This window comes from Pseudomonas sp. AL10 (assembly GCF_029960685.1).
GTDB lineage: Bacteria > Pseudomonadota > Gammaproteobacteria > Pseudomonadales > Pseudomonadaceae > Aquipseudomonas > Aquipseudomonas lactis.
The window spans coordinates 1-115,343 of the sequence record NZ_JASBQZ010000015.1 but is presented as its reverse complement, the minus strand read 5'-3'; the positions used below and the strand labels follow the sequence as shown (position 1 = coordinate 115,343).

The 115,343-nt window shown below is 60.1% G+C and carries 99 protein-coding genes and 3 pseudogenes (1 of these 102 running past the window's edge); 36 read left to right on the top strand and 66 right to left on the bottom strand.

Going from position 1 to position 115,343, the window contains the following annotated elements; translation table 11 throughout:
- A protein-coding gene (locus QK296_RS16245) for a hypothetical protein (RefSeq protein WP_282391100.1) crosses the window boundary here: on the bottom strand, positions 1–1,152 show its beginning. It extends 2,376 nt beyond the left edge of the window; the window shows 1,152 of its 3,528 coding nt (coding positions 1–1,152); its start codon is at positions 1,150–1,152; the stop codon falls past the left edge of the window.
- Positions 1,153–1,567: 415 nt separating this feature from the next.
- On the opposite strand from QK296_RS16245, the gene QK296_RS16240 reads away from it, so the two are divergent.
- The 5 genes from QK296_RS16240 to QK296_RS16220 all read left to right on the top strand — a co-directional run bounded on the left by QK296_RS16240 (position 1,568) and on the right by QK296_RS16220 (position 8,135).
- Positions 1,568–5,065, top strand: a complete 3,498-nt coding sequence (locus QK296_RS16240; RefSeq protein ID WP_003191257.1) for a response regulator — start codon at positions 1,568–1,570, stop codon at positions 5,063–5,065.
- Positions 5,066–5,896 (top strand): protein-glutamate O-methyltransferase CheR, encoded by an 831-nt coding sequence (locus QK296_RS16235; RefSeq protein ID WP_169856910.1) that lies wholly within the window; start codon positions 5,066–5,068, stop codon positions 5,894–5,896.
- Complete coding sequence (locus QK296_RS16230) at positions 5,893–6,492, top strand: chemotaxis protein CheB (RefSeq protein ID WP_282391099.1); 600 nt, start codon at positions 5,893–5,895, stop codon at positions 6,490–6,492. Before QK296_RS16235 ends, QK296_RS16230 begins: the two co-directional genes overlap by 4 nt.
- Positions 6,486–7,679 carry a hybrid sensor histidine kinase/response regulator gene (locus tag QK296_RS16225; RefSeq protein ID WP_034135015.1) on the top strand — a complete coding sequence of 398 codons (1,194 nt, stop codon included), beginning with the start codon at positions 6,486–6,488 and terminating at the stop codon, positions 7,677–7,679. Before QK296_RS16230 ends, QK296_RS16225 begins: the two co-directional genes overlap by 7 nt.
- Before the next feature lie 78 nt (positions 7,680–7,757).
- A complete protein-coding gene (locus QK296_RS16220) occupies positions 7,758–8,135 on the top strand; it encodes a response regulator (protein ID WP_034135014.1) in 378 nt (125 codons plus the stop codon).
- A gap of 73 nt (positions 8,136–8,208) precedes the next feature.
- Here the strand turns inward: QK296_RS16220 and QK296_RS16215 are convergent, their stop codons facing one another.
- The 5 genes from QK296_RS16215 to QK296_RS16195 all read right to left on the bottom strand — a co-directional run bounded on the left by QK296_RS16215 (position 8,209) and on the right by QK296_RS16195 (position 16,888).
- Positions 8,209–11,472: a hypothetical protein gene (locus QK296_RS16215; protein ID WP_282391098.1), complete on the bottom strand. Its 3,264-nt coding sequence runs from the start codon at positions 11,470–11,472 to the stop codon at positions 8,209–8,211.
- A gap of 121 nt (positions 11,473–11,593) precedes the next feature.
- Positions 11,594–13,264 carry an ATP-binding protein gene (locus QK296_RS16210; RefSeq protein WP_003191248.1) on the bottom strand — a complete coding sequence of 557 codons (1,671 nt, stop codon included), beginning with the start codon at positions 13,262–13,264 and terminating at the stop codon, positions 11,594–11,596.
- Positions 13,264–14,763, bottom strand: a complete 1,500-nt coding sequence (locus QK296_RS16205) for an ATPase domain-containing protein (RefSeq protein ID WP_282391097.1) — start codon at positions 14,761–14,763, stop codon at positions 13,264–13,266. Before QK296_RS16205 ends, QK296_RS16210 begins: the two co-directional genes overlap by 1 nt.
- A 102-nt stretch (positions 14,764–14,865) precedes the next feature.
- A complete protein-coding gene (locus QK296_RS16200; RefSeq protein WP_282391096.1) occupies positions 14,866–15,924 on the bottom strand; it encodes a tetratricopeptide repeat protein in 1,059 nt (352 codons plus the stop codon).
- 70 nt (positions 15,925–15,994) lie between these two features.
- Positions 15,995–16,888 (bottom strand): bestrophin family protein, encoded by an 894-nt coding sequence (locus QK296_RS16195; protein ID WP_282391095.1) that lies wholly within the window; start codon positions 16,886–16,888, stop codon positions 15,995–15,997.
- A 336-nt stretch (positions 16,889–17,224) separates the two neighbouring features.
- On the opposite strand from QK296_RS16195, the gene QK296_RS16190 reads away from it, so the two are divergent.
- Genes QK296_RS16190 through QK296_RS16170 form a run of 5 tightly spaced genes read left to right on the top strand, consistent with a single transcriptional unit; the run spans position 17,225 to position 22,782 of the window.
- Positions 17,225–18,874 (top strand): AMP-binding protein, encoded by a 1,650-nt coding sequence (locus QK296_RS16190; protein ID WP_137203719.1) that lies wholly within the window; start codon positions 17,225–17,227, stop codon positions 18,872–18,874.
- 21 nt (positions 18,875–18,895) lie between these two features.
- Positions 18,896–19,663 (top strand): SDR family NAD(P)-dependent oxidoreductase, encoded by a 768-nt coding sequence (locus QK296_RS16185; protein ID WP_034135010.1) that lies wholly within the window; start codon positions 18,896–18,898, stop codon positions 19,661–19,663.
- 12 nt (positions 19,664–19,675) lie between these two features.
- Positions 19,676–20,860 (top strand): acetyl-CoA C-acyltransferase, encoded by a 1,185-nt coding sequence (locus QK296_RS16180; RefSeq protein WP_047710882.1) that lies wholly within the window; start codon positions 19,676–19,678, stop codon positions 20,858–20,860.
- 9 nt (positions 20,861–20,869) lie between these two features.
- Positions 20,870–21,997: an acyl-CoA dehydrogenase gene (locus QK296_RS16175; protein ID WP_003191237.1), complete on the top strand. Its 1,128-nt coding sequence runs from the start codon at positions 20,870–20,872 to the stop codon at positions 21,995–21,997.
- An 11-nt stretch (positions 21,998–22,008) separates the two neighbouring features.
- Positions 22,009–22,782 (top strand): enoyl-CoA hydratase, encoded by a 774-nt coding sequence (locus QK296_RS16170; RefSeq protein ID WP_003191236.1) that lies wholly within the window; start codon positions 22,009–22,011, stop codon positions 22,780–22,782.
- A 590-nt stretch (positions 22,783–23,372) separates the two neighbouring features.
- On the opposite strand, the gene QK296_RS16165 is transcribed toward QK296_RS16170, so the two are convergent.
- From QK296_RS16165 to arnC, 12 genes are all read right to left on the bottom strand, one after another.
- Positions 23,373–24,524, bottom strand: coding sequence for an acyl-CoA dehydrogenase family protein (locus tag QK296_RS16165; protein WP_034135655.1), 1,152 nt, complete (start codon positions 24,522–24,524; stop codon positions 23,373–23,375).
- A gap of 3 nt (positions 24,525–24,527) precedes the next feature.
- The gene (locus QK296_RS16160) at positions 24,528–25,631 is read right to left on the bottom strand and encodes an enoyl-CoA hydratase/isomerase family protein (protein ID WP_282391094.1); all 1,104 of its coding nucleotides are present in this window, start codon (positions 25,629–25,631) and stop codon (positions 24,528–24,530) included.
- Positions 25,632–25,761: 130 nt separating this feature from the next.
- The gene (locus QK296_RS16155) at positions 25,762–26,472 is read right to left on the bottom strand and encodes an HPP family protein (protein WP_282391093.1); all 711 of its coding nucleotides are present in this window, start codon (positions 26,470–26,472) and stop codon (positions 25,762–25,764) included.
- A 165-nt stretch (positions 26,473–26,637) separates the two neighbouring features.
- Positions 26,638–26,826: a type VI secretion system contractile sheath small subunit gene (locus tag QK296_RS16150; protein ID WP_268939248.1), complete on the bottom strand. Its 189-nt coding sequence runs from the start codon at positions 26,824–26,826 to the stop codon at positions 26,638–26,640.
- Between the two features lie 320 nt (positions 26,827–27,146).
- Positions 27,147–28,769 (bottom strand): glycosyltransferase family 39 protein, encoded by a 1,623-nt coding sequence (locus QK296_RS16145; RefSeq protein ID WP_282391092.1) that lies wholly within the window; start codon positions 28,767–28,769, stop codon positions 27,147–27,149.
- Positions 28,770–30,152, bottom strand: a complete 1,383-nt coding sequence (locus tag QK296_RS16140; protein ID WP_003191229.1) for a UDP-glucose/GDP-mannose dehydrogenase family protein — start codon at positions 30,150–30,152, stop codon at positions 28,770–28,772.
- The gene (arnF, locus tag QK296_RS16135; RefSeq protein ID WP_282391091.1) at positions 30,149–30,562 is read right to left on the bottom strand and encodes a 4-amino-4-deoxy-L-arabinose-phosphoundecaprenol flippase subunit ArnF; all 414 of its coding nucleotides are present in this window, start codon (positions 30,560–30,562) and stop codon (positions 30,149–30,151) included. The genes QK296_RS16140 and arnF overlap by 4 nt, the downstream gene beginning before the upstream one ends.
- Entirely contained in the window at positions 30,559–30,906 is a 348-nt protein-coding gene (arnE, locus tag QK296_RS16130; RefSeq protein WP_032897302.1) for a 4-amino-4-deoxy-L-arabinose-phosphoundecaprenol flippase subunit ArnE, read from the bottom strand. Before arnE ends, arnF begins: the two co-directional genes overlap by 4 nt.
- Entirely contained in the window at positions 30,903–32,558 is a 1,656-nt protein-coding gene (gene arnT, locus QK296_RS16125; protein ID WP_282391090.1) for a lipid IV(A) 4-amino-4-deoxy-L-arabinosyltransferase, read from the bottom strand. The genes arnE and arnT overlap by 4 nt, the downstream gene beginning before the upstream one ends.
- Positions 32,555–33,439, bottom strand: a complete 885-nt coding sequence (gene arnD / locus QK296_RS16120; RefSeq protein ID WP_003191222.1) for a 4-deoxy-4-formamido-L-arabinose-phosphoundecaprenol deformylase — start codon at positions 33,437–33,439, stop codon at positions 32,555–32,557. The genes arnT and arnD overlap by 4 nt, the downstream gene beginning before the upstream one ends.
- Positions 33,439–35,430 carry a bifunctional UDP-4-amino-4-deoxy-L-arabinose formyltransferase/UDP-glucuronic acid oxidase ArnA gene (gene arnA / locus QK296_RS16115; RefSeq protein WP_282391089.1) on the bottom strand — a complete coding sequence of 664 codons (1,992 nt, stop codon included), beginning with the start codon at positions 35,428–35,430 and terminating at the stop codon, positions 33,439–33,441. Before arnA ends, arnD begins: the two co-directional genes overlap by 1 nt.
- Entirely contained in the window at positions 35,427–36,461 is a 1,035-nt protein-coding gene (gene arnC, locus QK296_RS16110; protein WP_003191219.1) for an undecaprenyl-phosphate 4-deoxy-4-formamido-L-arabinose transferase, read from the bottom strand. The genes arnA and arnC overlap by 4 nt, the downstream gene beginning before the upstream one ends.
- Before the next feature lie 411 nt (positions 36,462–36,872).
- On the opposite strand from arnC, the gene QK296_RS16105 reads away from it, so the two are divergent.
- Both QK296_RS16105 and QK296_RS16100 read left to right on the top strand, forming a co-directional pair.
- The gene (locus QK296_RS16105) at positions 36,873–37,688 is read left to right on the top strand and encodes a hypothetical protein (RefSeq protein ID WP_169856898.1); all 816 of its coding nucleotides are present in this window, start codon (positions 36,873–36,875) and stop codon (positions 37,686–37,688) included.
- Positions 37,689–37,796: 108 nt separating this feature from the next.
- Positions 37,797–38,711: a tyrosine-type recombinase/integrase gene (locus QK296_RS16100; RefSeq protein ID WP_282391088.1), complete on the top strand. Its 915-nt coding sequence runs from the start codon at positions 37,797–37,799 to the stop codon at positions 38,709–38,711.
- Positions 38,712–38,807: 96 nt separating this feature from the next.
- Here QK296_RS16100 and QK296_RS16095 read toward each other — a convergent pair whose 3' ends face one another.
- A complete protein-coding gene (locus QK296_RS16095) occupies positions 38,808–40,019 on the bottom strand; it encodes a multidrug effflux MFS transporter (protein ID WP_003191215.1) in 1,212 nt (403 codons plus the stop codon).
- Between the two features lie 158 nt (positions 40,020–40,177).
- Between QK296_RS16095 and QK296_RS16090 the strand changes: the two genes are divergently transcribed.
- Complete coding sequence (locus QK296_RS16090) at positions 40,178–41,791, top strand: methyl-accepting chemotaxis protein (protein ID WP_282391087.1); 1,614 nt, start codon at positions 40,178–40,180, stop codon at positions 41,789–41,791.
- Between the two features lie 249 nt (positions 41,792–42,040).
- Here the strand turns inward: QK296_RS16090 and QK296_RS16085 are convergent, their stop codons facing one another.
- Positions 42,041–42,232 (bottom strand): hypothetical protein, encoded by a 192-nt coding sequence (locus tag QK296_RS16085; RefSeq protein WP_094774862.1) that lies wholly within the window; start codon positions 42,230–42,232, stop codon positions 42,041–42,043.
- Positions 42,233–42,252: 20 nt separating this feature from the next.
- Between QK296_RS16085 and QK296_RS16080 the strand changes: the two genes are divergently transcribed.
- The gene (locus tag QK296_RS16080; protein WP_282391086.1) at positions 42,253–42,423 is read left to right on the top strand and encodes a hypothetical protein; all 171 of its coding nucleotides are present in this window, start codon (positions 42,253–42,255) and stop codon (positions 42,421–42,423) included.
- Positions 42,424–42,738: 315 nt separating this feature from the next.
- Positions 42,739–44,031, top strand: coding sequence for a DUF2254 domain-containing protein (locus tag QK296_RS16075; RefSeq protein ID WP_169856896.1), 1,293 nt, complete (start codon positions 42,739–42,741; stop codon positions 44,029–44,031).
- Positions 44,032–44,041: 10 nt separating this feature from the next.
- Here the strand turns inward: QK296_RS16075 and QK296_RS16070 are convergent, their stop codons facing one another.
- Together QK296_RS16070 and QK296_RS16065 are read right to left on the bottom strand one after the other, a co-directional pair.
- On the bottom strand, positions 44,042–45,349 hold the full coding sequence (locus QK296_RS16070; protein ID WP_282391085.1) for a HAMP domain-containing sensor histidine kinase: 1,308 nt from the start codon (positions 45,347–45,349) through the stop codon (positions 44,042–44,044).
- Entirely contained in the window at positions 45,346–46,086 is a 741-nt protein-coding gene (locus QK296_RS16065) for a response regulator (protein WP_014718447.1), read from the bottom strand. Before QK296_RS16065 ends, QK296_RS16070 begins: the two co-directional genes overlap by 4 nt.
- Positions 46,087–46,390: 304 nt before the next feature.
- On the opposite strand from QK296_RS16065, the gene QK296_RS16060 reads away from it, so the two are divergent.
- Together QK296_RS16060 and QK296_RS16055 are read left to right on the top strand one after the other, a co-directional pair.
- Complete coding sequence (locus QK296_RS16060) at positions 46,391–46,651, top strand: DUF2790 domain-containing protein (RefSeq protein WP_014718446.1); 261 nt, start codon at positions 46,391–46,393, stop codon at positions 46,649–46,651.
- Between the two features lie 30 nt (positions 46,652–46,681).
- Positions 46,682–47,893 (top strand): cytochrome c biogenesis protein DipZ, encoded by a 1,212-nt coding sequence (locus QK296_RS16055; RefSeq protein ID WP_282391084.1) that lies wholly within the window; start codon positions 46,682–46,684, stop codon positions 47,891–47,893.
- A 99-nt stretch (positions 47,894–47,992) separates the two neighbouring features.
- On the opposite strand, the gene QK296_RS16050 is transcribed toward QK296_RS16055, so the two are convergent.
- The 7 genes and pseudogenes from QK296_RS16050 to QK296_RS16020 all read right to left on the bottom strand — a co-directional run bounded on the left by QK296_RS16050 (position 47,993) and on the right by QK296_RS16020 (position 52,933).
- A complete protein-coding gene (locus tag QK296_RS16050) occupies positions 47,993–48,220 on the bottom strand; it encodes an aldehyde dehydrogenase family protein (protein ID WP_309298520.1) in 228 nt (75 codons plus the stop codon).
- Positions 48,221–48,243: 23 nt separating this feature from the next.
- Positions 48,244–48,321, bottom strand: a pseudogene (locus QK296_RS16045) (creatininase family protein); the annotation flags it as partial.
- A 12-nt stretch (positions 48,322–48,333) separates the two neighbouring features.
- Positions 48,334–49,110: an alpha/beta hydrolase gene (locus QK296_RS16040; RefSeq protein ID WP_169856891.1), complete on the bottom strand. Its 777-nt coding sequence runs from the start codon at positions 49,108–49,110 to the stop codon at positions 48,334–48,336.
- A gap of 25 nt (positions 49,111–49,135) precedes the next feature.
- Positions 49,136–49,646: pseudogene (locus QK296_RS16035) on the bottom strand (cytochrome P460 family protein).
- Positions 49,647–49,670: 24 nt separating this feature from the next.
- Entirely contained in the window at positions 49,671–50,744 is a 1,074-nt protein-coding gene (locus QK296_RS16030; RefSeq protein WP_282391083.1) for an alpha/beta hydrolase, read from the bottom strand.
- Between the two features lie 62 nt (positions 50,745–50,806).
- Positions 50,807–52,174, bottom strand: a complete 1,368-nt coding sequence (locus QK296_RS16025; protein WP_282391082.1) for an epoxide hydrolase family protein — start codon at positions 52,172–52,174, stop codon at positions 50,807–50,809.
- Positions 52,175–52,432: 258 nt separating this feature from the next.
- A complete protein-coding gene (locus QK296_RS16020; protein ID WP_034135636.1) occupies positions 52,433–52,933 on the bottom strand; it encodes an Lrp/AsnC family transcriptional regulator in 501 nt (166 codons plus the stop codon).
- Positions 52,934–53,052: 119 nt separating this feature from the next.
- On the opposite strand from QK296_RS16020, the gene QK296_RS16015 reads away from it, so the two are divergent.
- Positions 53,053–54,087, top strand: a complete 1,035-nt coding sequence (locus QK296_RS16015) for a histone deacetylase family protein (protein ID WP_069557530.1) — start codon at positions 53,053–53,055, stop codon at positions 54,085–54,087.
- Positions 54,088–54,192: 105 nt separating this feature from the next.
- Positions 54,193–55,623, top strand: a complete 1,431-nt coding sequence (locus QK296_RS16010; protein ID WP_137203733.1) for an amino acid permease — start codon at positions 54,193–54,195, stop codon at positions 55,621–55,623.
- A 72-nt stretch (positions 55,624–55,695) separates the two neighbouring features.
- On the opposite strand, the gene QK296_RS16005 is transcribed toward QK296_RS16010, so the two are convergent.
- From QK296_RS16005 to QK296_RS15985, 5 genes are all read right to left on the bottom strand, one after another.
- Complete coding sequence (locus tag QK296_RS16005) at positions 55,696–55,944, bottom strand: CsbD family protein (protein ID WP_014718439.1); 249 nt, start codon at positions 55,942–55,944, stop codon at positions 55,696–55,698.
- A gap of 112 nt (positions 55,945–56,056) precedes the next feature.
- A complete protein-coding gene (locus tag QK296_RS16000; protein WP_282391081.1) occupies positions 56,057–56,650 on the bottom strand; it encodes a hypothetical protein in 594 nt (197 codons plus the stop codon).
- A 6-nt stretch (positions 56,651–56,656) separates the two neighbouring features.
- Positions 56,657–57,436: a hypothetical protein gene (locus tag QK296_RS15995; protein WP_137203734.1), complete on the bottom strand. Its 780-nt coding sequence runs from the start codon at positions 57,434–57,436 to the stop codon at positions 56,657–56,659.
- A gap of 10 nt (positions 57,437–57,446) precedes the next feature.
- Entirely contained in the window at positions 57,447–58,073 is a 627-nt protein-coding gene (locus tag QK296_RS15990) for a dTMP kinase (protein WP_282391080.1), read from the bottom strand.
- Between the two features lie 143 nt (positions 58,074–58,216).
- Entirely contained in the window at positions 58,217–59,944 is a 1,728-nt protein-coding gene (locus QK296_RS15985) for a hydrogenase maturation protein (RefSeq protein ID WP_282391079.1), read from the bottom strand.
- A gap of 217 nt (positions 59,945–60,161) precedes the next feature.
- On the opposite strand from QK296_RS15985, the gene QK296_RS15980 reads away from it, so the two are divergent.
- Entirely contained in the window at positions 60,162–60,389 is a 228-nt protein-coding gene (locus tag QK296_RS15980; RefSeq protein ID WP_003191203.1) for a hypothetical protein, read from the top strand.
- Between the two features lie 105 nt (positions 60,390–60,494).
- Positions 60,495–61,400, top strand: coding sequence for a LysR family transcriptional regulator (locus QK296_RS15975; RefSeq protein ID WP_282391078.1), 906 nt, complete (start codon positions 60,495–60,497; stop codon positions 61,398–61,400).
- Between the two features lies 1 nt (position 61,401).
- Here QK296_RS15975 and QK296_RS15970 read toward each other — a convergent pair whose 3' ends face one another.
- The 9 genes from QK296_RS15970 to QK296_RS15930 all read right to left on the bottom strand — a co-directional run bounded on the left by QK296_RS15970 (position 61,402) and on the right by QK296_RS15930 (position 72,508).
- On the bottom strand, positions 61,402–62,334 hold the full coding sequence (locus QK296_RS15970; RefSeq protein WP_003191199.1) for a cupin: 933 nt from the start codon (positions 62,332–62,334) through the stop codon (positions 61,402–61,404).
- A gap of 131 nt (positions 62,335–62,465) precedes the next feature.
- Positions 62,466–63,956 (bottom strand): aldehyde dehydrogenase, encoded by a 1,491-nt coding sequence (locus QK296_RS15965; RefSeq protein ID WP_282391077.1) that lies wholly within the window; start codon positions 63,954–63,956, stop codon positions 62,466–62,468.
- Positions 63,957–64,109: 153 nt separating this feature from the next.
- Complete coding sequence (locus tag QK296_RS15960) at positions 64,110–65,489, bottom strand: APC family permease (protein ID WP_034135626.1); 1,380 nt, start codon at positions 65,487–65,489, stop codon at positions 64,110–64,112.
- Positions 65,490–65,635: 146 nt separating this feature from the next.
- Positions 65,636–67,018 carry an aspartate aminotransferase family protein gene (locus QK296_RS15955; RefSeq protein WP_282391076.1) on the bottom strand — a complete coding sequence of 461 codons (1,383 nt, stop codon included), beginning with the start codon at positions 67,016–67,018 and terminating at the stop codon, positions 65,636–65,638.
- Positions 67,019–67,054: 36 nt separating this feature from the next.
- Complete coding sequence (locus tag QK296_RS15950; RefSeq protein ID WP_169856881.1) at positions 67,055–67,894, bottom strand: helix-turn-helix transcriptional regulator; 840 nt, start codon at positions 67,892–67,894, stop codon at positions 67,055–67,057.
- Between the two features lie 101 nt (positions 67,895–67,995).
- Positions 67,996–69,327, bottom strand: coding sequence for an LLM class flavin-dependent oxidoreductase (locus QK296_RS15945; protein ID WP_282391075.1), 1,332 nt, complete (start codon positions 69,325–69,327; stop codon positions 67,996–67,998).
- Positions 69,328–69,350: 23 nt separating this feature from the next.
- Positions 69,351–70,307 (bottom strand): ABC transporter substrate-binding protein, encoded by a 957-nt coding sequence (locus tag QK296_RS15940; protein ID WP_003191188.1) that lies wholly within the window; start codon positions 70,305–70,307, stop codon positions 69,351–69,353.
- A 165-nt stretch (positions 70,308–70,472) separates the two neighbouring features.
- Positions 70,473–71,801: an ATP-binding protein gene (locus tag QK296_RS15935; RefSeq protein ID WP_057709983.1), complete on the bottom strand. Its 1,329-nt coding sequence runs from the start codon at positions 71,799–71,801 to the stop codon at positions 70,473–70,475.
- Positions 71,798–72,508, bottom strand: a complete 711-nt coding sequence (locus QK296_RS15930) for a response regulator (protein ID WP_032900604.1) — start codon at positions 72,506–72,508, stop codon at positions 71,798–71,800. The genes QK296_RS15935 and QK296_RS15930 overlap by 4 nt, the downstream gene beginning before the upstream one ends.
- A gap of 164 nt (positions 72,509–72,672) precedes the next feature.
- Between QK296_RS15930 and QK296_RS15925 the strand changes: the two genes are divergently transcribed.
- From QK296_RS15925 to QK296_RS15915, 3 genes are all read left to right on the top strand, one after another.
- A complete protein-coding gene (locus QK296_RS15925) occupies positions 72,673–72,984 on the top strand; it encodes a hypothetical protein (RefSeq protein ID WP_034135621.1) in 312 nt (103 codons plus the stop codon).
- Positions 72,984–73,652: a DUF3313 domain-containing protein gene (locus QK296_RS15920; RefSeq protein ID WP_282391074.1), complete on the top strand. Its 669-nt coding sequence runs from the start codon at positions 72,984–72,986 to the stop codon at positions 73,650–73,652. The genes QK296_RS15925 and QK296_RS15920 overlap by 1 nt, the downstream gene beginning before the upstream one ends.
- 110 nt (positions 73,653–73,762) lie before the next feature.
- The gene (locus QK296_RS15915; RefSeq protein ID WP_003191182.1) at positions 73,763–74,632 is read left to right on the top strand and encodes an oxaloacetate decarboxylase; all 870 of its coding nucleotides are present in this window, start codon (positions 73,763–73,765) and stop codon (positions 74,630–74,632) included.
- A gap of 4 nt (positions 74,633–74,636) precedes the next feature.
- On the opposite strand, the gene QK296_RS15910 is transcribed toward QK296_RS15915, so the two are convergent.
- A complete protein-coding gene (locus QK296_RS15910) occupies positions 74,637–75,113 on the bottom strand; it encodes a helix-turn-helix domain-containing protein (protein WP_057709980.1) in 477 nt (158 codons plus the stop codon).
- A gap of 107 nt (positions 75,114–75,220) precedes the next feature.
- Here QK296_RS15910 and fabF point away from each other — a divergent pair, with 107 nt between their 5' ends.
- From fabF to QK296_RS15895, 3 genes are all read left to right on the top strand, one after another.
- Positions 75,221–76,489: a beta-ketoacyl-ACP synthase II gene (gene fabF / locus QK296_RS15905; protein WP_057709979.1), complete on the top strand. Its 1,269-nt coding sequence runs from the start codon at positions 75,221–75,223 to the stop codon at positions 76,487–76,489.
- A gap of 71 nt (positions 76,490–76,560) precedes the next feature.
- A complete protein-coding gene (locus tag QK296_RS15900) occupies positions 76,561–76,941 on the top strand; it encodes a RidA family protein (RefSeq protein ID WP_003191178.1) in 381 nt (126 codons plus the stop codon).
- 262 nt (positions 76,942–77,203) lie between these two features.
- Positions 77,204–79,183: a U32 family peptidase gene (locus QK296_RS15895; protein WP_003191177.1), complete on the top strand. Its 1,980-nt coding sequence runs from the start codon at positions 77,204–77,206 to the stop codon at positions 79,181–79,183.
- A gap of 76 nt (positions 79,184–79,259) precedes the next feature.
- Here the strand turns inward: QK296_RS15895 and QK296_RS15890 are convergent, their stop codons facing one another.
- Positions 79,260–80,168, bottom strand: a complete 909-nt coding sequence (locus QK296_RS15890) for a DMT family transporter (protein ID WP_057709978.1) — start codon at positions 80,166–80,168, stop codon at positions 79,260–79,262.
- 108 nt (positions 80,169–80,276) lie between these two features.
- Here QK296_RS15890 and QK296_RS15885 point away from each other — a divergent pair, with 108 nt between their 5' ends.
- The 3 genes from QK296_RS15885 to QK296_RS15875 all read left to right on the top strand — a co-directional run bounded on the left by QK296_RS15885 (position 80,277) and on the right by QK296_RS15875 (position 82,821).
- The gene (locus QK296_RS15885) at positions 80,277–80,720 is read left to right on the top strand and encodes an Lrp/AsnC family transcriptional regulator (RefSeq protein WP_032897385.1); all 444 of its coding nucleotides are present in this window, start codon (positions 80,277–80,279) and stop codon (positions 80,718–80,720) included.
- 351 nt (positions 80,721–81,071) lie between these two features.
- Positions 81,072–82,418 carry a cation:proton antiporter gene (locus tag QK296_RS15880; protein WP_057709977.1) on the top strand — a complete coding sequence of 449 codons (1,347 nt, stop codon included), beginning with the start codon at positions 81,072–81,074 and terminating at the stop codon, positions 82,416–82,418.
- 55 nt (positions 82,419–82,473) lie between these two features.
- Positions 82,474–82,821 carry a helix-turn-helix transcriptional regulator gene (locus QK296_RS15875; RefSeq protein ID WP_003191172.1) on the top strand — a complete coding sequence of 116 codons (348 nt, stop codon included), beginning with the start codon at positions 82,474–82,476 and terminating at the stop codon, positions 82,819–82,821.
- Here the strand turns inward: QK296_RS15875 and QK296_RS15870 are convergent.
- From QK296_RS15870 to QK296_RS15860, 3 genes are all read right to left on the bottom strand, one after another.
- Positions 82,812–82,946, bottom strand: coding sequence for a hypothetical protein (locus tag QK296_RS15870; protein ID WP_275941192.1), 135 nt, complete (start codon positions 82,944–82,946; stop codon positions 82,812–82,814). The two genes, QK296_RS15875 and QK296_RS15870, sit on opposite strands and share 10 nt — an antisense overlap.
- An 11-nt stretch (positions 82,947–82,957) precedes the next feature.
- Complete coding sequence (locus tag QK296_RS15865; protein WP_003191170.1) at positions 82,958–83,170, bottom strand: hypothetical protein; 213 nt, start codon at positions 83,168–83,170, stop codon at positions 82,958–82,960.
- A gap of 85 nt (positions 83,171–83,255) precedes the next feature.
- Positions 83,256–83,801: a hypothetical protein gene (locus QK296_RS15860; RefSeq protein ID WP_014718415.1), complete on the bottom strand. Its 546-nt coding sequence runs from the start codon at positions 83,799–83,801 to the stop codon at positions 83,256–83,258.
- A gap of 428 nt (positions 83,802–84,229) precedes the next feature.
- On the opposite strand from QK296_RS15860, the gene QK296_RS15855 reads away from it, so the two are divergent.
- Positions 84,230–85,639 (top strand): circularly permuted type 2 ATP-grasp protein, encoded by a 1,410-nt coding sequence (locus tag QK296_RS15855; protein ID WP_034135613.1) that lies wholly within the window; start codon positions 84,230–84,232, stop codon positions 85,637–85,639.
- Between the two features lie 2 nt (positions 85,640–85,641).
- Entirely contained in the window at positions 85,642–86,592 is a 951-nt protein-coding gene (locus QK296_RS15850; protein ID WP_003191166.1) for an alpha-E domain-containing protein, read from the top strand.
- 103 nt (positions 86,593–86,695) lie between these two features.
- Here the strand turns inward: QK296_RS15850 and QK296_RS15845 are convergent, their stop codons facing one another.
- Both QK296_RS15845 and QK296_RS15840 read right to left on the bottom strand, forming a co-directional pair.
- The gene (locus QK296_RS15845; protein WP_282391073.1) at positions 86,696–88,957 is read right to left on the bottom strand and encodes an ATP-dependent DNA helicase; all 2,262 of its coding nucleotides are present in this window, start codon (positions 88,955–88,957) and stop codon (positions 86,696–86,698) included.
- The gene (locus QK296_RS15840) at positions 88,954–90,600 is read right to left on the bottom strand and encodes a VRR-NUC domain-containing protein (protein WP_281915114.1); all 1,647 of its coding nucleotides are present in this window, start codon (positions 90,598–90,600) and stop codon (positions 88,954–88,956) included. Before QK296_RS15840 ends, QK296_RS15845 begins: the two co-directional genes overlap by 4 nt.
- Before the next feature lie 189 nt (positions 90,601–90,789).
- Here QK296_RS15840 and QK296_RS15835 point away from each other — a divergent pair, with 189 nt between their 5' ends.
- Entirely contained in the window at positions 90,790–91,014 is a 225-nt protein-coding gene (locus QK296_RS15835; RefSeq protein WP_003191162.1) for a YgdI/YgdR family lipoprotein, read from the top strand.
- 121 nt (positions 91,015–91,135) lie between these two features.
- Here QK296_RS15835 and QK296_RS15830 read toward each other — a convergent pair whose 3' ends face one another.
- Complete coding sequence (locus QK296_RS15830) at positions 91,136–92,560, bottom strand: lipase (RefSeq protein WP_094774836.1); 1,425 nt, start codon at positions 92,558–92,560, stop codon at positions 91,136–91,138.
- A 53-nt stretch (positions 92,561–92,613) separates the two neighbouring features.
- Here QK296_RS15830 and QK296_RS15825 point away from each other — a divergent pair.
- Positions 92,614–92,727 (top strand): annotated as a pseudogene (locus QK296_RS15825) (outer membrane lipoprotein carrier protein LolA); the annotation flags it as partial.
- A gap of 13 nt (positions 92,728–92,740) precedes the next feature.
- Here QK296_RS15825 and QK296_RS15820 read toward each other — a convergent pair.
- The 9 genes from QK296_RS15820 to QK296_RS15780 all read right to left on the bottom strand — a co-directional run bounded on the left by QK296_RS15820 (position 92,741) and on the right by QK296_RS15780 (position 108,338).
- Positions 92,741–95,848, bottom strand: a complete 3,108-nt coding sequence (locus QK296_RS15820) for an autotransporter serine protease (protein WP_282391072.1) — start codon at positions 95,846–95,848, stop codon at positions 92,741–92,743.
- A gap of 205 nt (positions 95,849–96,053) precedes the next feature.
- Positions 96,054–99,011 carry an autotransporter serine protease gene (locus QK296_RS15815; RefSeq protein ID WP_169856859.1) on the bottom strand — a complete coding sequence of 986 codons (2,958 nt, stop codon included), beginning with the start codon at positions 99,009–99,011 and terminating at the stop codon, positions 96,054–96,056.
- A 125-nt stretch (positions 99,012–99,136) separates the two neighbouring features.
- A complete protein-coding gene (locus tag QK296_RS15810) occupies positions 99,137–100,477 on the bottom strand; it encodes a TolC family outer membrane protein (RefSeq protein ID WP_003191155.1) in 1,341 nt (446 codons plus the stop codon).
- Positions 100,478–100,479: 2 nt separating this feature from the next.
- Positions 100,480–101,793, bottom strand: coding sequence for an HlyD family type I secretion periplasmic adaptor subunit (locus tag QK296_RS15805; protein WP_169856857.1), 1,314 nt, complete (start codon positions 101,791–101,793; stop codon positions 100,480–100,482).
- Complete coding sequence (locus tag QK296_RS15800; protein WP_034135606.1) at positions 101,790–103,541, bottom strand: type I secretion system permease/ATPase; 1,752 nt, start codon at positions 103,539–103,541, stop codon at positions 101,790–101,792. Before QK296_RS15800 ends, QK296_RS15805 begins: the two co-directional genes overlap by 4 nt.
- Before the next feature lie 96 nt (positions 103,542–103,637).
- Positions 103,638–104,009 (bottom strand): protease inhibitor Inh/omp19 family protein, encoded by a 372-nt coding sequence (locus tag QK296_RS15795; RefSeq protein ID WP_169856856.1) that lies wholly within the window; start codon positions 104,007–104,009, stop codon positions 103,638–103,640.
- 48 nt (positions 104,010–104,057) lie between these two features.
- Positions 104,058–105,491, bottom strand: coding sequence for a serralysin family metalloprotease (locus QK296_RS15790; RefSeq protein WP_003191149.1), 1,434 nt, complete (start codon positions 105,489–105,491; stop codon positions 104,058–104,060).
- 369 nt (positions 105,492–105,860) lie between these two features.
- A complete protein-coding gene (locus tag QK296_RS15785; RefSeq protein ID WP_003191148.1) occupies positions 105,861–106,964 on the bottom strand; it encodes a P1 family peptidase in 1,104 nt (367 codons plus the stop codon).
- Positions 106,965–106,973: 9 nt separating this feature from the next.
- Positions 106,974–108,338 carry an APC family permease gene (locus tag QK296_RS15780; protein WP_003191147.1) on the bottom strand — a complete coding sequence of 455 codons (1,365 nt, stop codon included), beginning with the start codon at positions 108,336–108,338 and terminating at the stop codon, positions 106,974–106,976.
- 199 nt (positions 108,339–108,537) lie between these two features.
- Here QK296_RS15780 and QK296_RS15775 point away from each other — a divergent pair, with 199 nt between their 5' ends.
- Positions 108,538–109,323 carry a helix-turn-helix transcriptional regulator gene (locus QK296_RS15775; RefSeq protein ID WP_056785531.1) on the top strand — a complete coding sequence of 262 codons (786 nt, stop codon included), beginning with the start codon at positions 108,538–108,540 and terminating at the stop codon, positions 109,321–109,323.
- An 8-nt stretch (positions 109,324–109,331) separates the two neighbouring features.
- Here QK296_RS15775 and QK296_RS15770 read toward each other — a convergent pair whose 3' ends face one another.
- From QK296_RS15770 to QK296_RS15745, 6 genes are all read right to left on the bottom strand, one after another.
- A complete protein-coding gene (locus tag QK296_RS15770; protein ID WP_169856855.1) occupies positions 109,332–109,793 on the bottom strand; it encodes a M10 family metallopeptidase C-terminal domain-containing protein in 462 nt (153 codons plus the stop codon).
- Positions 109,794–110,131: 338 nt separating this feature from the next.
- Positions 110,132–110,602 (bottom strand): M10 family metallopeptidase C-terminal domain-containing protein, encoded by a 471-nt coding sequence (locus tag QK296_RS15765; RefSeq protein WP_169856853.1) that lies wholly within the window; start codon positions 110,600–110,602, stop codon positions 110,132–110,134.
- 306 nt (positions 110,603–110,908) lie between these two features.
- Positions 110,909–111,988, bottom strand: coding sequence for a polyamine ABC transporter substrate-binding protein (locus QK296_RS15760; protein WP_169856851.1), 1,080 nt, complete (start codon positions 111,986–111,988; stop codon positions 110,909–110,911).
- Between the two features lie 58 nt (positions 111,989–112,046).
- A complete protein-coding gene (locus QK296_RS15755; RefSeq protein WP_282391071.1) occupies positions 112,047–112,388 on the bottom strand; it encodes a cupin domain-containing protein in 342 nt (113 codons plus the stop codon).
- 26 nt (positions 112,389–112,414) lie between these two features.
- Positions 112,415–113,821, bottom strand: a complete 1,407-nt coding sequence (locus tag QK296_RS15750; RefSeq protein WP_169856849.1) for an FAD-binding oxidoreductase — start codon at positions 113,819–113,821, stop codon at positions 112,415–112,417.
- Between the two features lie 49 nt (positions 113,822–113,870).
- Positions 113,871–114,680, bottom strand: coding sequence for a helix-turn-helix domain-containing protein (locus QK296_RS15745; RefSeq protein ID WP_034135600.1), 810 nt, complete (start codon positions 114,678–114,680; stop codon positions 113,871–113,873).
- A gap of 257 nt (positions 114,681–114,937) precedes the next feature.
- Here QK296_RS15745 and QK296_RS15740 point away from each other — a divergent pair, with 257 nt between their 5' ends.
- On the top strand, positions 114,938–115,210 hold the full coding sequence (locus tag QK296_RS15740) for a DUF1652 domain-containing protein (RefSeq protein WP_034135599.1): 273 nt from the start codon (positions 114,938–114,940) through the stop codon (positions 115,208–115,210).
- The last annotated feature ends 133 nt before the right edge of the window (positions 115,211–115,343 follow it).

The window sequence follows — 115,343 nt, the reverse complement described above, 5'->3', positions numbered from 1 at the left end:
GCCCCAGTCGATCAGGGCTTCACGTTGCGCATCGTGAGTGACTGAGCGGTCGGCCAGGCCGGCGCTCTCGGCCTCGAGCATGACTTCTGCGAAGGTCATGCTCGCGACCCGGCCGGGAGTCTGGGCTTCAATTGTCGTTGCGGCAACGGCCAGGTTGACCCACGCCGGGCTTCCATAGGTCACGGTTGAGGGGATGTCCTTGATCAGGAATACCGGTGCGCGGGATGCCAGCAATAAATAAGCGGCGACGCCGGCCAGATCGGGGCTGGTCTTGCCGTTGGCTACCAAATGTTTGCCCAACGCTTGCACCACCTTGTCAGCGGTTTGGTTCCAGTGATCTTCGTGGGCCAGATCGAAGCCGGCTGTCAGGTTGCGATTGGCCTCAGTGATGGACTCGGGGTCCAGTTGCAGGGTCATGGCAGCCAGGAGGTGGTCCATGGCGCTGCTATCCGTGGCGACGTGTTGCATACCTTCCTGCAGGCTCTTGCCCAGTTGCTGCGCCGCGGGGGAACTCACCAGTGCGTTCAGGGTTTTGACCGGATCGCCCAAGACGTCGGGCGCCAGGGTGGTTTGCTCGCGTAAATACGCCAGCAACGAACCAGGGGTTTGCTTGACGGTTGGCTGATCCGGCGCGGTGGCGTAATTGAGAGCCAGGTTGTGCAAGCGCTGCTGGTCATCGGCACTCATCGGCACGGGCCAGCCCAATGCGCCCTCCAGGTTGCCCAGCGGATGGATTTGCGCACGGTCGAGCACCGCCACCGAGAGGCCAGATATGCCGAAGTGACTGTTGGGTAGCGGCAGCCCCAGGCTTTTTATAAAAGATTCAAGCGTGGTGCGAGCCCCCATCACGGCGCGAGCCGCTGAGTCCGGATGAACCTCCATCGAGGTGGCTTTGAGCGCTGCCAATACGTCATGGGCGGGCGCGTCCTTGCCCAAGCGCTCGGCGATCCCGACCAAGGCATCGCCGAGCGTGTTCAAATTCTGACGGTTGCCCAGTTGCTCGTTGAGATCAAGGTTGCTGACGTCGGGAGTGCCCGGGACTTCGGGAGATTGCGGGGGCGTGAGCGGCGTGTGTGGGAGTTTGATGATGGGGGGGGGCTTGGGTAAATGTGCAAGGATATCAGGCTGGAAACTGTGCAATATCTTCGTCATACAAAGTACCTGGTTCGCAAAGAGAATTTATGTGTGCCTGCGACCGCTCCGTGGTCCAAACACGTATCGATGTGTGGGAAGAGGTTCTGGCGAGGTTCCGAACCCAACTCGTAACACTGTATGAGACTCACCTTCGACGCCCGGGCCCGACAGGCAGGCGAACCGACCCAGGGCCGCCTGGACGCGCGTGTTTAGAAGGGGGAGCGTCTGACTACGCACAACGCGACGACGCCCCCGATTTGCGATGGTGAGATCTGTTTCAAGATAGTGAGGGGCTGCCAAACTCCGTCCAGAGTCAGCGCGACAGGCCCAAGCGGTCGGAAGGTTTTGCTTGCCAATCAACGCACAAACATAGCTTTTAGCCCGGTTATTCGGGCAAACTTGCGGTTTTTCCGCATTTGGCCAAGGCATGCCCATGACACCCGCGTCGTCCGTCGATGAAAAAAGCTTCCGTACTCTGCTGAGCCGAAACGTGGCCTTGCCCTTGGGCGTGGGCGTGCTCAGCGCGGTGTTTTTCGTCTGCCTGATTACCTATTTGCTTTCGGTTATCCAGTGGGTGGAGCACACCGACCGCGTCATTAACAACCTCAATGAGACGTCCAAACTGACGGTTGACCTGGAAACAGGTATGCGCGGCTTCCTGATCACCGGTGACGAGCATTTCCTTGACCCGTACGAAGTGGCCAAGCCGCGGATCATTGCAGACCTGCGCAATCTGCAAGACCTGGTAGCCGACAACCCGCAGCAGGTCGACCGACTCAAGCGCTTGGAAACCTTGCAAACCGAATGGAACAACTACGCGCAGTCGATGATTGAGCTGCAGCGCAACAGCGGCGATTACCGAGGCGCTGTCAAGGCGGGCCGGGGCAAGCGGCTCACTGACGAGATCCGCAAGGAATACGAAGACGCGGTGGCGATGGAACAACAGTTCCGTATCACCCGTAACGCAGAAGTCACCCGTACGACGGTGATCAGTGTCACGCTGTACTTGGTGTTTGTACTGGGGTTGAGTGGTTTTCTTGCCTACATCGGCAGAAAGAATTTAATTTCACTTTCAAAGAGTTACAGTGCAAACCTCGCGTCACAGCAGAAGATTGCACGGCGCCTTGAGCAAACCGCTTGGCTGCGCAATGGCCAGACCGAACTGGCCGAGCAAGTGCTGGGCCAACTGACCCTGAACATGCTGGGGCGTAATATCCTGCAGTTCTTTGCCCAGTACATGGGCTCGGCCGTCGCGGCGCTGTACGTGCGCGAAGAACACGGCGGCCTCAAGCGCGTGGCCACCTATGGCTTCTCCCGCGAGCAGGAACAACAGGAACAGTCGATCTACAGCGACGAAGGCATTGTCGGGCAGGCCGCCCAGCGCGATCGCCTGATTCGCCTGGACGATGTGCCGGTGGATTACTTCAAGGTCAGCTCGGGACTGGGCGAGGGCGCCACCCGCAGCGTATTGGTGGTACCCACCAGCGATGACGACCGCGTCAACGGCGTGGTCGAGCTGGGTTTCCTGCGCCCGCTGGATGAGCGTGATGTTGAACTGCTGGAACTGATCGCCGGCAATATCGGCACCTCCATCGAAGCCGCGCGCTATCGCCAGCGCTTGCAGGAAGTGCTGGCCGAGACCCAGCAGCTCAACGAAGAACTGCAAGTGCAGCAGGAAGAACTCAAGACCGCCAACGAAGAGTTGGAAGAGCAGTCGCGCATCCTCAAGGAATCCCAGGCCCACCTGGAAACCCAGCAGGCTGAGCTGGAGCAGACCAACGAGCAACTGGCCGAACAGACCCAGACCCTGGCCGAACAGCGCGACGCCATGGACCGCAAGAACATCGAGCTGAACCAGGCCCAACTGGAGTTGGAAGACCGCGCCGATGAGCTGCAGCGTTCCAGCAAGTACAAGTCCGAATTCCTCGCCAACATGTCCCACGAGCTGCGCACACCGCTGAACAGCTCGCTGATCCTGGCCAAACTGCTGGCGGATAACCCCCAGGAAAACCTCAGCGCCGAGCAAGTCAAGTTTGCCGAGTCGATCTATTCAGCCGGCAATGACTTGCTCAACCTGATCAACGACATCCTGGATATTTCCAAGGTCGAAGCCGGCAAGTTGGAAGTGCGCCCGGAAAATGCCAGTGTCGAGCGCCTGGTGGATGGCCTGCGCGGCATGTTCGAGCCGCTGGCAATGGACCGCAAACTGGGCTTCCAGGTGGACGTGCAGCAAGGCTCGCCAACCCTGCTGTTTACCGATCGCCAGCGTCTGGAGCAGATTCTCAAGAACCTGTTGTCCAACGCCATCAAGTTCACTGAACAGGGCGAGGTCAGCCTGTCGGTGTCGCGCGCGCCGGGGGAGGGCATTGCCTTTACGGTGCGCGATTCCGGCATTGGTATCGCCCCGGATCAACAAGAAAGCATCTTCGAAGCCTTCCGCCAGGCCGATGGCACCACCAATCGCCGTTACGGCGGTACGGGCCTGGGCTTGTCGATCTCCCGTGACCTGGCCACCTTGCTGGGCGGCTATATCAGCGTGACCAGCGAGCCGGGCAAAGGCAGTATTTTCACGCTGGTGTTGCCGGAACAATATGTTGAACGCGACGAGGACGCGGCGCCCATCGAGGCCCCGCGCCAAGTGGTGGTCGCGCCAGCGCCCGCGCCCGTCAAGGTGTCGCCGCTGCCGGTGGCCGACGCCAAGCTGATCCCACGCTTTGCCGACGACCGCGAAAAGGCGCCGTTCAGCACCCGTTGCATCCTGGTGGTGGAAGACGAGCCGAATTTTGCGCGCATTCTGTTCGACCTCGCCCACGAGCTGGGTTACCACTGCCTGGTCGCCCACGGTGCCGACGAGGGCTACAGCCTTGCCGAGCAGTACATCCCCGACGCCATCCTGCTGGACATGCGCTTGCCCGACCATTCAGGGCTGACCGTGCTGCAGCGCCTCAAGGAACACGCCAACACGCGCCACATCCCGGTGCACGTGATTTCCGTGGAAGACCGCGTCGAAGCCGCCATGCACATGGGCGCCATCGGTTATGCAGTCAAGCCCACCACCCGCGAAGAGCTCAAGGACGTGTTCGCTCGCCTGGAAGCCAAGTTGACCCAGAAGGTCAAGCGCATCCTGCTGGTGGAAGACGATGACCTGCAGCGCGACAGTATTGCCCGCCTGATCGGCGACGATGACATCGAGATCACCGCCGTAGGCTTTGCCCAGGAGGCCCTCGACCTGCTGCGCACCACTATCTACGACTGCATGATCATCGACCTCAAGCTGCCGGACATGCTCGGCAACGAGCTGCTCAAGCGCATGGCCACCGAGGATATCTGCTCGTTCCCGCCGGTGATCGTCTATACCGGGCGCAACCTGACCCGGGACGAAGAGGCCGAACTGCGCAAGTATTCACGCTCGATCATCATCAAGGGCGCGCGCTCGCCCGAGCGCCTGCTGGATGAAGTCACGCTATTTTTGCACAAAGTCGAATCGCAGTTGTCCCATGACCGTCAGAAGATGCTCAAGACCGCCCGCAGCCGCGACAAGGTCTTTGAAGGGCGCAAAATCCTATTGGTGGACGACGATGTACGCAATATCTTCGCCCTGACCAGCGCCCTGGAGCACAAAGGCGCCGTGGTGGTGATCGGGCGTAACGGCCAGGAAGCCATCGACAGACTCAATGAAGTGGACGATATCGACCTGGTGCTGATGGACGTAATGATGCCGGAGATGGACGGTTACGAAGCCACCGCTTTGATCCGCCAGGACCCACGCTGGAAAAAACTGCCAATCATTGCCGTGACGGCCAAGGCCATGAAGGACGATCAGGAACGTTGCCTGGCAGCAGGCTCAAACGATTACCTGGCCAAGCCGATTGACCTGGACCGCCTGTTCTCACTGATTCGCGTATGGCTACCGAAGATGGAACGCATTTAAGTGGAGCAGTGTTTCTTGGATACCAGCAGCGATATTGAGCTGCGCCTGTTGATCGAGGCGATTTACCTCAAGTACAGCTATGACTTTCGTGATTACTCGGGCGCGTCGGTCAAACGCCGTGTGGCCCATGCCTTGCGTCAGTTCGACTGCGCGACCATCTCCGCACTGCAAGAGCGCGTGTTGCACGACCCGGCCGCGTTCATGCAGTTGCTGCAGTTCTTGACCATCCCGGTGAGCGAAATGTTTCGCGACCCGTCGCACTTCCTGGCGATTCGCCAGGAAGTGGTGCCGTTGCTCAAGACCTACCCGTCGATCAAGATCTGGATCGCTGGCTGCAGCACGGGTGAGGAGGTGTATTCCATGGCCATCTTGCTGCGTGAAGAGGGCCTGCTGGAACGCACCATCATCTACGCCACCGACATCAACCCGGCGTCGCTGGAAAAAGCCAAGCAGGGCATCTTTTCCCTGGAGAACGTGCGCGCTTATACCGCCAATTATCAACAGGCCGGCGGGCAACGTTCATTTGCCGACTACTACACAGCGGCTTACGATTACGCGATCTTCGACAAGACACTGCGCGAGAACGTGACCTTTGCCGACCACAGCTTGGCGACCGACAGCGTGTTCTCAGAAACTCAATTAATTTCGTGTCGTAACGTATTGATTTATTTCAATAAAAAATTGCAAGATCGAGCGTTTGGTTTGTTTCATGAGTCGCTGTGTCATCGCGGCTTTTTGGTCCTGGGCAGCAAGGAAACCCTGGATTTTTCTGCCTACAGCAAGCAATTCGAGCCCTTGGTCAAACAAGAACGGATCTACCGAAAATCATGAGTGACGCGCAGGACACCCCGATTTCGGGGATCGAAGCCATCGTCGTCGGCGCTTCCGCCGGCGGCGTTGAGGCGTTGCTGAGTATTTTTGGCCAATTGCCGAGCACCTTCGGCCTGCCGATCATTGCCGTGCTGCACCTGCCGGATGAGCGCCGCAGCCAACTGGCGGAAGTCTTTGCGCGGCGCCTGAACATCCCGGTCAAGGAGGCCCGGGACAAAGAAGCCGTAGAGGCGGGCACGTTGTACTTTGCCGGGCCTGGTTATCACCTTTCGGTCGAGCAGGACCGCAGCCTGTCACTGAGCCAGGAAGACCGGGTGCACCATACCCGGCCCGCCATCGACTACCTGTTCTCCTCGGCGGCCGATGTGTATGGGCGCCGCCTGCTCGCCATTTTATTGACCGGTGCCAACCAGGACGGCGCAAGCGGCCTGGCCCACGTCAAGCAATCGGGTGGCACTACCATCGTGCAGGACCCACAAGAGGCACGTATTGCCGTCATGCCCCTGGCGGCCCTGGCCTTGCACACACCTGACCATATTCTTTCCTTGAGCCGAATCGGCTCATTGCTGGCTTCCCTGGAACCCTTCCCATGTTAAGTACTGTCCAGGCCAAACTGCTGATCGTCGACGATCTGCCAGAGAACCTGCTGGCCCTCGAGGCGCTGATCAAGCGTGAGGATCGCCAGGTCTTCAAGGCATTGAGTGCCGACGAGGCGTTGTCCCTGTTGCTGGAACATGAATTCGCCATGGCGATCCTTGACGTGCAGATGCCCGGCATGAACGGTTTCGAGCTGGCCGAACTGATGCGCGGCACCGAAAAGACCAAGAACATCCCTATCGTGTTCGTCAGCGCCGCTGGCCGCGAACTCAACTACGCCTTCAAGGGCTATGAAAGCGGTGCGGTGGACTTCCTGCACAAGCCCCTGGATATCCACGCGGTCAAGAGCAAGGTCAATGTGTTCGTTGACCTGTACCGCCAAAGCAAGGCGATGAAACTGCAAGTCGAGGAACTAGAGCGCAGCCGCCGCGAGCAGGAGCTGTTGCTTACGCGCCTGCAAGCCACCCAGGCTGAGCTGGAGCAGGCGGTGCGCATGCGTGACGACTTCATGTCGATCGTCGCCCACGAAGTGCGCACGCCCCTCAATGGCCTGATCCTGGAAACCCAGTTGCGCAAGATGCACCTGGCCCGGGACAACGCGGCCGCGTTTACCCTGGACAAGATGCACGCCATGGTTGACCGCGATGAGCGCCAGATCCAGAGCCTGATCCGCCTGATCGAGGACATGCTCGATGTGTCGCGCATTCGTACCGGCAAGCTGTCGATTCGTCCGGCACCCGTTGACTTGGCGCAACTGGTACGCAACCTGGTGGATAACTTCGCGCCGCAAGTGGCAGCCGCCGAATCCTCCATGCAATTGCAGGCCGAAAGCCCGGTGGAGGGTAATTGGGACGAGTTTCGCATCGAGCAGGTGATCACCAACCTGCTGACCAACGCACTGCGTTATGGCGCCAAGAGCCCGGTGCAGGTGCGGGTGTATACCGAACATGGCGAAGCGCGAGTAGAGGTGCGCGACCATGGCATTGGTATCAGCGAGGAGAACCAGAAGCGTATTTTCCAGCAGTTCGAGCGGGTATCTGCCAACCATTCCGCAGCCGGCCTGGGCCTGGGCTTGTTTATTTCCGAGCAGATCGTGGCAGCCCATGGCGGCACCATTGAGGTCGAGAGCCAAATAGGCGAGGGCGCCCTGTTTCGCGTGTGCCTGCCTCTAGAGGCGGCCGAGTGAAATCAATCGTCACTTCAACGCAACCTCTGCGTGACCCCATGGTCGTAACTGCAGCAATTGACCGGACAAAGGCTTCCCATGAGTGAAGATGCACAAGATGTCGTACTGATCGTCGAGGATGACGAATCCATTATGTTTGTGCTGGGTGAGTACCTGGCGGGCTTGGGTTACCGGGTTTTGAAGGCGGTCGACGGGGAGCAGGCCTTCGAGATCCTTGCGACCAAACCGCACCTGGACCTGATGGTGACCGATTACCGCCTGCCGGGTGGGATCTCCGGCGTACAGATTGCCGAGCCTGCAATCAAATTGCGCCCGGAACTGAAAGTGATCTTTATCAGCGGCTACCCGCAGGAGATTCTTGACTGCCACAGCCCGATCACGCGCAATGCACCGATTCTGGCCAAGCCGTTTGATCTGGATACGTTGCAGGAGCATATCCAGAGGTTATTGGCGTAATAACCAAGGTTCTTCTCGCACGCCGAGAAGAACCTTTTAATGCAGGGCGTTTCTTTTCAGCTTGTCGCCGCCTTTATGCCGAAGGCACGAAATCCTTTAAAGGCAGGCCATAGGGCTGTTTGCTGACAGGATCAAGTGCATACCATTTGCCATTTTTCTGGGTGGCCGCAATTTTAGTCATGCTGCCCTGCATCGTGGCGCTGCCCACGGTGGCGTTCTCAACGTTCCTGAATATCTTTACGGGGTCATAGTTGATTTTTATCCGGGGTTGGTTATTTCCCTCGGGGCCGCGGCTGGCCAAGTAGCTGATACCTTCCTGCACTCCGGCCAGTAGCAGGCCCTGGGCATCTATGGGGTTGAGCGCGCCTATTGCGCCACGCAACAGCTTTTTCGCGGTGCTCCCCAGCGTAGATGTGGCCGTCCTGACGCCAGCGCCCGCGGCCCGTGCGGCCCCACCGGCGCCGGCCAGGATAAAACCGAACGCGTCGAACGCCAAATCGATGAGGCCTTCTCGCCAGTTGCCCTTGATAAAGTTAGTGATGGCGTTGTAACCGGGAATCAGACCCAACACGAAATCTTCTAATTTTTGATAAAAAGGTAATTCACCATCGAACGTGGTAGTACCCCGCAACTCGTCTGCGTAACCGCGGATGTTAATTTTTTTCACCATGGCATCAGCAATGTACTGTGTCTTTTCGCTGGAGAAACTGTTGGGCGCGTCGTGGGGGCTGTTATCAGGCCAGGGCGAGAGGACATTTTCTTTGTAGTCGCCATCAGGGACGAGGGGGACGAGATGCTTTGCATTCCTTTTATCGTCGGGAATGGGGCCTGGGCGTGTGTCATCCAGATCGGGGCGTTTTCGAATAGTGTTCTTGGCGCTGTCTATCTCATACGTGTGGGTGCGTTTATTGCCGCGTGCATCCACAACTTCGCTTTGCACAAATACACTGGTGGTGGAAGAGTCTTTTTGTTCTTGGATTTGAGAGTAAGGAGTGTACGTTACATCAACTTCCTTAGAAACCGAGATTTTCCCATGTTCAATGATTTTCCGATCTTCAAGTGGCAGCTTTGAAATCAAATGCTTGACTTGCGATTGCGTGCCTTGTTCAAAGCTATCGAGATATACTCTCAGCCCGCCTTCAAAATGAGAGTTCACAAAATTTTTTTCGAATTTCGGAGCGGTAATGGTGCTGAGGTCAATATTTTTATCGCTGGAAGTATAGGTATGCAAATCCACTTCCTTGTGGAGTTGCGCGGTGTGGATGAATACATCCAGCAGTGAGTAGGGGCCTGGAAATGAGAAAAAAGTGGATTCCTTTGGCGTCAGCACTTTTTGTTTGATTTGCTCCTCCGACAAATGCGGGTTCAGCTCTTTTATGTAGGCCATGGTCATGTCATGAAGATTAGGGGGCATCTTCGCAAACGCATTGGAAGCCTCATTCAAGCGATCCACCTGGTCTTTGAATGCAGCACGCACCTTCGCCATATCTTCTTCTGAGTAGCTATCTGTGCTGTTCCAATCCAGCACGCCGTTCTGAACACCCCAGTCTTTCAATGCGTCGCTTTGAGCCTGCTGCTCAACCAGTTTGTCTGCCAGCGTTATCGGCGCCAGCTCATTTCGCATCATGACCTGCGCATACGTCATTTTGTTGGTCGAGCCAGGGGCCTCGGCTTCGAGACGGGCGACGGCGGTCGTAAAACTGACCCAGGAGTGGGTGCCCTTTACCAATGTGTCAGGTATCTCCTTGACTAGAAGCTCCGGTGCCTTGCGCGATAACAGGATTTCCATGGCAAGCTCCAGGTTTTCCACTGAAGCGATTTTGTTGACGAGTAAGTGATGAGCCAGCTCTTTGTGTATTTCGGCGATGTTCTTGCCTGAGAGGTTAACGTGGGCCAGGTCGAACCCTGCAACTTTGGTCCGGCTCGAGTCTGGCGCAGTCGTGTTGACGCCAAGGGCATCCATCGACGTGTAGAGGGCTGTCAACACCCATTCGGCGATGACGTCGGGCGATGCAATTTCGCCAAATTCGCGTTCGGCCGCCCGGGCGAAGATTTCAGCATTGGGTGACTTGAGGATGCGGTCGATGGCACTGCTACGATCGTTCGAGACGTCATCTCCCAGATCAAGACCGCGTGTCAGATAGTCGAGCAAGTTGCGTTCTGGTTGGCCTTCCAAAAACTTATTCGTCATGGAGATGAGTGCGCGCTGATCAGCATTACTCATTGGCGTTGGCCATGAAAGCGCACCCCCTAGATTGCCATGCATCGGTGTTTCAATTGGTGGACTTGCCAACGACTGCGCAATGCTCTTTAACTCAGTCTCATTAGCTGGAAGTGAAATGCCGCTTCCTACGAGGTAGTCGCGCAGCGTCACGGCCACGCCCGGTTTCAGATTGCGGTTCTTGAAGTAGGATGACGCGGGATCTATCTGGATGGGCGTATCCAGAATAGCGTTAATCCTTTGCTTAATAATTAGATTGTATTCTGCGTGGTCTTTTTCATTGGCGAGCGAACTTTTGGAGTCGTGGTCTTCCAGCCCCTCAACGACACTGTCTGCAACCTTTGTTATTGCCGCAATCACAGAACTCCGGTTATTCAGATCGCCCAGTTGCGAGGCTTGACTCTCCAGATGTTTCTGGGAGGGCGTTTCGACATTTTCAGGGAACAGGTCATCTTTATGCTCCCATTTGTTGATGTACTGCGTGATGGCTGCCTGTTGCTCTGCAGGCGAAAGAGTGCTGTCAAAAGGCAGGGTATGACCATGAAACTGGGCGATCTCGGCGACCTTCGCACTGGTTGCGGTGGTCGCGGGGTCAAACTTTATGACGTTGCCGGAGCCTGCCAACGTGTTGGCAGCGCTCTTGAGCAGCGGCCAACCCATAAAGCTGTGAATATCGGCGGATCCGGCGGAGGGCTTGGGCGGCGAAAAGTCGAAGGGATTTCGGGGCTTGGTACCCATAGTGGTGAAGCCGATGGTACCGCTGGCGAGATTAATAGTGATCTCTTTTGAGAGATCGACGTCATTCTCTTTGGCCCAGTTTTGGAACGCCGGGCTTTTAAGGATGCTATCCAACAGCGCACGCGACTGCCCGAAGGATGAATGGGGCGGGATACGTTCAACAGTGGCCTGTCGATAGTCTTGATTGCCGGCCGACAATTCCTTCAAGTCCTGGGTGTAGAACTCAAGTAACTTTCGATCCCCCCTTTGCTGGAGGCTTCCTCCCCGTCCCGCAAGCTCTGTGGCGATCTCGAGGTGGGCAGGTGACGGTGTTGGATCGGCTTTTGCCAGTTGAGGGCTATGCAAATCCGACACGCGTGAGTTGGAAATAGCAGTCATCAGAAATATTCCTAATCGATGTGGGCAACATGTTGTTCGCCCACATATGTGGAAAAACAACCACAACGATTCCATCTATTTCCTGCTCAACCGTAACGCCGAATTACGTAGCGCGGCCGCCCTATGCCTTGATCATCTCCCGGACCGTGGCGGTCAATAAATCGAAAGTAAACGGCTTAGTGATCAGTTGCATGCCAGGGTCGAGAAAACCACCGCGCACCGCTGCGTGCTCGGCATAGCCTGTAATGAACAACACCTTGAGTTCAGGACGAATCTGCCTGCCTATTTCTGCCAGCTGCCGACCATTCATACCCGGTAAGCCCACATCGCTGATCATCAAGTCAATACGCTGTTCGGACTCAATGATTGGCACCGCCGTGTTCGCATCCCCAGCCTCGATAAACCCATACCCCAGCTCTTTGAGCACGGCGCTGACCAGCACCCTTACCGCAGGGTCATCCTCGACGATCAACACCGTTTCTCCTGCATTGGCAAACGGCAGCAATGTGGGGTTGAGCGGCGCCTGGGTTTGGGGCTCGCCGATAAAACGTGGCAGGAACAGGCTGACCGTGGTGCCTTTGTTGACTTCACTGTGAATCGTCACATGCCCACGAGACTGGCGAGCGAAGCCGTAGATCATTGACAGCCCCAGCCCTGTGCCCTGCCCGATGGGTTTGGTGGTGAAAAACGGATCGAATACGCGGCCCATCAGGTGTTGGGGAATGCCGCAACCGTTGTCACTGACACTCAGCTCTACGTAATCGCCCGGTATCAGGGTGCCGTAGGCGGCGGTGAAGACGCTGTCGAGGTGGCGGTTGGTGGTTTCCACTCTGAGCGTGCCACCGGTGGGCATGGCATCGCGCGCGTTGATCACCAAGTTGAGCAGGGCGCTTTCGAGCTGGTTGGGGTCGGCTTCGGCCGTCCATAAAGCGTCGCTCAAGCGCATGTCCAAGCTGATGCTTTCGTTGATGCTGCGTTGCAACAATTCGCCCATGGCCGTGACCAACTGGTTGATCTGCACGGGTTTGGAGTCCAGCGATTGTCGACGGGAGAACGCCAACAGTCGGTGGGTGAGGCTGGCCGCGCGGTTGGCGGAGGTCACGCCCAGGTCGATCAGGCCGTCCAGGTCATCCAGTTTGCCTCGCGCCACACGTCGGCGCAGCAGTTCCAGGCTGCCGATAATGCCGGTAAGCATATTGTTGAAGTCATGGGCGATACCGCCGGTCAACTGGCCGACGGCTTCCATTTTTTGCGACTGGCGCAGGGCTTCTTCGTTGTGACGCAATTGGGCGGTGCGTTCTTCCACTTGCTGCTCGAGGGTTTCCAGGGTGCGCTGCAGCCGCAGCTCACTCTCGCTCAAGTCAATCAACCGGTCCCGCGCCTCGTATTGGCGCCGCCGACCGCGCAGGGCGGCGCTGACCAAGCTGATCAGGGTGATGGGATGGAATGGCCGCTCCAGAAACGTGACGTTACCCAGCAAGCCGCTCAGGCGGGTCGAGCCGTTCTGCTCTTTGCCGCCATGCTGGGTCATCAGCACGATCGGCAGGTCGGACCAGGCCGGCTGCTGATGCAACAGCTCAAGTAACGGCTCAAGGTCGACGCCACGCAGGGCCTCAGCCGCAATGATGAGCAGGCCGGCGCCTTGCGTCAGCTCTTCGCACAGCGCGGTCAGGCTATTGGCGACGATCCCGCTATAGCCGGCTTCATTAAGCATCATCAACGCCAATGAGCCATCGCGGCCCATGGGCGCCAGCACGATGGCGCGCTCGGAGACGGGAGAAAGGGCCGGCACTAGCCCTCATCCTTGAGCAGGGGGGAACCGGCGCCCATATAGGTCGGAATGCCGCGCAGCACACCCTGGAAGTTATCCAGAGGCACACCCACCGTCATGCCGCGGCTGCCGATGCGGTATTCGCGAATGGTGGACTCATGGGAGCCGGTTCTTTTCTTGATGATCGAAATGGCCCGGCGAACTTTGCCCAGAGCCTCGAAATAACGCAGCAGGATCACGGTGTCAGCCAGGTAGGTGATGTCGACTGGCGTCTGCATATCGCCCACCAGGCCGTGCTGGGCCACCGTCATAAAGGTCGCGGCACCACGGCGGTTAAGGTATAGCAGCAGTTCATGCATATGCAGGATCAGCGCGTTTTCTTCGGGCATGGCCGCCTGGTAGCCGTTGATACTGTCGATGACCACGGTCTTGATACCGCGCTCATCCACGCAGCGGCGAACCCGGTGGGAAAATTCGCCGGGGGAGAGTTCGGCCGCGTCGACCTGTTCGATCAGCAGGTTTCCGGTGTCCCGTAAGGCGGCGAGGTCGATGCCCATGTTCTTCATGCGCTCGAACAGCAGGCCCAGCTCTTCATCGAAGATGAACAGCGCAGCCTTTTCGCCACGGGCCACGGCGGCGGCGGCGAAGATCATCGAGATCAAAGACTTGCCGGTACCGGCCGGGCCGAGAATCAGGCTGCTGGAGCCGGTCTCGATCCCCCCGCCGAGCAGAGAATCCAACTCCTCGATACCGCTGCTCAAGGTTTGACGGTTGTAACCGCCGCGATGTTCGGCCGCCACCAGGCGCGGGAATACGTGAATGCCGTCGCCCATGATGGTGAAGTCGTGGAAGCCGCCACGGTATTTCTGGCCCCGGTACTTGACCACACGGATACGCCGACGCTCGGCGCCATAGTTGGGCGTCAGCTCCTCCAGGCGAATCACCCCGTGCGCAACGCTGTGCACGGTCTTATCCAGGGATTCGGTGGTCAAGTCATCCAGCAGTAACACGGTGGCGTCATAACGCACGAAGTAGTGCTTGATCGCCAGGATCTGCCGGCGATAGCGCAACGAGCTTTGCGCCAGAAGGCGGATCTCAGACAGGCTGTCGACCACCACGCGGGTCGGCTTGACCCGCTCTACCACTTCAAAGATCTGGCGGGTGGCTTCACCCAGCTCCAGGTCGGAGGAGTACAGCAGGCTTTGCTGGTGATCGGCGTTGAGCAGGCTTTCCGGTGGGGTCAGCTCGAAGATATGAATATGCTCATCCAAGTCCCAGCCGTGGGATTTGGCACCCTGGCGCAGTTCGTGCTCGGTTTCGGACAGGGTGATATATAAGCAACGTTCGCCGTTCTGCGCACCGGCCCGCAGAAAATGCAGGGCCACGGTGGTTTTACCGGTGCCGGGTTCGCCCTCAAGCAAAAACACGTGGCTGCGCGATAGCCCGCCGGCAAGAATGTCATCAAGACCTTCGATGCCGGTGGCCGCCTTTTCACTCAACAGCTGATTGGATGTACTCAAGAAGTGCCCTCAGGTCACGTACAAGTAGAGGGGCGCGCCGACTCGGACGCGCCATATTCACTTGACCGTAGTGGCACGTAGCGGTTCAACGTTTTGTAAGAATTACAGGCCCTGCTGTAACGCCGGATCATCCGGGTTCTGTTGCTCCAGTTGGGCGAGCAGCACCTGAACGTTCTGCAACTGCCCGGTCTCTTTCCAGTAATTGACCAGCAACACGCGGGCTTTGCGATTGGCGGGATGCCGCTGGACGATTTCTTCCAGCTGGCGCTGGGCCGCCTCTACTTCGTCCTGGGCGTGCAGGGTGGTGGCCAGGTCATAGCGATAATCCGGGTTGTCTGGCGCAAGCTCCACCGCCTTGGACAGGCCGAGCAGGGCGTAGGGGCGCTCGCCATGGTGCAACAGCCACATGCCCAAGGCGTGTTGCAGGTAGGCCGACTCCGGATGCGACGCCAGTTGCCGGGCCAGCAGTTGGCGCGACTCGTCGGTCTTGCCTTGCTTGTCCAGCAGTTCGATTTGCGATACCACCGCTTGCAGGTTGTCCGGCTGCAAGCGCATTGCCTGCTCCAGGGCGTTTTGCGCCTCCGGCAGCAGGGCGCTGTGGATGTACAGGCGCGCCAATTGAATCCAGCCTTCAGCGGTTTCGGGCTGGGCCTTGAGCGTTGTCACGAATTCATCGAGCACCTGCTGCAGTGGGCCAAAGTACAAACCCAGTGTATCGGGCGACAGGCCCAGCAAGGCGTTGGCGGCGGCAAAGCGCACCGATTGTTCCGGATCGTCCAGCACCGGGCCGAGCAGTAAGGTGCGCTGGCCAGTGGGCACTAGGCCGACGATGCTGTGAATAGCGGCTTCGCGCACCAGCGCCGACTCATTGGCGAGGTCTTTATCGGCCAGCTTCAGCGCCTGGGGGCTGGGGTAATTGGGCAGCTCAGCATGCAAGGCGGCGCGGCGCTCCGGCGACAGGTCCGGCCGGCCCAGCTGTTGGTACAACACACGTGCGGCGCCGGGCTCGCCGTTATGCGCCTGCTTCAAAGCCTTGGAATAGCCATGGGCGATGGCTGGGGGTACGGCCACTGCAGGGGTGCGGGAGAAAAACCAGGTGATCAGTACGATCAACAACAGGGCGCACAGGCCGATGATGGAGTAACGGCGTGACTTTGACATGCAGGCGTCCGAAAGCTTGGGCAGCAAAGTTCCAAGCTTCGGTCAGTGCGAGGCGAGTGTCAAACCCGCGTCAGGTCAGCACGTAGTCCGCAGGCTCCAACGCAGGCGGCAGGTTGACTTCGCCAAGGGCGGCGAGGATCTCGCGCTCCAATGTCCGCAGGATAGCGTCACACGGCAAGTCGTTTTCGTCGAAGCCGAAAGGGTCCTCCAATTCGTCGCCAATCGCATCCAGGCCAAAGAAGGTGTAGCTGACAATCGCGGTGAACACTGGCGTCAACCAGCCAAGTGGCTCGGCCATGGCGAATGGCAGCAAGATGCAGAACAGGTAAATGGTGCGGTGCAACAGCAGGGTGTAGGGAAAGGGCAGTGGCGTGGTCTTGATGCGCTCGCATGCCGCTTGCACCTGGCTCAGGCTGACCAGCCGGGCTTCCAGTTGGGTGTAGCGCCATTCGCTGATCACGCCCTGTTGTGCCAAGACCGAAAAGCGCGCACCGACCGTTTGCAGCACGCTGTCCGGCAGGTTGGGGTGGCCCGCTGGCACGCTGATCCAGGGGTGTATCGCCCGGGCTTGATCTTCATGGCGCAAATGCGCGACCAAGCCATGGGCAAAACCGCACAGGCCACGCAACAGGCTGGCACGCTCGGCGCTGTCGCCCAGCATCTGGGTCTCGCGAATCAGCGAGCGCACGTCAATGACCATTTGCCCCAGTTGCTTACGCCCCTCCCACCAACGGTCGTAGCAGGCGTTGTTGCGAAAACTCATGAAGATCGACAGTGACAGGCCCAACAAGGTGAAGGGCGTAGCGTTGACCTTGGAAAAATAGGCGGGGTGCAGGGTTTCCACCAGCACGATGACCGAGGCCAGCAGCGTGACCAGCAGGCTGCGCCAGGCAATGCGCTTGGCAATGGAGCCCTTGAGGGAGAACAGGATACCCAGGACGTTGGGTTTGGGGCGAACGATCATGGCGGGCTTCTGTGGCGGTGCAGATCATCAGGGTAGAAGCTGGCACCCGGAGCGTCCAATCACTTGGATCGACCGCCTGATCAGTCGACTCAATGACTCTTTGTAGGAGCGAGCTTGCTCGCGAAAAACGTCAACAATAACGCGCGCATCCTGATTAAACGCGGCGCCTGTGAGTTTTTCGCGAGCAAGCTCGCTCCTACAGATAGCCATGGCCAAACCAGTCAGCCAAGTTGAAGGCTTTGACCATTGCTGCTACGCCGCTCTGGAGCGACTATTTCAGCGCTTTTTTCGAGTTGTAAACGTCCTGAAAATAAAAACACAGAAGGATAGGAAGCGATGCGTGAGTATTTGGCTGCCACCACCGAGTTTGATTACCAGCACACCGTCGACGCCGCACTGGCCGGCAATCTGCAAGCGCTCAATGCCTGTGTGGAGTGTTGTGACCGTCACGCGCTGCCGGGGCGAATCGCGTTGTTCTGGGAAGGCAAGGACGGGCGTAGCGCCACCTCGACCTTTACCGAATTGCAGGAGCAGGCCGCACGTTTCGCCAACTTCCTGCTGGCCCAGGGCGTCAAGCGCGGTGACAAGGTGGCGGGCCTGCTGCCGCGTACCGCCGAATTGCTGGTGGTGGTGTTAGCAACCTGGCGCATCGGCGCGGTCTATCAGCCACTGTTTACCGCGTTCGGTCCCAAGGCGATTGAACACCGCTTGAACAGCTCCGGCGCAGCGCTGGTGGTCACCGATGCGGTGAACCGCCCCAAGCTGGCGGAAGTCGCCGACTGCCCGACCATCGTCACGGTCGCCGGGGCCAAGGGTGAAGGCATCGTGCGTGGCGATTACAGCTTCTGGGCCGAACTGCCCAATTACGCTTCTCACTGCGAGCCGGTGCTGCTGGGCGCAGAGGAGCCGTTTCTGCTGATGTTCACCTCGGGCACCACCGGCCCGTCCAAGGCGCTATCGGTGCCGCTCAAGGCCATCGTCGCGTTCCAGGGCTACATGCGCGACGCCGTGGACTTGCGCCCCGAGGACGCGTTCTGGAACGTTGCCGACCCGGGCTGGGCCTATGGCATCTATTTCGGCGTGACCGGGCCGTTGTCCATGGGGCACCCGATCACCTTCTACGATGGCCCGTTCACCCTGGAAAGCACCTGCCGGGTGATCAATAAATACTCAATCACCAACCTGACCGGTTCGCCCACGGCGTATCGCCTGCTGATTGCCGGTGGCGAACAGTTCGCGCGTTCGATCAAGGGCAAGCTGCGCATCGTCAGCAGCGCCGGCGAGCCGTTGAACCCGGAGGTGATCCGCTGGTTCGCAGACAACCTGGGCGTGACCATCCACGACCATTACGGCCAGACCGAGCTGGGCATGGTGCTGTGCAACCACCACGGCCTGGTGCATCCGGTGCATGTCGGCTCGGCGGGTTTTGCCTCGCCGGGGCATCGCATCGTGGTGCTGGATGACAACCATCAGGAGCTGCCGGCCGGCCAGCCCGGCATCCTGGCCATCGACCGCGAGCAATCGCCTATGTGCTGGTTTGCCGGGTACGACGGCGTGAAAACCAAGGCCTTTGTCGGCAAGTACTACCTCAGCGGCGACACCGTGGAGCTGAACCCGGACGGCAGCATCAGCTTTGTCGGGCGCAGCGACGACGTGATCACTACATCCGGCTATCGGGTGGGCCCTTTTGATGTGGAAAGCGCGCTGGTCGAACACCCGGCGGTGGTCGAGGCTGCCGTGGTCGGCAAGCCTTGCCCGGAGCGCACCGAATTGGTCAAAGCCTTTGTGGTGATCAGCGAGCAATACCGTGCCACCCCGGAGCTGGCTGAAGAACTGCGCCTGCACGTGCGCCAGCGCCTGGCCGCCCATGCATACCCACGGGAAATCGAATTTGTCAGCGACTTGCCCAAGACCCCGAGCGGCAAGCTGCAACGCTTTATTTTGCGCAATCAGGAAATAGCCAAGGCCCAGGCGGCCGTGGCTTGACCCTTTTAAAAGGAAACAACGATGCAGATTGAAAACAAGGTATTCCTGGTCAGCGGCGGCGCGTCGGGCCTCGGCGCGGCCACCGCTGAAATGCTGGTCGCCGCAGGTGCCAAGGTGATGCTGGTGGACTTGAACGCCGACGCCGTGGCCGCCAAGGCCGAGCAACTGGGCGACAACGCCCGCAGTGCCGTAGCAGACATCAGCCAGGAAGCTGCTGCAGAAGCGGCGGTGAAGGCAGCGGTCGAGGCCTTTGGGGGCTTGCATGGCCTGGTCAACTGTGCGGGTGTGGTGCGCGGCGAGAAGATCCTCGGCAAGAATGGCCCGCATGGCCTGGCAAACTTCGCGCAGGTGATCAATGTCAACCTGATCGGCAGCTTCAACCTGCTGCGCCTGGCCGCAGCGGCTATCGCGGAAACCGAGGCGAATGCCGATGGCGAGCGCGGCGTGATCATCAATACCGCCTCAGTGGCGGCGTTCGATGGGCAGATCGGTCAGGCTGCGTATGCCGCCTCCAAGGGCGCGATCGCCAGCCTCACCTTGCCTGCCGCACGGGAACTGGCGCGCTTTGGTATCCGCGTGATGACCATCGCACCGGGCATTTTCGAAACCCCAATGATGGCCGGCATGACCCCAGAGGTGCGTGAGTCCCTGGCTGCCGGCGTGCCGTTCCCGCCACGCCTGGGCAAACCCGCCGAATATGCCGCGCTGGTACGCCACATCATTGAAAACAGCATGCTCAATGGCGAAGTGATCCGTCTCGACGGTGCCTTGCGCATGGCTGCCAAATAAGGAGCAATGGCTATGAACGACCCTATTGTGATTGTCAGCGCCGTGCGCACGCCCATGGGCGGGTTTCAGGGCGACCTCAAAAGCCTGACCGCGCCGCAACTTGGCGCTGCCGCCATTCGTGCGGCGGTCGAGCGTGCCGGTATCGCCACCGATGCCGTCGACGAAGTGCTGTTTGGCTGCGTGCTGCCCGCCGGGCTTGGACAAGCGCCTGCTCGCCAAGCTGCCTTGGGTGCCGGGTTGGACAAGGGCACGCGCTGCACCACCCTCAACAAGATGTGCGGCTCCGGCATGGAAGCGACGATCCTGGCCCACGACTCGCTGCGCGCTGGCAGCGTCGATGTGGTGATCGCCGGCGGCATGGAAAGCATGTCCAACGCCCCGTACCTGCTGGACCGGGCGCGCAGCGGCTACCGCATGGGCCACGGCAAGGTGCTGGACCATATGTTCCTCGACGGCCTCGAAGATGCCTACGACAAGGGGCGCCTGATGGGCACCTTTGCCGAGGACTGCGCCGAGCACAATGGTTTTACCCGTGAGGCCCAGGACGCGTTTGCCATCGCTTCCCTGACCCGCGCACAAGAGGCCATCACCCACGGCAGCTTTGCCAGTGAAATCGTCCCGGTGCAGGTCACCGTGGGCAAGGAACAAAAAACCATCCTCCATGATGAGCAACCGCCAAAAGCCAAGCTGGACAAGATTGCCAGCCTGAAACCGGCGTTCCGTGACGGCGGTACGGTGACAGCGGCCAACTCCAGCTCCATCTCCGATGGCGCCGCGGCGTTGTTGCTGATGCGTGAGTCCGAGGCGCTCAAGCGCGGCCTCAAGCCCTTGGCAGTCATTCACGGGCACGCCGCGTTTGCCGATGAGCCGGGGCTGTTTCCGGTGGCGCCGGTAGGAGCGATCCGCAAGCTGATGAGCAAGACCGGCTGGAGCCTGGACGAGGTGGACCTGTTCGAAATCAACGAGGCCTTCGCCGTGGTCAGCCTGGTGACGATGAGCAAGCTGGAGATTCCCCACGACAAGGTCAACGTGCACGGCGGCGCCTGTGCATTGGGCCACCCCATTGGTGCCTCTGGCGCACGTATCCTGGTGACGTTGCTCGCGGCCCTGCGCCAGAAGGGGCTCAAGCGTGGCGTCGCAGCCATTTGCATTGGCGGCGGTGAAGCCACGGCCATGGCCGTTGAATGCCTGTATTGAGGATGACCTATGTTGCCCAATGACGAACAACTGCAGATCAGCGACGCCGCCCGGCAATTTGCCCAGGAACGTTTGAAACCCTTCGCCGCCGAGTGGGACCGCGAGCATCGCTTTCCCAAGGAAGCCATCGCGGAAATGGCCGAACTGGGCTTTTTCGGCATGCTGGTGCCAGAACAGTGGGGCGGTTGCGACACCGGCTACCTGGCCTACGCCATGGCCCTGGAAGAGATCGCCGCGGGCGACGGTGCCTGCTCCACGATCATGAGCGTGCACAACTCGGTGGGTTGCGTGCCGATCCTCAAGTTTGGCAATGATCAGCACAAAGAGCAGTTCCTCACGCCCCTGGCCAGCGGCGCCATGCTGGGTGCTTTTGCGCTGACCGAACCCCAGGCCGGCTCCGATGCCAGCAGCCTGAAAACCCGTGCGCGCCTTGAAGGCGACCACTATGTGCTCAATGGCTGTAAACAGTTCATCACCTCCGGGCAAAACGCCGGGATTGTGATTGTGTTTGCGGTCACCGACCCCGCTGCGGGTAAACGTGGGATCAGCGCGTTTATCGTGCCCACCGATTCGCCGGGTTATACCGTGGCGCGGGTGGAAGACAAGCTGGGGCAGCATGCCTCGGACACCTGCCAGATTCTGTTTGAAGACGTGAAAGTGCCGGTGGCCAACCGCCTGGGCGAGGAGGGCGAAGGCTACAAAATCGCCCTGGCCAACCTGGAAGGCGGCCGCGTGGGCATTGCCTCCCAGTCGGTGGGCATGGCCCGCGCCGCCTTCGAAGCGGCCCGCGACTATGCCCGTGAGCGTGAAAGCTTTGGCAAGCCGTTGATCGAACACCAGGCCGTCGCCTTTCGCCTGGCCGACATGGCCACCCAGATCGCCGTCGCCCGGCAGATGGTGCATTACGCCGCCGCCCTGCGTGACAGCGGCAAGCCAGCGCTGGTGGAAGCGTCCATGGCCAAGCTGTTTGCCTCGGAAATGGCCGAGAAAGTCTGCTCAGCCGCCTTGCAAACCCTGGGCGGTTACGGTTACCTGAACGACTTCCCCCTGGAGCGGATCTACCGCGATGTGCGGGTCTGCCAGATTTACGAAGGCACCAGCGATATTCAACGCATGGTCATCTCACGCAATCTTTAAGGAGCCGATACATGAGTTACGAAACCATCCTGCTTGACGTCCAGGGCCGTGTCGGGCTGATCACGCTTAACCGCCCCAACGCGCTGAACGCCCTGAATGCACAACTGGTCAGCGAGCTGAACCAGGCGCTGGACAGCCTGGAAGCCAATCCTGAAATTGGCTGCATCGTGCTGACCGGCTCGAAAAAGGCCTTCGCGGCCGGTGCCGATATCAAGGAAATGGCCGAGCTGACCTACCCGCAGATCTATATGGACGATCTGTTCAGCGACAGCGACCGCGTGGCCAACCGTCGCAAGCCGATCATTGCCGCCGTGAATGGTTTCGCCCTGGGCGGCGGCTGTGAACTGGCCTTGATGTGTGACTTTATCCTTGCCGGCGACACCGCCAAGTTTGGCCAGCCGGAAATCAACTTGGGCGTGCTGCCGGGCATGGGCGGCACCCAGCGCCTGACCCGTGCGGTGGGCAAAGCCAAGGCCATGGAGATGTGCCTGACCGGGCGTTTTATCGACGCGGTGGAGGCCGAGCGCTGCGGGGTTGTGGCGCGCATCGTGCCCGCCGATGAACTGCTGGAGGAAGCGCTGAAGGTGGCTACCCTGATCGCCGGTAAATCTGTGCCGATCAGCATGATGGTCAAGGAAAGTGTGAACCGTGCGTTTGAAGTCAGCCTGTCCGAAGGCGTACGTTTTGAGCGTCGGGTGTTTCATGCGGCGTTTGCGACCCAGGACCAGAAGGAAGGCATGGCCGCGTTTGTGGCCAAGCGGGCGCCGGAATTCAAGGATAAGTAAGCCTGATGGGTGTGTGGCCTGCCAGCCGACACCTACCTGACACCCCAACGATCCAACTGTGGGAGCTGGCTTGCCTGCGATGGCGGCCTCCCAGCCGGCGCCTATCTACCTGATCCCCTGCGGTCAAACTTGTGGGAGCGGGCTTGCTCGCGAAGGCGGCCTAGCAGTCAACGCAGTTGGATTGTGTACATATCCATTGCTGCGGTAACGGCCGCTTAGGGTTCCGCCCTGACGGCGGCTCACTTTGCAAAAGCGGCAAAGTAAGCAAAACGCTCTTGCCCCACCACTCGGCACCTCGCTTAGGCTCGGTGTGCCCGTAATTCGTCAGTGATTTGGGGGGCCGCCGCCACGCGCCATCCATGGCGCGGGGCGGCTAAACCGGCATCCCTGCCGGTTTACCCCCCAAATCCCTGTCGAATTCCGGCCAGCGTGGTTTAACGGGGCGCCTAAGATCAAGATCAAAAGCAGATCAAGAGCAAGATCAAGAGCGGCTCGCTTCGCATCGTGGTTACCGTTGATCGGTAGTCTGATGTACTGAGGTGTCTGCATCGCAGGCAAGCCAGCTCCCACAGGGTTTTGTGTGGTGTCCGTTAGAGCTGGTAGTTTTTCAACTCCCTGGCAATCACCATCCGCTGAATCTCGCTGGTGCCTTCGTAAATCTGCGTGATCCGTGCATCCCGGTAGTAGCGCTCCACCGGGTAATCCTCCAGGTACCCATAGCCACCATGGATCTGCATTGCCTTGGAGCAGACCCGTTCGGCCATTTCCGAGGCGAACAGCTTGGCCTGGGAGGCTTCGGACAGGCACGGTTTGCCGGCAGTGCGCAGGCGCGCAGCATGGAGGATCAGCAGGCGCGCAGCGTTGAGCTGGGTTTGCATGTCGGCCAGCAGGTTGGCCACGCTCTGGTGTTCGATGATCGCCTTGTCGAACTGCACCCGATCACGGGCGTAGGCCAGCGCGGCTTCAAACGCGGCGCGGGCAATGCCCAGGGCCTGGGCGGCGATGCCGATGCGTCCGCCTTCGAGGTTGGAGAGGGCGATGGCCAGGCCCTTGCCGCGCTCACCCAGCAGGTTGGCTTCGGGAACCTTGCATTGGTTGAGCGTGACGGCGCAGGTGTCTGACGCACGAATACCCATCTTGTGCTCGGTGCGGTCGACCACGAAACCTGGGGTATCGGTGGGCACCAGGAACGCCGAAATGCCTTTCTTGCCCAGTTCCGGGTCGGTCACGGCGAACACGATGGCCAGCTTGGCGCGCTTGCCGTTGCTAACGAACTGCTTGGCGCCATTGATGACCCATTGCCCGTCACGCAACTCGGCACGGGTGCGCAGGTTATGGGCTTCGGAACCGGCCTGGGGTTCTGTCAGGCAGAAGCAACCGATGGCCTGGCCACTGGCGAGTTCGGCCAGCCAGGTGTTTTTCTGTTCGGTTGTGCCGTAGTTGAGGATCGGCCCGCAACCCACTGAATTATGGATACTCATCAGCGCGCCCGTAGCAGCGTCACCGGCGGAGATTTCCTCCACGGCCAGGGCATAGGCGACGTAATCGACATAGGTGCCGCCCCATTCTTCCGGTACCACCATCCCCAGCAGGCCCAGCTCGCCCATCTTCGCCACCAGGGCGTCGTCGATCCAGCCGGCTTTCTCCCAGGCTTGGGCATGGGGGGCGATTTCGCCACGGGCAAAATCCCGCGCCATGTCTCGGATCATCACTTGTTCTTCAGTGTATTCAAGATCTTGCATGGCTTATTTTCCAATCTGCACGAAGTCGCGGAAGAAGCTCTCGACATGGCTGGCATTCAGCGCATGGAGGGTGGGTGGGTTCCACTTCGCAGACTTATCCTTGTCGATGATCAGGGCGCGAACCCCTTCGATCAGGTCGCCGCGTTCAAACCACTGGCGGTCCAGGTGCAGTTCGAGGGCAAAGCACTGTTCCAGTGGCAAGTGGCGACCACGGCGCAGCATCTCCAGCGTCACGGCCATGGCCAGGGGCGAGCGGGTGTGCATGAGGTTGGCGGTGGTCAGCGCCCAGTCGTGGCTATCGGCCACGGTGACTTGTTGCAGTTGCTCGACGATGCTGGGCACGTCCGGCAACCCGAAGAAATGGTCAATGGCCGGGCGCAATGCCGCCAACGGGGCGTCGGGCAATTGCTGCACGGCGAGCTTGGCGAGTGCGCCTTGCAAGTCCTTGAGCGGCGAGTCGTGCCATTGCAGGCCGTCGAGTTTCTGGTCCAGCTCAACCAGCTTGGCGCTGTCGATGTACCAGTCTGCCAGCCCGCAATACAAGGCATCCGCCGCGCGAATCTGCACCCCGGTCACCCCAAGGTAGGTGCCCAGCTCGCCAGCAATACGCGAGAGAAAATAGCTGCCACCTACATCCGGGAAGTACCCGATGGCCACTTCCGGCATCGCCAGGCGGCTGCGTTCGGTGACCACCCGCAGGTCCGCGCCTTGCACCAGGCCCATGCCACCGCCGAGGACGAAGCCGTCCATCAACGCCAGTACGGGTTTACGGTAGTGGTGGATGGCCAGGTCGAGGGCATATTCCTCGACGAAGAAATCCTGGTGGAGGGTGTCGCCTTGCTTGAAGCTGTCGTACAACGAACGGATGTCGCCGCCGGCGCAAAAGGCTTTTTCACCGGCGCCGCGCAGTACCACGGCGTAGATCTCGGGGTCATCGGCCCAGGCCTGCAAGTGCGCGGCCAACTGGCGGACCATGTCCAGGGTGATGGCATTCAGGCCGGCGGGACGATTGAGGGTGAGGTGGCCGATATGGTTGCGCACGTTTGCCAGGACAGCGTCCTGCTGGACCTCGGCGTGGCTTGCTTGGGATGAAACCTGAGCAGTCATCTCTAACTCCCTGCTTTTATTGTCTTTATCAAGATGTTCGCGGGTGAACTCTCACGTGATCGTACCAGTGCAAATTTGCCCCGTACAACCCGGAATCGTGCAGGTCGTTGTTGCATTTATGCAGTGTCGGTCAAACCACCCGGCTGGCCAGAACCTCGCCGATACTGCGACGCCGGGCATGGCCCTCGGCGGCGTGGATCAGTTGCTCCAGCTCTGTCGGTTCGACGTCGTAGAACTGTTCCATCTCGGCCAGCGCCAGCTTGAGGTCGGCTGCCGTGATGCTCGGCTCGCTGACGGCGGTGGCAGTGCCCAGGATAACCGGTGCAGGCTCGGCAAGCCCCTTGGGGTAACGCGTGCGCGTGGCATTGTTATAGGCCAGCGCACAGGCGAGCAGGGCGCCAGCGCCGAGCATCACCGGCGCCAGTTCGTACCAGCCAAGGGCGACGGATGCCGGGTCGGCCAGCACCAGGGTCATGGCCAAGCCGCCGGCCGGCGGGTGCAGGCAGCGTAGCCAGCAGATGAGGACCACTGTCATGCCCGCCGCCAGGCACGCGCTGCCCAAGGTGCGCCCCAGGACGCGGGCGACCAGCAGCGCCAAGACGCCTGCACACAGGTAACTGCCGATGATCGACCAGGGTTGGGCCAGCGCGCCCGATGACACGGCAAACAACAGCACCGCCGAGGCGCCAAGAGGGCCGAGCAGGTGCAGGGCCACCTCCATGCCGAATACTTGGGCACACGCCCAGACACTCAATAGCGTGCCCAGGGCCATGCCGATGGCTGCACGGCTCCATTCGGCGGGACGGGTGTTGATTGCAGCGGGTAACCAGCGAGCGAGCATTGAAAGACGGTCCATAAACGGCGGGCGAAAAAAAAGGCCTGCCTGGTTTCCCGGAACAGCCCTTTGAAGGTTCCAACATTGGGGGAAGGAACCTGTGCAGTGTGCCGCGCTTGATTCAGTGGCGCTACTGCATATTAATGAATGTTAAATGCAAAACAAATGCAGTTAAACGGCGTCGCCGTAGGTGATCGGCCCGGTGGCTGTGGCCGTTGTTGGGTTGATCTTGCCCAGCACGCGACTGTGGGTTTCTTCATTGAACAGGCGCTCTTGCAGGTCTTCGCGCAGCCTGGGATCGTCGGCCAGCGGCCCCTTCAACGCCACCAGTGCGTCACGCAACGCCATCAAACGATCCAGCCTGGGTAAAGGTACGGTTAACAGGTCATCTCGCACGGCATTGTCCTCTCAATGAAGTAAGCCATCGCGCGCGGGCAGCCTACAACGTCCTTGTTGTTGTGAAGTGCCCTGACCCAAGCGTTACAGGTTGGTCCTGACGGTCGGGTGGTAGATAGTGAGTGCACGTGGCAGCGAGTCTACAGTTGGGCTCCGAGCACCGGAAGGGAAAGTGCACCAGCCATTACGCAAACAAATGTAGGCACTTTCTTGGTACCTATGATGAAAGCCGCCCACTCGTGGAAGAGTGGGCGCTCTTTCTTACAATGCAGCCGGAAAAGCACTCAGGGCGTCGAGGTTTTTGCCAAATGCAGCAACACATAGGGGTTTTTGTCGAACGCTGCCGTGAGCGTCGGCGTGATTGAGCGCAGGCGCGGATCGTCCAGCGCCTGGAAGTCGGTCTGGCTCATCACTATCCATGCCGGCGCCTGGACCGGTTTCAATTCGGCGGGCAATTGAGTAAACAACGGCACCTTGTCGCAATCGAAGTTGACCATGAACTTGATGGCTTTCGCGTCTTTGCCCAGTGCATGCAATACCAGCGGCGCCGGTTGCAGCTGAACTTGCGCCTTGACGGCGAGGCTGAAGGTGCGAGTGTCGTACACCTGACGTTCCAGGGGTTCGACCACCATGATGTAGGTGCTCCACAGGGCGAGCACGGCGGCCAGGGCGGGGCCGTAGGTGCGCATCCGCGAGCGGACCAATACCAGCAGGGCCAGCACCTGCAGCACGCCAAGCACGACGAAGATGAGCGCAAGGTCGGCCAGCGGCTCCGGGTAGTGCCGTCGCGCCACCACCAGGCCAATGACCAGCAACGCTGGCAACAGCGTCCAGATGCCCAGCATCAAGGCGCGCAGCCAGGCAAACAGTCGCCCTTGCGTGACCTGGAAGGGGTACGCGGCAATGATCGCGGCCATCGGCAACATCGGCAGGATATAACGCGCTTTCTTGGCTTGGGGTACCGACAGGCCCAACATCACCAGCACACCCGCTGCCGCGCAATAGAGCACCAGCTTCAACGCTGGGTCCGGCGCACGTCGACCGCCCACCAGCACCGCCAGCAGCACTAACAATGCCAGTGGATAGGCCAGGGCGTAATTGCCCAAAGAGCTGGTGAAGTAATACAGCACGCCGCCGGAGCCTTCGCTGCCATCCATGCGCCCAAGGAACTGCATGCGAATCACGTCATGCATGAAGTCTTCACCACCGCTGAGCTTGGCCAGCAGCAGCAACAGGCCGACGCACGCCGCCAGCAGCGCCAGTGCCAGCAGGCCGAAGCTGAACAGCTGGCGCCACTGGCGGTTGATCAGGTAGTAGCTGCACAACACGCCCGTGGGGATCACCAGGCCAATCGGGCCACGAATGGCAAACCCCAGCAGCAACAGCAAAAATACCCAATGCAGGCGTTTGGCGGCGGCGAAATGGTCATAGGCATAGCCCAGGTAGAACACCGCCAACGCCACGGCGGCGAGCATCTGATCCAGGGAGACTGCGCGGGTTTCGCTGACAAACGTACTGCTGAGCAGCAGCATCGCAATGCTCAGCAGGCCCCAACGTGGCGAGTAGGGCGCGGTGAGGCGATAGACCAGCACCACGATCAGCGCCGACGCCACCGCCGTGGGCAGCCACGCCGTCAGGCTGGTGACCTGGCCCAAGGGCAACGACAGCAGCCACGTCAGCAGGGTCGACGTCGCCAGGTAATCGGCATACGGCTGGCCATAGGTGGTGGGGAAGAAGCTGGGCCCATGGCGCAACATTTCCTGGGCAAACACCACGAAGCGCGAATCAAAACCGATGATCGCCTGGTGCCAGTTGCCGGCGATAAACAGCACCAGCGCCAAGAGTCCAAGCCCCAGCGACTGGTGACGGATCGTTGCACGCTGCGCGGACGGTAAGGCGATGTTCACCTAGCAAGCGTCCTTGACCTGTTCCACCCAGTTTTGCTGGGGGATCGGTAACTCGCAGGAGTCGCCGCGGCCGATGGGGAAGTACTTGAAGCCTTTGCGCGCCAGGCGCTCGCCGTCGTACAGGTTACGGCCGTCGAAGATCACCGGGTTTTTCAGGCGCTGGTGAATCAGGTCAAAGTCCGGTGCCTTGAATTGCTGCCACTCGGTGCACACGATCAACGCATCGGCGCCGCCCAAGGTGGACTCCGGGGTGCCCATCAGCATCAGGCGCGGGTCGTCCCCGTAGATGCGTTGGGTTTCCTGCATGGCTTCCGGGTCGAACGCACGCACATTGGCGCCAGCGGCCCACAGCGCTTCCATCAGCACACGGCTGGGGGCGTCACGCATGTCATCGGTGTTGGGCTTGAAGGCCAGGCCCCACAGAGCGAACGTCTTGCCCTTGAGGTTGCCCTGGAAGAACGCGTTGATGCGCTCGAACAGCTTGCTCTTCTGGCGCTGGTTGATGGCTTCCACGGCTTCGAGCAGGTCGCTGGAGCAGTTGGCCTGCTTGGCACTGTGGATCAGGGCGCGCATGTCTTTGGGGAAGCACGAGCCGCCATAACCGCAGCCGGGGTAGATAAAGTGGTAGCCGATGCGCGAGTCGGCACCGATGCCCAGGCGCACCGACTCAATGTCGGCGCCCAGGTGTTCGGCCAGCTCGGCGATCTGGTTGATGAAGCTGATCTTGGTGGCCAGCATGCAGTTGGCGGCGTATTTGGTCAGTTCGGCGCTGCGCAGGTCCATGAAGATGATGCGGTCGTGGTTGCGGTTGAACGGCGCGTACAGGTCGCGCATCACGTCACGTACTTCTTCACGTTCACAGCCGATGATGATCCGGTCCGGGCGGCGGCAGTCGGCAACGGCGGAGCCTTCCTTGAGGAACTCCGGGTTGGAGACGATATCGAACTGCAGCTCACGGCCGGCGGCGCGCAGGTTATTGAGGATGTGGTCGCGCAATGTGTCGCCGGTGCCGACCGGTACCGTGGATTTCTCCACCAGGATCACCGGTGCCACGCGGTGGCGGGCAACCGCATCACCCACCGACAGTACGTATTTCAGGTCGGCCGAACCGTCTTCATCCGACGGCGTGCCCACAGCGATAAACAGCACTTCGCCGTGTTCGACGGCGAGTTTTTCGTCGTGGGTAAAGCGCAGGCGCCCGCTTTCCAGGTTGTCCTTGACCATGGCTGCCAGGCCCGGCTCGAAGATGGTCACATGACCTTTCTGCAGCGATTCGACCTTGTGCTTGTCAACGTCCATGCAAATGACATCGTGACCGACTTCGGCTAATACAGTGGCCTGGACCAGACCAACGTAACCACTACCAAATACACTGATTTTCATGGGGTATTCCTGGGACTTGAGGTGCTAGCACGACGAGAGTTGATAACCAGTACACCGAGGATGACCAAGGCCACCCCCAGGGTTTTTGAAAGCGAAAAATTTTCGTTGAACACTGGCAGGCTGGCGGCCAGCAAATACACCAGCGCGTAACTGATGCTGAGCAGCGAATAGGCGCGGCCCAGGGGTAAGTGCTTCAGTGCGCCGAGCCAGCACAGCATCGACAGCGCATAGGCGACGATCGCCAGGATCACCACGCCCAGGGCGCCCAGGTCGATGCTGTTATCCGTGAAGGCGGCCAGCCATTCAGAGGGGAGCGGCAGGCGCGTCATACTCCAGCGCATGCCCAGTTGGGCACCACTCACCAGGGCGACACTGCCCAGGGCCAGGGCGAAACCCCGCACGCGACTCATACCTGACGCCCCAGCAAGACCACGCCGGCAATCACCAGCCCCACACCCAGCCAGTGACGGCCATCAATGGGCTCGTGGAACACAAAGCGCGCCATCAGCGTGACCAGCACAAAATTCAGGCTGAGCATGGGGTAGGCAATGCCCACTTCCAGGCGCTGCAACACCAGCAGCCACACCAGCAAGCCCAGGCCCAGGCACACCAGCGCCGACCACAACCACGGCGAGCGCAGTTTCAATGCCCAGCCATCCGGCACGCCGCGCCAGCTTTCCACAGCAAACTTTTGCGAGACCTGGCCCATGCAAGTGAGCAGGCAGGCCGTAAGCAGTAGCAGCAGGGTGATCATGGCGCGACCTGCGGGAAAATCAGGATCACGATCTTGCCTTGCGCATACCGTTTGCCGTCGGTGGGCAGCAGTGCGAGTTCTTCCTTTTCACCGGTGCTATTGACGCGCATCACCACGCCCACCGCGCCGGTACGACGGGTTTCGGCCATCCATGACTGGATGCGGTTACGGTCGACCAGACGCGGCGCCGTGTCCTCGTAAGCCAGGCCGTACTTGACCTCTCCCGAGGTGTTGTACAGCGTGATATCGGGGCGTTTGAGGCGCCAGGACAACGCCGAGGCGGCGCCCAGGTCGTTGCTCAGCAGGGCAACGCTGGGCTGCAACTCGTCGATGTGATCGATGATGAATTGGTCCGGGGTCTTGTTGTAAACCACCGAGTGGGGCAATGCGGCAGGCACCAGCAGCACCAGTAAGCCACTGCCGATCAGCGGCGCGGCCCACAATTTCAGCGGGCGTGCCGCTTGCAGCAGATTGACCACGATCCAACCGAACAAGAAGATGAACACCAGCACCAGGCTGAGGGTTTCCTCACCCGGTTCGTATACCGGCTTCTTCAACTGGAACCAGCTGAGGGCCAGCAATACCAGCACACCGATCGCCAGGTTCAACCAACCATTGATGCGCAGCACGCGGCCGCGGCCTAGAGCCAGTTTGTCGCTCAGGGCCGAGCCCATCAGCAAGGCCAGGGGCAACATGCACGGCATGATGTAGGAGGGCAGCTTGCCTTTGGCCAGGCTGAAAAAGGCCAGGGGCATCAACAACCACAGCAGCAGGAACGCGGTTTTCGGTACTCGCCGTTGCAGCCAGGCCTGCTTGAGCGTGGACGGCAGCAGTGCGACCCACGGCAGTGCGAACCCTACCAACAACGGCAGGTAATACCAGAACGGTTCGGCGTGCTGGGCGTCTTCACCGGCAAAGCGTTGGATGTGCTCGTGCCAGAAGAAGAAATGCCAGTAGTCCGGCTCTTGCAGATGCACAGCTAACGCCCACGGCAGGCTGACGGCAATCGCTACCACCACGGCAACAGGGCCAAACTTGCACAACTCGCCAAAACGTTTTTGCCAGATGGCGTAGGGCAGGGCGACCAGCACCGGCAGCAACCAGGCCAGGAAGCCCTTGGTCATGAAGCCCATGCCGCATGCAAGGCCCAGCAAGGCCCAGGACCACAAGCGCGCACGCCGCGTGGTGCTGTCGAAACAGAACCACAAGGCCACGCCCGTCAGATTGATCCAGAAGGTGAACTGCGGGTCCAGGTTGGCATAGCCGCCCAGCGCGGCCACGCTGACGAAGCTCATGTAGAGCAGCGTGCTGACCAAACTCTTTTGCGGGTCGTTCCACAACCGGCGAGAGACCAGATACACCAGCAGAATGCTCAAACCGGTGCTCAATGCCGAGGCAAACCGCACGCCGAACAGGTTCTGCCCGAAGATCGCCTGGCCCAGCGCGATCATCCAATAGCCTGCGGCTGGCTTCTCGAAGTAGCGAATGCCCATGAAGTGCGGCGCGGCCCACTTGCCGGTCAGCAGCATTTCCTGGCTGATTTGCGCATAGCGGGTTTCATCGGGAATCCACAGGCCATGGGTGGCCAACGGCAGCAGGTAGAACACGGCGAACGCCAGCAGGAGCAGGGGCAAAGCCCAGCGGCGGATCATGCCTGCTGCACTCCCAGCCAACCCTCGCGGCCGCTCAAGGCGCCGCGCACCAGCTGTTGCTGGGGCAGGGTGGTCACATCCGTGGGCAACAGCTCGCCCAAGGTTTTGAACTCGATGCCGCGCTGCCCGGCCTGGGCGAGCAACTGGCGAAAATCATTGGCCATCAGAATCCCTTCTACTTCCGCGTGGATCGTGTAGACGTTCAGCTTTGACGCGTTGAACCGATCAAGAATGAAGCGGTTGAAATCGTTGGCAGCTACCACCGGCCCGACGACTTCGTCGAAGGTCGGCAGGTCTACCGGAATTTGTGGGGTGCCCGCGCTGCCATCGGCCAAGGTTGGTCGAAACAGGCTGGTGCCCCGGCAATCGCTGTTGTAGCGAAAGTTGAAGCCTTGCTTGGCTTGCACCACGCGCTCATCGGCGCGCCAACCGGCGGCCGCTGAACAGTCGATGCGCTCGCCGAGGATGTCGCTCAAGGTGTCTACGCCGCGTCGAATCTGCTCGACCAGCTGTGCCTCGCTCCAACGCCCGGTGTTGGCCTGCCAGCCGTGGTGGTCCCAGGCGTGCAGGCCGACTTCATGCCCGGCGGCCTTGGCCTGGCGCATCAAATGCCCCAGGTCGCGGCCAATCGGCTTGCCTGGCCAGGCGGTGCCGGCCAGCAAGATGTCCCAGCCATACAGGCCGGCAGCGTTGGAGCGCAGCATCTTCCACAGGAACTGCGGGCGGATCAGGCGCCACAAGTGGCGCCCCATGTTGTCCGGCCCGACACTGAAGAAGAACGTCGCCTTGACCCCGGCTTCGGCCAGGGAGTCGAGCAACCGTGGCACACCTTCACGGGTGCCACGGTAGGTGTCGACGTCGATGCGAAGACCTGCCTGCATTACTTTTTATCCGCAATTTCAAGCATGGCTTCACGCAGGAAGAAATCGAGCGTGTTGCCGATGGTTTCGCTCATCTCTACGCTCGGCTCCCAGTTCAGCAGGCGCTTGGCGTTATCGATGCTCGGCTTGCGGTGCGCCACGTCCTGGTAGCCCGTGCCGTAGAACGCCTTGCTCTCGACGTCGCGGAAACCGGCGAACGGCGGGAAGTTGTGGCGCAGTGGGTGAGCCTCGAACTGACGCAGCAGTTCTTCGCCCAACTGGCGAATGCTGGCTTCGTTTTCGGGGTTGCCGATGTTGATGATCTGCCCGTCGCAGACGCCATTGTCGTTATCAATGATGCGCGCCAGGGCTTCGATGCCGTCGGCAATGTCGGTGAAGCAACGCTTCTGCTCACCGCCGTCGAACAGACGGATCGGCGTGCCTTCCACCAGGTTCAGGATCAGCTGGGTAATGGCGCGGGAGCTGCCGATACGCGCCGAGTCCAGGCGGTCCAGGCGCGGGCCCATCCAGTTGAATGGCCGGAACAGGGTGAACTTCAGGCCCTTGTCGCCGTAGGCCCAGATCACGCGGTCCAGCAGTTGCTTGGAGACGGAGTAGATCCAGCGTTGCTTGTTGACCGGGCCCACCACCAGGTTGGAGGTGTCTTCGTCGAAATACTGGTCTTGGCACATGCCATAGACTTCGGAGGTCGACGGGAAAATCACGCGCTTGTTGTACTTGACGCAGTAGCGCACCAGCTTGAGGTTTTCTTCGAAGTCCAGTTCGAACACACGCAGCGGGTTACGGGTGTATTCGATCGGCGTGGCGATGGCCACCAGCGGCAGCACCACGTCGCATTTCTTGATGTGGTATTCGATCCACTCGGTGTGGATGCTGATGTCGCCTTCCACATAATGGAAATTGGGGTGGCTGCGCAGGCGCTCGATGGCGTCGGAGCCGATGTCCAGGCCATAGACTTCGTAGCGGTCGTCACGCAACAGGCGCTCGGACAGGTGGTTACCGATAAAGCCGTTGACGCCCAGGATCAGCACACGGGTACGGCGCGGCTTGCGACCCGACTCGGCGCCGCGCAGTACAGAGCCATCCACCAGGCCTAGTTCATCGGCCAGGGACGGGCCTGCCAGGTACAGGCCGTTTTCGTTGCGCTGGCCGAACTTGACCACCAGGGAATCTTCACCGCAGGCAATGCGCAGCGGGTTGACGCTGATCACACGGCCAGGCGCCAGACCTTCGTTGCCCTTGACCACGTCGGCTTGCCATACGATCAGCTTGTGCTCGCCCACGGCGCAGAAGGCGCCCGGGTACGGCTGGGTCACCGCACGCACCAGGTTGAACAGTTGCTCGGCGGGCTGTTTCCAGTCCAGCTTGCCATCGGCGGCGGTGCGACGACCGAAATAGGTGGCTTTGCTTTCGTCCTGAGCGGTTTCGCTCAGCTTGCCCTGGGCCAGCTGTGGCAGGGCATCACGCAGCAGAGCCGTGGCCGCATCACGCAGCTTGGCGTGCAGGCTCAGGCCGGTATCGCTGCGTTCGATGGCGACAGTCTGCTGGGCCAGGATGGCGCCGGCATCGGCACGCTTGACCATACGATGCAGGGTCACGCCGGTTTCGGTTTCGCCGTTGACCAGCACCCAGTTGGCCGGGGCGCGGCCACGGTACTTAGGCAGCAACGAGCCGTGCAGGTTGAACGCGCCTTTGCGGGCGGTGGCCAACAGCGGTTCGCTCAGCAGGTTGCGGTAGTAGAACGAGAAGATGTACTCCGGGTTCAGCTTGGCAATACGTTCGATCCACAGCGGGTGGTTGGCGTCTTCCGGAGCATGTACCGGGATGCCATTGCGGGCGCAGAGTTGGGCGACGGAACCGTAGAAGTTGTTTTCCTTGGGGTCATCGGCATGGGTGAACACGGCGGCAATGTCGTAACCGGCGCTGAGCAGCGCTTCAATGCCTGCGCAGCCAATATCGTGGTAGGCGAATACAACAGCTTTTGAACTCATGACTGGACCTGATCCGAAGAAGAAGTAGACGTATGGGAAGACACCAGGCCGTCGACCACGACGACTGGAGCCGGTGCTGCCGGTTGGTTGCGCAGCACTTTTTCAATAAAGAAGCGTGGGCGGGCACGTACATCGCTGTACATGCGGCCCAGGTATTCGCCCAGCAGGCCCATGCCGATGAACTGGCCACCGGTGAACACAAACAACACCGCAAACAGCACGAACAGGCCATCACCGGCCCAGTCGGCGCCGAAGGCCAGGCGCATGACGATCAGGGCAAAGGCAAACAGCACGCCCAGTGCCGCCAGGCTGAAACCGACGATGGACAGCAGGCGCAAGGGCGTGGTGGTCATGCAGGTCAGCAGGTCGAACATCAGGCTGATCAGGCGCATGGCGCTGTATTTGGATTCGCCGTGCTCACGTTCGGCGTGGTGCACCAGGATTTCCGTGGTGTGGCGGGCGAAGCCGTTGGCCAGGATCGGGATGAACGTGCTGCGCTCACGGCAGGCGAGCATGGCATCGACGATGGTGCGGCGGTAGGCGCGCAACATGCAGCCGTAGTCGGTCATGGCCACGCCGGTAGAGCGCTGCACGGCAAGGTTGATCAAGCGCGACGGCCAGCGGCGGAAGGCCGAGTCCTGGCGGTTATTACGCACGGTGGCGACCACGTCGTAGCCCAGGGCAGCTTGCTCGACCAGGCGCGGGATCTCTTCCGGCGGGTTCTGCAGGTCGGCGTCGAGGGTGATCACCACTTCGCCACGGCACTGTTCAAAGCCGGCCATGATCGCCGCGTGCTGGCCGTAGTTGCGGTTAAGGATCACCGCTACCACATTGCTGCCGTCTTCTGCGGCGGCGTCTTCGAGCAATTGGGCCGAATTGTCGCGGCTACCGTCATCCACCAGGATGATTTCGTATTCGTAAGCCAGTTGCTTGCAGGCGGCCGTGGTGCGACGCAGCAACTCAGGCAGGCTTTCTTGTTCGTTGTAGACCGGGATAACGATCGACACGCAATGAATAGGGTAGGGTTTCAAAGATTCATGACCTCGGGCTGGAGCAACGTAGAGCGCGAAAACGGCAGTGATTATTGGGCAAAACTACAGCCCGCAGACTACAACACGGAGCTAAAGATGATGCGTTTTCAATAGGTTAGTCGATAATCCACGGATTGCACTTAAGTGTTGCCTACAAGGTTAAGCGCAAAAATGTGCAACGAATATGAAAGGCGGATGAAAAACTCGTTTATTTGACAGGCAGACAGCTAGGGTTCAGCTAAGTAATCAAGGCGTTACATGTAGGCCTCACAGGGCGATATCGGAGCTTCGTGCAAGACGCTTGGTTCAATCTGAGCGAGGCGATTAGCCCAATGTTTGCCCTTCAACAATCTTCTCTGCATTGGCGCTCAAGTGCCGGTAAAGTAAGCCCTCTCTTGCCAGGGTACTCGGATGAATAGCGTGCAGCTTTTTTTACGCGGCCAGTTGCGGCCAGCGCTGATGGGATTGTTGATGACGGTGGCCTGTGTCACCAGCGTGCGGGCTGATCAGGGCGTCGCGCTGACCCCACTGGACCAGGTGCCGGACGGGGTGGAAGTGCGCGGCAAGCAGGTCGCCGCTTATACCTGGGATGACCGCCAGGGCAAAAACCTGTTGGTACTCGCCGAGCAAGTGGGTGAGCGCGATGACGATGGTACCCAGTCGGCCTTTGTCTACGCGGCGCAATACGTGCTGGGAGGCGAGCGCCCCAAGCGCGTGTGGATGCTGTACGACGATGTGCAGCACTGCGAATTCGACGCCGGGCTGCGCTTTGACCGGGCTGCCACCAAGGTCACCGACCTGCTGGGCGACGGCAACACCCAGGCCACGGTCGGTTATTCGCGGGCCTGCACCAGTGACGTCAGCCCCAACGAATTCAAGCTGATCATGCATGTTGGCAAGTCCGAGAAGTATCGTCTGCGCGGCCTCGACCGCGTGGGCGCCAGTTGGTGGGATGAGGACGCCGGCGCCTTGCGCGGTATGCCACTGCCGACTGACTGCAGTGTCGCGGCGCAGCAAGCCTTGGTCAGCCAATACAAGGAGCAGGGCACCGAACTGCCACTGCCGGGCTGCTATGGCGACGAGAAGGACTTTGCCAAGGCGCCGGACAGTTACCTCGCCTTTATGCGCCAGCAGTGGTTCGCGCTGATGCAACAACAGGACGCCGACTGGAGCCAGTCCCAGGCCCAACCCCAGGCCGCCAGCGAGGAGGACGACACCGCCCCGTGATTTTGTGCCAGGGCCGGTCCTGGGTTAGACTCGGCCTTCGCCAATCCACTAAATACATCGACTAATCAAATAGTTGCTCGGTGTATTTAATCCAAAGGCTGATCTACCTTGACCGAGTCCATTTGCAACCCACTGACCCTTTACCTCACCCGCCTGGCGCCTTCCAGCCAACTGACCATGCGCTACGTGCTACAGGATGCCGCCGACCGCCTGGGTTTCGAAGAACACAACCTCGAAGAGATTGACTGGCACCTGCTGCAGCCCGAACACGTTATTGCGCTGGTCGCTGCCTTGCGTGAGGACGGCTTTGCGCCGAACACCTCGTCGCTGTATGTGAATGCGGTGCGCGGGGTGATGAACGAGGCGTGGCGCATGAGCTTGATCAGCCAGGACCACCTGTTGAAGATGCGCTCGGTCAAGGCCACACCCGGCACGCGCCTGGGCCAGGGCCGCAACCTGCGCCGCACCTTGATCCGCGAGATGCTCGACGTCTGCGCCGCCGACCCTCGGCCCCAGGGCCTGCGGGATGCCGCAGTGATCGGCCTGTTATATGGCTCGGGCATGCGCAAGTCGGAGTCGGTCAACCTGGACCTGGCGCAGATCAACTTTGACGAGCGCAGCTTGCGCGTGATCGGCAAGGGCAACAAAGAGTTGGTCAAGTACGCGCCGGACTGGGCGTTTGCCAAACTTCAGGCCTGGCTGGCGTTTCGTCGCGAGCAGCTCAAGGAAGGTGAGCAGGACGACAGCTTCCTGTTCAACCGTATCCGGCGAGGCAGCCATATCACCCGGGAACGCATCACCAAGCATGCGATTTACTACATCGCGCGCCAGCGTGGTGATCAGGTGGGGGTCAAGATCATGCCCCATGATTTCCGTCGTTCGTTTATCACGCGGGTGATCGAGGAGCATGATTTGTCGATTGCGCAGAAGCTGGCGCATCACACCAACATCCAGACCACTGCCAGCTATGACGTGCGCGACGACAATGAGCGGCGGCGGGCGGTGGATCGATTTGATTTGTAGGCTTGTGGATACACCACGATTCAAATGTGGGAGCTGGCTTGCCTGCGAAGAGGGCCTCACAGGCAACCAGAATGTTGAATCTGCCTGCTCCTCTGCTCAGGAGGAAGGCGGGACGCTTGAAACCAGGTGCGCCGGCAAGCGCCGCAACGTCCACAAGGTGGTCAGCATCGCGGCAAGCGCACACAGCGCAATGCCGATCAACATCGGCGCCGGTGTATGGTCGGCAAAGATCCCCACCAAGGTCATCGCCACAGCCGCCGTGACCATCTGGATCGCACCCAGCAGTGCAGACGCAGAACCCGCCACCGCACCATGATCCTCCAGCGACAGTACCCCGGCTGCCGGCAATAGCAGGCCAAGAAAGCCAAAACCGATAAACAACAGCCCCATCATCAAGCCCAGGCTGTCACCCCACAGCGTAGTAGCCGCCAGCAAGCTCATGACCGCCGCCACGCCCACCACCGACCAGCGAATCAGCGGCGCCAGGCCAAAGCGGGCGCTGAGGCGGGCGGTCAATTGGCTCATGGCAAAAAACGAAGCCGCGTTGAGCGCAAAGCACAGGCTGAACTGGGTCGGTGTCAGGCCAAAAAATTCGATGTACACGAAGGGCGCGCTGCCGATGAACACGAAGAAAGTGGCCAGGCCAAACCCGCACACCACCGACAAACCCGTAAAGACCGGGTCGCGGAGGAGGGCGCCATAACTGCCGAACGCCTGGCCCAATGTCTTGCCCAGGCGGCGCTCGGCCGGGTGGGTTTCTGGCAGTTGTACGGCGGTCATCAGCAGACACAGCACGGCCACCACCGCCAACACGGCAAACACTTCGCGCCAGCTCCAGATCGAAATCACCAGGCTACCGGCCAAAGGCGCGAGGATCGGTGAAACACTCATCACCAGCATCAACAACGCCATCAGGCGCGCCGCTTCATGGCCGGTGTACAGGTCGCGGACAATCGCCCGTGGAATCACCATCCCCGCACAGGCACCGAACGCCTGCACCGCACGAAAGCCGATCAACACTTCGATGGTCGGTGCCAGCGCGCAGCCAACACTGCCAATGGCAAAAATCACCAAACCCGCATAAATCGGTGGTTTACGCCCGAACACATCGCTGAGGGGGCCGTAGAACAACTGGCACACACCGATAATCATAAAGAATACCGTCAAACTCATCTGCACCGCCGCCGGCGTGGCCTGGAGGCTGGCGCCCAGGGTGGGCAACGCTGGCAGATAGATGTCGATGGCAAACGGGCCGACAGCGGTGATCAAGCCCAGCAACAGGGCGAGACGGGCGATACGTTGAGGCATTTGGCAGGTCCAGGTAGAGCAACGGACGGTCAGCTTAAGGGAACCGCGCAGATCCGCAAACTTAGGCTTCACTAACAAGCACCAGCTGCCGATACAGCTAGCAGCGACACTGAAACGGTTGGGCTCCCAACCGGCGGTCCTGGCACAGGGATATCACTATGACGATCAAATTACGCTTGGTGCTGTTGATTGCGACCGGGTTGCTCACCGCCTTGATCATGAGCCTGGCCGGCTACCTGGGTAATACGCGGATGGCCGATGCGGTACAGGACAACGACGTCAGCATGACGGTACTGCGCAACCACATGGAAGCCGACATGATGCACGACGCCCTGCGTGCCGATGTGCTGTCGGCCATGTTGGTCGGGCTGGGCAAAAGCACCAGTACGCCGGCCGAGGTCAACAGCTCGATCAAGGAGCATGCCGAGCACTTTCGCGAGGTGCTGGCGGACAATCTCAAGCTGCCGCTGGACGCCTCGATCAAGGCCAGCCTGGAAAAAATCAAACCCAGCCTGGACACTTACATCAGTGCCGGCGAGCGCATCGTCGCTCTTGCCCTGGACAACCCCGAGGCCGCACGAGGGGAACTGCAGACCTTCAATGCCGCGTTCAGCCAGTTGGAAGAACAAATGGCGGGGTTGAGCGAACTGATCGAAAACAATACCCAACTCACCAGCACCGGTACCCGGCAAACCATCAGTAACGCCAACTGGACCTTGATTATCGTATTGGGCGCGAGCCTGCTGTTGCTGCTGGCACAAGGACGTTGGGTGACCCTGAGCATCATGGGGCCTTTGCGCACCGCCAGCCATATTGCCCAGAGCATTGCCCATGGCAACCTGAGCGAGCCGATTGCCGAACCCAAGAACCAGGACGAAGCCAGTGCACTGATTCGCAGCCTGGCGACGATGCAGCGGGATTTGCGCGGCATGATCGAAGTGGTTCGCAGCAACGCCCATGGCGTCAATGGCATGAGCGAGCGCCTCAGCCAGGGTTGCCATGAAGTGGCAGGCAGCAGCCAGCAACAAAGCGTCGCCGCCAGCACCATGGCCGCCGCCGCGAGCGAAATGACCGCCAGCATCGAAGAAATCACCCGTCACGCCCAACGTGCCCTGGACATGGCCAGCCAGGCTGAAACCCTGGCCAAGGACGGTGGCCGGGTCATCCACCAAGTGGTCAGCGACATGGACGGCATCGCCCGTTCTGCCCAACAGTCAGCCCAAGTGATCCGCACACTGGACAAGGAGTCCGAAGCGATCTACAGCATTATCCAGGTGATCAAGGGGATTGCCGACCAGACCAACCTGCTGGCCCTGAACGCCGCCATCGAAGCCGCCCGCGCCGGTGAACAAGGGCGCGGCTTTGCAGTCGTGGCCGACGAAGTGCGCAGCCTGGCCGGACGCACCAGCGCCTCCACCCAGGAAATCGCCAGCATGGTTGGGAGCATCCAGCAGAACACCCGAGCAGCGGTGATCAGCATGGAGGAGGGCGTTGCTCAAGTGGACAAGGGCATGGCAGTGACTGCCGAAGTGGAACGCGCCATTCGCGAGATTCTCCAGGCTACGCTGAGTACCACTGAGTTGGTCAACGATATTTCCCGCACTATTAGTGAACAGAGCCTGGCCAGTAATGAGATTGCTCATCAGGTGGAGAGGATTGCGGGGATGTCGGAAAGTAACAGTCGGGTGATTGGCGAGACGGCGTCGACGACGGATGAATTGTCGAGTTTGGCGGGGAAGCTTTCGCAGTCGGTGGATCGGTTTAGGCTTTGATGGATGACACTCAGATATAACTATACTAAATAGTCATTTAGTATAGTTATGCTTAAAGGCTATTAAAAAAAGAGGAGGGTAGCTCAACAGATGAACTAGGGGTAGCTCATCCTTGCTCGTTATCTTCCAAATTTGAACGCTATCTCTCAACGATTAGAAATTAGCACCCCGTGAAATCACGTGTAATCGGTAACAAGTCACGTCGTTTATGGGCTGCAACCATCAAGCCGGTGGATGGCTCAATTGATCCTACGCACGAACTGGAGTCAGCATTATCGTGCCGTTAGGTTTTACTTCCATGTCGAGTGTGTCGCCGCTGGCCAACTTGATGGCCGACAGGAGATCGTCAGTCAGCGGTATGGTCAAATCGCCAGTGCTATCAGCTGCATCCTGGCATTTGACTTTCCAGCTCGTATTTTTAGCCTTGGGCTTCGGGTTCATTATTTTCTCCAGGTGATCAGATGACAGAGCCACTTTATGATTATGACCCAGCAGACGCGCTGGTTGATTCAGAGGCCATAGCTGTATTTTTGGCTGATGCACACGACACCGGTGACGCGGCTTTCATTGCCGAAGCGATGGCCGTTGTTGCACGCGCCAAGATTCGTATCGAGACAGATGGCCAAGCCTAGGAGTCATCGTCCTGAACATGTGTTGCTAGTAGCAACACCTTAACGCTGATCACCTGGTGAAAAGCAGCCTCCAGAACCCCTCAGCTCCGTATTGGACGATACGCATAATGTATATTATGTTAAATCATATGTTGTGTCAGAAAGGCATGTCGATCAGTAAATGGGTCAAGCGAGTCATTCCGTGTGCGGCAACCAAAGACGCTGGATGAACCCTTGGCCAGACCAAAGACTCCATAAGGATAATCAACTTACCGCCTTCGTTTCCCTGAATCCTTGCGGTGCGTTCCGTCGTGTTATTTGCAGAAGGTATAAAAAATGCTCGCACGCTGGCGCTGGGTGCTACACCAATTGACCAAACGGCTATGGTTCAGGGCGAGTCTGTTTTCCTTGCTGGGTATTGCGACCGCGTTACTCGCCGTTGTCTTCAAGGACTACATTCCCGAGTCGTTGCCCGCCCGCATCGGTGCCGACGCCGTCGATAAGATATTGGGCATCATTGCCTCAAGCATGCTCGCGGTCACGACCTTTTCGTTAAGCACCATGGTCAGCGCCTACGGTGCGGCGAGCAGCGGCGTGACGCCCCGTGCCACGACCCTGGTGATGGAAGACACCACGACACAAAATGCCCTGGCCACCTTTATCGGCTCATTTCTGTTCAGCCTGGTTGGGATCATTGCTTTGAGTACCGGCGCCTACGGTACACAAGGGAGGGTTTTGCTATTTGCGGTAACCATCGCCGTGGTCATTCTGATTGTCTACACGCTGCTGCGCTGGATCGATCATTTGTCCAAGCTTGGGCGGGTGGGAGAAACCATTGACCGTGTCGAGCAGGCAGCCATTGATGCCATTAACCATCGAGTCCAATGGCCGCATTTGGGAGCATCCCCCTACCCTTGCGAGTCAGTGATTCCCAGTTCGGCGCTGATCATCACAAGCCAGCACACGGGGTACGTCCAGCACATAGATGTTCAGGCGTTAGGCGCGATCGCCAAAGCAGATGAGATACAGATATTTATGGATGTACTGCCGGGAAGCTTCGTGCATGTAGGCATGCCGCTCGCAAGAACCGTCAGCTTGAGCAACGCACGCGGTGAGGAACTGGCGTCGAGCAACGAAAAAATCACCGCGACCCTGGCTATGGGAGCGCGTCGAACGTTCGAACACGACCCCCGGTTCGGCTTGTCAGTGTTGTCAGAGATCGCCTCCCGTGCCTTGTCGCCGGCCGTCAATGACCCCGGCACCGCCATTGACGTGATTGGGCGCGGCGTCAGAAGCTTGACATGCTGGGGTACACCCAAAGAACCCACCGCGAAAACCGACGCTGATTGCCAGCACGTTTACCTGCGCGGCTTAACAGTAGATGACCTGTTCGATGACTTCTTCGCACCGATTGCCAGAGATGGCGCGGGTCTAGTGGAAGTCGACCTGCGCATGATGAAGGCCCTTGTAAGCCTGGCACAGATAAACCCGGCGATGTTCAGGGGAGCCTGTACCCGGCACGCAGAACGGCTGCTCAAGCACGTAAACACTGCGCTTGTACTCGAAGAGGACCGGCAAAAGCTCAGCGTAGCGGCGCGACCGCTGCTGCACTGGCCCACTCCTGCATGATTCGCGCCTCCTACGATAAGCGCGTCGGTAATCTCAGTTCAGCGCACAGTCCGCCGCCTTCGCGATTTCTCAAGGTCAGGGTGCCGCCGAGGGCTTGTGCCAGTTGCTGGGCGATAGCCAGGCCCAGGCCCGTGCCGCCGGTGCTGCGGTTGCGCGAATTTTCCACGCGGTAAAATGGCTCAATCACACGGGCCAGCTCCTCTTCGGCAATGCCGGGACCACGATCCATCACGGTCACCGAGAGGCTGTCGCCCTCCTTCGGCTCCACCCGCAGCTGCGCTGCACCGGCGAATTTGATCGCGTTATCCGTGAGGTTTACTAGCACTCGGCGCAGCGCGTGGGGCCGCGTGTGAATCACTGCGTTGCTTTTGCCGCTGAGCTGCACGTCCTTGCCCATGTCCTGATAGTCGAACACGAGGCTGTCGAGGAATGAATCAAGATCGGTACGGCGGCTTTCCTCGGTGGCGCCATGCACACTGCGGGCATAGGCAACGCCTTCACGCACCAGGTGTTCCATCTCGCCGAGGTCATTCCACAATTTGTCTTTGTCACCGCAGTCGTCCATCAATTCGGCACGCAGCTTCATGCGCGTGATCGGGGTTTGCAGGTCGTGGGAAATCGCCGCCAGCAGTTGCATGCGTTCTTTCAGATAGGTCGCAATGCGCGCCTGCATGGCATTGAAGGCGATGGCAGCGTGTGCGACTTCGGTCGGGCCTTGTTCATCCAGATGCACCGGGTGAGTGTTGGGATCAAGGTTTTCCACGGCCTGGGCCAGGCGGGTCAGCGGGCGTATGGCAATACGCACAGCCAGCCACGCGCATAGAATCATCAAGGCCAACTGGCCCAGCAAAACCACCGGCAGCCACGGCGACAACGGCACCATCGAGGGGCGCACGTCGATGGTCACGGGGCTGCCGTCGGCCAGTTTCAGATGGACCTGGAAATGTTTGATAGGCCCGGGAATGTCTGTCACGGTCATCGGGTAATCCTTGCCGATGGCCTCCTTGATCGAGGTCACTGCAATCGGCGTGTCACGCAGAGCGACGCCTGGCGAGCCTTCGTCGAGCAAATAGCGGTAATTGCGTCGATCCAGTTGTTTCAACCAACTCATGCGTTCCTCGGCGGGCAAGCGGTCAAGGATGGCAATGGACGTCGACACATCGGTTTCCAGGTTACCTAGCATGGTGTTTTTTGCGGTTTCGTAACGCTCGTAATACTGCACGCCGAAGGACAAGGCCTGCGCCAGGGTCAGCCCTACCAGAAAGATCAGCGACAGCCGCGAGATGAGGGTACGAGGCCAATGCAGCGAAGGCTTCATGCCGGTGCTCCAAGCACTTGCACCGGCAGCGAGAAGACATACCCCTCGCTGCGTACGGTTTTGATGTAAGCCGGCTCGCGGGCATCGTCAAGCAGGCGTTGGCGCAGGCGGCTGACCAGCAGATCAATGGAACGGTCGAACAGGTCGGCGTCACGGCCCTGGGTCAGGTTGAGCAACTGGTCGCGATTGAGTACCCGCTGCGGATGGTCGAGGAACACCCGCAGCAGGCGATATTCAGCGCCGCTGAGGGCGACCATGGTGCCGTCTTCATCAAGCAGGTGGCGGGCGGAGGTGTCCAGGCGCCAGCGCCCGAACCCCAGCCACCTTCCGGTTTCGGTAACGACCAGGTTGGGCGGCAGCATGCGCGTACGGCGCAGCACAGCGTTGATGCGCGCCAGCAATTCACGGGCGGCGAACGGCTTGACCAGGTAATCGTCAGCGCCCATTTCCAAACCGATGATGCGGTCGGTTTCGTCGTTGCGGGCGGTCAGCATCAGCACCGGCGTGGCCTTGTGTTTGCCGGCGCGAATGTCGCGGCAGAGCACCAGGCCATCGTCGCCGGGCATCATGATGTCAAGCACGATCAGGTCTACCGGCGTGGCCTCGAGAAACGAGCGCATCTGGCGGCCATCGGCAACCACGGTCGTGCGCAGGCCGTTCTTCTTCAGGTAGTTGCCTACCATCTCTCGAATCTCACGGTCATCGTCCACGATGAGGATGTGATCAACGTGTTCCATGGGCCAAGCCTCTGTCAATGAGAATTGCGGCTCAGTCTATAGAGGCTGAGCCCGTTCGCCCGCGGCGGTTTGTATTGCAGTGTATCTGCTCTGGCAAAGGATACATGCAGAGGCAAAAACAACAATTTCCTAGGTTTTGTATGGCTGTGTATCGGGACGGGGTCCTGATACGAACCGATTTATCTGCGCCTGTTTTTGACACAGGCGAGATACCTCGCGGGCTTCTAATGAGCCACATCGAGGCCAACCCAAGCGCCTCGGCTCAACTGAACGACCCAACCCTTGAAGCCTTGAGGAAACGACCATGAACACCAATACCCTCTATGCCACTTGCCTGTTTGCCGCCCTGAATATCTGCACCTTCTCGGCCCGCGCCGAAGCCGACGTCACGCCGCAAACCTACACCTACGGCACGCATCTGGACATCCAGAAAGTCGTGGCATTGACACAGGATGCCGGGGCTGCCTGCGGCATTGTCGATGCCCAACTGACCTACCTGAATTCGCAGGGCAAGACCGAGATCCTGAACTACCGCAAATTTGCCGAGTGCCACAGCGATAACTGAGCCCGGCCCACATTTCATCAGGAGACCCTTATGTTCCTCATCGCATTCCTGGGCGGCTTATTGACCGTCCTCAGCCCTTGTATCCTGCCGGTCGTGCCATTTCTGTTCGCGGGTATCGACCGCACACGCTCATCGATCCTGCTTACCCTTGGTGGCATGGTCCTGACCTTCGCGCTGATTTCCAGCCTGGCCGTGGTCAGCAGTGAATGGGTGATTCAGGCCAACAACACCGGGCGTCATGTGGCACTGGTGGTGATGGCGCTGTTTGCCTTGTCGCTGATCTCGGCGCGAATCAGTGGCTGGCTGGCCAAGCCGTTCGTGTTACTGGGCAATCGCCTCGACCCCCAGACGCGCAAAATGTCCGGGCCGCTGGGTTCGCTGATGATCGGCGTCGCCACCGGCCTGCTCTGGGCGCCGTGCGCCGGGCCTATCCTCGGGGTGATCCTTACCGGCGCCATGCTGCAAGGCGCCAATGCGCAAACCAGCCTGCTGCTGGTGGCCTACGGCCTGGGCAGTGCACTGTCGTTGGGTACGCTGATTTTCGCCGGACGTGGTTTAGTCAATCGCCTGAAGGCCTCGATTCCGGTTACTGGTTGGCTGCGGCGCGCCACCGGTTTTGCGGTCCTGGCCGCAGCGCTGACGATTTCTACCGGTGCCGACAAGACGCTGTTGGCCGGGGCGTCGTCCGAAGGCGTCAGCGTGCTGGAAAAAGGCGTGCTGCAAAGCGTCCCCAAAGTCGTCGAGTACCTGGTAAGCAAGGCCAAGGCTGAACCCACCCTCGACAACGCCCAAGGCCCGATGCCGTCGCTGTCCGGCGCGGTGGAATGGCTCAATTCGCCCGCGCTGACCAGTGAATCGCTCAGAGGCAAAGTGGTGCTCGTCGATTTCTGGACTTACGACTGCATCAATTGCCAGCACACCCTGCCGTACGTGAAGGACTGGGCGCAGAGGTACGAGAAGGATGGCTTGGTGGTAATCGGCGTCCACACCCCGGAATACGGTTTTGAACGCATCATCAGCAATGTCAGGGATCAGGTGAAAAAGCTCGGCATCACTTACCCGGTAGCCATCGATAACAACTACGCGATCTGGCGCAACTTCGATAACCAGTACTGGCCCGCGCACTACCTGATCGACGCCAAAGGGCAAGTGCGTTTCACCCACTTCGGAGAGGGACGCTACGAGACGCAGGAAAAGATGATTCAGCAACTGCTGCAGGAGGCGAAAGCTCCAGCCGCGTAACCCTTGAAAATCCATGGCCCACAGGCAACGCGCTGTGGGCCATTAGCTTTTTCTGCTGCGGCCTGGGTTGCGCGACCACACTCTCCCGCCCACCCCAGGCTAATCTGACACGATGCTTTTGGCCTCAAGAAATGCTTGCAGCCCAAAGACTCCAAACTCCCGGCCGACACCGGACTGCTTTACCCCGCCGAACGGCGCCAGCAACTCTGGCGAAATTCTGTTGATCAACACCGAGCCGGCCTGCAGCTGGGTCGCCAGGTTGGGCACGGTCCGGTTGCCCGCGATAAGCACAACGCCCGGTATGCCCAGGCGTTGGCCGCGTCGAATACCCCCCTCTCCCGCGTTTCAGCGTTGCACAACTTCAAAACGAAACCCGCCGTGCGACGTGCAAAACTCGCCTCGGCGTAGAGTGCTGGAAACGCCGCTTCGCCTTTGGCGTGTCATTTCGCCGTAGCGGCTTTTTCGATGAGGCGGGCAACCGGTTCCGGGTTCGAAACCATCACCACATGGGAAGCGCCCTTGACCACTTCCACGGCTTTGGCAGCGGCGCGCTTGGCCATGAATGCCATGGCTTGCGGGGGAATGTTCTTGTCCTTGTCGCCGTAGATGTACCAGGACGGAATATGCTTCCAGGCAGGGCTGCCGGACGCTTCGTTGAGCGCCGCTTCCGTTACCGGGCGTTGGGTGGCGGCCATCAATGCCGCCTCTTTCGCGGGGACGTCAGCGGCGAACTGGTTGTGAAACTTGTCCTGCTGGATGTACAAGTCCTTGCCCCCATCGGCCAGCGGTACAGGCGCAGCCAGCGTTGGGCCCAGCGTGCTGCCCGGGAATTTGCCGGCCAGCCCGGCGACGGTTTCCCCGGCCTCAGGTGCAAACGCACTGACGTAAACCAGGGCTTTGACGTTTGCATGATCGTTGGCCGCATCACTGATAACGTTGCCGCCATAGGAATGGCCGACCAACACCACCGGCGAATGAATGCTCGTCAGCAATGCCGAGATTGCCGAACCATCGCTCTTTACACCGCGCAATGGGTTGGCAGCGGCAACCACCGGGTAACCGTCCTTCTCGAGAATCGTCACCACGCCATTCCAGCTCGACGCATCGGCAAAGGCGCCATGTACGAGCACAATCGTGGGTTTTTCAGTTTGCGACCAGGCGTGTGTCGCCATGCTCAGGCTGACGGCGACGGCCAGTGCGGTTACTACTTTTTTCATTGTTGACTCCAGGTTTGACGGGAAATCAGGGAGCGAAGCGCGTGAAGACAAAGTCGTGATTGCGCACTCGCGCCTGGTGACAGGCGAAGCAGGTTGCGTGTTGGGCTTCATCGGCCGGTTTACCGTTGATAAACCGCCCGAATCCCCAGCCACCGGTTGCTGCATATCTTTGCGAGTCCTTGACCATTACCTGCACGGTCGTGGCCGGCCCTGGGATGGACGCCGGCTCGAATTCCGGAGACTGCACATGTTTCCAGGCCAGCTTTACCAGCACCGTGCCGTCGGGGAATGGCAGCGTTGAATCCTGATAAGCCTTGATGGCCAAGTCATTGCCCAGCACGGCTCGCAGTTCGTTCAGGGGGGGGCGCTTCCTGCGCAGGCGCAATCAGCGGCCATAGGCGGTAGTTTTCCGGCAATTTCACGCCATAGATCGGTGAGGCGTCGCCATTACTGGCGTCGCCCGAGGCGACACCGGTAGCGGTCAACGCTGCGATTGCAATGGCAGCCGACATCGCGGCCAGAAATTTCAGCTTCATCATCGCCCTCCTCTCAGCCGGTTTTCAAAGATGATCGGCGTCGATCACCGCCTGGGCGAAGGCTTTCGGCGCTTCCTGCGGCAAGTTGTGGCCTACACCACCGGTGATCAATCGGTACTCATACTTGCCAGTGAAGCGCTTGGCGTACGCTTCGGCAGGTGGATGCGGTGCGCCGTTCGCATCACCTTCCAGGGTGATGGTGGGCACGCTGATGGATGGAAATGCCGCGAGTTTCTTCTCCAGCGCATCGTATCTGGCCTCGCCCTTGACCAACCCCAGGCGCCAGCGATAGTTGAAAATCGACACGGCCACGTGATCAGGGTTTTGCAAGGACGCCGCGCTGCGCTCATAAGTGGCGGCGTCGAAATTCCACTGTGGCGACGCCAGCTTCCAGATGAGCTTGGCGAAGTCATGGGTGTTTTTCTCGTAGCCCAGGCGACCACGCTCGGTCGCGAAGTAGAACTGGTACCACCACTGCAGTTCGGCGGCTGGCGGCAATGGCACCTTGCCCGCCTCTTGGCTGCCTATCAGGTAACCGCTCACAGCGACCAGGGCTTTCACTCTTTCCGGCCACAGTGCGGCAACGATATCTGCAGTACGGGCGCCCCAGTCAAACCCACCCAGCACCGCCGTCTTGATCTTCAGCGCGTCCATGAAGTCGATCAGGTCGGTCGCCAGCGCAGCAGGCTGACCATTGCGAACTGTCTTGGCCGAGAGAAAATGCGTATCGCCATAACCACGCGCAGAAGGGATCAACACTCGATATCCCTTGTCCGCCAAAGCAGGAGCGACATCAGCGTATGCGTTGATATCGTAGGGCCAGCCGTGCAACAAAATGACCACAGGGCCATCGGCTGGGCCGAGTTCCGCGTAAGAAACGTCCAGCAGCCCCGCTTTCACATGCTTAAGAGCACCGAGAGAGGTGTGAGCTCCCGGGGTGATAGCCCCAATGGTGGACGCGGGCACATCAGCCGCGCTGGCTTGGGAAAAACCGACAGCCACCGCCGCGAATTGCAGTACCGCTGCTGCCAACAGCGATGGGGCAAGATGCCGCAGGCGGCTGGATTTATTTTGATTGTTCAGCAAGGTCATCTCCATGGTATTTCTCCGTAGCGAGCCGCCGAATAGCGGCCCGGTGTGTTGGCTGGATTGGGTGTGAGCTACTGGGCTGTCTTCGTTGCGCTCAGCTTGGCGCGCAGCGGCCGGAAGGCCTCCCGCAACTCTTCGCTGAACAATTGAGGTTGCTCCCAGGAAGCGAAGTGGCCACCCTTGTTAACCTGGTTGTAGTAGGAAAGTGATGGGTAAGCGCGTTGCGCCCAGCTTTTTGGCGCCTGATAGATCTCGTGCGGGAAGACCGTGATCGCCACCGGCACCTTGATGCTTGCGGTGTTCTGCGCGGCAGCGCTGAAATTGTTGTTGTTGTTTTCCCAGTAGAAACGCGATGACGATGCGCCTGCGTTCGTCAGCCAGTACAGGCTGATATCGTCCAGCATCTCGTCACGGGTCAATACCCGTTCAGGCTGACCATCACTGTCCGTCCACGCGGCGATTTTTTCGTACATCCACGCCGCAGTTCCGGTAGGCGAATCGGCCAGCAGGTAACCGATAGTCTGCGGGCGCGTCACCATCATCGCGCCGTATGCTGCATTGCGGCCGAAGAAGGTGCTCAAGGAATCAAACGCCTTGCGTTCAGGCTCAGTGAGCCCGTCAGGGGCCGGGTCACCACTATTGATCGGCTTGACCAATTCGGGCGGGATGGTGGCCGGCATGTTCAAGTGAATGCCCAACAGCCCCGGCGGATTCAGGCGGCCCAATGCATCCGATATGACCGAACCGTGATCTCCGCCCTGGGAAACATAGTGGGTATAACCCAGACGCTTGATGAGCACATCCCAAGCCTTCGCGACTCGATCCGGCCCCCAGCCCAATTCAGTTGGCTTACCGGAAAAACCGTGGCCCGGAATCGATGGAATGATCACGTCGAACGAATCTTCAACCCTACCGCCGTAAGCAACGGGATCCGTCAGCGGGCCGATCGTCTTCAGGAACTCAAACTGTGAGCCAGGCCATCCGTGTGTCAGAAGCAGCGGCATCGCGTTGGGGTTTGGCGAGCGAACATGGATGAATTGAATATCGACGCCGTCGATAGACGTGATGAATTCAGGCAGCGCATTGAGCTTCGCTTCAGCCTTGCGCCAGTCATAGCCGCTGCCCCAATACTTCACCAGCGCCTGGACCTGGGCCAACTGCACGCCTTGGGACACGTCATGGACGGTTTCTTTGTCCGGCCAGCGGGTCGCCGCAATGCGCTTTTTCAGATCGGTCAACTGCGCTTCATCGACGTGAATTCGATAAGGTCTAATCGATTCGGGACTGGTCGAGGCCGAGCTGGCAACTGACGCATCGGCGGCCGGGCCAGCAGCCCAGGCACCACCGCTGCCGGCTATCAGGGCCAACCCCAAAACACCCATTCTCACGGAAGAAGCCAGACAATGGCGCCAGGTGAAACCGAACGTAGCTACAGGCATTTTGAATTTCCTATAAGTCATTGGTCGACAACGTCGCGAAACGCGCAGAGGTAGCCGCGAGTTAAATGAGTCATCCATTGGAGAAGGTTTGCGCCTTCTCGATGGGTTCATTTAAAGCCCCGCTGGTATCCCGTATGTGTCATCAACCGACTTAAAGGAATCGCTGTGTATCTATCCAAAGCGCAGATACAAAACGATACAAATGCGCCAATCGCTGCTAAAGACAGGGTTCCACGTCGTGATCTAACCCCTGCCCATTCACGCCTTGATCGATTTGGGTATCGCGATACGGCTACTGGTCTTAATTTCGCGTAAAGCCAGACTGGACTGGATGGACGCAATACCCACCTGGCGCCTGAGCACCTGCTCGATAAAGTCACTGTAGCTATCAAGATCCTCTGCCAACACTTGCAGCACGTAATCGGCATCCCCGGTGATCTTGTGACAGGCCAACACTTCAGGCAGTTGAGCAATCACTGCCTCAAAAGCATCGGGAGCGTGGTCGGCGTGGGTGGAAAAACGGATGTGCACGAACGCCATGATATCCAGCCCCAGCATTCGTCGATCAAGGTTCGCCTGGTAGCCTTTAATCACGCCCGCCTCCTCCATTCTCTTACGCCGCCTCCAACAAGGTGTCAGGCTTAATGACAAGCGCTCACTGAGCTCAGAGTTGGAAATACCCGCATCCTCCTGCAGCAACGCGAGAATCGCCAGGTCGGTGTCGTCGAGACTGATGCGTTTGGATGTTTTTTTCTGCATTACGTCATTCCTGAGTAAAAATGCCCGAATAATCCAGTAAACCACGAAAACAAAGCAAAGAAAGCGCATCAGAGCCGGAACAGAATATTTGCACTGGCCCATATCAGCGGATGCGCACAATGTTTACAGTTTTCAGTGATTCCCACCGTTTGCACCACGGCACCGAATTGAAAGACGGCGTGCTCAAGCCGTCCTTCGAACAGCCCAGTCGGGCCGATACCGTCCACCATCGGGTCAAACAGGTAGGTCTTGGCCAGATCATCGAACCGCGAGCATTTGATCGGTCGTGCTATGTCAACGCGCACAGCGAGCGCTACGTAACATTTCTGGAATCTGCCTGGTCTGAATGGTGTGCAACCGGGCGCACCCACGATGCCTTGCCGCTGGTATGGCCAGTGCGTGATCTGGCCAACGAGCAAGTCCCGACGTTCATCGACGGCAAGCTGGGTTTTTACGCCATGGATGCCGGCTCACCCATTACCGCCACCACCTGGCAAGCGGTAAAAACCAGTGCCGATATCGCGCTGACCGGACTGGCGCTGATCGATGAAGGTCACGACAGTGCCTTTGCCCTATGCCGCCCACCCGGCCATCACGCAGCACGTGAATACATGGGCGGCTATTGCTATCTGAACAACGCAGCCATTGCCGCACAGCAGGCTATTACCCGAGGCGCCAAGCGTGTCGCGGTATTGGATGTCGACTTTCATCATGGCAACGGTACCCAGAATATTTTCTACGGGCGCAGTGACGTCATGTTTGTCTCGCTGCACGGCGAACCGACGGTGTCCTATCCGTACTACTCAGGCTACAGCCACGAAGTCGGCGCTGGTCACGGCGAAGGTTACAACCTGAACTATCCGCTGCCCAAGAACACCTCTTGGGAAAGCTACCGCAACGCCTTGCTCCACGCCTGCAAGAAACTCCAGCAATTTGCCCCTGACGTGCTGGTTATTTCACTGGGCGTCGACACCTTCAAGGACGACCCCATCAGCCACTTTTTGCTTGAAAGCGAAGACTTTATCGGCATCGGCGAGCTGATAGCCGGCGTGGGCTGCCCTGCCCTGTTTGTGATGGAGGGTGGCTACATGGTCGATGAAATCGGGATCAATGCAGTCAATGTGCTGCATGGTTACGAGAGCAAGCGGGCCTGAAACTCCGCAAACCACTACCGTCAGTAGCCATTACCTCTCTATCAAGGTCATGTGATTCCCACTTTTCTGCCAAAACTCAAAAACATAAAATCAAGAGGTTTTGTAATGAAATCGACTCCGTCCGAGCGGGTTGAACAGCCCGCGCTGCAGCGCACACTCAGCAATCGTCACATTCAGTTAATGGCCATGGGCGGTGCTATCGGGACAGGTCTGTTCATGGGTTCCGGGAAGATCATCGCCCTCTCCGGCACGTCGATCATCCTCATCTATATGATCATCGGTCTGTTCGTCTACTTCGTCATGCGTGCCATGGGCGAAATGTTACTTTCCAACTTGAGCTTCAAAACCTTCGCTGATTTTGCCGGTGCCTATCTTGGCCCACGCGCAGCATTCTTTCTCGGCTGGTCATATTGGCTAAGCTGGAGCGTTGCAGTGATAGGTGATGCAGTCGTGGTGGGTGGATTTTTTCAGTATTGGTTCCCTGATGTACCCGCCTGGATACCAGCCATCGGCATGCTGATAACACTGTTCGCCTTGAACGTGCTGACTGTCAGGCTCTTCGGTGAAGTGGAGTTCTGGTTCGCGATCATCAAAATCATTGCCGTCGTTGCCCTGATTGGGGTGAGCATGGTGCTGATTGCCAGCTCCTTTGTCTCACCCAGTGGCGTCACCGCGTCCCTGAACCACTTGCTGGATAAACAGGGCGCATTCCCCAACGGCTTGTTCGGTTTCTTTGCCGGGTTTCAGATGGCGATTTTCTCATTTGCGGGCACCGAGCTGATCGGCACCGCAGCCGCCGAAACGCGCTCTCCCGAAAAGACTTTGCCTAAAGCCATCAACTCGATTCCGCTCAGAATCATCTTGTTTTATGTGCTGGCACTGGCCTGCATTATTGCAGTGACTTCCTGGCAACAGGTTTCGCCCAACAAGAGCCCCTTCGTCGAGCTGTTTCTGGTTGCGGGGTTCCCCGCAGCGGCCGGTATTGTCAACTTTGTGGTGCTGACATCCGCCGCCTCATCGGCCAACAGTGGCGTATTTTCATCCAGCCGGATGCTGTTCGGACTGGCTAATCAGGACAACGCTCCGGGGATTTTCCGGCGTCTGTCGAGCAACAGCGTGCCTCTGCTGAGTTTGGCGTTCACCACCTTGTTGATGCTGCTGGGCGTGTTGTTGCTGTTCATCGTTCCAGAAGTCATGACCGCCTTCACCATCGTCTCTACCGTGTCAGCAATTCTGGTGATTTTCACTTGGTCGACGATCCTCGCGTCGTACATTGCCTATTGCAACAGGCGTCCTGACCTGCATGCAAAATCGACCTACAAGATGCCTGGCGGCGCACCGATGGCCTGGTTCTCTTTGGCGTTTCTGGGCTTTGTTCTTTGTCTGCTGGCGTTGAGACCCGACACCCGAATTGCCTTGATGGTCATGCCGGGGTGGTTCATATGGTTGGCAATTGCTTACCAGTTGACCTGTTCCAGAAAACCCAAGCCTGCTGACAGTTCGGCAAATCAATACAAACGCGAAGGCTTGGTTTAAGGGCTATGGCTTACCGCCCTCGTACCTCCTGGCGCGGAACTCCAAGGAGTACGAGGGAAATCTTGCTGAGGTTCAGCGACCAAGCAATCTTTTCAGCACCAGTAGAGCAACAGCCCCGATTGCCAGTGCAGCAACCGGCTTCTCTTTGACGAATGTAGAAACGCTGTCCAGTGCGTCGCCATAGGTTTGCGTCAGTTGACCCGCAGCTTGGCGTCCAGCGCCTTCGGCTTCCAACTTCGAATCGCCAAAAAGCTTCCCGACTGCGCTCTGCGCTTTGCCAGCAACCTTTTCTACAACGCCTTCTACCTGTTCGCTCTTCATGATTAACCAAACCTTCGTGTGTGATTGGGTAACCCAGGAAAACCCCGGGCTTGAGGCAACGTGCAAAGCGTTAGGTGGACAGGCTTAGTGATTAGTTCAAAGTTGATGAAGCTCACTTGGTCCAGATCAACCGATAAGTCTTCTTGCCTATAGCGGCATCGTGATAGGGATCTTCGCCCGGGACCTCTCGCGTGCGCACGCACGGGCGTCCCTCGCAGTCAATAATGGCAGCGTCACCACCCTGGCGTTTCAACGCTTCTATGTTTTGCTCAAGCACCGCTAACTCTCGTTGCCTTTGCGCAATCTCATCGGTGCTGGGGACCGCAAAGAAAAACAGCAACGCCAGAGGCAATACCACACCTAGATGAATGGCGAAGATGCTGAGCCAGAATCGACGCTTAAGGCTGTCACTGGCGGCCTGGTACTTTTGCGCCGCATCAAGCGCCGCGGCATCGGCCTGTTTGAACTTGCCAATCAAGTGCTCGGCCGCCTTTGAAGCCACTGAATCTGCGATCTGCGCCGCTGAAGCGCCCAGTATCGTCGGAATCTGTTGCAGGCTCTGCTCAACACGTTTTTCCAGATAGCCAAGACGCGCAATCGCCTGCTCAGCGGCTTTTCTGTCATTTTCCGCTGCGCTCATGATGCCCTTGGCAGCGACGGCCATGGCCCGCAGGCTCCGGTCATTCTCGTTCACGTGTTCGTCCATGGGTCATTACCTTCCATATTCGGGGCCGTCGCGGTGTTTGGGACGCTTCATGCTTCGCTCCAATGCAGGCACAGATCGCTCCAGCTGCGGACCGCTCATTTCCAGCTCCAGCCATTGCCTGTGCGGCATACTCAAATCACAGACGTCTCGCAGCTGAACAAAATGCATTGCTCCACCTGCGCCCATGACCAGAAGCACACCACCTGCGCCCACCGGGTCGTCAGCTTGAATATTGCGTAAAAATCGCAGGTATATCTGTGAACGCTCGCGCATCATCGGGTCGAGGCCGCGAACAGCTTCGCGCGCGGTTTGCTCCACGAGTCGTTCAAGGCTTCCCGCGGACAACGCCAAGTGTTCGTCGTCGAAGGCGTCCAGATAAGGCACGGCTCGCGAAACCAGAGGCGTGTCGGTGTCATTGGCGCCCACCTCCACATACCAGTGCAGGCTTCTGGACGTTTCGACCAATACCTGATTTTCACCTGCCAGGGCGGCCAGTAGTAAACGATGTCGTAGTCGTTCTTTTTTTAGGCTGGCGCCCTTCATCTTGAATTCGATCAAGCGCACGACACCTGGAAAACTCAGCAGTACGTCAGCCAGCTCTTTGTCTGCAGGCGTCTGCTGTAGCAGGTTGACCACGCTTGGGATCGAGGTGTTTGCGTCTAGACATGACCGCACGGCGAATCCGAGACCGTACAGGAAGTTTCCTATCACGACGTTTTCATAGAGTTTCTTCGTTCGGTGACGTTTGTTCTGATGACCAACATCATCCTGATCTTGCTGGTTCAACGGCACTCCGTTACTCCTGATGCTTGGGATGAAGGACCTTATATATCTGCAAAACCACCCGCCTCACTGCCTGTTCAATCGTACCTTCATTGCGACACATGACCCACCCCTGCTCCACAGCCGCTCGCTCAAACGCCTCGGTACACGCAACTTGCTCCTCCAGCTTAGACATCACCGTACTGCTCAACCCCCGCCGTCGTGCTGCCGCCCGCGCCCAGGATATTTGCGCCGCGGTGACAACCCCCACGTGCAGGTCCGGCACTTGCACCTGTCGATTAATGTTCAGCTCAAGAATGTCTGCAAAGGGTATCAACCGACGAAACCCAGCATCAGACGGGTACCAGCGATCCATCAGGATGATGCTGTCAGGTGGCTGCGCGGCCAGTACGTTTTGAGTAATCCAGCTGCGGCTGTCGGCAAAGCGCTCACACACCTCAAGTTCCAGATCCCGGCTGGGATCTCGGGCGAACGTGTTAACCAGAGCCATCGTTTGCGCTCGACAGGGATCGCTCTTGCGCTCGCACAGTCGCACGACCTTTATGTTGTCGGCCCTCAACGCTGTCGTAACGGCCTCCAACAGCGTGGTTTTACCGGTGCCTTTGGGGCCATCCATCGAAATAAGCAGCGCACGAGTCATACGGGCGCTGCATCATCGTTCAGGTTGTGCAGTTCCATGGAGCCTCGGGGTCTGTGCGGTTGGGCGAGTTGGCCTCCATTATGGGCAACCCTATTGCCCAATGCGAGGCTGGACTGGCCGACGTGCCCTCCCCGCGTCGACGGTCAGTCGTTCAGCATCCGGCTTTCCTGCACACCAGCCTCATACCTCAACGCCCATGGCGCAATCAACCGCTGCGGGGTCTGGCAGGCTTTGCGTTTAAACACGAAGTTGCGGCATTTCTCGGCAAACTGCTGGCGGTTTTCCACCATGTCGAGTCGCATCTGTGCCAGCTCCTGCTCGCGACAGCGTTCAACTTGCCGAGTATCCAGCGTGGCTTTACGTGTGCGTGCATGAAGGTACTTATCATCGGCCAACGCACTGTCGGCCTGTTGCAAAAGCCACAAGCCAAATGCTTGTGGGCAACGTGGTCCGATGGCCTGAACCATGCCGTACTGCTGGGCCTGAATGGCACTGATGGGCAGGCATTCTTCAGTGAGTTTGTGCGCGATTTCACTGCCCACGGCTCGTGGCAGGCTGTAGGTCCAGTATTCGGAGCCGTAGAGCCCCATGGTCTTGTAATGCGGGTTGAGCACTACGCCTTCGCGGGCCAGTACAATGTCGGCCGCCAGCGCCAGCATCACGCCGCCCGCGCCTGCGCTGCCGGTCAGGCCGCTGATCACCAGTTGCTTGGCGGTGAGCAGCTCCAGGCACACATCGTCGATGGCTTGAATGTTGGCCCAGGCTTCCAGCCCCGGCACCTCGGCGGCCTGGATGACGTTGAGGTGAACGCCATTGGAAAAGCTGCCGCGCCCGCCCTTGATCAGCAACACGTGGGTATCTCGCGCCTTGGCCCAGCGCAATGCAGCCACCAGGCGCTGGCATTGTTCGGTGCTCATGGCGCCGTTGTAGAACTCGAACGTCAGTTCGCCGATGTGGCCGAACTCTTGGTAGCGAATCGGTTGATAGACCCGCTCGTTGAGCGCCTGACAGGCGATTGAACTGTCCAGCACCGGCACGCCGGCCAACTGCTCAGCCAGAACATGCCGTGCTGGCCGCTTGAAGGTCTCTGGGCCTTTGGGCTTGAGCGAGCCGATCCACAGGCTGTGATCTCCAGCCGCTACCAACACAGCGTCGTCCTGTACCGCAAGGATTTCTCCTGGGGTGCCCTGCCGGGCGTCCAAGTGCGCGTCATAGACGTAATACTGACCGCCCAACAGGCTCGCCAACACGCCGGGCTGGCCATCGGCGGCGTCGATGCTGCGCTTGATAAAGCCTGCGCAATCGAACCAACTGAAGGTGCGGTCAGCCTGGCTCATGTTCGGCTGCAAGCGTCCGATGACGCTGGGTTGGGTGTAATCGAGCGGTGTCGGGACAAAGCCTTTGGCGAATTTCGCCACGACGTCACGGATGCAAACCATCGCGGCGTCGCTCACCAGGCCGTTGTACAGCTCGGATTTGCGCACCTGGTCGGGCATGTCGAACTCACAGGTGGACCAGATCGGCCCGGCGTCCATTTCCTCCACCGCTTGCAAGGCGGTGACGCCCCAACGGCGGGCCTGCCGGGTGATGGCCCAGTCCAGCGCACTGGCACCACGGTCACCAACGATGCCCGGATGGATGATCACCACCGGGCGCTGGGGATGGCTCCACAGTTGGTGCGGCACACGGTCCTTCAAAAAGGGGCAGATCACCAGGTCGGCGCCGGACGCCTCGACTTGCTGGCACACCGTGGCTTGATCGGTGAATACCACAACACTGGGGTCGTGACCCGCCTGGCGCAAATCCAGCCAGGCCCGTTGGGTTAAACCGTTGAATGCCGAGGATAACAACAGGATCTTCAGTGATCGCATGGCTGACTCTTCCTTGAGAATGTGTGACCAGAGCTGCTCGTTGAGCCGTCCCTGGCCATCGATAAGCGCCCAAGGTTATAGAGCGAGCCAGCCTCACCACCTGATCGAGATCAATAGATGAAAGCGGCTTATTTTTTCTGAATCACCGCGCAACCCACTCATCAAATGAACATGCCCTGCTCGGGTACGCCTTGTTAACCGTAACGGAGCCACGTTCATGTTCGAGAAACCGCATTACCTCATCAGTTTCATCCTCGATAACCAGCCACAAAGCCGCACGCTTGAGCACGATGCCGACACGCTGGATCCTCAATGGGCCGAGTCCCTGCTCAGGCAGCGCTTTGCAGAGCTCAAGGACGCGAAATTGAGCGACGTCCAGGTGCAAAAGCGCAACAAGCCCGCCGACGAAGGCCATGACATTCCGGGGCATTACCAGCAGCCCTGATTTATGAAAACGGGGGCTGCATCGTGGTTCTACGGTCGTGCAGTTGACAGCCCCCGGCAAAACTCAACAACCTGCACGTCTCACCGCCCTGCCCTGAGGCTGCCCTTGGACTATTTCACCGCGCTCACCGCCTTCATCGAAGCCGCCGAAGGCAACAATTTCTCGCGTGCCGCCGAGCGCTTGGGGATCAAGGCCTCAACGGTTTCACGCTATGTGAAGGACCTTGAGCAAGACCTGGGCATCGCGCTGTTCAACCGCTCCACACGCACGCTGCATCTGACCGAAGGCGGCCAGACCTTCCTGATACACGCACGCAGGGTGCTGGACGAACTGGAACACGCCAAGGCCGCCACGTCAGCGCTGAACCAGCATCCCCGGGGCGTGTTGAAACTCAACCTGCCACCGGCGTTTGCTCGCCATCACATCCTGCCGGCGTTGAATGACTTTCTGGTGCGCTACCCGCAAATCAGCGTGGAACTGGTGCTGGATAACACCCAGGTCAATTTGATTCATGCCGGCGTCGACTTAGCCATACGCATTGGCGAGCTGGCCGATTCGACGCTCAAGGCACGCAAGCTCAGCGACGGCCACTACCGCTTGGTGGTCAGCCCGGCGTTTGGCATACAGCACCCTCCTCCTTGCACGCCCACCGACCTGGCCGGTTTGCCTGCGGTGCTGGGCACGGCTACCACCGGCGATATCAGTTTTGTCTCTGCCGGCCGCGCGCTCCCGCTGCTGCATGACGGCGTTATTCGAATCAATGACCTGGATGCGCAACTGATCGCCGTGCGCCAAGGCTTGGGCTTTGCGCTGTTGCCCGACTGGCTGGTGGCGCGAAGTATCGAGGCCGGCGACTTGGTAGTGTGGCTACCGGAATGGCAGATCCAGGGCGTGGAGCGGGCGTTTGCGGTGTGGTTTGTCTACCCGCCCAAGCGCATTGTGTCGTCCAAGGTCCGGTGTTTTATCGACTTTATCGTTGAACGACTGGGCGAAACACCGGACTGGAAGTGACTCAACTGAAGCGGATATCCAGCGCACGCAAGTAGGTTTGCAGCCCCGCATCCTGAATCGGGATCAGGAACGCCTCGCTATCCGATTCATTAAAATGCGCATGCCAGTAACCCGGTGGCGTGACAAACGCCAGGCCGGGAGACCAGTCGACCCGCTGCGGGTTACGAATTTGCCCATCCGCGCCCAGCTCGGTGCCCACCAATGAATAACAGCCCGTGGGGCAATCAATAATGAAGTCCAGTGCAATCGACTGATGCCGATGGGGTTTCTGCACCGATCCCGCCGGCAGAATCCCGTACATGGCCCACAGCACGTGGGTCACCGTGCGCGTCTGCGGGAAATGACGGTTGCCCAGCAGGATGCTGATGCGGCTGCGGTCCTGTGCCCTGGGATCATCGGCCGCTTCACGCAACTTCGCGTTGGCCAGTGCTGCTGGGTACAGGGTTGGCGCAAAGCGATCGGCGCGGGGTGTCACCCCCAGGTAACGCAGCAACGGCTCATCGTGAACATAGTAAAGACGTGCATCCTCGCGGGCACTGAAGTGCGCTTGCTGTAATCCCGGCAGGGCGATAAAGCAGCCCTTGGACCATTGAATCTCATACTCCCCCTGAACCACGCTGCCCTCCCCGGCAATCACGTAGAACACCTGGGAAGTGGCGTTGGGTTGCAGGGTCAGCGTGTCGCCACGGTTAAGGCGCATGAAGTTCGCGCATAGCCCGGGGCCTGTCGCAGGGCCTTCGCAGCCCAAGGCGTCGCTGAGGTCCAGCGGTACCACGCGGGAGGGGCCACTGTCATACAGCGAGGCCGGAAAGCTGTGGTAGGGAATACGGGAAATCAGGTTGGCACTGATGGGATTTGCCGCCTTGCTGTACTCGAAGTACTCGGCGTCCACTTGGTTGATATCAGTCAGTGCGGGGTCGAATTCACGGTTCATCAGGCTCACCTCAGTCTTGGGCTGGATCGCGCAGCACGGTTGAAGCGCTGCACGGGCTAAGTGGACTATAGGCATTGCCCACTGGCGGATGAATGCCTGTAACGGCACAGCAGTTATGCGAAACGGGGCAGTTAACGCAATTGGAACCAGGTGGTTTTCAACTGCGTGTACTTATCAAACGAATGCAGCGACAAATCGCGCCCGAACCCCGACTGTTTGCCGCCGCCAAACGGCACGGTCACATCCAGGGCGTCAATGGTGTTGACCGACACGGTACCGGCATTCAGGGCACGCGCCACGCGATGCGCACGGTTCAGGTCATCACTCCACACCGATGCCGCCAGGCCGTAGAGGCTGTCGTTGGCTTGCTGTATGGCCTGTTCTTCGGTATCGAAGGCGCTCACCGCCAGCACGGGGCCAAACACCTCCTCACGGGAAAGGCGCATGTCAGCGGTGACGTTGGCGAATATCGTCGGCTGGATGAAGTTTGAACAACCCTCAATGTTCAACTGTTGGCCACCGGTCAACAGCATGGCACCGTCTGCGTGCGCCTGGCCGATGGCTTGCATGATGCGTGCGGTTTGCCCGCTGTCGACAATTGCACCGGCGGCGCTGGCGGGGTTGAGTGGGTTGCCGGGCATCCAGGCACGGGATTTGTCGATCAAACGCTCGATGAATTCGTCGTGGATGCAGCGTTGCACATAGAGGCGCGAATTGGCCGAACACACCTCGCCCTGGTTGAAGAAAATCCCAAAGGCCGCCTTCTGCGCCGCCAGGTCCAGGTCCTGACAGTCTGCAAACACCAGATTCGGGCTCTTGCCGCCACACTCCAGCCACACCTGCTTGAGGTTGGACTGCGCGGAGTACTGCATGAAGTACTTGCCCACTTGGGTCGAGCCGGTAAACACCAGGCAATCGACGTCCGGGTGCAACCCCAGGGCCTTGCCGGCGCCCTCGCCCAAGCCTGGCACCACGTTCAGCACGCCCTCGGGCATACCCGCCTCCAACGCCAGTTGGGCCAGGCGCAGGGCGGAAAATGGCGATTGTTCGGCGGGCTTGAGCACCACGCTGTTGCCTGCCGCCAAAGCAGGGGCCAGTTTCCAGGCGGCCATGTCCAGCGGGAAATTCCACGGCACCACCGCTGCAATCACGCCCAATGCTTCGCGGGTGATGGTCGCCAACGCGTTGTGGGCAGTCGGCGCGACCTGATCGTAAATTTTGTCCAGGGCTTCACCGTACCAGGCAAAAACATGGGCCGCGCCGGGCACGTCGACGTTATAGGCGTCCATTACCGGCTTGCCCATGTTCAGGGAGTCCAGCAGTGCGAGTTCTTCGCGGTGGGTCATCAACAGGTCGGCGAGTTTGATCAGGACTTTTTTGCGTTCGCCTGGAGGTATGCGTCGCCAGGGGCCGTTGTCAAAGGCGCGGCGTGCGGAGCGTACTGCCAAGTCCACTTCAACCTCACCGCAGGCGGCGACACGTGCAAGGAGCTGGTTGGTCGCCGGGTTGATGGCGTCAAAGGTCGCCCCGGACAGTGCATCTACGGGCCGGCCGTCGATCAGGGCGGTGCTGATGAAGGTTTGGCGGGCAGCGCGTTGCTGCCAGTAGTCGAGGTTGAACATGCTGTACTCCTGAATTGGGCTGTAAGGCTTTTGTAGGAGCGAGCTTGCTCGCGAAAAACTCACAGGCGCCGCGTTCATCCAGGAAGCAAGCGTTATCGTTGACGTTTTTCGCGAGCAAGCTCGCTCCTACAGATGAACCGAGTTGGGGCCTGTTTATTCGGCCATTTGCAGGTCCGGCATGCGTACCCGGAACCCTCGGGTGAGGCACAGCAAACACAGCAGCCCCAGGGCCATCCAGCACAGGCCGATGGTGAACGACAGGCCGGACAGGCTCGTCCACAACCATAGCGTGCTGAGAAACCCCAGGCCCGGCAGCGCGGCGTACAGCAGATAGTTGCGTGTACCGCGCAGCTTCTGGTCGCCCAGGTAATGTTTGATCACGGCCAGGTTCACCGCCGAAAACGCGAACAGCGCGCCAAAGCTGATCATGTTGGCCACGGTGTCCAGGCTGATAAACAGCGCAATCAGCGAAAACAGGCTGACCAGCATGATCGCGTTGGCCGGTACGCGCTTTTTCGTCACCAGCTTTCCGAATACTCTGGGCAATGCGCCGTCGCGGCCCATGGCGAATAGCACGCGGGACACGCTGGCCTGGGAGACCATCGCGGAGGCGAAACAGCCCGCCACATAGGTGGCGGTAAACGCACTCACCAGCAGCTCGCCGCCGACCCGGCGCATCACATCGACCGAAGCCGAGTCGGGATCGGCAAAACTATTCCATTCCGGGAAGACCATCTGGGCGCAATACGACACCACCAGAAACAGCAACCCACCGATCAGCGACACCGCCATGATCGCCTGCGGAATGGTACGGCGCGGGTCAGGTGTCTCCTCAGCCATGGTCGACACGGCATCGAAGCCCAGGAACGACAAGCACAGCACCGCCGCGCCGGTCATGATCAGCGGCACACTGAAGCCTTCATGGTGAAACGGCTTGAGCAGCGACACCGGCTCGGCTTGCCCGCTGAGGTTGTGGATCGACAACGCCACGAACACCACGATGAACACCAGTTGGGCCACGATCAGCACCCAATTGACCCGGGTAATCGACTCGATACCCACCAGATTCAGCGCCGTCACCAGGGCAATGGAGCCCAATACCCATACGGCGGTGGGCACGGTAGGAAAGTATTCGGACAAGTAGATGCCGATCAGCAAATAGCTGAGTAGCGGCAGGAAGATGTAGTCCAGCAGCAAGGTCCAGCCGGCGATAAAGCCGAAGGAGGCGCCAAACGCCTTGCGTGTGTAGGTGTAGACCGAGCCCGAATACGGGTGCGCCTTGACCATGCACCCATAGCTGTAGGCCGTCAGCAGCATGGCAGCCAGGGTCAACAGATAGGCAGTGGGCAGGTGCCCTTTGGTCATCTGGGTCACCAGACCGTAGGTGGTGAACACCGCCAGCGGCACCATATACGCCAGGCCGAACAGTACAAGCCCGACAAGGCCCAGGGGTTGTCGAAAGCGGCGCGATGAGGTTGGTTGGGTTGGGGTTTGATGGACGGGAGTATCGGCTACGTTTGTTATTGTATTCATTGCTGACTCCTGGAAAGTGGAATGCAGGGCGCCGCGGCGTTCGATCAAATCGACACCTTTGATGAGTCATCCATTGGGAGCGGTGGGCAGGCCGCTATGGGCCGCCCACCCTGTTCAACCGAAGCGGCATGCGGGGGCTCAGCCCTTCACAGTTTTCCCGCGATCCGTGCGGTGCGGTCCACCGCAATGCGGGTCTTGTCGACCAGTTCATCGAGCTCCGCGCGGCTGGCCACCAGGGCCGGCGCCATGATCATGCGGCCCAGGGTCGAGCGAATGATCACGCCTTCTTCAAAGCCAAAAGTGCGGCATTGCCAGGCCAGGTCGTTTTCATTGGCAAAGCGCTTGCGCGTGCCCTTGTCCTCGACAAACTGCAAGGCTGCCAGCAGGCCGGTGCCCTGGATCTCGCCGATCAGCGGGTGGTTGCCAAAGACTTCGTGCAGGAGCTTGTGCAAATACGGCCCGGTGTCGTCCTTCACCTGGCGCACGATCCCTTCGTCACGCAGGGCCTTGAGGTTGGCCAGGGCCACCGCCGCCGCAACCGGGTGCCCGGAATACGTCAGTCCATGGGCAAACACCCCGCCCCGCTCCACCAGGGCTTCGGCCATGCGCTTGCTCAATACCAAACCGCCCATGGGCAGGTAACCGGAGGTCAGGCCCTTGGCGATCGACAACGTGTCGGGTTCGAAGCCGAAATGCTGATGGGCAAACCACTCACCTGTACGGCCGAAACCGCCAATCACTTCATCAGCGCACAGCAGCACATCGTATTGGCGACAGATGCGCTGGATCTCTGGCCAATAGCTTTCTGGGGGGAAAATCATGCCGCCGGCGCCCTGGAAAGGTTCAGCGATAAAACCGGCGACGTTTTGCGCGCCCAACGCCAGGATCTTTTCTTCCAGTTGCAGAGCGCAGCGCCGCCCGAACTCGGCCGGGGTCAACTCACCGCCCTGGGCGTACCAATAAGGCTCGTCAATGTGCGCGACGTCCGGGATCAAGCCGCCCATTTCATGCATGAATTTCATGCCGCCCAGGGCAGACGCCGCCAGGGTGGAGCCGTGATAGCCATTCCAGCGACCGATCATGATCTTCTTCTGCGGCTTGCCGAGCACTTGCCAGTAGCGGCGCACGGTGCGGATCAGCACCTCGTTGGCTTCGGAACCGGAGTTGGTGTAGATCACATGGCTGTAGTGCCCTGGCAACAGGCTGAACAGCAACTCGGACAGCTCGATCACCGCCGGATGGGTGGTGTGGAAGAACATGTTGTAGTACGCCAACTGATCCATCTGCGCAGCCGCCGCAGCGGTCAGGTCCTTGCGGCCATAACCCAATTGCGTACACCACAGGCCCGACATCCCGTCCAGGTAACGCTTACCCTCGCTGTCCCACAGGTACAGGCCCTCACCACGGACCATTACGCGGGGGCCTTCGGCATTCAGCGCCTTTTGATCCACAAAGGCATGGATATGGTGGGCCGCGTCCGAGGCCTGATAGTCCCGGGTCTGGCGTTGCGGTTCAAAGGGTAGGTTCATGGCTTTTTCTCTTGTTGTGGGTAGTCATGCAGCCGGTCAACGGCCTTTGCTCATGTAGCGTTCAAGGGGGTCTTTGCTCAGCCCACCCTGGGCCTCGGCCAGCGAGTCGATAAACAGGGAAAACAGTTCCGATTGCGTGCCGATGTCGAGCTTGCTGTAGATGTGCTTGCGGTGGGACTTGATGGTGTCTTCGGAGACCCCGAGGCGCTCGGCCAGCGAACGTGTGGAGTGGCCGCGCAGGATCAACTGGGTGATCCGGCATTCGCGTTCGGTGAGCAGCGAGGAGCCGAAGTTGTTGAGTGCCGAGTGAATACGCTGTTCCAACAGGCTTTCGAAACGCGCGCCCTGAGTCTCCAGGCCGACGAAGTGCTTGCCCAGCACCGCCAGTACCCAAGGTGCTATGCGCTTGAATTGCTCGGTGGTGGTCGCGTCGAGCTTCTGCGTAAAGGCCAGCGACACCGCCAGGCTCAAGCCGTTGCTGGCCTGCAGGATGTAGTTGAGCTCATCCTCCAGGTGCGAATGCCGGTAAAACGACTGGTAGTACTCGCTGTGCTCGAAGTGATCGGGGGCTACGTCGGCGAGGTCGTAGCAGCCGGAAGCCGCCCCCTCCACGCAGGCGCCGTAGAACGGGTCGAGCAAGTAAAACCCGGAGAGGTACTGGCGCACATTGCCCTGGGGCAGCCATGGCCCGTCCAGTTCGAACACTGCGCTGGGCATGCCGTCGTGGGGGTACAGGTACAAGGTCGTGGCCTGAATGGGGCGGATACACCCCAGGGCATCGAACAACGTGGCGGCAAACCCCGCGTGCCCGATGCTCTCGGTCACCCTGGCTATCTGTTCGAACCACTGGGCTGAAGACAGTCGATCATTATCCACTTCGAAGACTCGCCGTCATAACGGTTGGGTGCGACACCAGGTCACTGGCGCCGGGAACTGAAGTGATAGTCCCACACCCGCAAAGTCATCGAAATCACCCCTTAGGGTGAGGGAGTGCGCGCAAACCTCGGAATCGCCAAGCCCAGGCTTTCGCGCAAGGTCGAGCCCTCGTAGGCCGTGCGATAAACACCGCGCTCTTGCAGCAAAGGGATCACCTCCTGAGTAAAGCGATCAAATTGCCCAGGGTGCCCGATGTAGATATTGAACCCGTCTACCGCCCGTGCCTCGAACCAATCCGCCATTTTGTGCGCCACCGTGGCGGCGCTGCCCACGAACGCGCCTGGGCGCAATTGCCGGCCAAATTCGACGGCCTGGCGCAGGGTAAAGCCCTTTTCCCGGGCCTGGTCGGCGATGCGTTTGGCAGCAGTGAAAAAACTGCTGCGCGCCGCCTCCAGGCTCTCTTGTGGGAATGGCGCATCCAGGTCGTACTGGCTGAAATCATGCCAGCCAAAATTGCGCCCGAACTCCTTGAGTGCCTGCGCAAAACTGTGGTCGAGCTGATGATAGTGCTGCTCGATTTCCCGGGCATGGGCATCGGTGTCGCCCACGTAGATTTCCGCTCCGGGCATGATCAGGACCTGTTCCGGATCGCGCCCCCGTTGTGCCGCCCTGCCCTTGATATCCCGGTAAAACGCCTGGCCCTGCTCGATACTGGCCGCGTGGGTGAAGATCACATCGGCGGTGGCGGCGCCCAGGTCGCGGCCTTGCTCAGAGTCTCCGGCCTGGAAAATCACCGGCTGGCCTTGGGGCGAGCGCTGGATATTCAGCGGGCCCACCACCGAGAAGTGTTCGCCCTGATGATTCAGGCTGTGCAGCTTGCTCGGGTCGAGAAACTGCCCGGTGGCACGGTTGCGCACAAACGCATCGTCTTCGTAGGAGTTCCACAACCCCTGTACCACCTGAACGTGTTCGGCGGCGCGACCGTAGCGGGTGGCGTAGTCGTAGTGTTCGTCGCGGCTGTAATTGCCGGCGGTACCGGCATCGCCACTGGTCACCACGTTCCAGCCGGCGCGGCCTTTGCTGATCAGGTCCAGGGAGGCCAGGCGCCGGGCGACGTTATACGGCGAGTTATACGAGGTGGTCAGCGTACCGACCAGGCCGATATGCCGGGTGCTCACGGCCAGTGCCGACAGCAACGTCAACGGCTCCAGGCGATTGAGGTAATGGGAAGGCGAACCTTCGGTGATGAACTGGCTGTCGACGATAAACATCAGGTCGAACAGTGCGGCCTCAGCCTGGCGCGCAATCTCGATGTACCAATCGACGTTGACGCTGGCATCGGTCGGCAATTGCGGGTCAAGCCACAGGTTATGGCGGCCCGGCCCACCGCAGCCCATGGTCAGGGCGCCCAGTTTGAGCTGTCTTTTAGTCATTGCGCAGGTCGTCCTTCAAGCGTTCAGGGCTGGGTGGTGGCGACGGCGGGCTGCAAGGCGGCCGCGAATGAAGGGTCGAACAACGTGTCAGCCGAGTAAGACTTGACCAGGCCCAGGCCGGCAAAAAAGTCCACGGTCTTTTGCGCCTCAATGGGCGCCTGAGGCGTCAGCGGCTCGACGGTGGTGCGCGCACGGGCAAACCAGACGCGGGCGATGTCGGCATCCGCGCGGGTGCGCTTGGCCCAGGCATCGGCATACGCGTTGGCGTTGGCCGGGCTTTGGCGCGCCCAGTCACGGGCTTTTTTAAGGCGCTGGAGAAAGTCACTGATGGGTTCACGCTTGGCCTCCACAGCACTGGCGTTGGCGGCAATGAAACTCTGGGCCGGAATCAGGTCTTCAGCGGTTGCCAACACCCGCGCACCTTGGCGCTCCTGTTGCGTGACGTAGGGTTCCCAGGTGGCGATCACGTCAACCGCACCGCCTTCCAGCGCGTGGGAAGCATCCAGGGCGCTGAGGTAGCGCCATTGCAGCGAATCCCGTGCAACCCCGGCCTTGTCCAGTGCAGTCAGCAACAGTTGCTGGCTCCAGGAACCTTTCCAGATCGCGGCGCGCTTGCCTGCCAGATCGGCCAGGCTGTGGATCGACGAGTCCTTTTTTACCAGGATGGCCACGCCGTCGAGATTCTGCCGGCTCACGGCGATCACCTTGATCGGTGCACCCAGGGCGCCCAGGAACAACACCGGGGCATCCCCGAGCAGGCCCAGGTCCAGGCTGCCAACGTTGAGCGCTTCGGCCACCGGTGACCCGGCGGTGAACTGTTTCCAGTCCAGCGTATAAGGCAGATCATCCAGCACCCCCGCCGCTTCCATCACGGCCTGGGCGTTGTAGCTCTGGTCGCCGACCACCAGGGTTTGCGCCTGCGCCGTCAGGCACAGCAATGAGGCGACCAATCCAGCCGCCAGGGTTTTGAGGTAACGCACGTTCGTCTCCAGATGCCTTGTGAGGCATTCAAATCGATCCGCGCGTACGGTCTCGGTTTTATAAGGTCATTTGTTGTCAGGGGTATTTTTGCGGTGTTGAAGGTGGGATGTAAAATACTGATAACGCATAACCTAATTCAATAATAATGCGCATATCGCATCACGCTAGCGCGGCAATTCAACCCGGGCCACCAACCCCGAACCGCGCCGATTGCTCAGGCTCAGCTCACCGCCCTGCTCGCGCACAATGGCCCGCGCCGCCGAGAGCCCAAGCCCCACCCCACCGGTATTGCGGTTGCGTGAGGTCTCGAGACGAAAGAACGGATCGAACACACGCTCCAGGTCCGCTTCAGGAATCCCCGGGCCCTCGTCGCAGACCTCAATGCACACACTCTGGTCGTTAACACTCAGTGCAATGCTGGGGTGCCGGGCATACTTGGCAGCATTTTCCAGCAGGTTGACCACTACCCGTTTAAGCCCCAATGGCCGGCCGTGATAGACCAGATGGGGCGGCCCTCGGAAGTCGACCACCAGTTGCTGGTCGCGATAGTCGTCGATGATGGTTTGCAGCAGTTCAGACAGATCGAATGCCGTGCTGTGCTCCAGCACCGTATCGTCGCGGAAAAACGCCAATGCGGCGTTGATCATCGACTGCATTTCCTCGACATCGCGAATCAGCTTGTGCTGATGGTCCAGGTCTTCCATGAACTCGCAGCGCAGGCGCATCCGCGTCAAAGGCGCGCGCAAGTCATGGGAAATGGCCGCCAGCATATGGGTGCGTTCGCCGATAAAGTGCTGGATTTGCGCCTGCATGGCGTTGAAGGCGATGGTGGCCTGGCGTATCTCGTCGGGGCCTTCGATGTCGATGGGCGGTGCGCGCAGATCGCCGCCGAAGCGTCTGGCGGCACTGGCGAAACGCTGCAACGGCTTGGCCAATTGTCGGGTGGCGACCCAGGCGACCAGCAAGGTAGCGATCAGCCCAAGAATGATGATGACCGCAATCCGCGTGGGTGCGCTCAGGCCCCAACTGCGTACGGGCGGTATGAAAGACAACCAGCTGCCATCAACTAACTGCACCAGCGCCACATAACGTGCGTCGGGGCTGCCACGCGGCCAATCGTCCGGGCTGTACACCTGAATGGTGCGCCCCGTGCCAAACAATGCCTGTATCCCAGGGACTTCGCCGGCTTGTAGCACGTTGCCGCCGCTGGGCAGGCCGAAATCCACGGGGTTGGTATGCCACGTCACCTGCAACCGGGTATCGCTGGCCGCTGCCGCCAGGTGCGAGCGCAACGGCGCAGGCGCGGCCTCGATCACTTTCAACGTCGCGGCCATTTGTTCCAGTAACCCTGTGCGGTCGATGGGCGGGCGCGCCCACACCCCGGCCACCTGCACGAACAAGGCGTTAAGGGCCAGTGAGGCGAGCATCGCAGCGAGGATGGTCAGGGCGATGCGCCGGTTCAGGGTGTCGCGGCGCAACAGGCGCCGGATCATGAGCGGGTCACCGGCGCGGTAAACAGATAGCCGCCATTGCGCACGGTGCGGATCAGGTCCGGGCGCTTGCAGTCGGGCTCGATCTTGCGGCGCAGCCGGCTGACCTGCACATCGATACTGCGGTCGAAGGCATCGTGGCCCTGGCCGTGGGTCAGGTCGATCAATTGGTCGCGGGTAAGAATGCGCTGGGGGTGTTCGAGAAACACTACCAGCAGGTCGAACTCGCCACCGGACAGCGGGATCATGACGCCCTCGGGCGAACGCAGTTCGCGACAGGTGATATCCAGATGCCAACCGGCGAAGGCAATCACCGGGCGTGAGCGCTCGTCGGCCGCACTGACCGACTGCCCCGCACGCCGTTGCACAGCGCGCAGGCGGGCCAGTAATTCACGCGGGGCGAAGGGTTTGGTCAGGTAGTCGTCGGCGCCCAGTTCCAGGCCAACAATGCGGTCGCTCAACTCGCCCATGGCCGTGAGCATGATGATAGGAATGCCGAACTGTGCCCGCACTTTCTGGCACAGGCTGAGGCCGCCTTCGCCGGGCAACATGAGGTCGAGGATGATCGTGTCCGGCCGCTGCTGCGCGATGGCCGCCCACATGGCCTCGCCGTCGGCGGCCACGTCGACTTCATAGGCGTGCTGGACGAAGAACTTCTTCAGCAATGCCAGCACTTCCACGTCGTCATCGACGATCAGCAGTCTGCTCACGTTCACAGGTTCCCAAGCCAAAAAAAGAACGACATCTAAAACCATTCCGGCGCCGGGGTCATTTATTTCAATCGAGCAACATTCCTTCGCCACGGACACAACCCGGACATCTTTGGGTAAAACCTGTCGGGCATTCTGCACGTCTTCCATTCAAGGAGACGCCTATGAAAGTTTCGAGCAGCAGGTACACCGAGCAGGCCGCGAGCGACGCGCGACCATTGGTGCTGAGCCAGCGCACCTCTTCCCCGGCTCAGGATAGCCCGATGCTGTTCCAGGAATCCTGCCTGGGGCTGAACGCGGAACTGGACCGTATCGTGCTGCGTCGCTACTTCGAACACTACAGCCCCGACGCCGGGCGGTGGGTCGAGTACGCCCACTCCATTCCCATCGCCGAGCTTGTCCACTGGATCATGACCCATGGCCAGTTGCACATCGAATCCTCGCACGACACTCCAAACGAACAGGCAACCCATTGATGGCCCGTAAATGCTCATTCCTGCTACTGATGGCGGCCACCCTGAGCCTGATCGCTTGCAGCAGCAACAAGGTCGAACCCGAGCGATATACAGGCTTTCTTCATGACTACAGCCTGCTTAAAGAGCAACAGAGCCCGTCGGGCCAGACCGTACAGAGTTGGGTCAGCCCGGCCTTGAAGCGTGGCCGCTACAAGCAGGTATATCTGGCGCCCAGCCAGTTTTTCCCGGCTGTTGAACCCTCCGCTCAGATCCCCCAAAGCACGCTCTCCCACGTCACCGGCTACTACGACTTGGTACTGCGCTCGGAACTTGGCAAATACGTTTACCTGGCCTCGAAACCTGGCCCTGACACCCTCACAGTACGCCCTGCCATCACACGCATCGCCACCAGCCCCCAGGGACTGCGGTTTTATGAGTGGCTGCCGATCACCCTGGTCGCAGCGGGCGTGAGCGCCGCCACTGGCATCCGCGATCGAGACAGTGAAATCGCCACGGAGCTGTCATTGGAAGATGGTTCGACCGGCGATGTCGTGGCGGCCATGGTGCGTAAAGGCACCGGTGCTCCCCTGGCCAATGACAAAGAAGTCATGACCGCTGACAATGTCAAGGACGTGCTCGACGGCTGGGCCCGCGACCTGGGTACGTCGTACAGTGCAGTCGCTCGATAACCCTCGCCTTGCTCAAACGTCATAATCACAGGGGCATCTGCGTGGTAATCTCCCGGCACCACGAATAGACATTGATCGTCACTTGACGATGACCAAAGCCAGGAAAGACCATGCCCAAGATTTCTCACTCAGCGCTACGCCGTAACTTCCGTGACCTGCTGGCAACGCCGATCTGCGTTGAAACCGCTTCCGTATTCGACCCCATGTCTGCCCGCATCGCGGCTGACCTGGGGTTTGAAGTGGGTATCCTGGGCGGCTCGGTCGCCTCCCTGCAGGTGCTGGCGGCCCCCGATTTTGCGTTGATTACCCTGAGTGAGTTCGTCGAGCAAGCCACCCGCATCGGCCGTGTGGCCCAGTTGCCGTTCATTGCCGACGCCGACCACGGCTACGGCAACGCCCTGAACGTGATGCGCACGGTGGAAGAACTGGAACGCGCCGGCGTCGCGGCGCTGACCATCGAAGACACCCTCTTGCCCGCGCAATTCGGGCGTAAATCCACGGACCTGATTTCCGTCGAAGAGGGCATCGGCAAGGTCAAGGCCGCGCTGGAAGCGCGCGTCGACCCGGCGCTGTCGATCATTGCGCGCACCAATGCCGGCGTGCTGCCCACCAGCGATGTGATTGCGCGTACCAAGGCTTATGAAAAGGCCGGTGCTGACGGCATCTGCATGGTCGGCGTCAAGGACTTCGACCACCTGGAGCAGATCGCAGAGAACCTCAGCGTTCCCCTGATGCTGGTGACCTACGGCAACCCACAACTGCACGACAGTGAGCGCCTGGCCAGCCTGGGTGTGCGCATCGTGGTAGCCGGGCATGGCGCCTACTTCGCCGCGATCAAGGCCACCTACGACAGCCTGCGTGCCCAGCGTCAGCTGACCCACAGCACTTCGAACCTCAGTGCCACGGAATTGACCCACACCTACACCTTGCCGGAAAGTTATGTGGCGTGGGCTGAAGAGTTCATGGATGTAAAAGAGTAATCAATCACTCACGGTTCAGCCGTTGGCGCATCCCTGCGCTGGCGGCCGGGCCGGGCTGTACCTCGCACTGATCCATCGCCACCAACGCACCTTCAGCCGTCGCCATCACCGGCTGCACCGGTCGGCCCGTCTCGCGTTCCACCACCTCGACACTGATGCCCTCCTCGGCGTAATGCCGGTTGCCCCACGCCACTAACGCCATCAGCACCATACGAAAGTCCTCGCCCCTGGCCGTCGGCACGTATTCGTAGCGTGGCGGGCGCTCGCTGTAGGCACGGCGCTCCAGCATCCCCGCTTCCACCAAGCCATTAAGCCGGCGCGTCAACATGTTGGGCGCGATGCCCAGGCTGCGCGAGAACTCATCGAAACGGCGCAGGCCGTGCAAGGCGTCGCGCATGATCAGCATGCTCCACCACTCCCCTACCCGTTCAAGGCTGCGGGCGATGGGGCATTCGGCACTGATGAGGGATTTGCGCTGCATAAGTATTCCTGTGTGCGAGTACAAACTTGAAGGATGCCATGTTACTTTCATGATGATAGTGACGTCCATACGCTGTGTATCCTTCAAGCAACAGGAGTCGATTGAGCATGAGTAAACGTATCGTCGTGACGGGCATGGGCGCGCTGACGCCGCTGGGATCGAGCGTGGAATCCACTTGGCAGCGCTTGCTGGACGGGCAGTCGGGCATCCGTCGTTTGCCGCAAGAATTGATCGGTGATCTGGCGATCAGCATCGGCGGCCAGGTGCAAAGTGTGCTGCAAGACCCCGAAGCCGGTTTTGATCCTGATCGACTGCTGGCGGCCAAGGAACAGCGCAAGATGGACCGCTTTATCCTGTTCGCCCTGGCGGCCGCGGATGAAGCCTTGAAGCAGGCCAATTGGGCACCCAAAACACCCGAGGAGCAGGAGCGCACGGCGACCATCATCGCCTCCGGCGTCGGTGGCTTCCCAGCCATTGCCGATGCGGTGCGCACCACCGACAGCAAGGGCCCGCGTCGTTTGTCGCCCTTCACCATTCCATCGTTTCTGAGCAACATGGCTGCCGGGCATGTGTCGATCAACTATGGCTTGAAGGGCCCGCTGGGTGCGCCTGTCACTGCGTGTGCCGCCGGGGTTCAAGCTATCGGCGACGCAGCGCGAATGATCCGCGCCGGAGAAGTCGACGTCGCGGTATGCGGAGGTGCCGAAGCGGCGATTCATCGCGTCAGCCTTGCCGGCTTCGCCGCGGCGCGGGCGTTGTCCAGCGATTTCAATGACAGCCCGCAGCGTGCTTCGCGGCCCTTCGATCAGGCGCGCGACGGCTTTGTGATGGGCGAAGGCGCCGGCATTCTGGTGATTGAAGAGCTGGAGCATGCCCTGGCACGGGGTGCGCAGCCGATTGCCGAACTGGTGGGCTATGGCACCAGCGCAGACGCCTATCACATGACAGCAGGGCCTGAGGATGGTGACGGTGCGCGCCGGGCAATGACCCAAGCGTTGCGCCAAGCGGGTATCGAGGCGTCGCAGGTGCAGTACCTGAATGCCCACGCAACCTCCACACCTGTGGGCGACAAAGGCGAGCTGGCGGCGATCAAAACGGTATTTGGTACCGGCGGCAGCCCGGCGATCAGCTCGACGAAATCCGCCACCGGCCACTTGCTCGGTGCTGCGGGGGGCATCGAAGCCGTCTTCACCGTACTCGCCCTGCGTGACCAGATCGCGCCAATGACACTCAACCTGGAAAACCCGGACGCCCTCGCCGACGGCCTGGACATGGTGCGTGGTGAGGCGCGCCCCATGGCGATTGAATATGCGCTGTCCAATGGCTTTGGCTTTGGCGGCGTGAACGCCAGCGTGCTGTTCCGACGCTGGAGATGAGCCAGGGTTTGCCCCAGAGGTGAATTTCACCGACCATGGCGCCTTTCTGTTCCTGCCAACACGAGGTGCCCATGGCCAACCACGACCTGTCCTATACCCCTGATCCGGACGCCGATTCCATCTCCTCTGACGTGATCGGCTTCAACGGCATCCTGGTCTCCACCCAGATTCCCACCCGTGCCGATGGCAGCCTGGAGCTGGGCGATATCACCCAGCAAAGCGAGTGCACCCTGCAAGCGCTGAAAGTCGCGCTGGAAAAAGCCGGCAGCTCCATGGACCGGGTTATGCACTTGACTATTTACCTCACCGACATGGCCGACCGTGCCGCGTTCAACGAGGTCTACAAGCGCTTTTTCGCCAAGCCCTGGCCAGTGCGGGCAGCAGTGGGCGTTGCCGCCTTGGCGGTGGAAGGTATGCGGGTGGAAGTGACGGCGATGGCTGCCAAGGCTTGAATCTGTGACGTTTTTAGAACCGAACTGATCGGAATGTTGAACTCGGTCAAAAAGGTGGGAGCTGGCTTGCCTGCGATAGCGGTGGTGAATGTTCAATCGCCATCGCAGGCAAGCCAGCTCCCACATTGGGGCTTCGTTGCGTTGAGTAATGCGTTCGCTTAACGGACTTGCATTAGGCCCGACAGCCCTGCGGTAGATGCCGCCCAGGCATTTCGCGGCTACAATGCGCGCCTCAACCGTGACAAGCCTGACTAAAAAAACTATGTCCTTGCCCAAGCATCACCTGGAATTGCTCAGCCCTGCCCGCGATGTCGCCATTGCGCGCGAGGCTATCTTGCACGGCGCCGACGCCGTTTATATCGGCGGGCCGAGCTTCGGCGCCCGCCATAATGCGTGTAACGAGGTGAGCGATATCGCTCAACTGGTGGAATTCGCCCGCCGCTACCACGCCCGCGTCTTCACCACCATCAACACTATCTTGCATGACAACGAGCTGGAGCCCGCACGCAAGCTGATCCATCAGCTCTACGATGCCGGTGTCGATGCGTTGATCGTGCAAGACCTGGGCGTGATGGAGCTGGATATTCCGCCGATCGAGCTGCACGCCAGCACCCAGACCGACATCCGCACACTGGGCCGGGCCAGGTTTCTCGACCAGGCCGGTTTCTCGCAGTTGGTACTGGCCCGCGAGTTGAACCTGCAAGAGATTCGCGCCATTGCCGATGAGACCGATGCTGCCATCGAGTTCTTTATCCACGGCGCCCTGTGCGTAGCCTTCTCCGGCCAGTGCAATATCTCCCACGCGCAAAATGGCCGCAGCGCCAACCGTGGCGACTGCTCCCAGGCCTGCCGCCTGCCCTACACCTTAAAAGATGACCAAGGCCGCGTTGTAGCCTTTGAAAAGCACCTGCTGTCGATGAAAGACAACAACCAGAGCGCCAACCTGCGCGCCCTGGTCGAAGCGGGCGTGCGTTCGTTCAAGATCGAAGGCCGCTACAAGGACATGGGCTATGTGAAGAACATCACCGCCTACTACCGCCAGCGCCTCGACGAGATCCTCGAAGACCGCCCGGACCTGGCCCGCGCTTCCAGCGGCCGTACCGCGCACTTCTTCCTGCCCGACCCGGAAAAAACCTTCCACCGTGGCAGCACCGATTACTTTGTCAGCGACCGCAAGATCGACATCGGCGCCTTTGACACCCCGACCTTCACCGGGCTGCCCGTGGGCACCGTGGAAAAAGCCGGCAAGCGCGACTTGCAGGTGGTCACCCATGAGCCGCTGTCCAACGGCGACGGCCTGAATGTGCTGATCAAGCGTGAAGTGGTGGGCTTTCGTGCCAACATCGCCGAGCCCAAGGGTGAGTTCGAGGAAGACGGTGAGAAGCGCTACCGCTACCGCGTCGAGCCTAACGAAATGCCGGCCGGCCTGCATCAACTGCGCCCCCATCACCCGCTCAACCGCAACCTGGACCACAACTGGCAACAGGCCCTGCTCAAGACCTCGGCCGAGCGCCGTATCGGCTTGTCATGGGTCGCGCGCCTGCGTGAAGAGCAGCTGCAAATCACCGCGACCAGCGAAGAAGGCATCAGCGCCAGCGTTATCCTGCCCGGCCCGTTTGGCGTGGCCAACAAGCCGGAACAGGCGCTGGACACCCTGCGCGACCTGCTCGGCCAGCTCGGCACCACCGAATACCATGCCACCCGCATCGAGCTGGATGCGCCGCAGGCATTCTTCATCCCCAACTCGCAGCTCAAGGCCTTGCGCCGTGAAGTGATCGAAGCGCTGACTGCCGCACGCGTCGCCGCGCACCCACGGGGTGGGCGCAAGGCTGAAACCTCGCCGCCGCCGGTTTACCCTGAGGCGCACTTGTCGTTCCTGGCCAACGTCTACAACCAGAAGGCCCGGGACTTCTACCATCGTCACGGCGTAAAGCTGATCGACGCAGCCTTCGAAGCCCACGAAGAAACCGGCGAAGTGCCGGTGATGATCACCAAGCACTGCCTGCGTTTCTCGTTCAACCTGTGCCCTAAACAGGCCAAGGGCGTGACCGGGGTGAAGACCAAGGTGGCGCCGATGCAGTTGATCCATGGTGACGAAGTGTTGACCTTGAAGTTCGACTGCAAACCTTGCGAGATGCACGTGGTGGGCAAGATCAAGGGGCATATCCTCGGCCTGCCGCAGCCAGGCAGCGCAGTGGAGCATTTCAACCCGGAAAACCTTATCTACCAAGGCACGCACTAACCCTCACCTGTAGGAGCGAGCTTGCTCGCGAAAAACCAGAGAACGCCGCGTTTCACCCCGATGCGCTGCGTCATCGTTAACCATCTTCGCGAGCAAGCTCGCTCCTACCCAGGTTGCGGGGCCACCACCAGCCCCGCTGCAACCCCGCCGCTGCCAGCAGAATCGCCGCCACGCCCAGCCATTGCAGCCACCCCAGGCGATGCCCGAACGCAATCCAATCCACAAAGATCGCTGCAATCGGGTAGATGAACGACAGTGCGCCAGTAATGGCCGTCGGCAATTTCTGGATCGCGCCATACAGCAGCACATACATCAACCCGGTATGCACGACCCCCAAGGTCACCAGCGCAGCCCAGGCATTTGTGGACGCAGGTAAGCCATTCCAGGGCACCAGCGGTGCCAGTAGTACCGCACCAGTGGCCACCTGAATCAATGCCATCAAATGTGGCGGTATTTCCTTGAGGCGCTTGATGATCAGCGCAGCGATCGCATACAAAAATGCCGCCCCCAGGGCCAGCGCGATGCCTACCAGATAATCACCGCCACCGGTTTGCTCGCCATGGGCGGTGACAATCGCCAACATGCCCAGGAACGCGACGCTCAACCACGCCAGTTTCTGCACGGTGATTTTTTCACCGAGAAACACCGCCGCCAGCATCACCAACATAAACGGCTGCACGTTATACACCGCCGTGCTGATAGCGATGGAGGCACGGGAATAGGATTCAAACAGCAACAGCCAGTTGCCGACAATGGCCACGCCGCTGAGCATGGCCAGCCCCAGTTTCGCCCAACTGAGCAGGTCTACACGCAGGTAACCCAGCCAGGCGCACACCAGTAACAGTGTCAGCGCGCCGATCACGCAGCGCCAGAACACCACCTCGATCACCGACACGCCAGACACCAGCACAAACCAGCCAATACTGCCCGAGATCAGCATGGCGGCGACCATTTCCCACGACCCGCGACGGATGGATGAATCCATGATTGAAGCTCCTCAAGTGAAGCTCCAGTATGGCAATCTGTCCGCGACGGCTACAGCGTCTAAAAAAGGCAAAACCCCGAATTCACCTTTTCTTATTAGGCACAGACCATGATCGACACCATCGACCAGCAATTGATCGCCGCCTTGATGGACGACTCGCGGCTGTCCCTCAAGGCCCTTGCGGGCATCACCGGGCTGTCCTCGCCCAGCGTCAGCGAACGCCTGCGGCGCCTGGAAGAACGCGGCGTGCTGACCCACTACACCGTCGACATCGACCCCAAACACTTCGGCTACCTGCTGCAAGCCATCGTGCGCATCCGCCCCCTGCCCGGCAAACTGCAGGAAGTGGAGCGCCAGATCCAGGCAATCCCTGAATTCACCGAATGCGACAAGGTCACCGGCGAGGACTGCTTCATCGCACGCCTGCATGTGCGCACCATGGACCAGTTGGACAGCCTGCTGGACCGGATCAATGGGTATGCCGAAACCAATACGGCGATCGTGAAGAAAACCCCGGTGAAACGGCGCCTGCCGCCGCTGGGGGATCGCTAAGGTGCCATGCCAAGGGCGTGTCATGACCAAACACAGTCAAATGTGGGAGCGGGCTTGCTCGCGAATACAGGGTGTCAGTCACCGACTATGTTGACGGGTATACCGCATTCGCGGGCAAGCCCGCTCCCACAGGGGATCTGCGCCGGGCGCTGATTCTGTGGGCAATACATAATTAGTGTGGGAGCTGGCTTGCCTGCGATAGCGATGGTTCAGTTGAATATTCAGTGACTGACACGCCGCATTCGCGGGCAAGCCCGCTCCCACAGAAGCCACTTCAAGCCGTTGATTGTTTGAACCCGCACTTGGCCACGGCCCTCCAACCTGAATGAACCACGGCCGGGTACACGCACAATGACGTTCATTTTATGGTTGGCCGTATTGGGCGCGGTGCTGCTGACGCTCGCGCTCACCTCCTCCTACCTGCGCTGGATGCCAGTCACCACCTCAGCGGTGTGCCTGCTGCTGGGTATCGCCATCGGCCCGCTGGGCGTTGACTTGCTGGACCTGGACATCAAGGATTCGGCGCGCTGGATGGAGCACCTGACCGAAGTGGCAGTGCTGTTTTCGCTGTTTGTCAGCGGCTTGAAATTGCGCCTGCCGCTCAAGCATCGCACCTGGCGCATCGCCTTTGGGCTGGCCGGCCCGGTCATGCTGTTGACCATCCTCGGTACCGGGCTGTTGCTGCATCACCTGCTGGATATGTCGTGGGGCGTGTCATTGCTGGTGGGCGCGATTTTGGCGCCGACCGACCCGGTGCTGGCGGGCCTGGTTCAGGTCAACAATGCCCAGGATTACGACGCGCTGCGCTTCGGCCTGTCCGGCGAAGCGGGGCTGAACGATGGCAGCGCCTTTCCGTTTGTGATCTTCGGCCTGCTGTTCATGCAACACAGCGGCTTCGATGGCGACTGGGTCGGCGGTTGGGTGCTGAAAAACCTGGTATGGGCGGTGCCGGTCGGGCTATTGATCGGCTACTGGATGGGGCGAGGTATCGGCCGTGTGACGTTGCGCCTGCGGCTGATCAATGCCGACAGCACCCTGTCGCCCAATGATTACCTGACGCTGGCATTGATCGCCCTCGCCTATGTGAGCGCCGAAGCCGTGGGCGGCTATGGCTTCCTGTCGGTATTCGCGGCGGGCCTGGGGTTGCGTCAGGCCGAGGTGAAGTCCACCGGTAATGCCCAGACACCCGCCGAGCACCTGGCGCAACCGGTGGTGGGCCACCTTGAAATCGAGCCCGAGCAAGCCTTGCATGGCGACGTCAGCCACCTGAAAGACACCCAGATCGCGGCAGGTGTGATGATGGGCGACATGCTGGCCTTCGGCAGCCTGGTGGAGCGGGCCATGGAGGTGTTCCTGGTGACAGTCTTGGGCATCGTGCTGATCAGCCACTGGGAGTGGGCCGCGTTGGCGGTAGCGCTGCTGCTGTTCTGTGTAATTCGCCCCGCCAGCGTATTCGCCATGCCGTGGGGCCGCCTCCTGGACCGTCGTCAACGCAGCCTGGTCAGTTGGTTCGGTATTCGTGGGATCGGCAGCATTTACTACCTGTTCTATGCGCTCAACCATGGGCTGGTCGGCACCAGCAGCGAGGTGGCGGTCAACCTGACGCTGTCGGTCATCGCGTTGAGCATCCTGGCCCATGGCCTGAGTACCCAGCCGATGCTGGCGTGGTATGAGCGTCAGGCTGCGCAAAAAAAATGAATCCTGCACCGCGCCGGGGTTTCAAACAGTCAGGACCCACAGTACGAGCCAGCCAATGAAAAAGATCGCCCAACGATTGCTTGAGGAACGCCAACGCCTGGGATATTCGCAGCAATATCTGGCGCAGGCAGGCGGCGTGACCGCACGCGAGCAACGTCAATATGAAGTGGGCGAAGACCTGCCCCATGCCGACTATCTGGCAGCCTTGGCCGAGCATGGGGTGGATGTGGTGTATGTGATCACGGGCAAGCGCAGCACGGTGGTCAATATCAGCCGCGACCAGGCGCAGACGCTGATCGATAACCGCGTGGTGGGCCAGGAGGTGTCGCTGGACGGCGGGGCCGAGGAAGAAGTCTACTTCAAGCTCAGTAACCCCTCGGGCCCGCCGCCGGATCAGTCCTGATTTTCAGTGTTGCCAACGTCCGCCGCTTCATCCAGGTTGTTCAGCGGTACCTCGGCATCGTCCATCAGCGAACCCGGGTCTTCGTTGCCGGGGTCGTTGAGTTCTTCGTCCAGTTCTTTTGACATGTGCGTCTCCTCTAACCGCCTTGGGTATCGATGTCGGCATCGGTTTCAGGCTTGGGCTCGCGCTCAGGCTTGAAGTCTGGACTGTAGTCGTTTTCCTTGGCCTTTGGGTCGCTCGCAGGCGTCGGATCCTTGGGCGCATCGGCGGCGGTGCCAGGGGCAGGCTCGCCGCCGTCGATCGCGGGGTCATTGCGATTGTTAGTCTGTGGATCATTAGATTGGGTCATGAGGCACCTCTTTGCAGGCCGGTAAAAAATCTGTACCGCATAGAGGTAAGGCGTCATGGCCACGGCTGAAGTTCCGTTCGCTTGCTCAGCGCAGCGGGTTGTCTACCTGGATATAGAACGCATAGATGCCCAACACCAGCCAGAACACCATGAACAGCCATGGCGCACGCATGGAAAACAACAGCGACTTGCGATAGCCCTTGTGGCTCGACTCCACCTCGGAAAACAGCGGCGATTCATCGTACGCCATGCCCATCACCGGCTCGCTGCGCAGCAATTCGCTTTGCTTGTAGTGCCAGTGGTCGATGATTTCATACGCCGCACGGATACCGGGCCAGGCATTCAGCGAACTGAGAATACCCAGCGAAACCAGGAAGATCGGCACCACCAGCGTGAACAGCTTGCCCCATTCCGGGTTGAGGTTACCCATGCCGGAAACAAAGGCAATCACCAGGAAGGACTGCGCCGTCAGGTAGGCGTCGGTGCGGTTGGCCAGGATGCTGGTTTCGTACTGAATCTCGCGCCGGTAAAAGTCGAGGCGGTCCTTGGGCGAGCCGAAAATCTTTGCGTTGTGTTCGCTGTGGTCGTTCAGGGCCGCTTCCGGAGTGTGGGGGGAGATGATTCTGGACACGACGGTGCTCCACAAGGTGACGAAACTCCTTAGAAGAATCGGGGCTCGGTGAAGTTCAAGTGGGTTGGCGCACCAATCTGAAACACGCCGCGCCCCATTGTGGTGAGCCCGCCCCTGTGGCGAGCGAGCTTGCTCGCGCTGGGCTGCGCAGCGGCCCTGATAAAAGCGGGAGCGCTGCGCACTCCAGCGCGAGCAAGCTCGCTCGCCACAGGTAATCGCTGCTCTGTCGGCATTCCGGCACAGGCATTGCTTTATCCATTCACCATCCCGAAAACAGGAGCATGCGTTACCCCCCGACCCAGAGCCGCCCCCATAAGAAAGTAAGGACCAGGTCTGTTGGCACCTTCAGCCACGGGCTCATAAAAACATGCGTTTTTTTAAGCGGCAGTGCCACCCAAAGCCACACTGGGCACTGACAAGGTACTGGAATGGCTCGATCTTTCTTTGATGAAATGAATGACGCAAACGGCGTATGCCGTGCGCACTATCAGGACTTCTCTCGCTGGCTGGCCAACACGCCGCCGGAACTGCTGGCCCAGCGTCGCCGTGAAGCGGATTTGCTGTTCCATCGCGCCGGGATCACCTTCACCCTGTATGGCGACGAGCAAGACACCGAACGCCTGATTCCCTTCGACATCATTCCCCGCAGCATCCCCGCCAGTGAATGGAGCCTGATCGAGCGCGGCTGTATCCAGCGGGTTAATGCATTGAACATGTTCCTCGCCGACATCTACCACGACCAGCGCATCATCAAGGCCGGGATCATTCCCGCCGACCAGGTCCTGGGCAATGAGGGCTATCAGAAAGCCATGGTCGGTCTTGACCTGCACCGCGGCATCTACTCGCACATCTCCGGCGTCGACCTGGTTCGCGACGGCGACGGTACCTACTACGTGCTGGAAGACAACCTGCGCACCCCCAGCGGCGTGAGCTACATGCTCGAAGACCGCAAGATGATGATGCGCCTGTTCCCGGAAGTGTTCGCCAAGCAGCGCATTGCGCCGGTGGATCATTACCCTAACCTGCTGCTCAAGACCTTGAAGAACTCCAGCCGCCTGGACAATCCCAACGTGGTCGTCCTGACTCCAGGGCGCTTCAACAGCGCCTTCTTCGAACACGCGTTCCTTGCCCGGGAAATGGGCGTGGAACTGGTGGAAGGCGCCGATCTGTTCGTGCAGGACCTCAAGGTGTTCATGCGCACCACCGACGGCCCCAAGGCCGTGGACGTGATCTACCGGCGCATCGACGACGCTTTCCTCGACCCCCAGGCGTTCAACCCCGAGTCGATGCTCGGCGTGCCCGGGCTGGTGGCGGCTTACTGCGCCGGCAATGTGGTACTGGCCAACGCCATCGGCACCGGGGTGGCTGACGACAAGTCGATCTACCCCTACGTACCGGCCATGATCCGCTTCTACCTGGACGAGGAACCGATCCTGCAGAACGTGCCGACCTTCCAATGCCGCAAGCCCGATGAACTGTCCCATGTGCTGGCCAACCTTGAGCAATTGGTGGTCAAGGAGACCCAGGGTTCCGGCGGCTACGGCATGCTGGTGGGCCCGGCGTCGACGGCCGCCGAGATCGAAGACTTCCGCCAGCGCATCAAGGCCCGTCCCCATGCCTATATCGCCCAACCCACCTTGAGCCTGTCCACCTGCCCGACCTTTGTCGAAAACGGCATCGCGCCCCGGCACATCGACCTGCGACCCTTCGTGCTCTCGGGCAAGGAAACCCGCCTGGTGCCCGGTGGCTTGACCCGCGTGGCGCTGAAGGAAGGCTCGCTGGTCGTCAACTCGTCGCAAGGCGGTGGAACCAAGGACACCTGGGTGGTGGAGGGCTGAGTATGCTGAGTAGAACGGCTGCAGATCTGTATTGGATGTCGCGCTACCTGGAACGCGCCGAGAACCTGGCACGCATGCTGGAAGTCAGTTATTCGCTGTCCTTGATGCCCCAGGCCGGGCGCAGCGATGGCCTGGATGAACTGGCGATGTCGTTGCTCAGCAGCGGCACCCTGGACAGCTACCTGGAACGGCACCAGACCCTGGATGCTGAGCGCATGTTGCACTTCTTTGCCCTCGATGCAGAAAACCCCGCGAGCATTTACAACTGCCTGCGCGCCGCCCGAGGCAATGCCCATGCGGTACGCGGGCGCATCACCGCCGACATGTGGGAAAACCTCAACGCCACCTGGCTGGAAATGCGCAGCATCGCCGCCGGTGGCCTGGCGCGACACGGTATCAGCCACTTCTGTGACTGGGTCAAGCAGCGCTCGCACCTGTTTCGTGGCGCAACCTCGGGCACCATCATGCGCAATGACGCCTACCGCTTCATTCGCCTGGGCACCTTTGTCGAGCGCGCCGATAACACCCTGCGCCTGCTGGATGCACGCTATGAGATGTTCGGCGAAGAGTCCGAAGAAGTCAGCGACCTGTCGGCACGCGGTTATTACCAGTGGAGCGCCCTGCTGCGCGCGTTGTCGTCGTTCGAGGCGTATACCGAGCTGTATCCGAATGCCTTGAATGCACGCTCGGTATCCGAGCTGTTGCTGTTACGCAGTGATGTGCCGCGTTCGCTGCATGCCTGCATCGAGGAATTGAGCCATATTCTGGCGGACCTGCCCGGCAGTTATGGGCGCACGGCGCAACGCCTGGCGGCGGAGTTCGAGGCGCGGCTGCGGTACACGGGGATTGATGAGATTCTGGAAGATGGGCTGCACACTCGGCTGACAGAATTCATCGACACCGTGCGTGAGTTGGCGCGGGAGATACAAAGCTCCTACCTGGAAGTGGTCTAACACAAACCTGTAGGAGCGAGCTTGCTCGCGGAAAACTCACCGGCGCCGCGTTTATTCAGAAAACCCGCGTTATCGTTGACGTTTTTCGCGAGCAAGCTCGCTCCTACTGGGGGGTGATCGCCCACCAGCGCGGCAGCAACTGGCGCACCCGCGACTCGCCGAAGCGGTCATCGATCAGCATCACCACCCCGCGATCCTGCTGGCTGCGGATCACCCTCCCCGCTGCCTGCACGACTTTCTGAATGCCGGGATACAGGTAGGTGTAGTCGTACCCCGCGCCAAAGACCGCGCCCATACGTGCCTTGATCTGTTCATTCACCGGGTTGAGCTGCGGCAAACCCAGGGTGGCGATAAAGGCACCGATCAGGCGCGCACCCGGCAGGTCGATACCTTCGCCAAACGCACCGCCCAGTACCGCAAAGCCAATGCCCTGGCTGTGGTGGGTGAACTGCTCCAAAAAGGCGTGGCGCTCGGCCTCGGCCATGCCCCGCGCCTGCAACCACAACGCAATCTGCGGGTGCCGTTCGGCCATTAACTGGGCCACCTGTTGCAGGTAATCGAAGCTTGAGAAAAACGCCAGGTAGTTACCCGGTTGCGCGGCGAATTGCCGGGCGAGCAGTTCCACAATGGGCTCCAGCGATGCCTGGCGATGCACAAACCGCGTAGAGATGCGGTCAACGATGCTGACCTGCAATTGCTCGGCCCTGAACGGTGACGCCACATCAACCCAGGCGGTATCCGCCGGCAGGCCCAGCAAGTCGGCGTAATAATGGCGCGGGCTCAGGGTCGCAGAAAACAGCACGCTGCTGCGTGCGGCGGTCAGCCTGGGCCGGATGAACTCGGCCGGCACCACATTGCGCAGGCACAGGGTCGAGCTACTGCGCTTGCCGCTGAACTGGCGCTTGGTGATATCGAAGATAAAGTGCTCGTTGAACAGCTCAGCCACTTTGGCCCATTGCAGCGCGTCGAAGTAGAAGGCTTGCAAGTCACCGCTGAGGGCTTCGGGGTGGTCGTTGAAGTAGTCGCCCATGGCGCTGGTGCACAGGCTCAGGGCCTGGAGCAGTTTGTCCGGTTTGGCCGCGTATGCCTGATACGGCGCGAGTTGGTCCTTGTGCAACGCATTCCACTCGCGGTTCAAGCGCTGCAAGGGCTTCTTCAGTGTCTCGGGCGCGCTCTCGCGCAAGGTCTTGAGGCTGTACTGGTCCAGGCTGGCGCTGTACATCGAGCGCGCACGTTCGACCAGGTTGTGCGCCTCGTCCACCAGCGCCGCGACGCGCCATTGGTTGAGCTGGGCCAGGCCGAACAGCATGGCGCCAAAGTCGAAATAATAGTTGTAGTCGGCGACGATCAGGTCGCTCCAGCGCGCCATTTCCTGGCTCAGGTAGTACGGGCATACCTGATGGGCCAGCGCTACGTTGCGCAGGCTGCGCTGGTCGAGCAGGCGCACCTGGGACGCAGCCTGGCGGGCGGCAGGCAGGCGGTCGTAAAAACCCTTGGCCAATGGGCAGGAATCACCGTGGCAGGCTTTGTCCAGGTGTTCGCACGCCTTGTCCCGGGCCACCAGTTCAAGCACACGCAGTGACAGCTCGGGGCTGCTGTCGTACAGCACCTGGGCGGCATCCAGGGCCAGCTTGCGGCCGGGCGTCTTGGCGGTGAGGAAGAACAGTTTGTCCAGTTGCTGCGGCGCCAGGGCCTTGATCAGCGGGAAAATGGTGCCGATGGTCTTGCCAATGCCAGTGGGCGCCTGGGCCATCAGGCACCGGCCCGTACTCACCGCTTTGTAGACCGACTCGGCCAGGTCGCGCTGCCCGGTACGGAAGTCGGCATGGGGAAACGCCAGGCTCTGCGCAGCGGCGTTACGCGCGTCGCGATGCTGCATCTCTTGCCGGGCCCAGTCCAGGAACAGCGCGCATTGCTGATTGAAAAACTGCTCAAGGCCTGGCGCATCGAATCGCTGGTTCAGCACGGTTTCGCCTTCGCCGACGATATCGAAGTACACCAGCGCCAGGTCAATGTGATCGAGGCCGAGTTTCTGGCACATCAGCCAGCCATACACCTTGACCTGGGCCCAGTGCAGTTGCCGGTGGTTGGCGGGCTGAGCGGCGAGGTCGCCACGGTAGGTCTTGACTTCTTCCAGGCGGTTGGCGTCCGGGTCATAGCCGTCCGCCCTGCCCCGCACCTTGAGCTGCTGGTAGTCGCCCTCCAGGGCAACCTCATGCTGATAATGCGCGCTGCGCCGGGACGCCACCGTACGATGGCCGACAATGCCTTCCTGGGCGCTGGGCGACGGCGTAAAGCGCAGGTCGAGGTCGCCGACCTTGGCGGTGAACTCACACAGCGCCCGCACGGCCACGCTGTAACTCAAGCGGGTTGCTCCGCCCAGCGCACGTAGCAAACGGTGACCGGCATCTGGTATTCGCCGCAGAATGCCAGCCAACGCAACTGGTTGTCTTGCAGGCGGTCGCCGGGGCCCTTGACCTCGATCATGCGATAGGTGTTTTGCGCCGGCCAGAACTGGATGAGGTCCGGCATCCCGGCCCGGTTGGCACGGATATCCTGCAACAGGCGCGTAAACCAATGGCGCAAATGCTCGGCGGGCAGGCAGGCCAGGGCTTGCTCCAGCAGGTCTTCGCTGAGCAGGTTCCAGAACACAAAGGGCGACTGAATGCCCCATTTGTCCATGTAGCGTTGGCGGATGCTGGCCTTGTAGCGACCGTCCTCCAGTTGCGCAAAGCACGCGGCAAACAAGGCTTCACGGCGCTGATAAAAGTCCTCGCTGTGCAAGTCCGCCGGCCCGCGCTGGAACGGGTGGAAGAACGCCCCTGGCAGCGGTGCGAAAATCGCTTCCCAGCACAGCAAGCCAAACAGCGAATTGATCAGGCCATTCTCGACGTAATGCACCGGCGCATCCGGTTCACTCAGGTGCGCCAGCACACAGGACTCCACCGACAGCAGCGGCTCCTGCACCAGCGCCAGGTCCAGGCGCGCCACCGCTTGGGGCTTGGCCCTGGGCAGCGCCGGCCCGCCAAGTTTGCGGCGCAGGCGCGGCACGACGCGCAGCAGGTGTTGTTGTTCCGCTGCGCTGTGTGGGGCCTGTTGCGCCTCGCTCGCCAAGGCCATGGCTTGGGCGTAATCCTCCTGGCGCTCCAGTACGCGGATCAGCCGCGCCCGCGCACCGGGATAAGTGCAATTGCGGTAGATCTGTTCGGCCAGTGCCAGCTCGGCGCAACGTTCGCAATACTGGCCGATCTGGAACAGCAGCTTGGCGCGGCGCTTTTCCAGCCAGGGGTTGTCGGTACACAGCGTGGCGACCTGTGCCAACACCGTATCCAATGCCTCACCGGCTTCAAAGGCTTGCTGGCAATGGTGCAGGAACAGAAACCCGTGCACGTCGTCACGGCTGCGTAAACCGCGAGACTCGGCGCAGAACTCGACTTTTTCATAGGTGTAGATACCCAGGTCCGCCAGCACGAACTCCGACCAGTCTTGGTGCAGGTTGCCGAAGAACATCAGGCGCAGGCGATCACATAACTCCATTACCGTCAGGCTATAGAGCACATCGTCCACGTCGGGGCACCACTGGGCAAAGCTGCGCGTTTCGGTAAATTGCGCGGCCAAGGGTTCAAGCCAATCGGCCTTGTTGGCCTTGGGTTGATCGATCCAGGGCCTGAAGGCGCCGAGCAGTTCACTTTTTTGCAGCAGCGCAAACAGGGTGGCAAACGGCAGCGGGCTTTGATCCTCGACCCATCCCAACTCACGCAAAGGCCGCGCCGCCGCATGAGGGCAACCGATTTCCAGGTAATGGAGCTTGGCGGCACGAAAATGCACGCCCTTGCGCATCACCATCCGCACCAACAACGCCTGGGACGCCTGGGGCAACCTGTCAAATTGCTGAATGAAATGCTGTTCGTGCGCATCGAGCAAATCGGCATAGCGTTGCCCCAACCACACCAGCACTTGGCGGAAGTTATGCAGGTAATACAAGGGGTCTTCGAGGGGGTTGGCCATGGCGCAGAGCAATCAAATACTGGTTATGCATACAGAGTGCCGGGGCAAAGCAGTTGTTGCAATCAGTAATAGATAAATGGCGCCTGCAACTTTTTGCAAAAAAACAATCTGATGAGGGGGTTGATCAAGTAATATTTATGGCCGCGCAGCCAGACGCTGCGGGACTTTTCAGGGTTAAAGGTAAGGGTTATGAACATGAAGAATTTGGGTCTGCCACTGGTTGCACTCACTTTTCTGGTATTAGCCGGTTGCTCCACGCAAACCGTAGTGACCTTGCAAAATGGCACGCAATATTTGACCAAGGACACGCCCAACGCCAAGACGGCCGACGGCTTCTACGAGTTCACCGATATTGCCGGCAAGCGTATTCGTATCAAGGCCGATGATGTGGCCACGGTGCGTAAGGAAAAATGATCATCTAGCAACACCCCATCAAATGTGGGAGCTGGCTTGCCTGCGATAGCGATTTGTCAGTCACCGCATGGCTGTCTCGACCGCCGCCATCGCAGGCAAGCCAGCTCCCACACCGAATACGTTAGCTGATGACTATCCCCTCCCCCGACAGACTGCTCACACCCACCAGCGTCACCGAATCCGTACCAAAACTAATGACGGTATCCCCGCCCACCACCTTGGCGTGATCGCGGTAATCATTGCTGCCCGCCACATCGTTGAACACCAGCTTGTCCGTCGCCTGATAGCCAATCACCCGGTCATTGCCAAACTGCCCGCTGAACAAAAACGTGTTATGCCCGCTGCTGTCGCGGATCGTGTCATTGCCCTTGCCGCCTTCGATAAAGTCCGCGCCCCTGCCGCCTTTGATCAGGTCGTCGCCGTCGCTGCCGATGATGAAGGTATTGCCCTTGTGCGTCTCTGCATTGCGGTTGAGGTCTTGCACCCAGGTGGTGGCCCGTGCCGGGTCGGACAGGTTGGCGACGATCACCGTGGAGTCGCGGGTCATCTGCTCGTAGAAGCCCGAATCGAGGATGCGGGTCATGCCGTCGCCGTAACCGGTGGGCAAGTGCGAGACCCAGGTGGGCAGGTTGAGGATGGAAAACGGCAGCACGTTCCACAGGGATGAGGCGTAGTGGTCGTTGAAGCTGACGATGTTGTCGGTGCTCGATTCGTGGGGTTTGTCGTGCACGCCCAGAGACGACAGGTTGAATGACGAGCCATCCAGGGCGCGGAACACCGGGTCGTTTTCATAGCCGACGTTAAGCACCTTGTCGCCGGCGCTCTGGGTCGGCGACGCGTAGGCCACGTAGTTGGAGTCCTTATAAAACCCTGACCAGGTGCTGTCGCTCAAATCGGCCATGCTGTTGACCGCCAGGCCCCCCAGGCTGTGGCCGCTGACCACGACGTCATTGCCGCTCAGGCCCTGGGCGCTGGCGTAGTCCGCCACGTTCTTGAGCAAGCCGCCAAAGGCTTCGCCCGCGTAGTTCTTGGCGTAATCCTTGGGCCCGAAGGCGGCGAGCAGGTCGCTGATCACATCGCCGATGGAGTCGGTGATCACACTTTCCCGAGGCCCCGAAGTGCCGCGAAAACTGATGCCGAGTTCCAGCAGTTTGCCAGCGTCATCATATTTGCCCAGCACCTCGGCCTGCGCCGTGCCGTAGCCGAATTTTTCGCCAAAGAAGGTGCCGCGTTCATCAACCTTGCCGCTGTAGCCCAGGGTGCTGGCGCTGATGGGCGTCCAGCCGGCTGCTTGCACCGCCTCAAGGGCGGCTTTTTCCGAGTCGGGGTTCCAGGGGATGCCGGGGATGACCCCTTGGGCGTTGGTGCCGCCAATCAGCGCGCTGACCAGGGTGGCGGGCAGGCCCAGGCCGAGGCCGTTGTTCTGGTAGCCGACGGCAAAGCCGTTATCCAGGTTGTGGTAGGAATACAGCGTGATCGCCATGGCATCGGCGAACAGCGCCTTGGAGTCCTCGGTACCGAGGTTTTTATAGTCAAAGATACCCATTGGTAGTGCCTCTCTGTTGTTGGATTTGTAGAGAAAGCCAAAACACCTGTTATCTGTTACCACCTGTAGGAGCGAGCTTGCTCGCGAAGGTCGTCAACGATGACGCGTTCTACCTGAAGGAACGCGGCGCACTTGAGTTTTTCGCGAGCAAGCTCGCTCCTACAGTGGTTTTTCAAAACTTTAGAACGCCCAATCCAGGCTCAAGCCGACGCCGTGCACCTTCTCCTTGCTGGCCAGCAGGCCGTTGTAATCGAAGTTCACCCGCGCATCCTTGCTCAAGGCCAGGCTGACCCGTGCCCCGACCAACGCAGCATCGCGCACCATTGGCGCACTTTCCACAGCGAACGAAGGGCCGCCCGAGGCAAACGCCAGGTGCTGCTCCGAATCGGTACTGCTCAGGTTGTGCTGCCAGCCCAGGGTGCCGGAGACTTCCAGTTGCTGGTGATCGTTGATATTGAAGGTCTTCAAGGCGCGCATACCCAGGGTGCTGAGCACCAGGTCACGGCTGTCATCGCCACTTCTCAGCGCGGCGGCGTCGCCCTTCTCTTTGAAGCTGTCAGTTGCCAGGTGCACGTAGGCCAGATTGGCGAACGGCTCCAGGGCCAGCGGTTGCAGGTTGATGCGGTACGCAGCTTCGGTGAACACCTGGGTGCTGTGGGCATCGACCTTGGCCTTTTGCTTGCCGCTGACGTCGCCGTATTGCAGGTCGCGTTTGACATCGGCGCGGTGCCAGCTGTAGGTCGCGCCGCCACTCAGGCGCCAGGCGCCGATTTCATGCCCGGCATAGGCGCCGAAATGGTAGCTGTCGACCGAAGCGCGGCTGTGGGTGCCGCTGCCCATGTTCAGCGACGTGTCGCTGTAGCCGGCCACCAGGCCAATGCGTGTGGCGTCATCGAGGGCACCGTCCACACCGGCGAGCATGCCGCCGATGGAGGTGGTGTAGCCCGCGGTGTCGTTGCGGCTGTCGGTCTTGCCCCATGCGCCCAGTGCCTTGACCCACACGTTGCCACGGCTGTCGATGGCTTGGCTGGCAGCGCCCATTTCACCGTTGCGCAGGCGTTCGCCCACGGCTTCGCGCACGTAGCGGCTGTCATTGACCAGCGCGGTTTCCAGCGCCGGGTAAACCTCGCCGCTCAGTTGCTGGAACGCGCCCTGGGCCGAGGCGGCCGTGGGTGCCAGCAGCAAGCTTTCATACACACCGTTGCCCGCGCCCAATTGCTCGACGGCGCCGGCCACGGCGCGCTGGTTCGGCGTGGCGGCCACACTGGTGAAGCTGTTGGTGCGTGCCACATCCAGTTGCACACCGTTGGCGGCGTAGTTCAAGGTGCCGCCGACAAACAGGTAGTTGGGCACCACTGCCGCGAAACTGCCGGTGACGCCACCTGCCGCTTGCAGGATGTTGTACTGACGGCCGATCAGGCTTTGGGCCTGGGTGGCGCTCAACAAGGTCGGGCTATTTTCCAGGGCCAGGGTCACGGTGCCGCCGTTGAGGGTGGCCGTGCCGCCGGCGACGATGCGATCGCTGCTGGTGGGCGACAGTTCTACCGCGTAGGTGGAACCCGGTTCAAAGTTGACGTTGCCCGCCACGTTCAAGGTGCCGATGGAATTGCCCGGCGCCACGGTGCCGCCGCTGTTCGCGCTCAGCGAACCGATACGCCCCGAACCACCGACCACGCCGCTCTGGCTCACAGTGACGTCGGAGGTAACCGAACCGTTGATCGCCAGCAAGCCCTGGTTGACCCGCGTCGGCCCGCTGTAGGTATTGGCGCCGGTGAGCACCAAGGTACCGATGCCCTGCTTGGTCAGGCCGCCATGGCCCGAGATGTCATTGCTCCACACATCGCGCCCGCAGTGCAGGTCGTCGCACACACGCTGGGTGGGTTTGCCGGCATCCACCACCGCGCCGACACCCGGCAGGTCCGCGACGAACTGGCCGCTGCCGTAGGCGCCGTCGATACGGAACTCGGCCGGGATATCCTCAGCGGTGATAAACATCCCTGGGCCGTTGACCGCTTTGCCCAGGTTGATCATGCCCCAGCCGTACAACGAGTCGATGCCCGGCGCGCCGAGGTCGGTGGCGGTGGTCTTGAGCACGGTGGAAATCTGGTCGCCGCTCATGTACTGGAAGCGCTCCATCAGCACCGCTGCGGCGCCCGCCACGTGAGGTGCGGCCATGGAGGTGCCGTTTTTGTTGGCCCAGTCGGTGGTGAGGTTGCTCAGGTCGGTACCGTTGATGATCGAACTGTAGATCTTGGTGCCGGGTGCCGACACGCAAAAGCTCGCCGCATAACCACAACGCGAGGAGAACGTACTGATCACGTAAGGATCGGGGCTGGCGGTATTCGGGTTCTGCTGGAGGGCCGCGACGGACAGCCAGTTAGGCGCGATCTCTGGCACAAAATACGCAAGGCCGGAAATCGCATCCGGGTTGTTGAGGTTGTAGTCATTGCCTGCGGCGAAGATGGTCAGCACACCGCTGCGGGCCGCGTCGATGGCGCCTTGGTACGCGCCACCTGCGAGGGTGCCAAGGATCGGCCGGATGGTATTGAACTGCGCCTGGGCCTCGTTGACGGTGAAGTTGGGGAACGCCGGATCACGGCCGCCTTTGGCGTACTGATCACCAATGCCGATGCCCCAACTGTTGTTGATGATGCGTGCGCCACTGGCGACCAGCCCATCCCAACCCGCCTTGTACACGGCGCCGTCGTTGCCAAGGATGATCCCGTCTTCCGGCCCCGGGTCACCGTTTTCGGCGGTGAGGATCTGTGCGTTGAACGCCACGCCATGCATCGGCCCGCCATCGCGGTTACCGGCCGCAATGCCGCCGACATGGGTGCCGTGGTTACCCAGCTTGCCGTTGGAGTCCTTGGACGGCGTGCCGTCGTAGCGGAACGCGTCGCCCGCCTTCACCGGGATATACGGGTCGGTGTATTGGCGAATGCCCTCGGTGACAATCGTCACCACCTTGTCGGGGCTGGCGAACTCCGGGTGCTGGGCGTACACCGGCTGGTCGAAGATCCCCAGCTTGACGCCCTTGCCGGTATAGCCAGCCGCATAGGCGGTGTCGGCGTGCACGGCGCCCAGGCCCCAGTCGGCCTTGAACTCATTACTGCGCCAGCTGGCGGCGTCGCCCAGTTTGCCGGTTTCCACATAGGGTGCAGCCTGGGCGGTCCCCAGGCTTGCCAGGCAACACAGCAACGCGCCGTATGGCACGCAGCTCAGCGCCTTGAGCGGATAGCCCGGGCCTGTGTGGATGGCGGTAGTTAACCCTGACTTGCTTTTTTTCACGGTGACCTTCCTTAGTTTTCTTATTGCACGTGTGTAAATCACTTTCTCCAGAACACCGCCGCTGATCGTTCCCACGCTCCGCGTGGGAATGCGGCCCCGGACGCTCTGCGTCCCAAAGCGTGACGCGGAGCGTCACAAGAGGCGTTACCACGCGGAGCGTGGGAACGATCAGCGGAGCGTGGGAACGATCAGGTTCGCGGTGTCTTCAGAACTGCCAGTTCAGGCTCAAGCCAACGCCCTGGGTTTTCGCGCGCCCACCCAGCTGGCCGTTGTAATCCAGGTTGACCCGCGTCGACGCATTCAACGCCAGGCTGGCCTGCACGCCCACCAAGGCAGCGTCGCGCAGCAATGGCGCACTGCGCACGGCAAATGAAGGCCCGCCCGCGACAAACGCCAAATGCTCTTCGGACTCCACCGCCGTCAGGCTGTGTTGCCAGCCCAACGAACCGGACAGGTCCAGTTGCTGGTGGTCATTGAGAGCCAGGGTTTTCAGGGCACGTACGCCAAGGGTGCTGAGCACCGCGTCACGCCGGTCGCTGCCGCGTTCGAGGGCCGCGGCATCGCCTTTTTCGTGGAAGGACTCGCTGTTGAGATGCACATAGGCCAGGTTGGCGAACGGCTCCAGGGCCACCGCCTGCAGGCGGATGCGGTACGCGGCCTCGGTGAAAACTTGCGCCGTGGTCGCGTCCAGCTTGGTTTTTTGCTTGCCGCTGACGTCACCCCATTGCAGATCGCGCTTCACGTCGCCGCGATGCCAGCTGTAGGCACCGCCGACGCTCAGGCGCCAGTCACCCAGCTCGCGCCCGGCGTACGCGCCAAAGTGGTAGCTGTCGATGGATGCCGATGAATGGGTACCACTGCCCATGTTCAAGGAGCTGTCGCTGTAACCGGCGACCACACCCACGCGGGTCTGCTCATCCAGCGCGCCATCCACGCCCGCCAACAGGCCACCGATGGAGGTAGTGGAACCCGCCGTTTCAGTGCGTCTGTCGGTCTTGCCCCAGGCGCCCAGTGCTTTGAACCACAGGTTGCTTTCACCGGTCACTGGCACATGGCGCAGGCGCTCGCCCACGGCATTACGCAGTTGCAGGCTGTCGTTGATCAGCATCGCACCCACAGCCGGGTAGATTTCCCCGGACAGTTGCTGCAAGCCCTGCTGGGCCACGGCGACCGATTGCGACTGCAGCAGGCTTTCATACACCGAGTTGCCGGCGCCCAATTGCTCGGCGGCCGCCGCGACGTTGCGCTGGTTGCGGGTGGCGCCGACGCTGGCGAAGCTGGCGTCGTTGCGCCCGACATTCAGTTGCACGGCGTTGGCGGCGTAGTCGAGGGTGCCACCGAGGAACAGGTAGTTGGGCAGCACTTGCCCGAACTGGCCCTGAATGCCGCCCGCCGCCTCGAGAATCGAGTACTGCCGGCCGATCAGGCTTTGGGCCTCGCTCTGGCTGAGCAAGGTGGGGCTGTTTTCCAGCGCCAGCGTGACGGTGCCGCCGCCCAGAACAGCCTGGCCGCCGGCGACAATGCGGTCGCTGCTGGTGGGCGTCAGTTCCACGGCATAGGTCGAGCCGGCGCCGAGGTTTACATCCCCCGCCACCTGCAATGTACCCACCGAATTGCCTGGCGCCACACGGCCGCCACTGTTTACCGACAACGCGGCGATACGTCCGGAACCGCCGAGGGTGCCGCTGTCATTCACCGTCACTGCCGAGGCCAGCGAGCCATTGACCGCCAACAGACCGCCGTTGACGAGGGTCGCACCGCGATAGGTGCTGTCGCCGCTGAGCACCAGGCTGCCGGCACCGGCCTTAATTAGGCTGCCCTCGTACACACGCTGGGCCGCCGCTTGGTCGCGGGCACTGCCGATGGCGTAATCAGTCTGGTCCTGCTGGCTGGCAGAGGCGCCCACGCCGTTTTGCCAGCCCTTGTCGATCAGGGTTTGCTGCCAGGCCGTGTGCTCGGCGCGGTCCTCGGCCTGGCGCTGAAGCAGCGCCTGGTCGGAGATGCCGTTGCTCCACACATCGCCCTGCCCGGCGGCCAGGTTGACCTCCATGGGGCCGAGCAATTGCCCAGGACCGTGCATCGCCCGGCCCAGGTCAGGCACGCCCCAGCCGACGATGGCGTTAGGCGCCTGGGTGATCGAGCCGTCGAGCTGCGTGGCGGTGGTCAGCAGCACCTGCAAGGCTTGCTCGTTGGTCATGTAAGGATAACGTTCCATCACCAGCGCCAACGCGCCAGTGGCATGGGGCGCTGACATCGAGGTGCCGGACTTCACCCCATACCCCCCGTCGGGAATAGTGCTGTTGATCAGCGCGCCGGGGGTAGAAATACACCAGTACTTGGCAACGCCGCACTTGTTGTATTTCTGGTTATTGGCTTTATCCAGCCCGGATACGGCCAGCCAGTGGCCTTCCAGTTCCGGCTGGAAATACGGCAAGGCCGAGCGCACGCTGGCGTTGGCATAGCCGCTGTTGCCGGCGCTGAACACGTTGATCACACCGGCCTTGGCCACGTCCGCCGCAGCGTCCAGCCAGGTGCCGCGGTTGTAATGCTGGGCGTACGCCGCGTGCATGTTGTCCAGGGTCTGGTAGCTGACGTCCTTGGGCTGGCTGCCCCAGCTGTTGTTGATAGCGCGCACGCCGGAGTCCACCAAAGCGGTGTACACGGTCTTGAAGTATTTGGGGTCTGGCGTGGGGCCGAACAGGAAGCTGTCGTTGGCGTTGGTGTTGCCCACATAGACCTGCGCGTTGTAAGCAACGCCATGCATGCCCACGCCGTCGCGGGCGGCGCCCATGGTGCCGGTGACGTGGGTACCGTGGGAATCGTTGTTCGGGTTGAGCGCGCCGGTGGTGCTGAAGGCGCTGCCATCGACATAGGTGCCAGTGGCGGTGACCGGGTGGAAACGGTCTTTGGCGGCTTCGGGGTGATTGGCATCGAACCCTGAGTCCAGCGCGCCGATTTTCACGCCCTTGCCGCTGATCCCGGCGGCGTAGGCTTCATCGGCTTTCATACGGCCCAGGCCCCAGTCGCTCTGGTACTCGGCCGAGCGCCAGCTGGCAGGGTTACCCGGTTGGCCGGTCTCGGTGTATTGCGCCTGTGCCGCAACGGACAGCAAGAGCAAGGAACCTGCGGTGAAGGGTTTGAAACGTGGTGAATCGGTGATCATGTGCACACTCCCTATTATTGTTATTCCCCCTGTAGGAGCGAGCTTGCTCGCGAAGCACTCACAGACGCCGCGTGCATCCAGGTTGCCCGCGTTATCGTTGACGTTTTTCGCGAGCAAGCTCGCTCCTACAGTTTTCCATCTGGGCCGAAGGCTTCGTCCACTTTGGCCAAGTCGGTGTCACGCAAGTTGCCCGCGTAGTAGTGCAATTTGGTCCAGGCCATCAAGTAGTCATAACGCGCCTGGGCCAGGTCGCGGCGGGTGCTGTACAGCTGCTGTTCGGCGTTCAAGGCGTCGAGGTTGACGCGCTCGCCGCCCAGAATGCTTTGCTTGGTCGACACCACCAGCGCCTCGGCGGATGCCAGCGCTTTCTGATAGGCGCGCAACTTGCTCACGCCTGACAGGCACGCACTGAACTGGCGACGCAGTTCGATCAGGGTTTCGCGGGTCTTGCCTTCCAGCTCGTACTCCGCCTGCTCCATGGCGCGGCTGGCCTGGCGGGTGGAGGCCGAGATACCGCCACCGGCATACAGCGGCATGCTCACTTCGACGCCGATGGTGTTGGTGTCGTAGCGCTGGTTATAGGTGTTGCCGCTGTCGGACTCCTGCTTGCGCGAGGTGGCATACGCGGTGATTCGCGGCAAATGCCCGGCGCGGTTGCGTTCCACTTCATAACGCGCCACTTCCAGGGACTGGCGCTGCGAAGCCAGCACCGGGTTGTTGGTCAATGCCAACTCATGCCAGGTGTCGTAGTTGGCCGGGGTCAGGGTGAACGCGGCAAAGCTCTGGTTCAGCGGTGCCAGGTCGTTGATGTTGACACTTTGCACACCGATCAATGCGCCCAGTTCCCGGAGCGAGGCGTCCTGCTCATCCAGGGCCTGGATCTCTTCGGCGGTGGCCAGCTCATAGCGCGACTCGGCTTCAAGGATATCGGTGCGGGTGCCCTCGCCTTGCTGGAACAGATGGCGGTTCTGCTGGAACTGTTGCTCGAAGGCCTTCTTCTTGGCCCTGGCGATGTCGATCTGGTCCTGGGCAAACAGCGCCTGGGTGTAATAGCTCAACACCCGCACCAGCAACGCCTGGCTCTTGTCGCGAAAGCTCTCATCGGCAAACAGCGCCTGGGCCACGCCCTTGCGGTAGTTGGCATAGGCTTCGTAGTCGAACAGCGGCTGTTGCAAGCTGAAGGTCGAGCCGTAGCTGTTGTAGTTGCGGTCGTCGCGGTAACTGCCGCCACGCCCGTCAGGCAGGTGCGCTTCGGAGTTGTTGCGGCCCTTGTTGTAGTTGTAGGACAGCCGCGGCAGCAAGCCGGCGCGGCCAATGGTGCGGTTTTCCAGGCCGGCGTCGCGTTCCTTGATGGCGCCGAGGAATACCGGGTCGTTGCGCAGCGCCTGCTCGTACACATCGAAGGGCCCCATGGCTGCCTGGGCACTGCCACACACCAGCAACAGCGAAATGAACACTGGCTTCATGCTCATTCCTCGGTCAACGCGGAGCCGGCGCGATCCAGCAGCGGCTTGAACAGATAGTTGAGCAAGGAACGCTCGCCGGTGCGCACGAACATCTCGGCGGGCATGCCGGGCTTGATCACCAGGCCGTTGAGTTTTTCCATCGCCGCCTCGCTCACGCTGGTACGCAGCACGTAGTACGGCGCGCCGGTTTTTTCATCGAGCATCTGGTCGGCGGAGATCAGGCTGACTTCGCCCGGCACCCGTGGCGTGCGGCTTTGGTTGAAGGCGGTGAAGAGGATGTCGACCGGCAAGTGCGTGCCGACCTTGTCCACCAGGTGCACGGGCAAATGCCCTTCCACTTCCAGGCGCGTGCCCTGGGGCACGATCTCCAACAGGGTTTCACCGGCGCGCACCACGGCGCCTTCGGTGTGCACGCTGAGGTTGACCGCAATGCCATCGGCCGGCGCGTTGATTTCGCTGTGCTGCAGGTTGAAGCCGGCGGAGGTCAGTTGCTGCTCCAGGGTCAGGCTGCGCAGTTGCGCGTCGGCCAGTTGGCTGCGCACTTCCTTTTGATATTCCTCGCTGTGCTGCTGCAACTTGAGGCGAGATTCGACAATGCCCTGCTCTATCCGGCCGCTTTCCCCGGCGTTTTGCGCCAGGTCCTGCTGCACCTGGGATAACTGGCGCTGGTAGTCCATCAGCCGGTTGCGCGGGATATAGCCGTTGTCGGCCAAGGGTTGCAGGTTGCTCAGTTGCGCGCGCAGGGATTGGGCCTGTGAGGTCAGGTCGCTGCGCGCACGGCGCATACCACTTAACTGAGAGGTGGCGCCTTCGATGCTGGCGCGAATCCCGGCCTGTTCACGGGCAAACGCGTCGCGACGGCTGCTGAACAGTTGGCGCTGACCTTCCAGCACCAGCATCAGGGCTGGATCAGGGTTGGCGCTCAGCTCAGCAGGAAAGGTAATACCGGGCAGGTTGTCACGTTCGCTCTGCCAGCGCGCCACACTGGCCCAGGCCATGCGGTACTGGGCTTGCAGCGATTGCACATCGGCCTGGTTCTGGGTCTGGTCGAGGCGAAACAGCGGCTGGCCTTGTTTGACCAGTTCGCCCTCTTTGACCAGGATCCGGCTGACCACGCCGGGGCTGAAGGTTTGTACGGCCTTGCGCTTGCCGGACACCACCACGGTGCCTTGGACCGGAATGCCCTGGTCCAACGGTGCGAGGCTGGCCCAGAGGAAAAACCCGCCGGCACCGACAAGGGTCATCACCCAGCCCATTTTTACGAAAAAGCCGGCATCGCGTTCTTTAATTTGAGGTTCAACAGTAAGGCTGCTCATGCGCCTGGATTCCTTGCGGCCGGGTACTGACGACTGAAACTGACACCGGTTTTTTCTTTCGGCGCTTCCTGCTGCCCGGACAACGCCCGCAGCACCTCCTGGCTTGGCCCGAATGCCTGCAACTGGCCTTCGCCGAGCACCAGCAATTTATCGGCCTGGGCCAATGCCGAGGAACGATGGGTGACTAGCACCACGCTGCTGCCCTGGGCTTTCATTTGCATGATGGCGCTGGCCAATGCGGCTTCGCCGACGGTGTCGAGGTTGGAGTTGGGCTCGTCCAGCACGATCAGGCGCGGCCCGCCGTACAGGGCGCGAGCCAGGGCCACGCGCTGTTTCTGGCCGCCGGACAAGCCACCGCCGTTGTCGCCCAGCACGGTGTCGTAGCCCTGGGGCAGGCGCAGGATCAATTCATGCACACCGGCCTGTTGCGCGGCCTTGACCACCCGCTCCGGGTCGGCCTCGCGAAAGCGCGCGATGTTGTCGGCGATGCTGCCGCTGAACAGCTCGATGTCCTGGGGCAAATAGCCGATATGCGGGCCGAGGTCGTCGCGGTTCCAGCGGTGAATATCCGCGCCGTCCAGGCGCACGGTACCGGCCAGGGTCGGCCACACGCCCACCAGCACGCGGGCCAGGGTGGATTTGCCGGAGCCCGACGCGCCTAGCACGCCCAGCACTTCACCGGCGGCCAGGTTGAAGCTGACCTGATGCAGGGTGGCCATGCGTCGCCCCGGTGGGCCGGCGCTGACCTGCTCGAAACTGACCTGGCCGTGGGGCGCCGGCAAGGCCATGTGCTCGACCTCTGGCGGGAATTCGCGCAGCAACTCGTCGAGGCGCTGGTAGGCTAGCTTGGCCGAACTCCATTGCTTCCACACCGCAATCAATTGGTCGATGGGGCTGAGTACGCGGCCCATCAAGATGGAGCCTGCGATCATCATCCCGGCGGTCATGTCGCCCTTGATCACTAGGTAGGCGCCCAGGCCCAGCACCAGTGATTGCAGGCACAGGCGCAGGGATTTGCTTAAGGAGGTGATGATCGAACCGGTGTCGCTGGCCTGGTTCTGCAAGCCCAGGAACTGCGAATGCACGCCAAACCAGCGTTGGCGCAGCGCGCCGAGCATACCCATGGCCTGGATGGTTTCGGCGTTGTGCAAATGGCTGGTGGCCAGTTGGGTGGACTGCTGCGAATAACCGCTGGCCTCGCCCAACGGCTTTTTAGTCAGGTATTCGTTAAGGCACGCCAGTGCGATCAACAGCACCGCGCCCGCCGTAGCCAGCACGCCGAGCCACACGTTGAACAGGAAAATCACGAACAGATAGATCGGAAACCACGGCGCATCGAAAAACGCGAACAGCGCCGGCCCCGTGATGAATTGGCGCAGAGCGGTCAGGTCGCCCAAGGATTGCCCGGCATGCCCCTGGCCGCGCTGCAGGTTGCGCTCGAACGCGGCTTTGTACACGCGCAAGTTGAAACGCCGCTCCAACTGGCTGCCAATGCGGATCACGATAAAGCTGCGCACCACTTCCAGCAGGCCGATAAACGCAAAGAAGCCCACGACCATCAGCGTCAACATCACCAGGGTGGTTTCATTCTGGGAGGACAACACACGGTCATACACTTGCAGCATGTAAATCGAGGGCACCAGCATTAATAGGTTAATCAGTGCCGTGAAACAGCCAACGCTGATCAAAATACTCTTGTATTCACCCAGCGCCCTGAATAAGGGCGCCACCCCATGGGACTTCGCCATATTAATTGTTTTTCCTTGCAGCGAATTACGCAAAAGGGTCACCCCTACCAAGTAGGGTACGGCCGCCTAACAAATCGAGTTATATGCTTATAACTTTTAATTAAGTTTACGTTGCAGCGTTACAACTTCGCCAGCTTTGGTGCGGGCTTGATAGTCGCCCTCTTTCTGACGATTTAAATGGGTGATCCCTGAGCCTTCAGCGTTAAACAGCCAGATACCATCCGGCGTGGGTGACCATGTCTGCGGCTTGTCGCCCAGCCACTGCTCGGCACAAGCGATATCGCCCCCAAGGGCATTGGCTTGCTCCACTAACTTCAGCACGCACACCTGATCCTGCTGCTTCAGCTCCCACTGCCCGGCAAGCTGCGCGGAGGTGGGTAATACAAGACTGCTAGCCATTGCGTGGGCTCCTGCCGACACGAACAACACCTGCACAACACAGGCGATCAAAGGGGAAAAACGTGGCATATCCAACTCCAGCCAGGAGCGCGGCGCCGAAGCGCCGCGCGCTTTACATCAGGCTACGATGTCACTGGCAGCCGCCTGGCCAACGGTGGTGACGAGGAAATCCGCCACGCCGTGCCCGGAAAAGTCCACGGCCAAGGTGCCCAGGTTGGTACCCGAGGCATAGCTCAGTACAGCATCGCCGGCATGCCCGGTAAAGGCGTTGACGAAGGTCACGCCCGCACCCTTGGTGATACCAGACAGGTCGATCTTGTCCGAACCGGACGTGAAGTCGAAGATCTTATCCGCAGCCCCTGGCTTGGAGTCGGAACTGGCACCGTACACGAATGTATCGCTGCCCGCGCCGCCCCACAGTTGGTCCGCACCGCCGCCGCCGTAGATGAGGTCGTTGCCGGCCCCGCCCTTGATGGTGTTGGCAACTTGGTTACCAATAATCAGGTCGTTGCCCGCGCCGCCGAACGCGTTCTCGATGGTGACGCCCTTGGCGATGGACACGTTGCCCACCAGGCCGCCCACATCAGAGAACGAGGTGGCCGTGAGGTTGATCTTCTGGTTCTGGGTGAAACCGGAGAAGTCCAGGGTGTCGTTGCCGCCACCGTCCCATACCGAGAACACCAGCTTGTCGGCGTTGGACGTGGCGCTGAGGAAATCACGCCCGGTGTTGGAGTTGAACCCGTAGGTGGTGTCCGTGGCGCGGGTGCTGAGGTTGGCACCGTAGAGCTTCTGGATCGCGGCAATGTCGTCGATCAGCGGGCCGGAAGCGTAAGCTTCGACGCCGCCTTTGCTGAAGTTCTGGTTGGTGTTGCTCTCGCTCCAGTAACTCATGAGGCTATAACCACGCGTGTCCTGTCCATAGGTTGCGTCGTTATAGGTCGGGTTGCCGTTCCCGGCGTTGTAGTCGCCAGGGTGAGCCAGGCCCAGGGTGTGGCCGATTTCGTGGGTCAGGGTCTGCCGGCCATAGTTGTTCAGGTCCGGGGTCTTGTTCGGCGTGTAGCTGTTGTTTGTCAGGTACCACGAGGTGCCGTCGTAGCCTGCACCGGTACCGGGCAGGTAAGCGAAGGCCGCGGCGCCGTCCTGGCCACTGCTGTAGTTGCCGAACGTCATGTGGCCGTCACCGCCGGAAGCCTTTTCGGTAAAGGTCACGTTGGCAACATCCGCCCAGGATTGCATGGCCAGTGCGGCCTGTGCTTTCTGCTGGGTGTTGAACTGGCTGAACCCCGAGATGCCATGTTTGTTCATGGTGCTCTGGGTAGCCGAGGTGAGGAAGGTGTAGGTCAGATCGATCTTGCCGTTGCCATCAAAGTCCCGGTACGCAGCACCATCCCGCAGCAGCTGGGTCGCTGCCTGGTCCACGGTGTAGGACGGTTTGCCATTGACTGTGAGGTTACCGCCACGGTCATACAAATGGCTGAAGCTATCGATTTGCGAGTAAGCAGTGCTGGCTTGCGCGGCAGATACAATAGCTTTGTCTTTTACTTTTGACATAAACGTACTTCCTTGTTTGCAAGTGCATCAGTCTTTGTTCGATAGGAACCTCGCGGGCGAGGATAGTCCTATCACTCACCTCTTTTGAAGGCGTAAGAAAACTGACACAACTTGAAATCTTTCGTCTACATCTATTTCCATCGCACAATTGTGACGCTGGTTCAAGTTGCAGAAGTCGCACGCAGTGTTTATTGGGGGCCGTTGCGTTTGTGTGGCCGAATCGGCGCTCACCACTATTTAAATATTAAATACAAGTAAAGCCACTCTAAGTGAGCGGCCGACTTGATTAATGGATCCAATATATTGTCACGGTGTCATTAGCAACATTAAAGAGCCACTATTCGCACTATTAAAGTGCGCTGCCCCCCATTACCGGGACATACTCCAGCCACACTGTTGCAGGGCTGCCAAGAGGGTTTCGCCAGCCAGGCCCGGCACCTTGACGCCGTCTTGGGTGGTCATGTCTTCACCCGCCAGAATGGCGTTGATGATCGCCTCCTCCACCGCCTCTGCCGCCGCGCTGAACAGCGGCGAAATATGATCATTGTTGACCATCTGCAAGCCGGTGCTGAGCGGCAGGTCCTTGCGCCCATAGTCGGCCGGTGGCAAATCCTGGTTACCGGTGGCAAAGGCCAGGAACAGGTCACCGCTGGAGTCCTCGGTGCCACCACCGGTGCGCGCAATGCCGATGGACGCGCGCTGTGCCAGGCGCTGGCACTGGTGGGGCAGCAAGGGGGCGTCCGTGGCGATGATCACCACGATGGAGCCCATGCCGGGGGTACCTTGCTCGGCAAAGGGCGAAGCAATGTCCATCAAGTGACGGCCCACCGGGTAGCCATCGACCCGCAGCTCCTGGCGCTTGCCATGGTTGGCCTGCACCAGTACGCCGACGGTCCAGCCGCCCTGCTCCGCTGGCAACCGCCGTGACGCGGTGCCGATGCCGCCCTTGAACTCATGACAAATCATGCCGGTGCCACCGCCCACCGCGCCTTCCTGAACCGGGCCGCTTTCCGCCTGGTCCAGGGCCTGGCGCACATGCTCTGGGCGCACGTGCTGGCCCCAGATATCGTTGAGCAAGCCATCGTAGGTCTCCATGACCACCGGCATGCACCAGTACACCGCAGGGTCCGCCAGGCGCTCGCGCTCCAGGGCGATCAGGCTGTCGCGTACCACCCCGATACTGTGAGTGTTGGTGATCGCCATCGGCGTGGTCAACAGCCCCGCCTCGCTGATCCATTCAAGCCCCGTGGCGTCGCCATTGCCGTTGAGCACGTGGTAGCCAGCGAAACACGGTTGATGCCGCGCTTCCCCGGCACGCGGCTGGATCAGCGTAACGCCGGTGCGCACCTGCTTGCCGTCGACCTGCGCCTTGAGCGTGGCATGGCCGACGCGAACCCCGGGAACATCGGTGATGGCATTCAATTCGCCGGGCATGCCCAACCCCAACGTAATGCCCAATTGACGTGCACGCATACCCACTCCTTACAGTTTCTGAAACGCCGGACTCAACCGGCCACTGATGCAATACAAAATCACCGACAGGGCCAGCAAGCCGATGATGATCATGATGTCGCGTACCGAGGCCTCCAGGATCAAGGTAACCAGCAGGTAACCGGCACCGAGCACCGCCAGCAATGCCGGCAGCGGCCATAACGGCATGCGATAGGGATGCTCGCGATCACGCAGCAGCACCCGGCTCATCAGCGCGCTCAGCGCCACCACCAGGTACACCAGCATGATCAGCAGCACGCTGAATGAGGTCAGGTCGGCCAGGTTAGAGCTGAAGCTCAACAGCGCCGAGGGTATCGCCAGGAACAGCGTCGCCAGCCACGGCGAGTCCCAGCGCGGGTGAATACGCGTGAACAGCTTGTTGATACTCGGCGTCCACAGCGCATCGCGACCGCTGCTGAACACCACCCGGCCAATCTGGATCACGATGGCGACGATCGCGTTGAACACCGACAGGAAAATCCCGGCGCTCACCAACCGCGACAGGGTTTCATTGCCATGGCTGGTCAACAGGTAGCCGATCGGGTCGGGGCTGCTGATCATCTCGCTCAGGGACGGCGCGCCGATCAACAGCGCGGTGATTGGCACCAACTCGATCACCACCACCAACCCCAGGGACCAGAGCACCGCCTTGTGCACGCCCTTGCCGCCGCACTTCATGTCTTCAGCCAGCAACACCGCCGGGCCGTAGCCGTTGAACGAGAACAGGCCAATGCCGACGGCGCCGATCACCAAGGCCCAAGGCGCCAGGTGCAACACGCCGTTTTCGACGATCTGCGGCTGCAACAACACACTGGCCGGCTGCACCGGATTGCCGAAGCCGATCACCACGATCACCAGCAACGCTGCCACTTCCAACAGCAGGCAGGTGCCGGTAATCCAGGCGTTGAGCTTGATATTGAGAATGCCCAGGGCGTAGCTGCACACCACGATCACCAGGGCGACCGTTTGCGCGTCGAACTTGGTGCCCAGCGCGTTATTCAGATAAGTCGCCGCACCGGTGGCCAATACCGGCGGGATAAACAACAACATCACCAGCACCGTCAGGAAGGTGGCGTAACCAGCCATGCCGCCAAATACGCGCTTGGCATACACATACTCGCCGCCGGCGCTGTTATGGGCGCGGCCGAGTTCGGCGTAGCAGAAGGCGAACATCAACGCGAGTAGCGCCGCCATCACAAACGCCAGGAACACGCCACTGCCCGCCTGCTGGATGGCAAACGGGGCGATCACAAAGACGGAACTGGCCGGCGTTACCGCTGAAACGGTAATGGCTACTACATCAAAGACGCTCAGGGTGGGCTTGAGCACGCCATCGGGCGCGGGGGTAGCACTCATATCGTTATCCTCTGTCGTTGTTTTTGGTGTGAGGCAGAAACGAAAAATGATATTTGCTCGGGATATGCTTCCCGTTGAGTAGTGGCGACGTTATCGGCTGACGGGCCTGTCGGCCAATTCCCCTATTGGCGTACTCCCCTTGACGGTGCTCGCCAGAAGCCTAACCCTTGGCCGATCATTTTAGGCTGGGGATGGTGAGATGAGCCTGTTCCGGGAAATGGGTATGCATGCAGGGTTGGGCCGCACCCTGTCACAGATCGGCACCGAGCGGTTCTGGAAGCAACTGGTGCTGTTGTTGCACCAATGCCTGCCCTTCGATAATGCCCTGGCGATTTTCTATCCGCTGGATGGCCCGCCTCAAGCACTGGAAGAGTACGACGCCCAGCCCAGCAGCAAGCCGGCGTCGATGCTGGTGTACCTCAACGGCCTGTACCTGCTCGACCCGTTCTACCAAGCCTGCCGCGAGCACTATGCCAGTGGCGTATACCGCCTGGAGGAAGTGGCGCCGGACCATTTTCGCCAGAGTGAGTACTTCCTCAATTACTTTCACGACAACGTGCTGGAAGACGAGGTGCAGTTGATCCTGCAATTGCCCGGCGCGGGCACGCTGTCGCTGTCACTGGGTATGCAGCGGCGCTTCAGCTTTGAAGAAACCGGGTTGTTGACCACGCTGTCGGCCTGGGTGTTGCCGCTCATGCAGCAGCATTGGCAGCAAAGCACCCAGCGGGCGCCGGCGATGGACAGCCAGATTCGCGATGCGCTGAGTCACTTCGGCAGCGGTGTGCTGTCGGACCGCGAACTGGAAATCGCCCGGCTGGTGTTGCGCGGGTTCTCCTCCAAGGCCATGGCCGAACGCCTGAAGATCTCGCCGGACACCGTAAAGGTGCACCGCAGGCATCTGTACGCCAAGCTGGACATCTCGTCGCAGCCCGAGTTGTTTTCCCTATTTATTCAGTCGTTGGGCCATGACCTGGAGAATCCATAGGCTTAATCCTACTGAAAGAAATTAATATGCTCCGGCAAGAGATTTACCCCGTCCACTCGCACAGAAAAGTTCGGCCCTTCAGGGTTGATCTTGATATTTAAGGTGCTCACGCCAAATTCGTGGGTCAGTTGCACATCACCCACGTCCACGGGCGGGCCTGTTTGGATATTAATGGCTGAGATGTTTTTTTCTTTTAATACCCCGGACACATCAATTTCATCCTCCTTTGGGTTGAAATTCAAGATAGTGTCTGGGTCATCGCCAAGGGAGTCTGTACCTTTTTCATATTTGAATTTGTTTTCACCTTGCCGGCCTACCAGTTGGTCGGCCCCGCCGCCGCCAATGAGCACCGAGGGCTCGCCGCGCTTGGCTTCCAGGCGCTCACGCTGGTCTGTGCCGCGCAAGGTCGGCGGGCTGTTTTCCGGATGGGTCCACGTGCCGCCAGTGGGAAGGGTTTGTATGGAGGACATATAAGTCACCTGTCAGGTAATGAGTGTATGTGAAAGTGTTACGCGTTGCCGATCGAAATCTCTCACGCAGGCAATAACACTTTCCACTCGAAATACTTGACATTAAATGTCTTAAATATGACGTCATTATTTATTAAAAGCACCGCCAATAGCGCATTTATCATCTGAGCGCCAAGGATGCTGGCTTAAATTTCAAGCCAGCAGTTTATAAATGTGATCGCCAGCTAATCCACTCCTCGCTCGAATGGTATTCCATACCTGAGTACGCAAGTGGTCGATACTCTGCGGCATGGCTTTCATGCGTGAATTACCTGATCGACCTTGCATCGACCAAGACTTTAACGACGACTGAAGAAATCAATATGCTCAGGCAACAACTTCATGGAGTCAATACGAACAGAGAAGTCCGGCCCATGGGGACTTACTTTGATTGATAGCCTACTGTCGCCAAATGGACTATGTATAATCTGTACATCACCTACTTTCTCGGGCTGCTCATTCCGAATATTGACTTCCTTCACCCTGTACTTTCTTAACAGTTTTGATACATCAATCTTGTCCTCCCCAGGATCAAAATTAAAGATAACATCTTCGTTAGCGCGAGAAGAGTCGGAAAGTTTTTCATACTTGAAAGTATTTGCACCCCACGCGCCCCATAAATGGTCAGCGCCGCCCCGGCCGATAAGCACAGACGCTTCACCGGGCACGGCGACAAGCCGTTCAGCACGGTTTGCGCCCCGTAATACGGGCGTATATGAGGCAGATGAGGTCCAGGTTCCACCGATAGGAAGGGGGGCGTATGTCGTCATATTGATAACCTTTCAGTCAATTTGCTATTGAGGTACTACGCATGTTGCAGTACACAAAGCTCTCACATCCTCCCTTCATCTCCCAGTCATTATCTTTAACACGTCATTTCAAGAAAACTGACGCTATACATATTTCGCAACTGCTCGCTCCTCCATCACCCTGAAGCCATTTAGCCCCCCCAATAAAACCTCACTGCAATCAAACATTTCAATAGCACCATGCTGGCATGACACTTAATATCGCAGACAACTTTTTAAGCCCGCAACATCAAACAACACGCCATGCCAACAGACGAAAGTTGTGGATTATCGCCCCGTCCGAATGGTATTCCACACCCTGGTCCGAACTCGGTCGATATTCAACGGCATCGCCTCCAACGCAAATAACTTGCCCATCATTTCCGCGCTTGGATACACCTTTGTATCGGCCTTGATCGCCGGGTCTACCAGGCTGTCGGCCGCCGCGTTGCCGTTAGCGTAGTGCACGTAGTTGGTGATACTCGCCATCACGTCGGGGCGCAGCAGGTAGTTCATGAACGCATAGCCGGCTTTCTCATTCGGTGCGTCGACGGGCATGGCCACCATGTCGAACCAGATTGCCGCGCCTTCTTTGGGAATGTTGTAGCCGATATTCACGCCGTTCTTGGCTTCCTTGGCGCGGCTTTCGGCCTGCAGGATATCGCCGGAGAAACCGACGGCCACGCAGATATCGCCATTGGCCAGGTCGGCGGTGTATTTCGAGGAATGGAAATACGCCACGTAAGGTCGCACTTTCATCAGCAGGGCTTCGGCCTTTTTGTAGTCCTCGGCTTTTTTGCTGTGGTGCGGCAAGCCCAGGTAATTCAGAGCGGCAGGCAGCAGTTCGGGACCGTTATCGAGGATGGCGACGCCGCATTTTTGCAGCTTGGCCATGTTTTCCGGTTTGAAGATCAAGTCCCAGGAATCCACCGGGGCGTTGTCGCCGAGCACCGCCTTGACCTTGTCGACGTTGTAGCCAATGCCAGTGCTGCCCCACAGGTACGGGAAGCCGTGGGCATTGCCAGGGTCGTTATTTTCCAGGGCCTTGAGCAGCACCGGGTTGAGGTTTTTCCAGTTGGGCAACTGGCTCTTGTCGAGCTTTTTCAGGGCGCCGCCCTGGATCTGCCGAGCCATGAAATGGTTGGAGGGGAATACCACGTCGTAGCCTGATTTACCGGTCATCAGCTTGCCGTCGAGGGTTTCGTTGCTGTCGTACACGTCGTAGGTGAAACCGATGCCGGTGTCTTGCTGGAAATTTTTGGTGGTGTCCGGTGCGATGTAGTCCGACCAGTTATAGATCTTCACAGTCTCAGCGGCCTGGCTGATAGAGGCCACCAACATCAAGGGCAACAGGGCAATGGCTTTCATGGTTCGATTTCCTGGCGGTTTTAGGGCTTTTTATGGCAGGCGATCAAGGATCAAAGCGTTACAGAATCAGGACATAGGTCTTGCGCACGGTCTCCTGGATATCCCAGATACCGGTGCTATTGGCTGGCAACATCAGTGCGTCACCGGCTTGTATGTGCAGGGTTTCCCCGTTATCAGGCGTGAAGGTGCAGCGCCCTTGGATGAAATGGCAGAACTCCTGGGACGTGATCTGCCGACGCCAGCGCCCCGGCGTACAGGCCCAGATACCGGTCTCGACGCCGTCGTCGCGCTCCACGCTCAGCGTGGAGGCCACGGCGATGGGCTCGCCCAAGGGCGCCGCCACCGGTGATGAATCCGGCAGAGGGGTGTTCAGCGTGTCTTTGAATTGGGTGATGCTCATGGGTTTTCCCCTGTGGGTGGAACGACTTAGTGCATTAAACCTTCCATGAAACTGGCAATGCCGGTCGCCAGCTTGCGACGCCAGGGCGCAGTGTTGGGGTTGGCCAAGACCTGATCTTCATGAACAAAACTGCGAATGATCGCGTTGTAGCCCAGCCAGCGGCACGGCTCGGGCTCCCAGGCCTTTAGTGCTTTGAGGCCGCCCTCGCGAATCACCCAGGGTTGTTGGGTCAGCAAGGTGTCGCGACCCAGGATCAAATCGGCCAGGGTGCGGCCGCCGAGGTTGGTGGCCCCCACGCCCTCCCCGCCATAGCCGCCGGACAGTGCGACGCCGGTGCTGTGGTCACAGAGCATGTGCGGTCGAAAACGGCGCGACATGCCGAGGTTGCCGCCCCAGGAGTGGGTAATCCTGGCCTTTTTCAGCTGTGGGAAGAGTTCGCCAAACAGGTAGCGACGCAACTCCACTTCGCTGTCGGTCAGGTCGAAGTTGTGCCGCAACTTGCCGGCAAATTGATAACCGCCACGGGCGCCGAACACCAGGCGATTGTCGGCCGTACGCTGGCCGTAGGTAACTTGACGGCTGCTCTCGCCAAAGGCCTGGCCTTGGCTGAGCCCGATGTCTGCCCAGGTGCTGGCCGACAGCGGTTCGGTGGCAACGATCAAACTCTGCACCGGTAACTGATAGCGGCCCAACGGCGGCAAGGTATTGGCGTAACCCTCGACAGCAGGCACCACCCAGGCGGCGCGCACGCTGGCCTTGGCGGTGCGCAGGCTGCCGGACTGCCAATGGGTCACGGGGCTGTTCTCGTAGATGGCTACACCCAGGTTCTCAACGGCCCACGCCAGGCCACGCACCAGTTTCGCCGGGTGGATGGTCGCGACGTGGGGGGCATAGATGCCGCCATAAGGCTTGGCAATGCGGACCTGCTCGGCCAATTGCTGCGGGCTGAGCCAGCGGTAGTCCGCTTCGGTGAGGCCTTGGGCGTACAGCTTGTCCAGATAGCGGCGCAGGCTGCCTTCCTGTTCGGGGTAGCGTGCGGCGCAATACAAGGCGCCACCTTTGCGGTAATCGCAGTCAATGCCTTCGCGCGCCAGCACCTGGGCCACTTCATCGGGAATGCCATGCAAAAGATCAAACGAAGCGCGACGCTGATTGGGGGCAAGCCCCGCCAGAAGACGGTCTTCTCCCAAGAGGTTGCCCATCAACCAGCCACCATTGCGCCCGGATGCGCCGAAACCGGCCGTTTGCGCCTCGATGATTGCAATTTTCAGCTCGGGGGCCTGGCGCTTCAGGTAATAGGCGGTCCACAGGCCGGTGTAGCCGGCGCCGATGATCGCCACATTGACGTCCAGGTCGTGCTCCAGCGACGGCCGCGCCACCAGCGGGTCGTCCAGTTGGTCCATCCATAAACTGATACTGCGCCATGCCGGCATGCCAGGTTCCCCTACCTCGGTTCGATAGGGTCGATCCTAGAGCGCAGCGTCAGGGGCTGTCTTGCGCGCGTGCACGCAGAGAAATTTGTTTGAGGTACGCCTTGGGCGATTGCCCGGTGTGCTGGCGAAAAGCGCTGTAGAACGCCGAAAGTGAATTGAAACCGGCGGCAAAGGCCAGATCATCCACCTTGATGGGTGGTGTAGCGCAGTCCAACGCGGCCAGCAAATGCTGAAGTCGCGCCTGGTTGACGTAGCGATAGAAGCTCTGCCCCAGCACCTGGTTCAGCAGGTAGGACATCTGGTTGCGACTGTAGCCACAGGCCTTGGCGACCCGCTGCAGGTCCAGCTCCGGGTCCAGGTACGGTTGCTGACGCTCGAAATATTGTTGCAGGTCATTGGCCATATAACCCAACTGCTGGGGCGACAGACCCAGGCGGCTGACCGTCGGGCGCAGCGCCTGGGTCGGTTGCTCGTGCACCAGGGACGCATATTCATTCACCCGCCAGATCAACCCGTCGCGCACCGTAATGGCCTCACTGGTACGAAACGACACCAGGCCCTGGCCGCCACGCAAGGTAATGCGGTACTGGATAAACGCCGTATCGCCATCGGCGCGGATGCGATCGGTGTGTTCAATCGCCTCGTCTGCCTCACGGGGCATGCTGGCCTGCAAGTACTCGCGCAACTCGGCATAGCCCACCACACGGTTCTGGAAAAAATCGTGGTACTGGATCTCGGGGTGATAGTAGGCCATCACTCCGTCCAGATCGCGATGGCGCCAGCACAAGTGATGGCGCAGCACCAGCGCGCCGGTAGCGTGGGAATTCTGATACTCATCGTCTGGAGCGATGTCGGGCATATCGAGCTCTATCGCGGGAAAAATACTTGAGACTGCCGAAGTTTACCCGCCTCTTCAAGAGTCAAATCGAGCGCCTGACTAATGGCCTTTTGCCTATTCCTCTGTAGGACATGATCCATATCAAAATTAGGCGAAAGAACCGCTGAACGGGCCCAAAAAAGTCACCTTGCAGTTGCGAACGAATGCTATTTTTAAGTCCTTATCTGTCATGACCAGTGAAGGTCCTGGCCCCTGCCGCGAGCTAAAGGAAGCGCTCAATGAACAAGGTGGGCAACATGAACAAAGTGACATTCCCCAACGCCTGCCAGCTGATGCGCTGGCATTTTCACCCGATGGGCTTCGAGGGCAGCATGGACGCCCCCGGCAGCATGATCGTCCGCCTGTTCGACCGGGCCAGCGGTGAGACGTTGATCGCTATCGCGGGGATTCCGTGCGCTACGGTGATGAACGCGGCTGATGTTGAGCGCATCATCGAGGCAGTGGAGGATGAATTGGAGAGTTTCGTGCCGCCGTTGTCGTTGCGGGCGTGAGGTGGCAATAGCGTAGTAACGCCCCACTTTGACGGTAACCACGATGCGAAGCGAGTCGCTCTTGATCTTGATCTGCTTTTGATCTTGATCTGCTTTTGATCTTGATCTCAGGCGCCCCGTTAAACCACGCTGG

Coding starts and splice junctions, on each gene's coding strand:
- QK296_RS15970 (WP_003191199.1), bottom strand. CDS start 62,334: ATGAACCGTGAATTCGACCCCGCACTGACTGATATCAACCAAGTGGAC.
- QK296_RS16195 (WP_282391095.1), bottom strand. CDS start 16,888: ATGATCGTTCGCCCCAAACCCAACGTCCTGGGTATCCTGTTCTCCCTC.
- QK296_RS16055 (WP_282391084.1), top strand. CDS start 46,682: ATGTTCCTCATCGCATTCCTGGGCGGCTTATTGACCGTCCTCAGCCCT.
- QK296_RS16165 (WP_034135655.1), bottom strand. CDS start 24,524: ATGCAAGATCTTGAATACACTGAAGAACAAGTGATGATCCGAGACATG.
- QK296_RS15815 (WP_169856859.1), bottom strand. CDS start 99,011: ATGATCACCGATTCACCACGTTTCAAACCCTTCACCGCAGGTTCCTTG.
- QK296_RS15830 (WP_094774836.1), bottom strand. CDS start 92,560: ATGGGTATCTTTGACTATAAAAACCTCGGTACCGAGGACTCCAAGGCG.
- QK296_RS16215 (WP_282391098.1), bottom strand. CDS start 11,472: ATGACTGCTATTTCCAACTCACGCGTGTCGGATTTGCATAGCCCTCAA.
- QK296_RS15745 (WP_034135600.1), bottom strand. CDS start 114,680: ATGCCCGACATCGCTCCAGACGATGAGTATCAGAATTCCCACGCTACC.
- QK296_RS15920 (WP_282391074.1), top strand. CDS start 72,984: ATGGCCCGTAAATGCTCATTCCTGCTACTGATGGCGGCCACCCTGAGC.
- QK296_RS15885 (WP_032897385.1), top strand. CDS start 80,277: ATGATCGACACCATCGACCAGCAATTGATCGCCGCCTTGATGGACGAC.
- QK296_RS16005 (WP_014718439.1), bottom strand. CDS start 55,944: ATGAAGAGCGAACAGGTAGAAGGCGTTGTAGAAAAGGTTGCTGGCAAA.
- QK296_RS16175 (WP_003191237.1), top strand. CDS start 20,870: ATGTTGCCCAATGACGAACAACTGCAGATCAGCGACGCCGCCCGGCAA.
- QK296_RS15980 (WP_003191203.1), top strand. CDS start 60,162: ATGTTCGAGAAACCGCATTACCTCATCAGTTTCATCCTCGATAACCAG.
- QK296_RS15785 (WP_003191148.1), bottom strand. CDS start 106,964: ATGCGTGCACGTCAATTGGGCATTACGTTGGGGTTGGGCATGCCCGGC.
- QK296_RS15855 (WP_034135613.1), top strand. CDS start 84,230: ATGGCTCGATCTTTCTTTGATGAAATGAATGACGCAAACGGCGTATGC.
- QK296_RS15835 (WP_003191162.1), top strand. CDS start 90,790: ATGAACATGAAGAATTTGGGTCTGCCACTGGTTGCACTCACTTTTCTG.
- QK296_RS15790 (WP_003191149.1), bottom strand. CDS start 105,491: ATGTCAAAAGTAAAAGACAAAGCTATTGTATCTGCCGCGCAAGCCAGC.
- QK296_RS16030 (WP_282391083.1), bottom strand. CDS start 50,744: ATGGAGATGACCTTGCTGAACAATCAAAATAAATCCAGCCGCCTGCGG.
- QK296_RS16170 (WP_003191236.1), top strand. CDS start 22,009: ATGAGTTACGAAACCATCCTGCTTGACGTCCAGGGCCGTGTCGGGCTG.
- QK296_RS16230 (WP_282391099.1), top strand. CDS start 5,893: ATGAGTGACGCGCAGGACACCCCGATTTCGGGGATCGAAGCCATCGTC.
- QK296_RS16220 (WP_034135014.1), top strand. CDS start 7,758: ATGAGTGAAGATGCACAAGATGTCGTACTGATCGTCGAGGATGACGAA.
- QK296_RS15760 (WP_169856851.1), bottom strand. CDS start 111,988: ATGAAAGCCATTGCCCTGTTGCCCTTGATGTTGGTGGCCTCTATCAGC.
- QK296_RS15765 (WP_169856853.1), bottom strand. CDS start 110,602: ATGACGACATACGCCCCCCTTCCTATCGGTGGAACCTGGACCTCATCT.
- QK296_RS15910 (WP_057709980.1), bottom strand. CDS start 75,113: ATGCAGCGCAAATCCCTCATCAGTGCCGAATGCCCCATCGCCCGCAGC.
- QK296_RS16010 (WP_137203733.1), top strand. CDS start 54,193: ATGAAATCGACTCCGTCCGAGCGGGTTGAACAGCCCGCGCTGCAGCGC.
- QK296_RS16105 (WP_169856898.1), top strand. CDS start 36,873: ATGAATAGCGTGCAGCTTTTTTTACGCGGCCAGTTGCGGCCAGCGCTG.
- arnF (WP_282391091.1), bottom strand. CDS start 30,562: ATGAGTCGCGTGCGGGGTTTCGCCCTGGCCCTGGGCAGTGTCGCCCTG.
- QK296_RS15805 (WP_169856857.1), bottom strand. CDS start 101,793: ATGAGCAGCCTTACTGTTGAACCTCAAATTAAAGAACGCGATGCCGGC.
- QK296_RS16240 (WP_003191257.1), top strand. CDS start 1,568: ATGACACCCGCGTCGTCCGTCGATGAAAAAAGCTTCCGTACTCTGCTG.
- QK296_RS16140 (WP_003191229.1), bottom strand. CDS start 30,152: ATGAAAATCAGTGTATTTGGTAGTGGTTACGTTGGTCTGGTCCAGGCC.
- QK296_RS15780 (WP_003191147.1), bottom strand. CDS start 108,338: ATGAGTGCTACCCCCGCGCCCGATGGCGTGCTCAAGCCCACCCTGAGC.
- QK296_RS16000 (WP_282391081.1), bottom strand. CDS start 56,650: ATGGACGAACACGTGAACGAGAATGACCGGAGCCTGCGGGCCATGGCC.
- QK296_RS16060 (WP_014718446.1), top strand. CDS start 46,391: ATGAACACCAATACCCTCTATGCCACTTGCCTGTTTGCCGCCCTGAAT.
- QK296_RS16095 (WP_003191215.1), bottom strand. CDS start 40,019: ATGCCTCAACGTATCGCCCGTCTCGCCCTGTTGCTGGGCTTGATCACC.
- QK296_RS15750 (WP_169856849.1), bottom strand. CDS start 113,821: ATGCCGGCATGGCGCAGTATCAGTTTATGGATGGACCAACTGGACGAC.
- QK296_RS15915 (WP_003191182.1), top strand. CDS start 73,763: ATGCCCAAGATTTCTCACTCAGCGCTACGCCGTAACTTCCGTGACCTG.
- QK296_RS15875 (WP_003191172.1), top strand. CDS start 82,474: ATGAAAAAGATCGCCCAACGATTGCTTGAGGAACGCCAACGCCTGGGA.
- QK296_RS16185 (WP_034135010.1), top strand. CDS start 18,896: ATGCAGATTGAAAACAAGGTATTCCTGGTCAGCGGCGGCGCGTCGGGC.
- QK296_RS16025 (WP_282391082.1), bottom strand. CDS start 52,174: ATGCCTGTAGCTACGTTCGGTTTCACCTGGCGCCATTGTCTGGCTTCT.
- arnE (WP_032897302.1), bottom strand. CDS start 30,906: ATGATCACCCTGCTGCTACTGCTTACGGCCTGCCTGCTCACTTGCATG.
- QK296_RS15810 (WP_003191155.1), bottom strand. CDS start 100,477: ATGAAGCCAGTGTTCATTTCGCTGTTGCTGGTGTGTGGCAGTGCCCAG.
- QK296_RS16065 (WP_014718447.1), bottom strand. CDS start 46,086: ATGGAACACGTTGATCACATCCTCATCGTGGACGATGACCGTGAGATT.
- QK296_RS15960 (WP_034135626.1), bottom strand. CDS start 65,489: ATGAATACAATAACAAACGTAGCCGATACTCCCGTCCATCAAACCCCA.
- QK296_RS16020 (WP_034135636.1), bottom strand. CDS start 52,933: ATGCAGAAAAAAACATCCAAACGCATCAGTCTCGACGACACCGACCTG.
- QK296_RS15935 (WP_057709983.1), bottom strand. CDS start 71,801: ATGATCCGGCGCCTGTTGCGCCGCGACACCCTGAACCGGCGCATCGCC.
- QK296_RS15990 (WP_282391080.1), bottom strand. CDS start 58,073: ATGACTCGTGCGCTGCTTATTTCGATGGATGGCCCCAAAGGCACCGGT.
- QK296_RS16200 (WP_282391096.1), bottom strand. CDS start 15,924: ATGTCAAAGTCACGCCGTTACTCCATCATCGGCCTGTGCGCCCTGTTG.
- QK296_RS16155 (WP_282391093.1), bottom strand. CDS start 26,472: ATGCTCGCTCGCTGGTTACCCGCTGCAATCAACACCCGTCCCGCCGAA.
- QK296_RS16015 (WP_069557530.1), top strand. CDS start 53,053: ATGTTTACAGTTTTCAGTGATTCCCACCGTTTGCACCACGGCACCGAA.
- arnA (WP_282391089.1), bottom strand. CDS start 35,430: ATGAGTTCAAAAGCTGTTGTATTCGCCTACCACGATATTGGCTGCGCA.
- QK296_RS16180 (WP_047710882.1), top strand. CDS start 19,676: ATGAACGACCCTATTGTGATTGTCAGCGCCGTGCGCACGCCCATGGGC.
- QK296_RS15740 (WP_034135599.1), top strand. CDS start 114,938: ATGAACAAGGTGGGCAACATGAACAAAGTGACATTCCCCAACGCCTGC.
- QK296_RS15895 (WP_003191177.1), top strand. CDS start 77,204: ATGTCCTTGCCCAAGCATCACCTGGAATTGCTCAGCCCTGCCCGCGAT.
- QK296_RS16080 (WP_282391086.1), top strand. CDS start 42,253: ATGACAGAGCCACTTTATGATTATGACCCAGCAGACGCGCTGGTTGAT.
- QK296_RS15890 (WP_057709978.1), bottom strand. CDS start 80,168: ATGGATTCATCCATCCGTCGCGGGTCGTGGGAAATGGTCGCCGCCATG.
- QK296_RS16160 (WP_282391094.1), bottom strand. CDS start 25,631: ATGACTGCTCAGGTTTCATCCCAAGCAAGCCACGCCGAGGTCCAGCAG.
- QK296_RS16090 (WP_282391087.1), top strand. CDS start 40,178: ATGACGATCAAATTACGCTTGGTGCTGTTGATTGCGACCGGGTTGCTC.
- QK296_RS15955 (WP_282391076.1), bottom strand. CDS start 67,018: ATGAACCTACCCTTTGAACCGCAACGCCAGACCCGGGACTATCAGGCC.
- QK296_RS15850 (WP_003191166.1), top strand. CDS start 85,642: ATGCTGAGTAGAACGGCTGCAGATCTGTATTGGATGTCGCGCTACCTG.
- fabF (WP_057709979.1), top strand. CDS start 75,221: ATGAGTAAACGTATCGTCGTGACGGGCATGGGCGCGCTGACGCCGCTG.
- QK296_RS16070 (WP_282391085.1), bottom strand. CDS start 45,349: ATGAAGCCTTCGCTGCATTGGCCTCGTACCCTCATCTCGCGGCTGTCG.
- QK296_RS16225 (WP_034135015.1), top strand. CDS start 6,486: ATGTTAAGTACTGTCCAGGCCAAACTGCTGATCGTCGACGATCTGCCA.
- QK296_RS15900 (WP_003191178.1), top strand. CDS start 76,561: ATGGCCAACCACGACCTGTCCTATACCCCTGATCCGGACGCCGATTCC.
- QK296_RS15925 (WP_034135621.1), top strand. CDS start 72,673: ATGAAAGTTTCGAGCAGCAGGTACACCGAGCAGGCCGCGAGCGACGCG.
- QK296_RS16085 (WP_094774862.1), bottom strand. CDS start 42,232: ATGAACCCGAAGCCCAAGGCTAAAAATACGAGCTGGAAAGTCAAATGC.
- arnT (WP_282391090.1), bottom strand. CDS start 32,558: ATGATCCGCCGCTGGGCTTTGCCCCTGCTCCTGCTGGCGTTCGCCGTG.
- arnD (WP_003191222.1), bottom strand. CDS start 33,439: ATGCAGGCAGGTCTTCGCATCGACGTCGACACCTACCGTGGCACCCGT.
- QK296_RS15775 (WP_056785531.1), top strand. CDS start 108,538: ATGAGCCTGTTCCGGGAAATGGGTATGCATGCAGGGTTGGGCCGCACC.
- QK296_RS15880 (WP_057709977.1), top strand. CDS start 81,072: ATGACGTTCATTTTATGGTTGGCCGTATTGGGCGCGGTGCTGCTGACG.
- QK296_RS15770 (WP_169856855.1), bottom strand. CDS start 109,793: ATGTCCTCCATACAAACCCTTCCCACTGGCGGCACGTGGACCCATCCG.
- QK296_RS15840 (WP_281915114.1), bottom strand. CDS start 90,600: ATGGCCAACCCCCTCGAAGACCCCTTGTATTACCTGCATAACTTCCGC.
- QK296_RS16190 (WP_137203719.1), top strand. CDS start 17,225: ATGCGTGAGTATTTGGCTGCCACCACCGAGTTTGATTACCAGCACACC.
- QK296_RS15865 (WP_003191170.1), bottom strand. CDS start 83,170: ATGACCCAATCTAATGATCCACAGACTAACAATCGCAATGACCCCGCG.
- QK296_RS15945 (WP_282391075.1), bottom strand. CDS start 69,327: ATGACTAAAAGACAGCTCAAACTGGGCGCCCTGACCATGGGCTGCGGT.
- QK296_RS15795 (WP_169856856.1), bottom strand. CDS start 104,009: ATGCCACGTTTTTCCCCTTTGATCGCCTGTGTTGTGCAGGTGTTGTTC.
- QK296_RS15800 (WP_034135606.1), bottom strand. CDS start 103,541: ATGGCGAAGTCCCATGGGGTGGCGCCCTTATTCAGGGCGCTGGGTGAA.
- QK296_RS16075 (WP_169856896.1), top strand. CDS start 42,739: ATGCTCGCACGCTGGCGCTGGGTGCTACACCAATTGACCAAACGGCTA.
- QK296_RS16040 (WP_169856891.1), bottom strand. CDS start 49,110: ATGAAAAAAGTAGTAACCGCACTGGCCGTCGCCGTCAGCCTGAGCATG.
- QK296_RS15755 (WP_282391071.1), bottom strand. CDS start 112,388: ATGAGCATCACCCAATTCAAAGACACGCTGAACACCCCTCTGCCGGAT.
- QK296_RS15870 (WP_275941192.1), bottom strand. CDS start 82,946: ATGTCAAAAGAACTGGACGAAGAACTCAACGACCCCGGCAACGAAGAC.
- QK296_RS15965 (WP_282391077.1), bottom strand. CDS start 63,956: ATGTTCAACCTCGACTACTGGCAGCAACGCGCTGCCCGCCAAACCTTC.
- QK296_RS15985 (WP_282391079.1), bottom strand. CDS start 59,944: ATGCGATCACTGAAGATCCTGTTGTTATCCTCGGCATTCAACGGTTTA.